This is a genomic window from Virgibacillus senegalensis (assembly GCF_000821245.2).
In the GTDB taxonomy this organism is placed as follows: Bacteria; Bacillota; Bacilli; order Bacillales; family Amphibacillaceae; genus Sediminibacillus; species Sediminibacillus senegalensis.
In genome coordinates this window covers 1314783-1410157 of record NZ_LN611425.1, presented here as the reverse complement: position 1 = coordinate 1410157, position 95375 = coordinate 1314783, and the positions used below count along the sequence as shown (strand labels likewise).

Sequence of the window (95375 nt, the reverse complement as noted above, 5' to 3'; positions counted from 1 at the left end):
TCAGCCTTGTAGAGGAATTGCTTATACAGCGAGGACCTGGGAGTCGGAGCTGGATTAAAACAAAAAGCGTCGCGGGCTTGGTCAGATGCGACACGCATAAGCCAGTCATCGAAAAGCCCTGCATTTATGGGCTTGTAGGGGAATGACTTATGACGCGAGCATCTAGCCCGCAGAGCTGGATTAAAAAAACGTGTCAATGTTCATTGAATGTCTTCCCTCTTATCTAGTTTTGAAGGTACATCTTTCTTAAAAGCACCTAAAGGAAGTTCTGTTAAGACCGTTCACGTCCTGTGAACAACACAGAACGACCTGCATCCTGCAGGTCTGGTGGCAATAGCGGAGAGGTCACACCTGTTCCCATGCCGAACACAGAAGTTAAGCTCTCCAGCGCCCATGGTAGTTGGGGCTTTGCCCCTGCGAGAGTAGGACGCCGCCAGGCAAAACTGAAACACCCTTGAATGAGAACCACTCGTTCAAGGGTGTTTTTTCGTTTCGTGTTTCCTATTGTTTTGTAAAAATAGGCTCTATACTGAATGTGGTGGTGTCCCCTGATGTGATGGGTGTTCCTGCAGTGTGCAAAAAAAAATACACTCATTCCCTCTCTCTTTGACTGGGGATTAAAGATAAACAAGTAGATGTATCGAATATAGAGGAAGAAGGAAGCGCCTTAAGAGTAGAGCTTTACACAAGACATTGGCAACAAAAGTGCCCGTTCTGTAAAGAGAAAACAATGGTTTAAGACAAGTGATGAGAAGACAGCCGGAAAAGGGCTGGAAGAATGTTTGAAATGGATGCGTGCTTCAAACATAGAGGCATTTCGCCGTGTAAGAAAAACGTTCATGCGTTGGAAACAAGAGATTTTACAGTCATTCATGTAACCATTTCATAATGGGTATATCAAGGGAATAAACAATACGATAAAGGTTTTAAAACGAGATTCCTTTAGAATCAAAGACGTTGAACGATTAAAGCATAAAATTTTATGGCAACAAGCGGTTAAAAAAGCTCTGTAGAGCGAAATAGCGTAGCAGAGGAAATAAGCGAGACTCCTGCGGAAAAACGGGCGGCCGAGACCCCACAGCGGACTTTGCGAGGAGGTTCGGGCGTAAGTCCGCGGAAAGCGAGTTTATTTCCTCTGCGGTCTGAGCAAAATAGCTGTTTTTAGAATGAGCCTTTCGATAAAGAGAGGGTGGATGAAAAATCGCACCACTACATTTGACAGAGAACCGTTGAAACAAGAGAGTAAACTTATAAGTGGAACTGGGCTTCCTGTTTATTTAGTTTTTGAACGCGGGGCCGGGCGGATTTATACCAATGCTGACACAGAAGAAAAATCAGGATGGCATCGATGAAGTCACCTGTGTAGTACATCAGCATACTGCCTGCTTCAGCCTGGGATACAGAAGCATGTAGCGGTGGATGGGCATACAAATATTTTGCCAAGATGGAATGCCCTGCTAAAGCCAACAACAGGATAATGGTACGGTAACGGAAACTTGACCGGTGTGGTGTCGGGTCGATATAAATTATCGACGATGTAAATACATATCCAGCAATGAATATATGTAAATGGATGAGTATATGAAGCAGTGGTACATGGTGCATGGCACCATAAAGAGGGGTGACATATAAAACCCAAAGACCACCTATATTTAAGAAAGAAGCAACTGCCGGGTTACCTAAAAATTGAACAGGTCGGCTTTTCAACAACCGCGAAATACGACGGGCGCTTTCTGCAGGCAATGCCCGTAATAAAAGCGTCACAGGGGCACCCAATACCATCAACAGAGGTGCCAGCATGCCTAAAAGTATATGACCGAGCATATGATAGAAAAAGTTGTGATGAGCAAGTATTGCCAGTGGGCCAAAAACAGCAAGAGCTGCTAAAATACAGCCTGAAATCCAGAAAAGTGTTCGGGAGAGCGGCCATAGCCGCTCTCTTTTAGCGGAAAATTTTATGGCGATTAAATAGAGGACACAGCCCGTTACAAAGGGGAGCAGCAGAACTAATTGTGCCAGCCATGGTAAATTATGATGTAGGGAATCCATCGCTCATCCATTCTCCTTTATTTTTATCGGACGGGTGCGGAAGAGCAGTAGCATTCCGACCAGTACCATAACCAAAGCAGTGATATTCCAGGTCAAATCATAGGGGAGAAGGTTTACAGTGTACCGAATTTGATGTAATTGGAACAGCTTATGCTGGATAATCCCGTCATATAGCTGAAAGATACCGGCACCCGTCAGGATGCCTCCCCACCATCGTAAAGGATACCATGCATTACGCCTGCGTAAATCTGCCATCAGGAACAAACCGCCAATTGTAGCGAACCAGCTGAAAGCGTGGAAAAAACCATCCGATACCAGTCCTAATTTTGTTGTGCCTTTATCGTAAAAGTGATGCCAATGAAGCAGCTGGTGAAAAACTGTTTCATCAATAAAAGCAATTAGTCCCAAACCAAACAAAAACCCTGACCACAGGTTCCGTGCAGCGTATCTGGCAGCAATTGGATAATCTGCTTTTTTTGCGTTAAGCATAAAACTTCTCCCTTCTTTTTCCTGTAGCTAAAGTTTGGCTTATAACAACAGGGTGAAAACATCTTGATCAGAATTTTAAAGTATTAACATACTACCCAGGAGATCCAGTTGCTAAAACAGCAAGAAAGGGAAAAGGCCCGTTATTCAAAAAAGAAGAGCATTTTCAGGGGTGAAGTTCCATTCTTATGGAAAGAAGACTCCTTTATAAAAGAAAAGGAGCCGATTCTTTCTGTTTCCGTTCAAGATGTTTTCCGAATAGATGCATAACAAGCAAATGGATGATTGCCTGACTATTTTTATAGAAAAACCAGGGAAGAGATGGGTGATAATCATGAATCGAGACCAGGCAATGATTGCTTTCTGGAAGTGTACAGAACTCCATTTTGCTCTGTTTATCATTGACCTTGGCAAGAATTCCTCCTGTAATCCGATAAATGGTACGCCAGCCGTCACTCTTTTTCGATAGTTGTAGGACGAGGAGTGGGCTTTTTAGAAAACGGGTGTACACCTTACAAATACTTCCGGTTGATTCTGTTCTGAACAGCGGTCGTCCTGCTTGTCCGAGCCAATCGAAGTAATAACGTGCTGCCCATTTTGCATCCTTTGTGGGAGGCAGTAGGACACGTTGAATGGATCGCACTCCACCAGTAGAAACGGAAACCCTTTTTTCCATTTCAGAACGGGTCCATGGAATGGTGATGGTTTTTATTGGAATAGTCGAGGCGGCGAGCGCTTTTTCCACTTCCGTAAGACTGGCTGCGAATGTAGAACTCCGGACGTCTGGCTTGATATAGATGATTTTCTTAATGCCTGTCTTTCTGGCTGCACGGGCAAAACTATCAGCCGTAAGGGCAGCCATGTTTGGCAAGGAAGCTTGGGATAAGCGTGCTTCCGGAAATTCAACCGGATAAAAAAATACGGCTATATCCACATCTGCTAAACCGGTTTCGATTGAAGTGGGATCAAAAAGATTGTACTCGTACCAGGGAATATTTTTAACTTGTCCGTTGGGCTTCTTTTTACTTGATAATCGTATGATTTTATATTGTTTATCCAGAATGGCAAGGATACGTTTTGTTGATATACTGTAGGGGTCTGTCAAAGCCACGGTTGGCTGGACTGATTTCTTCATTTGTACCTCCGGTTATAATAGTAGTCTTCTGCTTCTTACTGTATATCACACTGGCTCATTTGTTAAGGTAGAAGAAAATGTGAAGGAGAGGATCGGAGTATAAGAATTTAAGGTAACGTATTTCTTCGATCAGGAACATTACATCCGCCGGTTCATTTTCGCGGACTCTCAAGAGGACGCAGAGGAACGGATTCAAAGTGAACGGGAAGACTATGTTTCCTTCCGGGACAGAAGGGGGATATATCATGAACTGCATCCACGCAATGTTCGCGTGATTCAAGTGTCCGAGTACTTCCGGAAACAAAAAAAGTCAGATTAGATTCAGCACAAAGATAAAAGCATTCATCCTTTAGTCGTCTTGGATGAATGCTTTTGATTTTATCTTTCAAAACTAGCAATACTTGCGGCAGCCGAATATAAGTTACCTTATAACTTTCCCTTATCACCATCTGATACCCTTTACTATCGCCACCAGCTTTTCTTGTTCAGCTTCAGGAATTTGCCACTCCCTGATTTCCGATAGCAAGTCCGCCATTTTCACGCAGCCCTTCACAAAGGAATTCAGGCGGGCCGCCAGGGTGGCGTTGTTAAAGGAGTCGAAGGAAGGATACAATTCCTGCAGGCGCCTGACAGCGTCCGGATAACGTTTTAAAAAATACTTTTGATGACGTTCTTCAGCCAGCGTGAAGCCATCAAAAGGGGAAATTTCTGTCTGTATCTCTTCTGACAACTCATTTTTCGTTTGGTTTTTGACCTCTTGGATGACTGCCAGCTGGTCTGTATCATGAAACAACAATAGAGATAAATATTGACTGCCTTTGTAGCTTTTACGATTCGGATGATGACTCCTCCAAAAATGTTCGAGAAGTACTTGCAGTGGTAAGCGTGATGGACGGTAATCGATTTGAATCGTTTCTGTATGATCACCAATGGTTTTATAAGTAGGTGCTGCTGTCGATCCTCCAGCATAACCTGTGCGAGTCCTTACTACACCTGGTAAATGCCCGAACCGGGCTTCTGTACCCCAGAATCATCCCATTCCCAGTGTGATTGTTTTCAATTGATTTTTATCCTCTGTTACCATGTTAAACCTCCTGAAATCTGTTTTCCCCATCATACGGTTTTGATTGGTCGATGTCCATCAGTTAGTCAAAAAGTACGGTAGACTTTTCAGAATAAAGTGATAAACTGAAAGTAGTACATAAAGGGAGATATTTTTATGAAACTCTGGTTGAAGAAAATATCCGTCATTTTAATTACTTTCATGACGTTGGGAATGTACATCCCGCCGAATTATTTGGATACGAGTGCAGCAGAAAAAGATGAAGTTCTCTCAAAATCTGATTCGGATAGTCATGCTTCTGCCACGCTTGTTCCTTTGGGCGGGGAAGAGGATACCGATACACGGTTAGGTGAGGAAAAGGACAGTGACCAGTTAATTGCTGCCTTAACGGATGAAGCCGCCGAGCGTACGGTTGCAAAGCTTGGTCCGCGCATTTATCCTAGGGTGGAAGATGAGTTTAAAAGCAATATTCTGCCAGTTCTTCAAGAAGTGATCGGCGAGATATTAACAGAAGCCGGTGATGAAAAGATTCCTTACTTTGTCATAACAGAACAACCTGCCAGTGGATATGGGGAACGTATTTTTAATATTCACGATGTACAAGCTGATCAGGATGTAGCTAAATTTCATGTTAGACGGGATAACCGTCCTGGGGAAGGATATTGGTTTAATTTTCATTATCATTTGGAAGAGGACGGATTTGAAGGACACCATACAATCGGCGAGATTTATTGGGATAAAAATACGCCACCAAAATGGATGGCATAAATATTGTAAGAAGAGAAAGGCAGGGGCTAAACAGCCCCTGCCTTTCTCTTCTATCGGTTTGAGTTTTAGAATATGTTATCTGATTCTTGATCAGAAGTAAGGCTGTTAGGATTCATCTGGATTGTCTGAATCAGAGGAGCCATCCGCTTCTTGGTCTTGATCGGTATCTCCTTGACTGTCATCCTCTGGAGACACTGAGTCATCATCGCTATTCCCGTCACTGGTTTCGTCTGAATCACTGGATTCATCGGAGTTTTGATCATCATTTTGTGATTCTTCTTCGTTGTCCCCTTCATCGCTTGTTTCCTCTTCTCCCGTGTCTTCTTCGGAAGAATCGTCATTCTCTTGCTGGTCATCGCTTTCTTCCTCATTATCTGATTCCTGACTGCCGTTATCTTCTCCGGAAGTGTCACCATTTTCTTCTTGGTCAGACTGGTTTGTATCTGTTTCGTTTTCTGCCTCGTTATTGTCATTTTCTTCATTTTCATCGGATGACGAATCGTTATTCTGATTTTCTTTATCAGCATCATTATTACTAGTCTCTTCCTTTTTCGAGTTACTTTGGTTGTCTTCGTCACTGGAATCGTCGCCTTGTTCCTCGTTTGTATTGACTACAATGGATGCAGGATCGCTTTCCTCGTCTTCAGATACTGCCCTTACAGTAAAGGTATAGGATTTTCCAGCTTCAATAGAAGGAATATCTATCTCCGTGTTACTGGTTTCTGTTTCTGAATCAGGTGTACCGCCTTCTTCAGAAACGGCCACTTTATAGCTTATTTCTCGTTCATCCTCGTCGTCCTGATTATAGTCCCAGCTTAATCGTACGTTATTTTTGTCCGGATCGTAATAAGCGGACAGCCCGGTCGGAGCAGGCAAGTCAGGTATGAATTCTTCTGATTCTTCCGATGGTTCTTCTCCTTTTACAAACAGTTCTGTCGAGACTTTATCGTCAGGCGTAAAGCTGCTGGCCAGTTTTGGTGGATTCGTTCCTTCTTCAATTTCTTTTTCTATGACACTATCCGGCTTTGTGAAATCTTCTGTTTCTTTTCCTTCGGATACTTCCTCCATGAGATGCTTGAACATCTTTTTGGCTATATCTTTTTCATTCCCGGTTAACGGATGGCTCCTGTCTTGATATCCCGTCCATATAGCCGCAGTATAATCGGTCGTATAGCCGGCAAACCAGGAATCAGGCGAACTATCTTTTGGAATATTGTATTTTTCGATTGTGTCTTCTGTATAATTGGTGGTTCCTGTTTTCCCCGCTACTGGTAATCCGGAAATATTCGCTTGGTATCCGGTCGCTACCTGTTTTTTAATGACGTCTTTCAACATATCCGTAATCATATAGGAAGTATAATCTTCCATTGCCTGGTGACTTTTGTGTTCCGTTTCCAGTGTATCTCCATCTCTTTCCTCTATTTTTGTGACGGTATATGGCTTGTTATAAGAACCGCCATTGCCGAATGCAGCGTAGGCACCTGCTATTTGCATAGGATTCGTTCCTTTTGATATTCCGCCAATCGCAGCACTTTCCATTAATGGCGTTTCCAGATTTAATCCCAGCTTTTCGGCAAATTTTGCGGCGTTATCGTGTCCAGCTTCGTTAAAAGTTTTGATTGCGGGGATATTTCGTGAATCCCACAGCGCTTCACGAATGGTGATTTCGCCTTTGAATTCCCCATCCCAATTTTGTGGTTCCTCACCATTTTCGTACTCGAATTCCTCATCTTCGACTACGTGAGCGGTGGACCATTTTTTATATTCAATTGCGGGACCATAGGCAAGGATCGGTTTGATAACCGAGCCTGGCTGCCTGTTCGTATCGGTCGCGAAATTAAAGGCACGTTTTGTTTCCTTACCGTAGTTGCGTCCGCCTCCGATGGCTCGAATTGCGCCATTATTCGTATCAAGCAGGGTAAGCCCGGCTTGAAATGGCTGGCCGTCCTTGTCTTCTGGATAGTCAATCGCGTCCTTATTATTCAGCATGTCTTCTACTGCTGATTGGGCATCAGGATCAAGCGTGGTATGGATTTTCAGGCCGTCCTCGTAAATATTATAATCACCGATCGCTTCTACCTCACTAATCACGACATCGATAAAAGCTTCATTTCCTTTCGAATCTGACAAGTAGGTACGTTCGTCATCAGAACGTTCGACCAATCCTTCCGTAATCGGAACTTTTTCTGCTTTCACGCGTTCTTCATGGGAAATTTTATCATGTTCTTCCATAAGTGCGAGAACAATATTCCGCCTTTCCTCGGCGCGTTCAGGATCATCATAAGGGTTGTAGCCGTTCGGGCTTTGTGGCATCCCGGCAAGTAGTGCGGCTTGTGGCAGGGAAAGTTCATCCAAGTCTTTCCCGAAATAGTAATCAGCCGCTGTCGCGATGCCATAGATGTTATCGGAATAATAGATTTTGTTTACATACATTTCGAATATCTCTTGTTTGCTGTATTCTTTTTCTAACTTCATGGCCAACCACGCTTCTTGTGCCTTCCGTTTCAACGTCTTTTCTGATGATAAAAAGGAACGTTTGACGACTTGCTGGGTAAGCGTACTTGCCCCTTCAGAACCAAAACCCTGCGTCACGTTAGCCATTACAGCTCCGCCGAGCCTTAACGGATCCACTCCTGAATGCTCATAAAAACGGGCATCCTCCGTTGCCAGAACGGCGTCTTCTACTAAACTTGGGATGTCTTTATAGTTCACTTGTTCTCTCTTTTGATCTCCTATTGCTGCCACGACGTTTCCGTCTTTATCAAGAATTTGGGATGCCGCCGGATCTTGCAGGTCCTTTTCGTTTAAAGGGGGCGACTGATTTGCATAATATGCAAACACACCAGCTCCTGTAAGAAGGCCGGTTAACCCTAATAAAAAAATCAGAAAAAGTAATTTCCTCCACAACGGTTTCTTTTTCCTTTTTTCCATCCGGGAATTCTGTTCAGCCATGTTTATTTCCTCACTTTCATTAAACCGAACACAGCAATGATTTCTCGATAATATGTGTTCGTTGAACGTACTTAAAATAAAGTCTGTTGGTTGTATACCCGAATTAGCCAGCAATGGAACTTTTAGATTTTTCCAGATACTCGACTGGATTTGGTCATGTTTTCTTTTGATTTTGGAATCTACTTTATAGGAGTGAATATACTATTGAGAAGACGGGCAAAGAGTAGACAGCCTATCCGGTAATCGGTACAATTTGAGGGGAGGGGGAATGAACATGAGCGAAAATAAAAAAACAATCATTCAGGTAAGGGACAATGGTTCCATCCTAGTAAAAGGGGAAGTGGAATTGTTGGATGCAGAGGGCAACGTTTATGACACAAAGCCTGCGTTTTCTTTGTGCCGGTGCGGGGCATCGAGCAACAAGCCTTTCTGCGATGGAACCCATAAAAAGATAGGTTTTGAAAGCAAAACACGAGTAGAGGATTGAAACAGTTAACAAGGTATGGGCCAACAGAAGGCATAGCAGAATGAACAAAGATATGCTTCTAGTATCAGAAGGGAGGATACAATGGAGGGAATCGGTTTAATTATATCCGTAGCGGTTACCATCTATTTAGTAGTGGATGCACCGAAGCAGGGCAAAAATCCGGTTTTATGGGGAATCCTCGGATTTATCTTTAGTTTGCTGACACTTGGAATTTATTGGATTCAAACAGACAGAAAAGTAATCGGTTGGATACTCACCAGCGTGGTAATTATTGGTTTTTTATTGATCCTGGTTAGTTTTGGTGTACTAATGTATTTCATTGTTGATTCACAATAAAACTGTTAGCAAGGGAGGTATGCAATATGTTTAAAAAAGTAGCATCAGACGCGCTTGGACTTAGTGACATCGGCAGTGTGATCCCACCGGAGGACTATGATAAGACAGACGCTGACGATTACGTCATGCATGAAGATGGTGAAAAGATTTATTTTCTAATCAAATCGAAATCGGATGAGTATTGTTTTACCAACAAAGCCTTGATTCATTTGGATGGTACAAGTGCAACAAGTAGGAAGAAGACCTTGTACAGGCATAGTTACTATGCAAAAGATGTATCAAATGTTGCGTTGGAAACTGCAGGAACGATTGATTTAGACGTAGAAATCAAGTTCACACTTGGCAACACAGCATTTTCAATCGACGTACATAAAAAATTCATTACCGAAATCAAGGACTTATATAAGACGCTGCTAAAGATGGAAGAAATTACGGAGGACAATCAACTGTATCTGGATTATGCAAAACAAAGTCTTGAGTTAGCCTCCAATACACTTAACCAAAGCAGAAGCAGTGAGACTCGTATATCGGAAGAATTCCTTGCTATTAATCAAGCCGCATTCGACTGGTTGAAAAACCAAAAGCAGTTGTACACAAGAAAAGATTACGGGGAAATATTTGAGCTATTTATCAATCAATGAACATAGGGGCTGTACAATAAGTCGTGAAAGGCTTATGTGCAGCCCTTTTTTTATGTAAGAACTTCTGATTTCTCTTTCGGACATTTGTCTGGTTTCTCTACACTCTTGCCTTCTATACGATTCCAGAATACCTGGAGCTTACTTGCATAAGAAACGATTATCTATATAACATTCCTTATGAAATTGGTTTAATCCTAATTAAGTGGAATCCCTTTTCCCGAAAAAGTCTGTCAGATTATCTAACAACGTCATTGCCTGAAAATTTTGAACCTGATAAGTTTATACTTAACATTTAATGTTAACAGACATCACATAAAAGGGGAGGAGAACTTATGGATCCAATTTTTTTAATGAATAATGTGTGGATCGTACTTAGTGGAGTACTCGTGTTTTTAATGCTTGGAGGATTTATCTTGCTGGAGGCAGGTTCGACCCGGATGAAGAACGCCGGTCATATTGCAGGAAAGACAGTATTCACTGTCGGAATCACCTCGTTGGTATTCTGGGCTGTCGGATGGGGATTCATCTATGGAAGTGAGGGAACGTTAATCGGATTTGGCGATTTCTTCTTCGGTGATCCAAACACTATGGGAGAGGGGTTAGCTGGATCAACCGACTTTTTCTTTCAAATGGCATTTGCTTGCATAGCCATGACAATTGCTTTTGGGGGATTTGCTGAAAGAGCGAAATTATCTGCTTATGTCCTATTTGCTGTTCTGTTCTCAGCGCTGATTTACCCTGTGGTTGCCCACTGGATTTGGGGAGGCGGCTGGCTCGCTGGTCATGGTAAGCAGGATTTTGCCGGCTCAACAGTGGTCCATTTGACTGGTGCAATGGCAGCTTTGGCCGCGACCATCATTCTAAAACCGAGGATTGGCAAATTTAACAAAAATGGTTCTTCGAATGAAATTGCTGGACATAATCAGGTGTACACTGCTTTAGGAGTATTGATTCTCTGGATTGGCTGGTTTGGATTCAACGCAGGTAGTACACTGGAAGTAGCAGACGCATTCTTCGGCTATGTAGCGCTGAATACGCAATTGGCTGCAGGTGCCGGCGCAATTGGTGCCATGCTTATTGTGTGGGCGGTCACCGGAAAAGCGGATGTACCAACCACCTTGAATGGTGCACTCGCAGGTTTGGTCGCTATCACGGCATCATGTGCATTCGTAGAGCCTTGGGCTGCCGTTGTAATCGGATTTATTGGCGGATTAATTGTCTTCTTGAGCATGAAATTTTTTGATAAAGCGAAAATCGACGATCCAATCTTCGCACTGTCTGTCCATGGGACGGTTGGTGTATGGGGAACGTTATCCAACGGGCTATTCGCGACGCCGGAATTGGCAAGTGTTGGTCGTCCGGGTTTGTTCTACGGTGGCGGTTTTGAACAACTGGGTGTCCAAATCATGGGTGTTGTCACGAGCGGACTATACGCTTTTGTGGTTGCCTTTATTATCTTGAAAATCATGGGTAAAGTTATGGGCGGTCTCCGCGTTTCGGAAGAAGAGGAGATTGTCGGACTTGACTTGAGTGAGCATGGTAGCTACGGCTACCCGGAAAATTTGCCGCAGTCCGTGAAAAACAGGGAAGCAACCGGTGCATAAACATTGTCTAAAAGGGTGAATTCAGGAGTGGAATATTATCAGGAAATCAAAGATAACTGTAAACGCCTTTCGGCTACCGCGGTCGACCATGAAAAACTGAATTCATACCATGACCAGTTGATGGTTCAAACGGTCCAGTTGGCAATGGAGAAGGTGAGAATGGAGTGGGGGGATCCTCCTGCTCCCTTTGCTTTCTTTTTAATGGGAAGTGCTGGCAGGTTTGAACAATCGATTTGGAGCGATCAAGATCATGGCATTATTTTTGCCGGGGATGAGACATGTAAATCTTATTTTTTAAGGGCAGGAGCTGAAATAACGGAAGCATTGGAGATGGTTGGGTATGAACGATGTGAGGGGGAAGTGATGTCTTCCAACCCGCTTTGGTGCAAGTCGGAAGAAGCGTGGCATCAACAAATAATTGACTGGCTTACAGAAGCGAGTTGGCAGTCTTTGCGTCATTTTTCCACTTTTTTTGATTCCCGCATTCTGATCGGCAATCATGATTACTTGGTGAATTTGAAGCAGGCTGCCTTTACATTCCTTGACAAGGATCCAGGCCTTTATCAACGTCTGATCGATAATGTGGATTTGTATCACAAAGGCGTCGGGATATTCGGACAGCTTCTTCCAGAACAGCATGGTGATCATGCTGGTACCATTCATTTAAAACAAAAGGTATTTTTTCCGTATGTAAATGCGCTCAGGCTACTGGCGTTAAAGAATAAGATTTTTGTTCCTTCTACCTTATCAAGGTTCAGACAATTGCCGGAGCCCTATCGTTCCTTGCAAATGTATGAAAAAGATTTTAAAGCGTTGCTCGACTTTCGACTCAAATTTCGTAAAGAGGCAAAAACGTATAACGAAGTGCACCTCATTCCCATCCGTGATTTAACTAAACAGGAAAAACAGGAGTTAAAGAGCATGATGAAAAAAGGCTATCAGCTTTTTTCCAAAACGAAAACCAAAATAGAAGCAGCGTGTGCGAAATGATGAATCAGATGATGCAACTCGTAAAGCAGCTATCAGGAAAGTTCGGCGGCAGTTCATATGCTATGCTAAACCAGACAGATCCAGGAAAAATGGCGTACATGAGAGAGCTGCAGAGGGAATTGAAAAAAAGTGATGTTCTGGAAGCTCCCTTACCGGAATTAAAGGTAGTCGTTTTCGATTTGGAAACGACGGGTTTTTTTCCGTATAAAGGCGACCGAATTCTTTCAATAGGCGCTGTGAAAATGCAGGGCGAAAAGATACTTGATAATGAAACATTTTATGCACCAGTCCGTTGTGAAACAGAACTTCCGGAAGAGATAACCCATCTTACCGGGTTAACCCATGAAGAGCTGGCAGAGGCAGATTCCATTCATGACGTACTGAAGGAGTTTTATCAGTTTGTCAGGACGAAGCCTTTGGTAGCTCATCATGCAAGCCATGAAAAACAGTTTATGAAACATGCTACTTGGAAATCGTTACGCACGAGTTTTCAGCATCGGATAATGGATACTTCCTTTTTGACGAACATAATAGAACCAGAGGCAAAATTGGTCACATTGGAAGATTGCTGTGCCCATTTTGGGATAGAAATCGATCGCAGGCACCATGCCCTCCATGATGCTATTGCCGCTGCCCGGCTATGGGCTGAAGGAATTCAATCGATCCAAAAGCTGGGATTTACGAATTTAAAAGAAGTATATGCACACTTGGGTACGAAATAAAAATGCCTGCTGGCCAAAGATAAAGGAGGGGAAGGGGTTGAATCATAATGAAAGCTAAAAAAGCTTATGACTGCTGTTTAACAGTCATAAGCTTTTCTTTTTTTAGATACGATGGTCGGGAGGGAGCAGGTGATGCTTTTAATACCTGACAGCGTTATAAGAATTGATTTTCCCATGCTCGAAATAATAGCCTGTACCACTGATTGGATCCGCTGTCTGTTCGATGGCTTGACGAATCTGAACATTGCTTCTTCCTTGTCCAGCCAATAAACCGGCAAGCCCGGCGACATGTGGAGAGGCCATCGAGGTACCGGACATATACGCATAACCATTGTTTGGAACAGGAGCTGCGATATCAACACCTGGTGCTGTTACATCTACCCATGTTCCGTAATTGGAAAAGGATGCTTTGCGATCGTAGCGGTCTACTGCTCCGACAGCGATGACATTTTCATATGAAGCAGGTTCAAAAGTGGTGGAAACACCATCATTCCCTGCTGCTGCAATAACGACAGAACCTTTGCTCCAAGCATAATTCACAGCATTCTCCAACGTTTGGGTGTCGCAATTGCACCCGAGAGACAAATTGATCACTTCTGCACCGTAATCAGCAGCATAGCGTATTCCATCTGCGATGTCAGCAAGCGAACCGCTTCCGTTGGCATCGAGCACTCGAACAGCAAGAATGGATGTATTTGGAGACATACCGGCAATACCAATACCATTGTTGGTTTCTGCCGCAGCTGTACCGGCAACATGAGTGCCGTGACCATTCAAGTCCAACGGCGTGTAGTCGTTATCCACGAAGTCATACCCTCTGATTGTTTTGCTATCCAAATCGGAATGATTGTAATCCACCCCGGTATCAAGGATGGCAATTTCCTGGCTGCTGCTTCCTCTCGTTATATCCCATGCTCTGTCTGTTGATGTGTTCTGAGGTCCGTATTGTATATTTCGATAATAGGTATCATTCGGTGTCCAGGTTGCACTAAATGTATAGTTGGGCTCGGCATATTCCACATTCGGATTGTTTTCGAGCGCCTTGACAACTGCTTCGACATTTCCTACCTTCAGTACTTTGAAGGGGGAGTCCACCTTATCTTCATCAGGAAGGACTTTTGCATTCACATTTTTCAAAGCCTGGCTTTGAATGGACTTTCCGGTTTTTTCCTTGAATTTGACGACTACTTCACCTTCCTGGTAACTTCCTTTTTCGACAGAAGCTACTGGAGCAGGTGCGTTTTTTGTTTTTTCGAGCTGATCGGCTGCGGAAACGTCGGTCAGTGATGGAAAAATGGCCAATGAGACAGCAAGTGACAAACCGGCAAACAATTTACTTTTCATACTATTCCTCCTTTAAAAGATTTATCTACCATTTCTGCGTAATTATAGGAATACCTGCTAAAATAAGGTTGGGAAATTCCGATGAATTCACTTGGGTTAATAGAGTTACAGAAAGGCAGGTTTCCTGACAAAAAAGGGTGACAATTGTCCCGGGTTGTCCTTTTATCTGTAGTAAGCAAGGAAAGAAGATATTGGAAGGGTATGGTAATCGGATTTTAAGCAGTTCTGCTTGTAAAAAAGAAAGAGAAAGGGACAACAACATCATTTTCCTTGCGAAAACCCCATATTTTTGCAAAAGCTATTAAAAATCAAAAAAACCGAACGAGTTCGAATGTTAGTTTCGAATCATCGTTCGGTTTTGGCGTTAGCCACCAGGCTTTATAACTTGAATTGTTTTACGAGATCTTGTAGTTCTTCTGCCATTTGCGACAGGGAAGTAGCTGATCCGGCGATTTCCTCCATGGATGCAAGCTGTTCTTGTGTCGAAGCAGACACATTTTGGGCTCCGTCTGAAGTGAAATCTGCTACTTTGGCTACTTCCTCAAAGGTACCGACGAATTGCTCTGTACCAGAGGCTATTTCCTGGATCTTGGAAGTAACCTGTTCGATTTGCTGGGAAACGGTATTCACAAAACCGGTGATTTCCGTAAACGATTCGCCAGCATGGTGAACGACAGTGATTCCTTTTTCAACTTCCTCTGTACCTGTTTTCATCGATTCCACTGCATTTGATGTTTCGGTTTGTATCGTGCCAATCATTTGCCTGATTTGGTCTGTTGATTGAGCGGATTGCTCAGCAAGTTTCCGGACTTCATCAGCCACGACAGCAAAGCCTTTACCATGTTCACCTGCTCTGGCTGCTTCGATTGCCGCATTTAGCGCCAGCAGATTGGTTTGCTCGGCGATATCGGTGATAACATCGACAATTTTACTAATTTCTTTCGAGTGACTGCCAAGCCCTTGAATACTATTAGAAAGCCCATTGACTGTTTGTTTGATGTATTCCATCTGGCCAACGGTTGTTTCAATCGCCTTGTTTCCTTCTTTCACAGCAGAGGAAGCACTGGCTGTCGTAGTGGAAACTTCGTTTGAACTTTCTGCGATTTGCTGAATGGATTTCGACATTTCTTCAGCCATTTGTGTGCTTTCAACGATTCTGGAAGACTGGCTGTCCATTCCAGATGCTACTTCCTGGATGGAAGAAGAAATCTGTTCCGTTGCGGAAGTGTTTTGTTCCGTACTGGCGTTCAGCTGCTCGGAAGAAGCGGCCAAACTACTTGCTTTCTCTCGTACTTGCAAGATAACATCGCTTAGATTGTTGCGCATTTTGTTGAATGCTTGGCCAAGCTTTCCTAGTTCATCATTGCGTAAAACATTTACATTGACACTAAGGTCCCCGTCACTGATGCGGTCCGCTGCACTGACAAGTTCGTTGATTGGCTTGTTTATGGAGCTGATTATAAAGAATATGACTGCTCCTCCAAGAATTAGTGCCACAGCAATGACGATTAAGGTAGTAACCAGAATAGGCGTCACAGCGGAAGAGACTTCTTCCTGATACATGGTGCCGACGATTTTCCAACCTGTCACATCACTAGTCGTAAAGGCTAGTTTCTTCTGGTCACCGTCAACCTTGTAATCAAAGCTTCCGGATTCATTGGCTTGAATATCTCCGTAAAAGTCTTCAGTAGCTTCTGAACCTGGTTCATTGGTCGGATGGCTGATAAAATGGTTGGTGCTATCAAGTAAAAATAAGTAACCTTCTTTTCCAATCGACACCTGGCTGATCATTTCGGTAAGGCTGCCAAGCTTCAGGTTTACTGCTACGACACCTTGCCCATCTGCAGTGGCCTTTGCCAGTGTTACTACTACTTGTTCGGAGGATTGGGAAACATAGGGATCAGTTACAATAACCGTACCCTTTTCCTCCATTGCCTGCTGATACCACGGCCGTTCACGGGGATCGTAATCAGGCGGGTTTTTAAAGGATGTAGGTGAATTCATGAATTGGCCTGTTTCAGTGCCTACATAGGTTTGTTCCACATCTGCTTTGGAATCCTGGATCGTATCCAGTAAGTCACGAGTCTGTGCGTCCTTGTTGTTTTTAATGTCTGCAGCTTGAATCGCGTTGGATAGATAATCGATGTTTTCTTGCTGGGCAGACACGAATTGATCGACCGTTTGACTAGCCAGATTCACGTTCTTTTCAGCTGTTTGCATCATCTGGCTTTCTACCTTATTGGCAGAACTTGCATATGAACTGATGGCGATAAGAATACTTGGGATTAAAAGTACTCCCAAAAAAGCAATGATCAGCCTGTTTTTCAAACTGAATGACCAGTTGCTGCTTTTTTTCTTTTTCATTTCTTTTCTTCCCCCTCTTCTTGTTGCAAATTAAAACAGTAAATGTTTATTTTGCCCACATTGATTATTATCGTCTTAAAATACAACATTTTTAATAGGGGGATATTATTTTCTTTAAAACAATTTTAATTTCACGGTTGTTCTTTGATTCGTTCATATAATAGAAGAGTTGGGTCAACCGAAATATGGTGGTGGTAGGCATCGATTTTTGCTTCCAGGCTGGAAGCTTGTCTTGCGTCGTTGAAATACTGAGAAATCCGACGTTCGAGGTTAGGAATGCCAAGGCTTTCTATGCCAATTCCGAGTTGTTTGATCAGTTTCAGGTTAATCTCTTCCTGACCCGGTAAAGCATGATAGACAAAGACTGGTTTCCGTTTTTTTACACATTCGCTGATCGTAACCCCTCCCGGCTTGCTGATAATCCCGTCGACTTGGTTATAGATGTCATCCATTTGTTCCCGGGACTCGATGTAAGAAAGTGGCCTTATCGTTTGGTTATCCTCCTTTTTCAACGTGTTGTACAGCTTTTGATTTTTTCCACACAGAACGAGGTAGGTTCCCTTTCGACCTGTCATACTACCTAGTAATTGTTTCAAGCCGCCGACACCCAAGCTGCCTCCTGTGATAAGCAGGCAAGGATTATCATGGCAGGGGATTTGGAAATCGGAAGGTTGGATCGCTTTATGGGTTGGAATGCCTGTAATGAAGACTGTGTTGGGATTGACTCCTTTTTGAATTAAATCCTCTTTAAAAAGGTGAGAAGAGACAAAGTGCATATCCGCCCCATTTGTTTCCCACATTTGGTGAGCGAAAAAATCGGTATACACATTAATGAGCAGCATCCGCAAGTTTTTTTTTTCTTTTAAACGACCGATTATATAAGAGGGGAGGGAGTGGGTGCAGATGACAGCATCCGGTTGCTCCTCCTCCAGCAGCTTTTCGAATGCTTTGCTAAACAGTAAGTCGTAAACCGGGTAATTTTCCTGGGTGGACCGGTCATTATATACTGTTTTGTGATACAACCAGCTATACGTTTGCGGCAAGTAATGGATCCATTTTAAATAAGTGCCGGAAATAACCCTTTCTAATTTACCGAATGTATAGGCTAATGGGTCAACTTTCTTACAAACGAACTGGGAATCGATTTCCTGGATATGCTCTATTAATGTATCGGCTACCTGGTGATGACCTGATGGAAGTTGTAAAAAAGGTAAAAAGAGTAGCTTTTTCATTGAATTCCCTCCGATAGGTGTATTTCAAGATTAGTATGGGAAAATCGGTTATTTTTCTTTACTTACCATCCGGTCTTTTACCTGGCAGCCAATCCAGTAATTACTAGCCATGGGCTCGTCCGTTTCCTGTATAATGAAGGATGGAGGTGCTGGTCATGTATCTTATCTTATTTGCTGTTGCTATATTATTGGCGTTAATTGGAATGAAAGCTTATCAGAACACAAAACAGGTTGTAATCAATAAGCTGGATCTTGTATCAAGTGATGATAAGCAGTCCCGACCATTGCAAATCTTGCATTTATCGGACCTGCATTTGGAAAATATATCGATCTCTCCTCAACAGCTATACGAAAAACTGAAAGACCAACCAATTGATTTGATTGCTCTCACAGGAGATTTTCTCGATCGGAAACGAACGATCCCGAAACTGGAGCCATATTTACAAGTGTTGAACCATTTGGAGCCTGCTTTTGGCATGTATGCTGTTTTCGGCAATCACGACTATGTGCTGCAAAAGAAAAATTTTCAGGATTTACGTGAAGTACTGGAAGCTAATAACTGCATTGTCCTACAGAATGAAAACAAAACGATCATTGCAAAGGGACAGCCCCTGCACATTATTGGAATTGACGATTATGGCACAGGTCACAGCGATCTTTCGTCTTCCTTTGCAGGAGTCGGACCAGCTGGTTATCGTCTAGTACTAACCCACGATCCAAACGTAGTATTAGAGATGGATGATTATCATTATGATTATTTATTATCCGGTCATTTTCACGGCGGCCAAATCCTTTATCCGAAAGCCTACCATTTAGTTAAAATGGGAAAACTAGCCAGGATGAACATGGTTAAGGGGTTGCATTGCCACCAGGGAAAATCTTTTTATATAAGCGAAGGGCTCGGTCAAACTGGATTGAATATCCGAATCGGAAGCCGGCCGGAAATCACCATTCACCGACTGCAGTCTGCTGTACAAGCTGCTAATGAAAAAGTGGTAGGATGAAAAAAGTCAATCAGCTGTTTAAACAGCGTGGTTGGCTTTTTGTTTTTTATCGCCATTAAAGGACTTTTGGTCAGCTTCGACGCCTACCCCCTCGAGGTTTTAAACTGGTCGGGGGTATTCAAGGCGTTTGTGCTTTAACTTTCATAAACGTTTAGTAGTTTGTCTTTGGACATAAATAAATACATCGGTTCTTGTTTGCCCTTATGAAAACGCGAGGGGTCTGTAGCAAGCTTGTTGATTGTAGAGAAAATGGCATATTTAAACAGCTTGTAGGCTGGATTGGAAATGGTAAAAGTCTCAAAACCCAGCCGCTGGCAGATCTTATGATTCAGGACCGTAATGCCGATAATTCCCTTGATTTGATCCCGTTTAACATGTTCTCTTAGATAAGCAGCCAATCCGGGAAGTGATGCTTGGACTGTTTGATAGATATGACGCGCTTTACGGACTTCTCCTGAGATATCATATGTTTCATTTATAAGCCGGATATTGTGGAGATGAATTTTTATCAACGTATCGTTTTTCCGGATCATAGTGCCGTCGTCAAGCATGATGTTTTTCCCTTGATAGGAAGTAAGCCGGACTCGGAAAATATTTTGGAAATCACTATTATTACTTTCTTTAATATAAGATAGTCTGGTGCAGTGAAAATAGTATGGATCAGATAATGTCCACAATTGAATAAGGTTCCTTCTCACAAAGTTTTCCTTCCTTCTATCTATGTTTGCCACTTTTATTTTATAGAAAAAGTTGAATATTATTTATCTGTTATGGGCTTTGTCGAAATTTCCTTATGGTCACTAAAACGCACCAAGTATAGAAACAAGGTGTTTCGACAAATTTGTTTTTTGAATAGAAAAATTCACCAATTGGTTGTTAATTTGGCAAGATTGTCTTCTTTATTTAGTAACAAGCGGTTAAATTATCACACCGATTGTCGAAGAGTGGCGCCGCTTCGAAGTTGGATGGTAATTTCATTTAACGCTTGATTTATTAAAAAATAAAGGAGCTGGGATAGATGGTACGAGTTGCAATAGATATCGGTCATGGATCAGATACATGGGAAAATGGCGGTGGAAAAGGAGTTGTTCGGAACGGGGTTGTCTATGAAGAACATAACTTCAACTCACTTGTTGCGCAGGAATTGGATCGCTTACTCCGCAGTAATGGTATTGACACATTGCTCTACCAGCAGCCGTTTTCTCCAGAGATTGGCTTGACCCAGCGTACGAATTACTATAATGCACAGAACGTAGATTTGGTATGGTCGATTCATGCGAATGCAAGTTCCACTACAAGTGCGGAAGGGCGCTGTGCCTTTTATTGGTACACCGCGAGTGAAGCACGCCGGTTGGCGGAGTTGTATGTTGATGAAGTGCGTAATGCGGGTTACAGCACCCATGGAACCGGTCTTCACGCCAGCCAGCCCGGTAGCTGGACCAACCTTCATATCTGCCGAGAAACCAACATGACTGCTGTTCTTACAGAAAATGGATTTATGACTAATGACGTGGACTTCCAAATGATTTTTGGGTCGGGACAGGCGACTTACGTTGCCAATATTGCTCGAATTCATGCCAAAGCCATTTGTCGATTCTTCGGCATTAGTTTTGAAGATGACGGAGGGAGTACGGAACAAAAATATATTGAAATTCTTGCTGACTCTTTATGGACGTACAATACTCCGGATTGGAATGACAGAGCGGTAATTGTCAACCGTGGAGAAGTGTTTACGGTAATTCGAGACCGGTTTTATGTAGATGGTGGTTACATGTATCAAATAAAGAGCGGGCTGTACATCACCGCCAATCCAACCTATGTTCGTGTATATACGCGTTGATTGAACCAAGGCTGTCGAGGAAACTCGGCAGCCTTTTCAAATGGATTTCAGCCCTATACATATCCCCGGGAAGGTTGGAAAAGCTATTGTTTGATAACAGGGGCTCAAGGGAATCGGAATAAAAAATTTACATAGTTCAACATATAACGGGCATTGGCCCACGGGAAGGAGCAATACGATGGCGAAAGACAGACGAGTCCCCCGGGAAAAAGGATTGGATAACAGTCTTGCGTTGATGCAGGAGGGGTATCTTTATATTCCGAACAGATGTCGTCAATTTCAATCGAATATCTTTGAAACGCGTTTGCTTGGACAGAAGGCAATTTGTATGAGTGGAGAGGAAGCTGCAAAAGTTTTCTATGATAACGACCGTTTTCAGCGGAAAGGAGCTGCTCCCAAAAGGGTGCAAAAAACATTGTTCGGCGTGAATGGGGTGCAGACAATGGATGGTGCTTCTCATCATCATCGAAAGCAATTGTTTATGTCATTGATGACCCCGAAAAGGCTACAGGTTTTGAAAGATATTACAGCTGAACAATGGCAGGCAAGCATGACTGAATGGGAAAGGCAGGGTAAAGTAGTCGTATTGGAAGAGTCGAGGAAAATCTTGTACCGAGTGGGCTGTAAATGGGCTGGTGTTCCAGTGGAAGAAGGGAAAGTAGCCCAACATGCCCGGGACCTCGGTTCGATGATTGATGCATTTGGAGCGGTAGGTCCCCGCTACCAAAGAGGACGACTGGCAAGGAACCGAATGGAGCAATGGGCTCGCCAAATCATAAAGGATGTGCGAAGCGGTAAATGGAAGCCATCTGAAGAGACGGCCGCCTATGCCATGGCTTTTCATCGGGATTTAAATAATAAAAGATTAACCACACAAATGGCAGCTGTAGAATTGCTGAATATTATCCGGCCAATTGTAGCCATAGCCAGTTTTATTACTTTTGGAGCGATGGCGATTCATCAACATCCGGAAGTAAGAGAAAAACTGTGGGCCGATGCAGACAACTATCGGCAATTGTTCGTTCAGGAAGTCCGCCGCTTCTATCCGTTCGGTCCGTTTACAGGTGCAAGAGTCCGTCGTAACTTTACCTGGCAAGGATATTCTTTTAAAAAAGGAACCCTTGTACTTCTTGATATATATGGAACGAATCATCATCCCGAGATTTGGGAAGAGCCGGAACAATTCCGACCAGAACGCTTTCAAACCTGGAAAGGGAGTCCATTTGATTTTATCCCGCAGGGTGGTGGAGAGTATGAAATGGGTCATCGCTGTGCAGGGGAATGGGTAACCATCGAAGTAATGAAAACCAGTCTTGCGTTTTTATCCAGGATGGATTTTCGAGTTCCGGCACAGGACTTGAGTATCAGGTTATCCAGGATGCCGACACTTCCAAAAAGCAGATTCATCATTACAGATGTAAGCAGGTAATAATAAGGAAACATGCCGATGTTATGCTCGGCATGTTTTTTTAGTCCTTGATAAAAGATTGAAAATTCGAAATAAACATTGAACTTTTGGCGGATCGGTGTATAGTAGATGCAAGGGGGAATCATCATGAAGTGGGAAGTACCGCCACATACCGATAGAGGGTTCATACTGATAAGCCTTATTCATATGGAAGACAAGAATATCCAACAGTACGTTTCATTTTACTTGCCCAAAATACTCTCAGGAGTCTACGATATTGACCTAACGAATCCTGAACCTTATTAAAACAAAAAAGGGGCTGTTCCGACTGGTTGTTGCTCAACAAATCAACGGATCTGGCCCTTTTATCTTGCAATCAGAAGATGCCTTGCGGAGGCATTTCCGTTTTTCTTCTATTTATTTAAACAGCTTTTTGATTGCTTTTCCAGCCGATTTACCAGCAACGCGTCTGCCGACTCTTTTTCCTATCCGGCCCTTTCTGACAGCGTCGATATCATTCCAAACCCGAAGAACTTTGTAGATGTTTGATTTAAGTCCCATCTTATTCACCTCTCTTTAGATCTTTTATGCCAATTGTTGAAGGTGGTCCTGAATAGAAGTAGTTAGCCTCTGACCCCGATGTAATGAAGAGCTTGTCGGACAGAGCCAAAGGTCTTGATGGNTAAATGGAAGCCATCTGAAGAGACGGCCGCCTATGCCATGGCTTTTCATCGGGATTTAAATAATAAAAGATTAACCACACAAATGGCAGCTGTAGAATTGCTGAATATTATCCGGCCAATTGTAGCCATAGCCAGTTTTATTACTTTTGGAGCGATGGCGATTCATCAACATCCGGAAGTAAGAGAAAAACTGTGGGCCGATGCAGACAACTATCGGCAATTGTTCGTTCAGGAAGTCCGCCGCTTCTATCCGTTCGGTCCGTTTACAGGTGCAAGAGTCCGTCGTAACTTTACCTGGCAAGGATATTCTTTTAAAAAAGGAACCCTTGTACTTCTTGATATATATGGAACGAATCATCATCCCGAGATTTGGGAAGAGCCGGAACAATTCCGACCAGAACGCTTTCAAACCTGGAAAGGGAGTCCATTTGATTTTATCCCGCAGGGTGGTGGAGAGTATGAAATGGGTCATCGCTGTGCAGGGGAATGGGTAACCATCGAAGTAATGAAAACCAGTCTTGCGTTTTTATCCAGGATGGATTTTCGAGTTCCGGCACAGGACTTGAGTATCAGGTTATCCAGGATGCCGACACTTCCAAAAAGCAGATTCATCATTACAGATGTAAGCAGGTAATAATAAGGAAACATGCCGATGTTATGCTCGGCATGTTTTTTTAGTCCTTGATAAAAGATTGAAAATTCGAAATAAACATTGAACTTTTGGCGGATCGGTGTATAGTAGATGCAAGGGGGAATCATCATGAAGTGGGAAGTACCGCCACATACCGATAGAGGGTTCATACTGATAAGCCTTATTCATATGGAAGACAAGAATATCCAACAGTACGTTTCATTTTACTTGCCCAAAATACTCTCAGGAGTCTACGATATTGACCTAACGAATCCTGAACCTTATTAAAACAAAAAAGGGGCTGTTCCGACTGGTTGTTGCTCAACAAATCAACGGATCTGGCCCTTTTATCTTGCAATCAGAAGATGCCTTGCGGAGGCATTTCCGTTTTTCTTCTATTTATTTAAACAGCTTTTTGATTGCTTTTCCAGCCGATTTACCAGCAACGCGTCTGCCGACTCTTTTTCCTATCCGGCCCTTTCTGACAGCGTCGATATCATTCCAAACCCGAAGAACTTTGTAGATGTTTGATTTAAGTCCCATCTTATTCACCTCTCTTTAGATCTTTTATGCCAATTGTTGAAGGTGGTCCTGAATAGAAGTAGTTAGCCTCTGACCCCGATGTAATGAAGAGCTTGTCGGACAGAGCCAAAGGTCTTGATGGAAAATTTGATTCCAAGCTGTGTCGCAACTTGAGCTAAATCAGGGCGCATTCCGGTTATGATGGTTTCAATCCCGAGCAGGCGGATCGTTTCATTGACTTTAAACAGATAGTCAGCCACATAAGTGTCCAGATTAACGATCCCGGAAAAATCGAGTATCAACCACTGGATATCTTTATCCGCCACACTGGCAGGGATATGGTCTAAAAATTGTTGAGCCCGTTCTGTTTCTATGGAGCCGATTAGGGGGAGAACAGCGATTCCCTTCAATATCGGTACAATGGGAGAAGCAAGCTCATTGATTTCTTTTAATGCTTTCTCCAATGATCTTTCGGTTTCCTTCCGCCCTGTTATATCACGGAAGACAGATTGGACTGCTTGTTTCGTTTCGATTTGTAACGGATTACAATTGGTTTCCACTTGAACAGTAGAACCGTCAGCACGTCGAATCATTTGCTCGCTTGTGGATGGAGAAGTCCCATTTTCGACGATATGGTTAATTCGCTCATAAACCGTTTGATGGTAATCTTCGTGTATATATGAAATCAATTTTTTTCCGATGAACTCCTGATTTGAACCCCCTAGGAGTTCCGCACCAGATTGATTGAGATAAATAATATCCCCATCAAGGTGGACGATTACCGCTTCCGTCAATCGTTCCACGATTTGCTTGAATATTTCATTTTTATCCAGAGAAGCTTCATCAAACCGAACGATAGTCAACACATCCTTCCAGTATCTTTCCTTTTTTATCACCATGACATAAATTGTTATATTTGTCGATGGACTTAAGTAGCATCTGTGATAGCGGGATTTCGTTTTCGGTCACTATTCGGCTTTTTTTAAGGTGTCAAATAAATTCAACGCTTCGTCCAAATTTTGGGATATGGTCAAAATGTCCGGGCTTTGTGGATCGCACATAAATAGCTGATACATCTTCAGCCTTAATGCTTCGATTTTCTTTTCTACTTTCTCTATCTCTTTCAAGTGCATCCCCCTATTTTATCTATTTCGGAACATGTGTTCTTAAACGGTTATCTGTCATTATAAAATATTTTTCAGAAAATGGATAGGGAAACTTTCGAAAATACAGATTTTGCAGGGTATGGTATAGTGTAAGTATCTTTCTATGGAGGTGGACTAGTAATGGATAAACAACAGAGCCTTGGATATATTGGTACATACACAAACGGGGACAGTTTGGGCATTTATTCGTTTTCATTGGATCAGTCTAGTGGGGAGGTTTCCATCCTTGCTGATGCTGCTCATACGGAAAAACCAACCTATTTAACGATAAGCAAGGACAATCGGTATCTCTATTCGGTTATGCAGGAAGAAAAAGGCGGCGGGGCTGCAGCTTATGCAATTGGAGAGAACGGTACCCTTTCTCTGGTGAATAAACAGGTTTCAGAGGGGGCTGCTCCTTGTCATATTAGTATCGATCGTTCGAATAAACAATTGGTCACAGCAAATTATCATAAAGGAACAGTCGATGCGTACACAGTTGATCCGGAAACGGGGGCAATAGAACCTGCTTCATCCAGTGTCGAACATGCTGGTTCCGGACCTCACGAAAGACAGGAAAAACCGCATGTCCATTTTTCAGGCTACACACCAGATGAACAATATGTCATCGTGGTTGACTTAGGGTCTGATACGATAAAAACGTATACCATCAATGAGAAGAAGCTGGAGGAAATAAACAGTTTTTCTACAAAACCGGGAAGCGGACCTCGCCATATTGTGTTCCATCCTAATGGGAAATACGCCTATGTAATGACGGAATTGAGCAACGAAGTCATCGTCCTTGCATATGATCAAACGAACGGAAGCTTCACTCAGCTTCAGTCGATTTACACCATTCCAGATGATTTTACTGAGAATAGCCAAGGAAGTGCCATCCATATTTCTTCCGATGGGCGTTTTGTATATGCTGGAAACCGTGGACATGACAGCATCGCTTTGTTTGAGGTGAAAGAGGATGGAGCAGCGCTTTCATTTGTTGAGCATTATTCGACAGAAGGCGGTTGGCCGCGCGACTTCAGCTTGGATCCGTCTGAACAATATTTACTTGCTTCCAACCAAAATTCCAGTAATTTGACCTTGTTTACACGTGACCCGGAAACCGGGAAGCTGGAGCTGAAGCAAAAAAATGTAACCGTACCAAATCCTGTATGCATTAAGTTCCTTCACCAGTAAAAAGGAAGAATAGAAAAAGAGACATTCACCATATAGAGGCGAATGTCTTTTTTTGCCATAGAAAATGAAGTGATAGGTAAGTGCCAATGTCAGTCTTTCAGAATACCAGTTACTTATTAACGTTCTTTTTCTGTTTCTTCTCGATTTTACCTTCAGGCTTTTTGGTTTTCTTATTTCCAAAGAGCATGGCCCTGACCTGTTCTCGTTGTTTTTTATGAGTGAGTACATACAACGTATCACCCGTTTCGAGAATCGAGCTTCCTGTAGGGGTTATCACCTTTCCTTCCCGGATGATGGCGGTAATCAGGGTTTCTTCCGGCAGTGTTAGATCTTGGAGTGTTACTCCAGTTGCCGGGGTATCCTCGCTTATAGTGGCTTCCATGATTTCCGCACCGGAACGCCCGAGTGTAATTAATTCCATTGTAGGAAAAGGACTTGCCTGCATGTTTTCCGTTAAATGAAGCTTACTGCCAAGCCAGGAAAGTGTACCGCCCTGAATCAGTGCCGATGTCAATACCACGAAAAAGACGACATTGAAAATCAACTGGCTGTTTTCGACACCTGCAAGGGTAGGATAGGTGGCAAGGATGACCGGTACAGCACCTTTCAGCCCGGCCCAGGAAATGAAAAATTTTTCTTTCCCGGTATACTTCATGAATAGCATGCTGAGAAAAACACCGACAGGTCTTGCGATAAACATTAAAATCACGGATAGCAAAAGACCTTGCCAAAAGATATTAAGTAGTTGTTCTGGGAATACAAGCAAGCCTAACAGGATGAACATAATGATTTGCATCATCCATGCAAAGCCCTCGTTGAATCGTAAAATCGAAAACCTGTACATCAAATCATTGTTGCCGATGTAGACAGCCATCACGTATACAGCAAGCAATCCGCTGCCACCGATAGCAGTTGTGGAGGCATACGTGAAAATGGCACAAGCTAGTGCAAGTACAGGATAAAGACCAGAAGCATCTAGCGTAATTTTATTGATAACCGCTGTAGTCGCTTTACCAAGAAGAAAACCGACAGCCAAACCGACTCCCATTTGCCAGAAAAAGCTTCCGATTGCTGTCCACAGGGAGCTGTCTGGCAGCTGAATAATTTCTATCAAAGTCACTGTCAAGAACACGGCCATTGGATCGTTGGTCCCAGACTCGGCTTCCAACGTAGAAGTGATCCGACGCTTAATATTTTTGTTTCCAAGCACGGAAAATACCGCAGCAGCATCGGTAGAGCCGACGATTGCACCAAAGAGCATTCCTTCCAGTAAGGATAAGTCCAGAATATACATCGCTGCGATGCCAGTCACGATCGTAGTAATCAACACACCGATTGTAGCCAGTGACCCTGCGGCCCCTAGAACAGGCCGGATATTTCTCCACTTTGTCTGTGTTCCGCCCTCGAACAGAATGATAACCAAGGCTACTATACCAATCAATTGACTGAGTTTAGCATTTTCAAAAAATACATAATTGTTGAGAAACATGCCGAGCAGAAGAAAAAGAACAAGCGAAGGAAGTCCGATACGTGAAGAAAATTTTGTAGCTAATACCCCGATGATCAACATCGCTGAAAATAAAAAAATCAAAGCTTGAACCGATAACTCCAACTTTTTTTCAATCCTCTCAGAATCAGTAGATTTTCTATCTATTATTAATGATAATCTTATTTCTGGTAAATCACAAAACTCTCGTCTCCATCAAAAGAAAAAATATTCTATTTTTAATTTATGCCGGCAATGGAAAAGTATTGTCCAAAAAAAACAGACTGTCGAAAAACGACAGCCTGGCGAGCTTGAACACAAGCTCCATTCTTAAGGGGGGAGGAAATTTCAAATTACTTCTACCTCACCAATAGGAAGTAGAGAATAACCATTTAGATGAGATGTATAGATACCATATCCTTTTAAGAGGAAATGTAAACCTGTTTTAGCCGGGACATTAGTCCTGTTTTGTGATTGGGAAAAATACGATTCAATCAAAAAGCTTTTTTTCCTTCTATCAGAGTTGTTGGTTTAATCATCAGCATAATTTCCAAACCGTTTGTTATTTTCCGTTGTTAATCAATAGCAGGTGAACAAAATATTCTTGAACGCCGACTACGAGCGCAATCAGGATTGCCCCTGTTAGGCTGACGTGAATAGAATCAAAAACTTCAGCAATAACAAGCAATAGTACTGCCGTCGCAGCAAAATCTAACACGATACTCAGCCAGAATGTTTTTCTTCTTAAGAGAACTGCCTCCATCACGACACCTACCACCGCCAGCAAAACGATAGCAGCGATTGTTTGCCAGATTGATTCAAAATACACCCCTTCAAAAAAATAACTGAAGAACAAAATAATGATTGGCAGCATGACAATTTTGATTAACAAACTAATCATTACAGCAACCTCCTCTTCCCAAGTATTACCTTCGTTTCGCTTTCTAAAACGAAAAATGAATATTAATTGAAATGCTTGTTTTTAAGCCATTATAGGGTGCAAATTTAATTTTATAAAAAAATACCTTCCCAAAAACGCTCGTTTAGGATATACTCAAACTGTATTACATATATTAATACAGTTAATACAGTTAACCGGAAGCGGAGGTTACGCGATGTTCGATCTCGATATGAGAAGCCGGAAGCCTATATATGAACAGCTTGTCGAGAAGTTGAAAGAGCTGATCATCAATGATGTGCTCCAAGTCGACGAAAAGCTGCCCTCTGTACGTGTACTTGCCCAACAATTGACGATCAATCCAAACACGATACAAAAAGCTTACAGAGAACTGGAGACACAAGGCTATATTTATTCAGTGAAAGGCAAAGGCAGCTTTGTCAATAAGCAGGCAAAATCGGAGAAATCAGAAGAGTTGCAAAAGGTGCGGGATCAATTGGAAAAGTTGGTAGCTGAAGCGATGTTTTTAGGAATGTCGCAGGATGAATTACGAAGAATGATAATCGAAATAGAGGAGCAAGTGAAGAGGGGGGATCATCATGATCGTTAGTAATAGTATTTGCAAATCGTATGTAAAGAAAGATGTGCTCCAAAATGTTCATTTACAAGTCAGGAAAGGGTCCATTTATGGTCTGCTTGGTTCAAACGGAGCGGGTAAAACAACGCTGCTCAAAATAATTGCCGGAATTATCAAACCGGACGACGGAAAATTGAGCATCAACGGTAAAAGCGTTTATGAGAATACGGAGATAAAAAAGGTAACCTTTTTCCTATCTGATACCGTCTATTTCTTTTCCCAATATTCCATTAAACAGATGGCTGAATTTTTTCAAGATACCTATCCAAATTGGAATCAAGAACGCTTCGTAACATTGAAACAGCTGTTCCAGCTCGACATGAAAAAGAAAATCAGTCAGTTCTCCAAGGGGATGCAGCGACAGGTAGCGTTTTGGCTGGCGTTATCGGCGATGCCGGAGTATTTGATTTTAGATGAACCGTTCGATGGACTCGATCCGGTAATCAGGAAAAAAGTGAAGAATCTTCTTGTTCAGGACGTAGCGGATAGAGAGATGACGATTATCATTTCCTCCCATAATCTCCGGGAAGTGGAAGACATTTGTGATTATGTCGGTATTCTTCATCAAGGGAAGCTTCTTCTCGAAAAGGACCTCGATGATTTGAAATCAGATATTCATAAGGTTCAAATAGCCTTTCGGGGTAAGCCACATACTGATTTTTGGGGAGATCTTGAAGTGTTGTACAAAGAGAGCCGCGGCAGCGTCATATTAGCAATTGTCAGAGGAAAGGAAGATCGAATCGTTTCTCACTTGGAACAATATCATCCGGTTATTCTCGACCTGCTGCCGTTAACACTGGAAGAAATTTTTGTGTATGAAATGGGGGACGCCGGTTATGCAATCGAAAACATCCTTGTTTAATAAACAGTTGTTAAAACAGGATTTGTTGAGTTCAGGCTGGATCGGTATTGTTTATTTCGCCGGATTACTATTTGCATTGCCGCTGAATCTGCTTATGCTGGAAACAGATGAACGGATGGGATATTCCTTTCGTAGCTTATTTGAGTCCAATGCGGAAATTCAATTGTTCTTTTTATATATCATCCCTGTATTGGTCGCCGTGTTTTTATTCCGATATATGCAAGTGAAAAATGCTGCTGATTTCATACACAGCCTGCCGTTAACACGGAGGAAGATTTTTAATCATCATTTTCTGGTTGGAATATTGCTAATTGTACTACCTTTATTGTTTACAGCCATTATTTTGTCCTTGATGCTTCCGGCGATGGATTTATATACGGTCTACACGCAAGCGGATATTTGGCATTGGTTCGGTGAATCTGTCGTTTTTTCCCTTTTGCTTTTCTCGGCAGGAGTATTGATCGGGATGTTAACCGGTATATCTGCGGTACAGGGAGTATTGACCTACATCTTTCTCCTGTTTCCAGCTGGCATTCTCGTGCTGGTTTACGCAAACCTGAATATTTTACTCGATGGTTTTCCGATATCGTTTTATCAACTTACCAATGTTGCTCTTTTTTCGCCGCTGACCGATTTTATTGAATTGTACAACATGAAGTTCCCTGGTTGGAAGTACGCTATCTATTTGCTGCTTTCCTTCGTGTTTTATGCGTTGGGCTGGTTCATTTATCAAAAGCGCCCTTCTGAAGCAAGTGGTCAGCCCATGGCATTCCACCAGGCGCGTCCAATATTTAAATACGGCGTGACAGCTTGTATGATGCTGTTCGGTGGATTTTATTTCGGAGAAACCGAAAATCAGCTCTCATGGATTATTTTCGGTTATGTGCTTGGATCATTAATTGGTTATTTGATTGCAGAAATGGTGTTGCAAAAAAACTGGCAGGTGTTCGGTAAGTGGAGAGGATATGTAATCTTTCTCGCGGTTGCAAGTGCCATCATTCTCGTATTCTCCTTGGATGTTACCGGGTATGAGAGTCGGGTGCCGGAAGCAGAAAATATCAAAGCGGTCTATTTTAACGAGAATCCAATGTACTACTCTAGAGAAAATGATGTGGATAAAATACGAGAGCTGGCGATTCAGGACCCGGCGATTATCGGCCATGTTCGAAGTCTCCATAAAAAAATCATCGAACAGTCGAAAGGCATTTTGCCAAAAGAGCGCTTAAATCGAGAGAAAATATTTCTTAGTTATCAGCTTGAAGACGGCAGTATGGTCAATCGGGAATACTTTCTTGATTTGGATGAGACTTATGAGGAGTACTTAAAACCTATCTATGAATCCCGGGAATACAAGGAAATCAAAAATCCGATTTTGAACTTGAATGAAAATGACTTTGACAACTTGCGTATTTCAAATGAGATGGATGGGACATCAGGGACGACCATACTGGAGAAAAAGGAAATAAAGGAAGCGTTACAGGCTTTGAAGCAGGATATTTATGATCAATCCTATCAGGAAATTGTCAATCCGGTAGACACCATGGCTTCCATTCAAGTACCTGATGGGGAGGATATGTATTATCCGTTGCCTATATTAAAATCCTATGAGCAATTTGGAAACTGGTTAAAAGCCCATGAGATTTATGACCAAACGGTGATGCAGGCAGAGGATATTTCCTATGCGGTGATTTTGGATAAAAGGCAAGAAACCGACGATCCACATCAAATCCTGACAGAGAGAAGATATGCTGGAAAAGGAATGGTTATAGAGGACAAAGGTCAGATTCAAGATGCTCTTGATGCCACGGCCAGTCATTATTATGGAGTGGAACAGGGACCCTTTTTCATCGGTTATTTCGTGGAGGAAAAAGATTATCCGATCATTCGATCGTTTACCAAAGATGGTGTGCCGGCATTCGTAACCGAGTATTTTGAAAACCAGTAAAAGGAGAGAAAAGAAATGGAAGAAGCTTTGACGGGGGAAGGAGTTCGTTTTGATGCTGTTTATCAACAGTATTATCAACGGATGTATAGGCTGTCGGTCGGTATTACAAAAGATCGTTCTCTGGCCGAAGATGTGGTACAGGATGCGTTTATTAAAGCATACAAGCATTATGATAGTTTGCGAGAAAATGACAAAGTGGGGGCATGGCTGGCAAGCATAGCTTATCGAACTGCCATCGATGCAATCAGGAAAGAGAAGAAGCGTGTGTATGTCCCGCTTGAGGAAGTCTATCTGACCAGCGAGGAAAGCTGCTCGGCAGAATGGATGGTGGAAAAACAAGTCGAGTACAAATGGACCGAAGGACAAATTAAGCGGCAGGTCGTTCTGCTGAGTCCGAAACTTCGTAAAGTGTTTACGTTGAAGTACCAAAACGAGTGGACCGACAAAGAAATTGCCAGCAGCTTAAGCATCGCCCTGGGCACCGTCAAAGCCCGCTTATACCGAGCCAGAAAACGAGTCAAAGAAGGCATGGACCAAACCGCACAAACCACCCATATCAGCGCCTCACCCCGCTGTTTAGGGACAGAGTTTGAGCGGACAGGTTGAGGGGACAGTCCCCGACCAAGCGAAAACTAGGGGAAACACATACGCAAACAACATTCGGGGTCAGTCCCTCCTAAGCCAATCAAGCACCGAAAACCAGGTTGTGGGGTCAGTCCCCAATCTGACCATTTTGCGTAAGCTAGAAAAGCAAAAGCGAGTGCTGACAGGGGATGGTGATGTCCTGGGGTCAGTCCCTCTAACCCTTTAAAACGGAAATAACCCGCTTTTTGGGGACAGTCCCCTTCCAATCATCAATCGCTGGTTTTGGGGGATAGGGGACTGACCCCGCAATTGATTTAGATTGACTTTTCTGTTTCTGCTCTATATAATTAGTCGAGGAAAATGGAGATAATCCGTTTGATCGGGAGAGGTTCTTAGCGTAAACCCTCTATAAAAAACTAAGGACATAACAGGTGTTCAAGGCCATGTCCCTTAGGGGCATGGCCTTTTTTTCCGATCTTTAAATATTTTGGATGCAAAATAGAAGTATGGGCTTGCTCATAAATTAGCTGTTTTAAAAAAGGAGGAACCATTATGGCAGGAAGAAGAGATGAAGATTTAACAGACTTGACTTTGCTTGGAAGCCAAGGGACAACCTATCAATTTGACTATACACCGGAAGTGCTTGAAACTTTTGATAACAAACATCCGGGACGTGACTATTTTGTGAAATTCAATTGCCCTGAATTCACTACACTATGCCCGAAAACAGGACAACCAGACTTCGGCACCGTTTATATCAGTTACATTCCAGATGAGAAAATGGTGGAAAGCAAGTCATTAAAACTATACCTGTTCAGTTTTCGCAATCATGGAGATTTCCATGAGGACAGCATGAATATTATCATGAATGATCTTATTGAATTAATGGATCCGCGTTATATAGAAGTATGGGGAAAATTCACTCCTCGAGGGGGAATTTCCATTGATCCATTCTGTAATTACGGAAAGCCAGGTACGAAGTATGCCCAAATGGCTGACCATCGACTGATGAATCATGACCTTTATCCTGAAAAGATAGATAATCGATAAAATCTATTGCTCCACCAAAGTTAGAAGAGGGTACAGCTTTGTTCCTTACCCCGGAATTGAAAGGGGAAGAGCTATGTTTATTTATTTAAACGCACTGTTTGTCGGGTTATTGGTAATATCCAATGTGCTCGGAGTAAAATTATTTGCTGCAGGTGGTTTCGTACTGCCGGCCGCCGTTATCGCGTACGTCGTTACGTACTTGATAACAGATGTAATCGGGGAAGTTTTTGGGAAAGATGCTGCCCGGAAGACTGTCCAGGCAGGTTTCATCACTCAAGTATTAGCTATGATTTTTATTCTTATTGCCATTCAACTTCCTGCTGCATCAGTTTTTGACGGGCAAGTAGAGTTTGAGGCTGTACTTGGAGGAAGTTTCCGGGTTATGCTGGCTAGCCTTGTATCGTATTTAGCCAGTCAAAATCTGGATGTTTCCATTTTTCATTCTTTGAAATTAAAACACGGTCAGCAAAAATTATGGCTGCGCAATAATTTGTCGACAATGACAAGCCAGCTGATCGATACAATCCTGTTCATCTCAATAGCTTTCTGGGGAACCGTCCCGTTTGGTGTCCTTATTGGAATGATTGGATCTCAATATCTATTTAAAGTAATCATTGCATTAATTGATACACCAATTGCATACCTTTTAGTGAAGCTCGCAGGAAAGTCATCACATAAAAAACCTGCAGAAACCGCCGCTTCCTAAAGACCAGCTTATTAACAAAGACCGTCGTTTGTATCCTCAAACGACGGTCTTTTACATGGAATGAGAGATTGGGGGACAGTCCCCGAAGCGAACAGAGCAGAGTGAGATTGAAGATGGGGGACTGACCCCTACTCTTATTCAAACTAATAAAAGATCTTTCTTGGGGTCAGTCCCTCCCCAGACGATTTGTTAGTGGAAAAGCTGCCAGGACAAGAACTTGACAAGGAAGGGATTGTCCCCATTGATGGCATTGCAACAAAAAATACGACTTTGGGGTCAGTCCCTCGTAATAAAGTTTTTCTTCTTATTTGGGGATTGGGGACTGACCCCGGTAAGCGGACCCCGTGCTATTAAAAGATAGTTTGTATTTTTACGAGGTTATGGTAAGATTTAACTATTATACATAAAAAGTAGATATACATATTTATGTTTCTAATAGGGAGGTAGTATGATGGCAGCTAATTATCGCGTGATGAAGGATGCAGACGCGTTTTACTTTGCCGGCAATGAAATTGGAGTGCTGGTTTTACACGGATTCACCGGTACGACGCAAAGTATGCGGTATCTTGGTGAACAGTTTGCTGATGAAGGTTTTACTGTTCTGGGACCAAGATTGGAAGGCCATGGTACTGATCCGGAAGATATGGAAGCGTCTACTTATGAGGATTGGATTAATACTGTGGAAGAGGGATTGGCAACCTTGAAAGAGGAGTGCTCCAAGTTGTTTGTTGCCGGCTTATCGATGGGGGGAACATTGGCGTTGTATTTAGCGGAACAACACCCGGAAATCAATGGTATTCTGCCTATTAATGCCGCTGTTGAGATTCCGGCAATGGCAGAAAATTATCGGGAGCTATCTCAGACGGATACCCGATTTGTCAGTGGAATCGGTTCTGATATTAAAAGAGCAGGAGTAAAAGAGCTTGCTTATGAAAAAACACCTGTTAAATCGATGGGAGAAATCATTTCCTTAATGGAGTTAGTCAGGGAAAATCTGGACAAAATTCAAACACCTACACTTGTTTTTTCCTCAGTCGAGGACCATGTAGTGCCGCCGGAAAACTCGAAATTGATTTATGATTCGATCTCCTCCAACGAAAAGACATTGCTCCCCCTGGAGTCAAGCTATCACGTCGCAACTTTGGACAACGACAAAGAGGTCATTGCTAACAAGGCAATTCAATTCATCAAAGCGAACTGCTAAACAACTTTATAAAATCAACCATCATGTATCGGTGGTTGATTTATTTTGCGTTCCGCTAGCAAAAACTAGTTTTAATTACAAAAAAAAGATAAAATATAGGATAGGAAATTTTATGAACTCTTGTACTTTATAAATATAATAGAAAAGCATATAGGAAAGGATGCTGCAAAAATGCCGAGAAGCGGAAAACGTAAACGGATGGGCTGGTTCGGCTGGACAATGACAGCTTTGGCACTATCCCTGGTTATTGCGGTTGCATTCTTCTCATTTGTCTTTGACTTAGGAGGGATCGGTCTGTTTAACGATCATCAGGCAGAAACGAGTGAACAGGAAACCGATGAGCCGTCAGAGTCGGGTCAAACACAGGAGGAATTGGAAGAAAACGCAAAGAAAACAAGAGAGTCTGTTGGAAAAGAATACGAAGATGTCGGGGATTTTATAGCCGAAGCACATGATTTTTACAACGATACAACTGGTTATGGCCGGATTGACAATCTTGATTGGTCTGAACAGGAAAAAGAAGCAGAAGAGATTCTCGTTGTTCTGGATGAAACCATTCCGAAAGTAGAGGATGAAGCCTTGAAAAGTGATTTGGAAAAAATCGACCAGCTTGCAGACGCTGCAGTCGAAAATGAAAACAAAAAAACAATCAGAAGTCTTCATCGGATGTTTCATGATTTGGATATTGCCCTTAATGACTATAAAGGCACGAACAAAATTTGGGGAGTAACCAATACATTGAAATAAATCGATTCCTACTCAAAAAAAAAACGAGCTTATGAATAAGCTCGTTTTTTGTGGGTTTGTTTAAAACCTCAGCCCTCGTTCGCTACTTGGTCTATTAAGAATTATTGTTCTTGTTTTGTTGTTGACGTCCGCGAGTTTCTCCGCCTTTTTTACCGATTTCTTCATAGAATTCTTCGTCATGGTTTTTCGACGTTGTTTCTCCGCCTTTTTTACCAATCTCTTCATAGAACTCCTGGTCATGATTACGGGAGGTAGCTTCTCCGCCCTTACGTCCTGCTTCCTCTACAGACATCTTTTTGTTATTGTTCTTGTCAGCCATTCTATAAAACTCCTTTCGTGAGTGTTATATGATGCTTACATAACTACTATTCACGCTGTACAAAAAAGTAAACATTCTAGAATAAGAGAAAATTATCTTGTTTACTATAACTCCATAACGGGCAAATTATAACCAACACGAGCTGAGGAGGTTAAATCAGATGGTAAGAGTTGCAGTGGAACAACCATTCGAAGACGTAAAAAAACAATTGAACAAAAAAGGATATCAGGCAGAAATGCTTGATCGCAAAGTCGATGCCCCCGATTATGATGCGGTAGTGGTAAGAGATTTGGAAGACCTGACCGATATCCATATGAATGTACCAATGATTTCTGCACGCGGGCGAAGTGTTAAGGAAATTGTTGCAGAAGTGGAAGAACGACTCGAGCGCACTGGTGCGATCGATAAGAAATCCGGTGGCATTTCAGGCAAGAAATTTGTCAATGGAGTGGCCGTCGGCAGTATCGTTGGTGCTACAATCGGTTTTATGCTTGCGCCGGCTAGCGGCAAAAAAACACGCGATAATCTGAATCAAAAATTTCAGCAAACTAAGCAACAAACTATGGATCTAACCGATAAAGTAAAGGATAAAATGCCAGGAAAATCCAATGATAACTTAAATGATGACAGTAAGAATGAACTTGTCGCCCAAGAAAGGGATTTAGAACTAATCGGTGGTACAGAACTGAAAAACTAAACTTAACTTGATAGGCATCCGGTTTCCGGATGCTTTTTCTTTTGCCCAAAAAAGTGTCATTTCTATACGCATCGGCAGTTGGCTGGTGCGTATTTTTTATATGTAAAGCAATTTTTATTGACCTTTATGACAAATATATATTGCAAAATGACATTCTTAATATATAATAAAAGCAGAGATACTATCAAACGAAAACCGGACCGACCCCGAATTTGCGTTTGGTACGGTACTGCGCACTATTTTCCGAATTTCGATTTATCACTAAAAATAAAGAAAGAAGGTAGATAACATGAAGAATCCTTTCAGAAGAAACCGGATAAAGGATGAGCGGATTATCAATCTGCAAAACAAAATTTATCGCGAGATATACACCCTGGTACTGACCATCTGTGCCTTGTCGTTGGTTATCAAGTATGTGACAAATGCCTATCATCTCGATAACATTTGGCTGGAACTGGTTATCTTGCTAGTAACCTCGATTTATTTTGCTGTGCGCTCTACTGGAATGGGGATATTCTCGGCAGAAGTAGAAATGCATGACCAGGCAAATAAACGCCCGATGAGTTTAAAAACCATTCTGATCGGTGCTCTGTTTGGTGCGGGGCTGGCTATCTTTTTCGGAATTCACAGTGCAGTGAGTTATGCTGATTCTCCAGTTCAATCGGTATATTACTTCCTGCTTACATTTGTAGTGTCCTTGATGCTATATATTCCTTTTTTAATGGTAGTGAATGGGTTTGCTTATTGGGGAGCAAAGAAAAGGAGCGACAGGGCTGTAGAAAGAGAATTGAAAGATGAAGAACAGGATGAGAAACGATGAAGAAAAACATCAGGATGAAGGTGGCCAGGACGGAAATGGATCTTTCACAGGAGGAATTGGCCAAACGAGTTGGTGTGTCGCGCCAGACAATCGGGCTAATTGAGCTTGGCAAGTATAATCCTACCCTGAACCTTTGCATTGCCATCTGCAAATCACTGTCCAAAACACTCGATGAATTGTTTTGGGAAGAATAAAAGCCTCCAGATCCGGTTGCGGGTCTGGAGGCTTTCGATTATCCCATTATTCCACAGTCAAAGTCGATGTCATTTCTTCATGTCCTTCTCCACAAGGCAAGATACACTTGATGGTGTATTCTCCAGCTTCTAAGGTCGCTGTTGCGGAACCTTCATTTTCGATGGCAACATCTGTTCCTTCAATTTCGATTGCATGGACGCCTTCTTCATTTGTCAGATTGAATGTTATTTCTCCAGCAGGTGCCGTGTACCCTTCTTTGTCAAATTGCCAGTTGCTTGCGCCAATATCTACAACTGCCGCTGAACCACCGTCATCCCCTTCGGTTGCCCCTGCTTCATCTCCACCGCCGCATGCTGCCAGCAATAAAATGAACAAGGAGACCATAAGTGCTAAAAGTGCTTTTTTCATCGTTAAAAACCTCCCAGAATATTGTTTGAATGCTGTTCACACTTGTAGTGTAAAACACCTTACGGACGGCTGGCTGTGAGAAATGTCACAATCCTTAACTGTTCAAAATACCGTAACAATTTTTTACAAAAAAGTAATGCAATTGCCTTGGAAGAGGCGTATGATGAAGCTAACTAAGAAATGGAAATGGGGGCTTGCGTAATGGGGGCAATGATAAAACGAGAACAACCAAGCGGGAACACGTGGCAGTTTTCACCGGAAAGCTTTTCCAAGATAAAAGGGATAATGTATGAACACGTTTTTACTGCAGGCTCCACGTTATTTTGGGAAGGGGATGAAGCGGAAAAGCTTTATTATTTAGAAAAAGGATCGATCCGCCTTACCAAGACCGCAGACGATGGGAAAGATTTATGCCTTTATTATTTTCGTGATGGTGATTTGTTCGGAGAACTGCAATATCCCGGTCAGCAAGGGAAAATGTCCTATACAGCAGAGGTGCTGCAGGACGCTCGTGTAGGTGTTATTCAACAACGAGATTTGGAAATTCTATTATGGCAGCACGGTGATCTGGCAATAGAATTCAGCCGCTGGCTCGGTTATATGCAGCGGCTAACGCAAGTGAAGCTGCGGGATTTGATGTTTCATGGGAAAAATGGAGCACTGGCTTCCACCTTAATTCGTGCTGCCAATACTTATGGAGTGCTGGATGGAGGAACCATCCACTTCACTGAAAAGTTCACCCATTCAGAGCTTGCCAGTTTAATTGGTGCTACCCGTGAGACCGTCAACCGGATGTTAAATCAGCTGAAAAAGCAACAGGTGATCGATACGGAACAGGGCCGGATCGTTATCGGGGACTTGCCTGCTTTAAAATCCATTTGCCATTGTGAAGAATGCCCTCTAGAAATTTGCCGGCTATAATGAAACAATCACTCTCGAGGATTTCCTCGGGTTTTTTTATAGGAACAGATTAAGAGAAAATATAAAAACTTCTTCTTTTACAAGTGAAAAATTCGATAACCCTCGATTGAAATGACAGAATTACAAGGACATAGGGACTGTCCTGTAAGTTCTAATCCCATATCTGCCTCATAATTTCTCTCATTTTTTACGTTCCGGGTTACCTGCTTTTAAAAGGAAATTCCAGTTGAAATCGATGATATTCCATTTCATCAAACGCTGTCCAGTCCAACTGTCGAAACCATTCTGAAAACGAAATGGATTCATGCAAATTAATACTTTCCGATAACGTTTCGAGAACTTGTTTCCTTTGGTATATTCCTTGAAACGGAAGAGGAGTCTGGTTGAAAAAGGGAACCACAGCTGCTGATCCTGTTTGCTGTAGTCTTACATCCATTGCTTTAGCAGCTTTAGATGATACATTCTCGCTATCACAGTGGCCCAGCCAGACTTGTGGATGTTGTGCAAGAGACATTCCTGCATGAAGTGCTCCCAAGATCCCTTTCTCCTTGTGGAATACAGTAATAATCCGGATGTCTTTACTGACAACAGGCAAAAAGGCCCTCGGATCATTAGTGACCAGTACGATCTCCTGGACAAATTTTTTCATTTCGCTAATTTGCCGGTCGATCAGTCTTTCTCCGTCTACCATCTCTAATGAAGCTTTCACGACATCCGGTCGGAAACTAGTTTCTGCTAAAATAACCCCGCTTTTCATCGGACTCACTCCTATATTCGTTTCGTTCATCCTATCTGATTAAACACGGTAAAACTGTAACAGAAATCACATTTCTACTGTTTAAAAGTAAATGTGATTTTTATCACAGCATCCTTCCAACCTGTTCGGCTACAATCAAGGTAGTTTATAGGGAGAGGAGCTTACACAATGGCGAATTTGGAACCATCCAAATTACTGAAATCCGAATCTCAGCCCCAAAAGCAGACAGAACCAAAACTGAAGGGCACACTGCTTTCCGTCATGCTCGTCGGAGGATTTATCATATTATCCTGGATCGGGGTGTACGCGCTTTATCTATCCAGGTAGGAAAAGGGGGAGTAACAGATGCACATGCACAAGTATGAAAAAATATGGCTGATTTTTGGCGGTATCACATTGATTGTATTCCTGTCGGTAATCGGTGTCAGCGCGTTTGCCATGGGACATCATCCGCCAAGCGACATGACGACAATCGATCCGGAAAAAGTGAAGGAAACAGCACCTTTCGATGACCCTGGTCTGAAGAAAATCGGGGACAATGAATATGAAGCGGTGATGGTTGCCCAGGCGTTCATGTTCGGGGAACCCTTAGAAGTGCCGAAGGGGGCGACCGTTCATTTCAAGGTGACGAGTGCGGATGTGGTTCATGGTTTTTCGATTCCGGGGACGAACGTGAACATGATGATCACACCAGGGCATATCAATACGATTACCCACACGTTCGACGAAGCCGGTGAGTTTTTGATCATTTGCAATGAATATTGCGGTGTCGGACATCAGGCCATGAGCGGAAGGATAGAGGTGAATTAAATGGAAACCACGTTGATCAATCGGAAAGATGCGAAATTGAGTCTTGCCCATATTTATGTAGGCTTTATCGCCGTATTGCTTGGAGGGATTGCCGGACTGCTGCAAACCTTCGTCCGCAGCGGAGCGATCACATTGCCGGCGGGGATTGGCTATTATCAGCTGTTGACCGCCCATGGCGTTCTGTTAGCACTTGTATTCACTACTTATTTTATTATTGGATTTTTGTACTCGGGTATCAGCAAAACAACGGGAACGCTGGCTGAAGGACCGCGAAAACTTGGCTGGGCCGGCTATTATGTCATGACAACAGGAACCGTGATCACCACGATCATGATCTTGACCAACGATGCCAGTGTGTTGTACACGTTTTACGCGCCGCTTCAGGCCTCGCCATGGTTTTATATTGGGCTTGCACTTGTCGTGATCGGAAGCTGGATCAGCGGAGCCGGCATGTTCCGTCAGTACCGTAATTGGAAAAAAGCCAATCCAGGTCAGCTTTCTCCGTTGTTCAGTTTCATGGCAGTGATGACAATGCTGCTTTGGCTGATCGCCACACTGGGCGTGGCAGCCACCGTCGTCCTGCAATTGATTCCATGGTCATTCGGCTGGGTGGACACCATCAATGTCCTGTTGAGCCGCACTCTGTTTTGGTATTTCGGCCATCCGCTTGTCTATTTTTGGCTGCTGCCTGCTTATATTTGCTGGTATGTCATCATTCCGAAAATCATTGGTGGAAAAATTTTCAGTGATTCGTTGGCCAGATTGTCCTTTGTCTTGTTCTTGCTGTTTTCGATCCCGGTCGGCTTTCACCATCAATTGCTCGAATCCGGAGTATCGCATACATGGAAGTTTATCCAGGTAACCCTGACCTTTATGGTCATCGTCCCTTCGTTGATGACAGCCTTCTCCTTGTTTGCCACCTTTGAATTGAGCGGCAGGCAGAAGGGTGCTAGAGGATTGTTCGGATGGGTGAAAAAATTGCCATGGAAGGATGCACGGTTCTTTGCGCCATTTATGGGAATGCTGATATTCATTCCTGCCGGGGCAGGGGGCATCATCAATGCCAGTAACCAACTGAATCAAGTCATTCATAACACGCTTTGGGTCACCGGTCATTTTCACTTAACGGTAGCAACCAGTGTCGCTTTGACCTTTTTCGGAATTGCTTATTGGCTGATCCCGCATTTGACAGGGCGGACTTTGACAAAGAAAATCAACTTGCTTGCCAACATCCAGACAATCATTTGGGTAGTAGGGATGGCGATGATGTCCGGGGCGATGCATACGGTCGGTTTGTTAGGGGCCCCGAGAAGAACCGCTTATACGACATATGGTGATTCCCCTGATGCATTGGGGTGGATTCCTTATGAAGTGGCAATGGCTGTCGGAGGGAGCTTCTTGTTTATCGGCATTCTCGTCTTGATTTACATTGTCGTCCATTTGAGCTTTTTTGCACCAAAAGGGGTGGAAGCGTACCCTATCGGCGAAGTGGCGGATCAGGCAGAACGTACTCCGGCAATCCTGGAAAATTGGAAGCTGTGGATCGGTGTTTGCGTCGCATTGATCTTGTTCGCTTATACCATCCCGATTATGGAAATTATCGAAAATGCTCCTCCGGGATCGCCTGGATTCAGGCTTTGGTGACATAAAAATATACCAAACTACTCCATTGAAAAAACATGCCGGAATCCTCGAGGATACTGAAAAAGTCCTTTCTAATCTAAAAGAGCTGTTAAAGTTTGTTGTTGATGCTCACGAATCGTTTATCGGTGGATGCTTGCCGCGGGCACGGCTTCAGCTAACTTGGTCAAGAAAATCACTTGACCAAGTGGATCTTTGGCTCGTGCTGTTCCCGCAGGCGTCACCACCGAACGCTCCTCATGGAATCAACAGAGGGTAAAACGAAAAAGAGTGATTTTCTTTGATTTATAAAAGAAAGTCACTCTTTTTTCTTGTACCAGGAAAGTAATACATAAAAGGAAGGGATACGATGTAAGATCGATGGCGATTTTCACAGCTAATGTGAAACGAATCGTTAAAATTAATGAAGGAATAGAGGGCACAAATCACTTGAAAATAAATAAAAGGTGTTCTGTATGGAAATTAAGTTTCATACAGAACACTTTTTTAAAATTCTACTTTTCAAAGACCTTCAGTTTTCAGTGCCCTCGAATCCTCTGGCATGTTTTTGTTTATCTCTTTCTAAGTGAAAATCAGTTCAGTATCCGGTACATCATCAGGTCATCGACATACTTTCCATCTAAAAAAAACTCATCTACCAATCTTCCCTGTTCTCTGTATCCGTTGCGTTCATAAAAGTGGATTGCTGAGAGATTGGTTGCCAGGACGCGCAGACATAATTTATGGATGCCCTGTTTTTTTGCTTCTTTTTCGACAAACCGCAAAAGGGTTGAACCAACTTTTTGTCCCTGAAAGTCTGGATGGACGCCAATCACCAACTCCCAAACGTGTCGGTTGGAATCTAGCGGTATAGGACTCCGATAACGGATAAAACCTGCAACAGATTCATCGATTACAGCGACGTATTGACTGCCGGGCGGACAGCGTTCCACATAAGCGGCAAGCGATTCCCACTTATGTGGGTGTGGTGTGTTTTCTACATTCCAGATTAGATTGTTCAGCTGCATTAATTGCTGTGAATCCTGGTGCAAAGATGGACGTATTTTCAAGATATTCCTCCTTGACGATTACCCGACCGGCTTTGGCCTCGAGGAAGGATAACCATGTCTCTCACGAAAATTTTTTCTTTCAGCGGTAAATTCAAACCACTGTTTCTTGCTGTCCGGGTTTTCTGCATAATATACCACACAGCGAAGCTGATCCTCTACACACGGATCAACTGGTGTACGGAGCTTCTTTTCCAGGCAATCCAGTAATTCAGCCGGATTTTCGCCACGTACATCCTCGAACGAGTACTTCCCGAGGTAATGCACCAGATTTTCAGCCATCCGGCAGCCGATCGACGGTATTTGCTGGAAGGTTGCCAATCCTTTTAACAATCGGGCTCGATCATAAGTGATATCCATTAAATCAGATAGCGTTTTTAACTCTAAATTGGCAATCTGATTGAGTCTTATCTTCGCTTTTCTTAAGCAGCTTCTCTCTTCTGCTGTCAGCGGAAGTTTAGGGGTTTTAGTTGTGCACATGTAATCACCTCTATTCCGAATAGTTGCCTCCTGATTTAATTCGACTTAACCTGCTGCTTTCCTTTTAAAATTTTCTTTATTTTGCAGGATTTTCGGTGATTTTACTAGTAATTTTGTAAGGAGAGCAGGAGGGATGGATACAGAAGCCGATTGGGCATTAACGGTACGTAATCGGCAGCCCTTCAAAATATACAATCTGCGAAATCCGGATATGAAGTGCCCGCGTTTTACTTATGTTCAATTGGATATGATCCACAGCAACGCCACTAAGCAGCCCCTCCACTTTTCCTGCAGTGGTCATCACGCTGATTTGCTGGCCTTGGTGCCGGCTTAGGTGATCGACATAGACGGGTTCGAAAGGGGCCATATACTGTGTAGGCTGGGGCAAAGCCGGGACTGAGTAAACGGGAGTGGTAGGGGAGGGCATTTGGTTGATATATGCCGGCTGGACAATCGGCTGCAGCATCACAGGGGTTTCTTCAGGTGTTCCGCCGCGGCTTTCCGATTCAGCGTTCAGCTGGGAACGATCGTTTTCTTCCATATTCCTATCACGTTCCTTCCATTGATGTATGGCTTTATATGTATGCCGCCAACATCCCGATTATGCGGTCTATAAGGAGTTGACAAGGAGTGTTAGTGACAAATCATTGTATATTGCGACTGTTACAGCCTGGTGATTACAAAGGGATTCTGCAGCTTTACCGAAATGAGAAAGTGAGAAAATATCTTGGCGGCACGGTACCGGAACATAAAATCAGGGAAAACTTTCAGCAGTTATTTGCCTCTGGTACGCCCTCTTGCCATTGGGCGGTAAGGGAGAAATCAACGGAGAGCTTTATCGGCACGGTTTCGCTCGATCTCCATCACGATGGGAATGCTACCGAGGTATCGTATCAATTTCTCCCTGCGTTTTGGGGGAAGGGCTATGCAACAGAAGCTGTCAAAGCCGTAATCAATCATGGGTTTGCTGCTTTGGGGCTTCCAGAAATAGTGGCAGAAACACAAACGGAAAATGAACGATCAAGACGGTTTTTGGAAAGGTTGGGAATGGAAGAGTCACGATCAGTCGAACGTTTCGGTGAACAGCAAACGATTTACCGATTGCTGCATTTGAATTGATTGATTGTTTTTTTACGAGTAAAAAGCCTGATAGAAATGCCGGTAGGTGTCTTGTTGCGATTTTATGTCGGAAAGTGGAACATACATCCAGCCCATTTCCTCCAGAAAGGCGTCATATCTTCTAAGTAGCTCTGTCTGCTGCAGAGCCATCTCTACATGGGCATTTCTCACCGCCATGTCCTTCATCATCAAAGCAGAAGAAAAATTGTCGTCAGCCATTTGCTTAGCCGTGGAATGGACCTCCAAGGCTATCCACTGGTCGTTTTCTCCCGCTTCTCCATTTTGCCAGTTTTCATATCCTTTTTCCTCGAATACATATAAAGGCGGTACCTCAATCGGTTCATGATAAGCAGGATCAATAAAAGCGAGCATGATATGGACATGACCCTGCATGGCATTGGCCTGCTGACGGATGATTTTTTTCAATTGTGGCGACTGGACCATTCGCTGGTAAACGTTCAGTTTATGGATAATTCCCTTGTGCGCAGATAAGTGCTCGGCCATGATTCCCAAATCGGCTGCAGGAAGATTGTGCATAACAGCACCCCCGGTAAGTTGTGGTGGTTTTACTATATGAATGGGCAGGGGTTGATGTGTATCTGTATAACTGCTTACTTCTTTTGTTGACTATGTCCGTCTGTTTTATCTCTTTTCGGGAATGGGTACAGCATAAAGGATGAGCTGTACCGAAGAAAAGAGGTGGAAATATGGACAGAGCGAAAAAGAAAGCGCCTGGTGTCGTTTTTTACGTCAGCTTTTGCATCATCGTATTGTTCGTCGCTTGGGGAGTCGTTTTTCCGGAGCAGTTGAGCCAGGCATCGACAGCCGGTCTACATTGGATGCGCAATTACTTCAGCTGGTTTTACATGCTGGCTACGACGATTTTTGTGTTAACTTGCTTATACCTTGCCATCGGTCCTTACCGGCATTTGAAGCTGGGCAAGCCTGACAGCAAGCCCTCTTACTCCTTTTTCACCTGGCTCGGGCTTTTGTTCGCGGCCGGGATGGGTGTCGGTCTTGTTTTCTGGGGCGTGGCAGAACCGGTTCTGCATTATGTAGAACCGCCGCCGGGCTACGAGGCGGAAACAAATGAAGCAGCCAAAGCTGCATTGACTTACAGTGTCTTCCATTGGGCGCTCCAGCCCTGGGGAGTATTTGCGATCATCGGCTTATCGATGGCGTTTTTTAAATTCAGGAGAAATCGGCCCGGGTTGATCAGCCATGCCTTTTATCCTTTGCTTGGCGAACGGACGGATGGAGTAGTGGGAAAAGTGATCAACATTTTTGCCACGCTTGCCACTGCAATCGGAGTGGCCACCACCTTTGGACTCAGCGCCATGCAAGTGAGCGGCGGAATTTCCGAAGTCTTCGGAACGCCGAATAGTAAAGTGGCACAGTTGATTATCATTGCAGTTGTCACTGGCTTGTTCATCACCTCGGCGGTTTCCGGGGTAAACAAAGGCATGCGCTACTTAAGCACAAGCAATATTATCATCGCAGGGGTACTGATGGTTTTCATACTGGTCCTCGGACCGACCGCCTTTTTGCTGGAAAGCTTTACGACGGCGGTCGGGCAGTATATCGGTCAATATATCCCACTAAGCTTATCGTTGTCCCCTTATTCGGATGGTTCCTGGCGGGGACAATGGACGATTTTCTTTTGGGCCTGGGTCATTGCCTGGGGACCCTATGTCGGGACGTTTATTGCCCGTATTTCACGAGGCAGGACGATCAGAGAGTTCGTTTTCGGTGTCTTGTTTGTCCCGGCTTTGCTTGGGGCGATATGGTTTTCCATCATGGGCGGCACCGGCTTGCATATGCAAATCAGCGAAGGCATCGACATTGCCTCCAGAGCGCAACAGCATGAGGAAGTGGCATTCTTCATGATGCTCGGCAACCTTCCGATTGGATTGGTGTTGAATATATTGGGTATTTTGTTGATTACGATTTTCTTCATTACTTCAGCTGATTCTGCAAGTTATGTGTTAAGTGTTTTGTCTTCAAAAGGTACACTGAATCCTAAGACGCTGACGAAGCTTTCCTGGGGTTTTCTGATCTCGATCACGGCAGCGGTTTTGCTTCTAAGCGGAGGACTGGAAGCACTGCGCGCAGTGGCGATTATGACTGCGATGCCGTTCACAGTGATCATTCTCGTGATGATTGTGTCGTTGATCAAAGGGCTTCGGGAAGAGTTCGGCAAGCATCCGACAAGTTGAAAAACCGGCAGGTAAGCTGCCGGTTTTTGTTAGTCTTAGGAAGATGTGCTTTACGGCGGGAATTCTCTCTATAGGTGGAGCTATTCATAACTGCTTATAAACAGTTTCGCGGTACGGCTGGAAGCCCTTGTGATGATAAAAAGTCTTGGCTGATTCATTGGCGGTCCAATAGTCCAATTCAACACGATTTATTCCTTCTGACGCTGCTCTGTTGAAAATTTCTTCCATTAACCTAGAGCCAAACCCTTTGTTTTGATAGGCATTTTCAATACTAATTTGATGGACGTAAATGGAGTGATATGTTTCCAGATAGGCAATTCCTGGATAAGTTCTTTGTTCGATCCAAGCGAAACCAGCTGGCTGTTCATTCTCCTCGACGAGTAAAAAAGTGAACTCCGGTTTGTCGACGATGCTTTCAAAGAAATCAAGCGCTTTTTCGGGATTGTATTCAGCGAAGATATCGGGATGAAGCTGTCTGTGAAGCTGGTGTACGGTTTCGTTCAGTTTTGCGATGGTTTGGTAATCGCTTGTTTCACGAATGTTCATGTTTTATTCCCCCTATTAACGGTTTGGTTGTATTATAGCTTATAATAGACAGGAGTAGGGTGTAATTTTAGCGCTCATACTAGAAACGAAATGAATAGAGAAAACAGAAAGGATTTTTTTATACATGGTACAAGGAATCGATACGTTATTTTCAAATCCCCGTCCGTATTTGCGTGCGGCTTGGGAAAAAGCTGGTTTTACAGAGCCAACAGCAATTCAGAAAAAAGCAATTCCCGAGATACTGCAAGGAAAAGATGTGATTGCAGAATCACCGACAGGCAGTGGGAAGACGCTTGCTTACATATTGCCGCTTTTACAAAAGGTGGATCCTGAGAAAAAGCATGTACAAGCAGTGATTCTCGCTTCTTCACATGAACTGGTCATGCAAATTCATCAGGAAATCCAAACCTGGGCTGCCGGCAGTGGTATCGGAAGTGCATCGCTTATCGGCGGAGCTAACATCAAACGCCAGCTGGAAAAGCTGAAAAAACGCCCGCAAATCATTGCTGGAACACCGGGAAGAGTACAAGAACTAATCAATAAGAAGAAGCTGAAAATGCATGAAGTGAAAACACTCGTATTAGATGAAGCAGATCAATTATTGGTTTCCGAGCATGAGAAAACGATTCAATCCATCATCAAAAGTACCTTGAACGAACGGCAACTGCTGGTGTTTTCTGCCACGATTTCCAAAACAGTGGAGGAGGCTGCCTTGTATATGATGGAAGATCCATCCATTATTCGTGTTGGCAAAGAAGAAACCGATACTCCTCCTGTCGAGCACGGCTATTTAGTAGTAGAGGCGCGAGAAAAGCTTGAAGTACTGCGCAAACTGATTCGTCGGAAGGACCATATAAAAGCGTTGGCCTTCGGCAATGATATCGGCAGTCTCACCGTCCTTGCTGAAAAGCTGGAATACAAGGGAGTCAACGCTGGTATCCTGCACGGAGATTCCAAGAAGCAGGAAAGAGAGAAAACGATCAAGGCATTCCGCTCAGGTGAATTGGATCTTCTTTTGGCGACAGATGTAGCAGGAAGAGGGCTGGATATCAAGGATATTACCGATATTATCAACATCGATTTGCCGAAAGAAGCAGACCAATATATTCATCGTGCCGGAAGAACCGGACGGCTTGGTACCGCAGGTGGAAATGTCTTGTCCATCATCACTGACCAGGAAGAAAAGAAACTCAAACGATACAGCAGCCAATTAAATATCCCGATAACCCGAAAGAAACTATACAAAGGCACCTTACAATCTTATTAGAGGGGTCAGTCCCTCCAAGCGGCCATAACAAAAAATAGCCCTTTGGAGGGTCAGACCCCAGATGGCCCTTTAAGGATGCTTTGTAAAAAACAAACGTTGATTTAAAGGGGTTTAAGGCGGTTTGGGGTCAGACCCCAAACCGCCTTCTACTGCGAAATAACCAAAAAGAGGGACAGTCCCCGAATCGCCAAAATAACGAGCAATACTCCTTATAAGCGGTTTGAGGGACTGTCCCCTCCTTTTTTTGGAACTTTTTTGCTATGGTATTCGTATAGGTAGTAATGAGGGAGAGGGAGGTGTTTTGTTTGAAGGCTGTGTACTTCGGGTGTATCGGGATTGCCATCGCACTAATTACCGCCTTTGTTACAGCTGATTTCACGTACCTTTATAAGATTACCGGCTTGACTGCATTGCTTTGTTTGGCTCTTGCAGGGGTGACATCTGGAGTTTTTGTCAGCGGTCAACAATATGGAAGAAATGTTCATTCGGAAACGAAACAGACTCGGGAAGAACGGTATGGCACGATGTTGTTTTCGTTAAAAGCCGCTGTTCCCAATATCGGTTCCGCTATCCTGTTCTATCTATTGATTGCCTCGTAAAGTACAAATCATATGTGAGGGGGCTCATAATGACGATGTTAGGCTGGATATTTTGGGGCATTATCGCCCTGGTTCTATTGATTGCCATTATTCTGAACCTCAAGTTTAAAATGAAGTCACCTGCTCAAGATAAATCTGTTCCACAAATTCAGGCGGAAGAACGGGCGAGAAGTCACTTTGACAAGCTGCCGCCCGTTGGTTTCGGAGGCTAAGCGTTAGCCATCTTTTCGGGATAATCGCAGTATTCAATGATGGTACCTTCTGTATCAGCTGGATTCAAATAAATCAATCGGCGACCGTGTTTATTCACCCGCAGACTATCTGGCAAGGTACGGATTCCTTTTTCTTTTAACATTTCCAATGCCTCGTCCAAATCGTGCACGTGATAAGCGATGTGATGAACCCCTTTACCTTTTTGTCTTAGGAATCGAGCGATGGGTGAGGTTTGATTGTTTGTCGGCATGAGCAGCTCTGTCCGGTATCCGTTTACTTCCATGATTGCGATTTCGCTTTCAACCCCTTTTGCCTCACTTCGATAGCGATCGATTAATTTGCCGCCAAGAACTTGCTCGTAAAAAGATATGCTTCCCTCCATATCGCGGACAGCTATCCCGATATGATCGAATTCATAATTCATAAATACACTCCTTTACATTCAGTTTGAGATTCATTTTACCATAGTTGATGACACTAAAAATATTGGCAGGTGATACGGTGAAACACTTATTTTTATTCGGTGGAACTCCGCCTTTCACTCCGGAGTTAGGGAAACTATTTGCTGAAAAAGCCAATCAAGGATCCAAAAAGATTGCGATTTTGTTTTTGGAAAGGGAGGGCTGGCAGGCGTATATGTCGAAGTATACTTCGATATTGGAACAGTGTGGTATCCATCACTTCTATTACATGCCGCTCCATTCCAAAGTCTCTTCATACGAGTTAGTACAGCTGTCTAAATGCAGTGGCATCATCATTGGTGGGGGAGATACCGTGCGCTATCGTGATTACATAGTAGATACAGCAATCGGTGAATTAATCAAGCAGTTATACCAATCAGGCGTACCTGTTGCCGGGTTTTCGGCAGGAGCATTACTCAGTCCGGAACAATGTGTCATACCGCCTGTAGACAATAAAGAGGGGAAACATTTATTCCTTCCCGGTTTGGGACTTATCAGCCAAGTCATCATCAGTGTCCATTATACGAAATGGCAAGAAGAAGAAAATTTGCTGAAGGCTATCCGCACAACAGCCGTTCCAATTGGTTATGGATTAGATGACGGAGCAGGTTGTTACTTTAGAGAGCAGATATTGGTACAAACAGAGGGAAGTGTCAACGTTTTGCAAAACGGAAGGGGGAATTAGATGATTCAATTGGCTGACGACTATAAAAAACGTTCGATTCGCTTCTTAGAAATTTGGCAAAAGCAAGGTTGGCGGATGAAGGTTTATGGTATTTCCTATCAGGGAGAAAAACCGAGGAAAGTACTTGTTGATACAGCCAGAACATTAGCATTGCAGACCGTGCCTTTTCCGGCAGTAAACAACGACCGTTACGGCGTCGGGTTCATCGGCGTTCACGATGGGAACAATGCTGATTTTATTTTTATTGACTGGTGGTCCAATGAAAACGAACTGAATCATCATGTTTTTATTTCCAAGCATGGTGAGAAACCGCAGTTTGAGTATTGCACACCCAAAGGACTTATTGCCTGCACATGGGATCTAAAGGTTTTGAATTTTGAGCGGGACTGTTGGGTGATGTCCGTATTGAACAATCCGTCTGGCATACCGGACGTGGAACAGTACCTGCAGTATCGGATGAATGAAGATTTCTAAGAAAGGAATGGGACTTCGATACATCCACGAAGCCCCCATGCATTTAGTTTTTTAATACGGTTATGGCGTTTGCCAGTTTCCGGGCGAACTCTTCCGGTTTTTCAACGGACTGGACATGGAGGTATTTAATATTTGGCTCGGCAAACAGCCAGTGATTGTGCAGAGCGGTTATCGTAAGATCATTTTTACCCAATGCCCGCGTAAAGTCGGGTACTTCCTCTGGTAAAACAACGATTTCAGCGTGATTCAGGGCTGTACCGTCTTCTTCCAGTGATTCAAAATGAATTTCCATCGACAATTCACTCTTAAAGGGACGCCCCTGAACCGTTACATCCAAGTTCCGTTCTTTTTCCGCTTCGCACATTCCGTCCTCTACCTCGGTTTCTACTCCGAGGATGTCACCGAAAGTCCGGGCGATTTCTTCAATATCTGGCATAGTCGTCATCTCCTTTAATGGTTTATAAGTTTCTATTTCCCTCTGCAGACAAACGTACACCTATGGTTTATCGGAAAAAGTTCCAGCATAAGAAATAAAGGGGGAGTTCAGCTTGATTATCATCCAAAAAGCGCAGCCGGAGCATGCGGCAGGAATAGCGAAAGTGTGTACCGTGGCAAATTGGAATACGTATAAGGATATTCGCAGTAAAGCCTATATAATAAAGGTCGTGGAAGAATTTTATAAGGAAGAGCGGATAGTAAAGGAAATCCAACAAACGGATAAAGCCTGGGGAGGCTGGTTTGTCGCTATCGATGAAGAATTTGTTGTCGGAGCGGCTGGAGGGGGGATGACGGCAGAAAAAGAGGCGGAGTTATATGTGCTTTACCTGGATCCAAACCGCCGGAACGAAGGGATTGGAACACAGCTGCTTCAGTCAATCACAGAACTGCAAAGAAAGTGGGGAGCAATCAGGCAATGGGTATCCGTCGCAAAAGGAAACCAAAAAGGGATTCCGTTTTATGAAGCTCGGGGCTTTCAATTTCAATCAGAGCAACCGGATGATGGCAGTTTGGCAGACGAGAGTTATCGTTCACTTCGTTATATGCGTCTGATAGAGCCGATAAGGTAGAAAGCAGGAAGGGGATATGGATGGAGGGCAATTTCATTGCAGCCATACTTGGACTAATCATCTTGTTGATTGTTTATGTAAAAATCCGGAATGTTTTCTGGTACTCGGTGGTTCACTCGGCATTTTCCCTGGAGGAGTATAGTCGCACTGCCCATTTGTTTGAACGCAATGGGATACCATATAAGGTGAAGGCACATCAGCAAAAACACTTACCCCATGGCGGTATTCCATCGGTCGAGTCAGGTGAACACCTTACGCAATATGATTTTTTAGTGAAAAAAAACTATGTAGAACTAGCTCGAAAGGTGTTAGATGGGACAGGACTTGATCGATAAGCGGATAAAAAAATTCTTATGCTGATTTTAGCGACAAATGGCATTCCGCTGGGTATCCGATGATCGGAATTTAGCTCGTTGACAGCTGATAATGACGCTGAAAAACCAAGCTCCAATGTGGGAACTTGGTTTTTAAGTTTGCGGTTTGGCAAGTACCTTTCATATTTACCACTGCATGTTCACAGGAAGTATCTTTTCGATTGCCTGTAAATATACATCTTTCTCATCGGCATTTATCCATAGGTGAATCATGCCGTGGTCTTCGCTGCTTCTGATAAGACGACCAATGCCTTGGCGTAACCGAAGCAGCATATAAGGCTCATCGACGGATTCGATTGGATTACCTGCATGCTTCCGTTTGGCCTGAAAGACTGGATCGTGTGGCGGAAACGGAAGCGAGGCAACAATCACCTGGGTTAATGCATTTCCCGGAACGTCCAGTCCTTCCCATAAATGATAGGAGCACAATACAGACGATGGATCTATCTGAAATTTACGGACCGTTTCGCTGATTTCCCGGTCCCCTTCATACAGGAGATTAAAGGGCCAATCCCGTTTGTCTGCCCAGGAACGGAACAAATCCATTTCTTCTTTGGAAGAGAACAATAGTAAAGAATGTCCATCATTTTCCTGAAGCTGTTTACCGATATCGCTCCATTTGTACTCATAATCCAGGTGGCCGAAAATCGACATCTGCTCTGGATAATCAAAAGGGGAATCGACCGAGAAAGAGTCGTACGTTTCGATGCCTAAACTACCAGCCAAGTGAGAGAAATCTCCACTTTGTGATAACGTGGCAGAGGAAAAAATAAAAGGAATGTTTTGGGAGAAAACTTCTTTCCTCAATACTTCTTCCACCAATCTTGGCATGATAACCAGCGTTGTATCTGATTCAGCTTCTTCTAACCAGTAAATCCCTTCATCATTTTTCAATAAAATCGATAATCCGTAAGAGAAAAATTCCAGGTATTCTTCAATGATACGAATATGATAAGAATCCATCGTGAAAAGTTCGGCATCGAACACTAATTGTTCCAAAAGCTGTTGTACCTTTTCATTCAGTGTCCGTGCCATTTCAAGCATATTTCGGCTTAACTCGATTTCTTTGCGGTTGGAGCCTTCGACTGTGTTTGACTTGTCCGCTAACAATTGAAACCAATCTTCGTGCAAAGTGATGATATCTTCAATTAAATAAAGGGTTTCTTCCCGGACATCCTGGCTCATATAACCGGTCAACACGTTCGTCAATGTATCTGCATGGAACCGGTAAGTCAATCCCTTTTGTGCTGCGAATTCCAATAAATGCCCTTCATCGAAGACAACACAGCTGGATTCAGGCAGCAACGGCATTTGGCCTTCCCGTTTTCTTGATTCCTTTGTCCATATATGTTCCATGTAGAAATCGTGCGAACAAACAATCAGATCGGTGGCATGACGGTAGTATTCCCGATTCAGTGTTTGGCCGCTGCGGTGGCGCCATTCACAGGTCGAGCATTGCTGAAGAGGATCCCAGGCAATTTTCTCCCAGGTTTGGTTGGAAACCCATGGATACTCTTTGCGGTCACCGTAGCGTTCAAATGCCTTCATGGAAGCACCCTGTTCAAATACAAAGTCAGGAATCTGGTCGTGGACAGCTAATATGCTTTCATCGTTAGTGCGGTTTGCCAGGGGATCAAGTTTTCTCATGCAGACGTACTGCTCTCTTGATTTGGCGAGTCGGACATCGATGTTCAAGCCGAGCGCTTTTTCCAGCTTTTCGATATCTCCATCCTTTTTGACCAGCTGCTCAATCAGCGTTTCATCTGCACACGAAATAATAGCTGGTTTTCGTTGATGGCGTGCATAACAAATGGCATAAAGCAGGTAAACAAACGTTTTTCCCGTACCGACGCCTGCTTCTGCAAATATGGTCCGCTTGTTTTTAAAGGCTTGTTCCAATTGAAAAGCCATGTAAATTTGTTCATCTCTCAATTCGTAACCTTGTTCCGGTAACATATCGTAAAAAACGTCGCCTACATAGTCGCCAAGGCGATCGTAAAAATTTTCCGTCTTGTCAACGGTAAATGGAAGTGAACTTGTTTTAGACATAACATTCTCCTCAAATACTTGATCGGTCGCTAAACTTTAATATTACCATAAAATCCAACTCGATAACGATATGAAATCTGGAATCAGATACATTTTTTTATAATGGGTTTTACTCTTCCCATACAAAAAACCGCACCTGATTAATCGGGCGCGGGTCGTGATGGTCAGCCAGTTTCCATATGAAGAAGGACAACACCTGCTATGATCATCAAAATAGACATGATTTTCAGCTTGTTATATGTTTCTTGAAAAAATAAGATGCCGATGACAGCTGTGGATACTACCGTCACTCCAGACCAGACAGCATAGACAAAACCGACTTCGAAGTAGTTAACAGACAGCGTTAAACACGTCAGGCACAGCGCATAACTCACAAAAGCGGAGATGGTTGGAATCGGTCTTGTATACCCCCGGGCAAGCTTGACCGACAGGTTCGATAAAAATGCAAAAACAAGACTGCTGATCAAATACACATAAGCCATCAAGCACCCTCCCCGGCAGTCGACGTCTTACGGGGAGTACTCATGTTGAGCCCGACCACTCCGACAATAATTAACAAGGTGCCGGCAACTTTGAGGGAAGAATTCGATTCTCCGAAAGCAAGGATTCCGACGCTTACAATTAATGCGGTGCCGACTCCCGACCAAATGGCGTTCACCACACTGATTTCCGCATGGTAAGCAATGGTAATGTATAAAGTTAGGGAGATGGCATAGCAGACAGCGACAGTGACCATTGCCATCCAATTGTTGTCCGCAAGCTTCATGAACGAGGCACCGATTGCTTCCAACAGGATCGATGTACTCAGTAAGCTGTAAAATTTCATGTTGTTGTCCTCCTTGATAAATCTGACCATAAGCTTTTTTCAACAACAATTGCTTCATTAAATTTTCCTAACGATACCTCATGAAAAAAGCATTAAAACCAACATGAAATAATTTTAACTATTTTGTAATTTTCTTGATAAAAATAGTAATCTTCCAACACGGCTGCCAAAGGTTTGGCGATGATAGGAGAAGTTCTATAAATAAAGAGAGGATTGGGATTGAAAACCTTGTCAGATATGCTGACAAAAGCTTAGCTGGCAGGACAACTTGATGATATATTAAGTAGGCAAATGAGAGAAAAAGGGGAGTCAACTCAGTACGAGGGCAAAGTTGTACGGAGGTAGAGAAAGACCTCTGAGGATTCTATCCTAAAAGAAAACTCATAAAAACAGAACGAGTCCGAAAGCCTGTGCCTTCGAATCATCGTTCTGTTTTGCTTTGGGCGTTGTGCGTTTATCCTAGCCCTGTTGTTATTCTTTTTCCAAATCATAGACACCTTCAGGGCTATGTAGTTTGACATGCCTTTCATCTATGACTTCCAAGTTTACCTCTTTTGCAACAAGCTCTGTATCTTCCTCTTGATTGGAAAGTAGCATGCCGGAAAAGGATTGGTCAGAATGATGGTTGATAGCCAGAACCAGTTCCTGGTTATCACTTGTAATATGAACGTTATTGGTTAATCCTTTCGTAAAAGTGACTGTCTGTCTTGATTCTATTTCTCTCCAATCACCATATAAGTTGTCCAGGGCCAGGTTTTTAAACGCTTGAAACGTGTAGGAAGCAGTGCCGTCAATCGTTAACTCTGCAGTTGTTCCCCCCGTTTTTTCGAGTCTGGCGTTTCTTCCCTGCCATTCCGGAGAATCTTCCGGTGATTTGACGATTTTACCGAGAATGGCATTGCCATCCTTGTCCTGTATATCCATAAAAAATGTAGTAAGCTTATCTATTTCATTGTCTTCTTCCGACCTGCTGAACTTTTGAAAATGGACTGAACCCAGTCCAAACTCCATGCTTGGCAGCTCGGAGTTCCCCCAGCCGTATTTGTCCATTTCATACAAGTCATTCAGTTCCTTTGTCAGCTGCTCTTCTTCTTTCTCGCCGCGTTGTTTCTGGCTCGCCTCCTCCACTGTCAGCTCCAGTTTATTATCTATTTGATTATCCTTCGTGTGTGATTCTGCGGTGGAACTTGCCTGACAACCTGCAAGTAATGCAGCAATGACTACGGGAAGGAACAGGGTCTTTTTTTCCAAAATAACACTCCTATAATAACTAAAATTGCCGATAGAATTGCCTAGTATAGTGTATCAGTTTTGCTGTTTTTTTTATAGAAGAAATTTTTTAGGAAAATCAGCAAGTCTGGTCGGTTGAAAAGCTGTCAGAGAAATCCTTATACTTGGGAGTACAAGAAAAGGAAAGGAATTTGACAATGTTACATGAATTCGTAGTCCAAGTAGGGGCAGATAGAGTGGAAGAATCGATTGAGAAGTTGACAGCATTCGGCTTATATAACCTTTATTACGAGCCGCCGATCGAGATCATCCAAGTTGAAAATGGTTATGATTATCAGGAAATGGAACAAGAATATGCGGAAATAAAAGTATATGCGGAGGAAAACAGTGTGCCCGGTCTTCCAGAGGAATATTTCACACTGATTGAACAAGCATTGGAGGTTCCAAAAGAAAAAATTGCTTACCGGAAAGTGGACAAGCAGGAGTGGGATACATCTTTTACAGATATTGATTTGGGAAATGGCTGGGTGCTTTGTTACTCTGGCGATGAAACGAAGTATACCGATCAGCACGTATTGAAATTTGAGCCCCAAGCTGCATTTGGTACTGGTCTCCATGAAACTACACAAGATTGCCTGCGCATCCTGTTATCGATGGAGCTATCCGGAAAAACTGTTCTCGATCTGGGAACCGGTTCAGGGGTATTATCGGTAGCGGCGGGGTTGAAAGGTGCAAATTCGTTGACCGCTGTCGATTATGAGCCGGTAGAAAGAGAAATTCGACTGAATGCCGAGCTAAATAATTTGCAACAGCCGCTGCTAGTAGAAGAGGCAGACCTTCTGGACGGTGACTATCTCGTGTCAGAGGAATACGACTTCATCATCATCAATATTGGTGCGGATGAAACAAGAAAGATAATGGATCGACATCAGTTGGCAGAAAAAAGCGATCTTTTCCTTATCTCGGGTATCGTCGAGTGGAATGTGACAAGTGTTCTTACAGCCTTTCGACAAGCTGGTTTTTCTGTAAAGGAAAAACGACAGACCAATGAATGGATGACAATCTTGTTTGAAAAAAGGCCAGGATAAGCAAGGCTAAAAAAAGTGTTCGCGGATAATTTTTCCATGATAGAGTATTTTATAGGGTGAAAAAGGGCAACTTGTATGCTTTTTTCCCGAGGAAGCAAGAAGACCGGTTAACAACAATAATTTATTCAGCCCTTGGCTGTCATGGCAAGCATCATCGTTTCAAAGTATTACGTCGGTTTTAGGTCCAGGCCAAATCGGGAAGAAACGCTGTGCGTATGTTTTTTTCTTTGTATAGACAGGGACTAAATTTAAAGAAGGAGAGATGATCATGAAGGTTTTCGTAGCTGGTGCAAATGGCCATACCGGCCGCTTGATTTTGCAGTATTTAGTAGAGCGCGGCCATGAAGCATATGGGATGGTACGAGATGAGCAGCAGGCTCCCCGATTGAAAAATATAGGTGCACACGTTGTGACCGGTGATTTGGAAAAGGATTTATCTGATCTCGTGAAGGGTATGGACGCGGTAATTTTTGCAGCTGGATCCGGCTCAAAAACCGGTCCCGAAAAAACGAAAGATGTCGATCGAGATGGAGCAATCAACTTGATCGATGCGGCAAAACAGCAAGGTATCGACCGTTTTGTCATGCTCAGTTCGATATTCGCTGATCAGCCTGATGTAGCGGAGGGGACGTTCGGTTACTATCTGCAAATGAAAGGGGAAGCCGATGAATACCTGCGGAAAAGTGGCTTGACGTATACCATTGTCCGGCCGGGAGGTTTGACACATGAGGCACCAACTGGTCGAGTTCAGGCTGCTGAGGACGTTGAAAGAGGTTCTATCAGCCGAGATGATGTAGCAAATGTAATCGTGTCTTCTTTGGAAGAAACAAACACTTACCAGAAATCTTTTGATGTAATAGAAGGGGAAGTAGAGATTCTGGAAGCGTTGAAACAGCTGTAAACATAAAAAGGGACTGGGACAAAAACATCGTGATCCAATATAAAATCCGAACGATTCCAATTCGTTCGGATTTTTGGTTGAAAAAATAAACCGTTCTTCCATTCACTTTTAAAAAGAGCACCCTCCACTCCGGCTCCCACTAGAATCTGAGTCCCTTACCTTGGTTGGAGATATTTTCTCTTTTGGTATGTTTTCCGTGGTGTCAATTGTGAACCCGGGCCCGTGGAAAGCGCAGTACCTTGCCGTAGCGATACGAAGCAGGCATCGAAATCGTGCTTTGGTGGCTATACTTTTGACCCGGCCACTTTATATCCAAACGCCTATTAAATAAACAAAAATACCAAGGATCAAGCTGCCGATAGCAGGCACCAGTGTTTTCGACCGACTGACCAGATTCATCAACCCAAGGTAAAAGAAGAAAATGGCGATGTAGGTAAATGGAGAAACCATTTGGAAGACAGATGCTAAGAAAAGCAGAAGAAGGGCCACAAGAGTATGTAATCCGGCCAGTTTTCCAGAGTGTTTTCTTGCTGTCATGACAATCGATCCTTTCAGTTTGATTCCCTGCCATTATACGCCAATTTCCAACGGAGGGGAAATCGATCGCAAAAAAAGGCGAAAAGGGGAGTGGCCCGAAATTACCTTTCCGCCTTATATAATAGAAAGGAGACTAAAATTGGAGAACACTAATCACATTTCCTACAGCTGTTTCTTCACCGCTTGAACAGCGCCTGTAAAGCGTTCTTTCAGATTATCAAGATTAGGTCGCCTACCGGCCGCCTTCTCCAACATCTGTTGCTTTCTGGATTGAATTGAAGCGCCAAGCTCTTTCAACTTGGCCTGGTGAGTAGATACCTTTGATAGCATACGTTTTATCCCTCCTTCCATACTATAGCGTATGGAAAGGATGCTACTTTGCTAGTATGTTTCTACTAGAATATCCGACCATTTTTGGAAGAAGTCTATTAGATTCCAGCTGGGTAACGTTCGTTTAGTTATCCTTATTATCATTCATCATGTCCGACAACATTTTCGTCATCGATTTGAATTTTTCCTCGTCGTTTAGCATATCCTTCATCGCGCCGAAGGCTTCTTTGGAAAGCTTGGGATCGTTGAGAACCTTCTCCATCAATTTGCTGCTATCTTCACCAGAAGAGAAATTTTTCAATAAATCACTAAAATCTTTGTTCGCCATTTGTTTTACCACTCCATTCACAAAGTTTTTCGGAAAATGATTCCGTACATATTGAAACGCCTGCCGAAGACCATTTCTTACTTGGGGGGTGTTAAGTGTCTGGTATAACCCATGCAGTTTTTCCATCGAATCGGTGTTGAGTTTCTTTGCCTGCCATTCAACTTTCAAGCGATCCATAAACGAAGATGGATCGATCAAAGCTGTTTGAGGTAGTTCTTTATGATTGCCTTCTAGCATTTTTCGCTGTTCTTGAACATCGGTTATTTGCCTGAATCCGTTAGCGGTTTTTTCATAAAAGAGCGTCCTTTGTGCCATTATTTCACCATCCTTCTTTATACTTTCTCTACATAAGTACGTAGCGGGGAAGGTTTCGTCCGTGTGAATGTCTAGTACATTTCTCACTTTTTGAAAATAGATGTTAATCCTTGCTTCTAGCAGTTCACATGACTATTTTTGTGGAAATCCGCACTATTATGGCTTTTTCGTCTATACCAAGTATTGGAGTTTTCATAGGTTGTTAATGTGAGGCCTCACCGAAAAACTTTTTAATAGAATAGAGGTGATAAGGCATGGCTATCGTAGCTGCAATCCTATTGTTGTTCTTCTGGTTTGTAGTATTTACACCAATTATTCTATTAATTGCTGTTTTGGCTGCCCTTGGCATCTAAAACCGACAATATAAGCCAGCTTCTCACTCCTCATCCAGGAAAGATGCTGTACGGTAGAGGAAAAGGGCAATGACGACTCGTCATCGCCCTTTTACATACGGTCATAGAGGTGCTGGGAAAGCACGAAAATAAGCAATAGCATACTGGGAGTCAACTGAAAAACTGAAGTTTTATGATAGGTAGAATTTTAAGAAAGCGGTCAGTGCGGAAATAAATTTCCACACTGACCGCTTTTCCTCTAATTTTAGAGGTTTGTGCCCTCTATTCCTTCATTAGTTTAACGATTCGTTTTACGTTTGCCGTAAAAATCGCCATCGCACCTTGAATGCGCATGCCTTCGAGACCCGAAGATGAGGCGGCCTCATATCCGCATCTATGCTTCCATTCGCTATTTTTAGCTTCAATCTTATATCGTTCCTTCGCCCTTTCTTTAAAGGTATCACTGTTTTGAAAGGTGAGTTGATCCATATGTTCTTCGGATTTTAAGCTGACCGAATAACTTTTAGTTTTGGCACCAGGTTTATAACACCCTTTCTGAAGGGACGCGGTATCGCAGAGGCCTTCATACTGAGTTAAACTAATGGATAATTGACGGTCTAGCATCGAATCTCTCCCTTTTATGTATTCCATTCATGTACAAGAAAAAAGAGTGATTTTCTTTTTTAAATCAAAGAGAGATTGGCCCTTGGTAATTCCACGATGAGCGAGCGGTGGAGACGCCTGCAGGAACAGCGCGAGCCGAAGATCCACTTGGTCAAGTGATTTTCTCGACCAAGTTAGCTGAGGCCGTGCCCGCGACAAGCATCCACCGACAAGCGATTCGCGGAATCAACTACGAGCGTTGACAGCCGCTTTAGATTAAAAGGACTTTAACAGTGGACTCGCATACGGGTCATTCCTTTTTACGATGGTTTTATCTTTCATCATTCCGGCTTTCCAAAACCCTGGAAATCTTCATCGAATATTTGTTCGAATTTGTCAGACTCGACAACTTCTTTGATGTCTTTTACATACTGTTTATCAACGTCAGCAGTGTTTACCACGACACGATTTCGATAATCATCAGGCATGTTTTCGAGAGCATGGCATCTAATAAGTTTGCCACTGTATTTTAATTGGAAAAATCTAAAAATTTTATCATTACAAAGATGCCAGTCTTTTATGGAAACAGGCGTCTTTTCATGATAAGATGCAAACACCGACAAGCGAGGAGTGACCAATATGGATGGTAGAAAACGCGAGCTTATAAAACGAGGGGATACGGTCGATATCGTGTTGAAGAAAGACCAGCGGACAGGAAAGCTGACTAGGGGAGTTGTGCAAGACATACTCACGAATTCAAGGGAACACCCCCATGGAATTAAAGTGCGTTTGGAAGATGGACAGGTCGGAAGGGTCAAGTCCATCCTTAAGGATTGAAAAATAGGAAACAACGAAAGAGGAGCTGCCCATCATCTCAAAATAGATGGGCAGCTCCTTTTTATTTTACCAGTCCCAAGCTTTGTAAACCTTTATAGATTCCGGAATCTTCTACAGTCGATGTCCGATGCTTGGCATACTGGAAAAGGTCGGGATGAGCATTCCCCATGGCAAATCCTTCGCCGACAGCCTGCATCAATTGTTTGTCATTCATGCCGTCACCGAATGCTATCGCGCTTTCTTTTGGGATATCCAGTCTTTTAAGTAACTTGGTTACAGCCTTTCCTTTATTGACACTGTCTCTAATCACGTCATAGCAGTGGTCAAGTCCGCTGACATTTACTTGGGAAAAATCGATGTCATCCTCCACTTTGTAGAGAGCAGGGTCTGTTTTGGATAGTTTCATCAGGGTAACACCTAAAATCTCATCCATCACTTCCGGTCCGAAGAGGGCGTTTTTTTTCAATTCAAAAACATCGATGAATTGCTTTACGACATCCGATTCCAACGATGTGTAATAATTTTTCTCACTTGTGTAAAGTACCATTTCATGACCATGACTGCTGGCCGTTTCGCTAAATTTGCGTACGGTTTCAGCCTTCAGCGGTTCGTCGACAATCACTTCATCCTGATAGATAGCGAAAGCACCGTTATAACCGATAAAAGAATGAATGTCGAGGTCCGCTGCTATGTCGGCAATTTCATGGAGAGGACGACCGGTTGCAAGAAAGACTTCCACGCCTTTTTCTTTCACCTCTCGTACTGCTTGTCTTGTCGAATCCTGGATTGTATGGTCGGAACGTAGAATCGTCCCATCGATGTCTAAAAACAAAACCTTGTAGTCGCTCATGTGATTCTCCTTTTTGCTGCAAATAATTATACGTTAACTAGATAGAATCTTACCATATCTCTTGATATTATTGAAAAGATGCCACCCGTCTTTTCCTCATCATTCGTACAAGGCTATGCTAAAATAGGTAAAAGCACGAAAATAAAACACGGGAGAGTGGATATGAAAAGTGTACATAGACGGACGAAGGTAATAGATTTCCGGGATGACGATTTTATAGAAAAGATTAATCAACTCGGGATAAGAGACGATTTCTTATTGATAGCAGCTATGGAAGTGCAATCTCCTTCCAGGGTTGTGCTGGGGGAACTATTTTTGAATGATGAATTTGAACTGGAGGATCCTGGAATTAATGGACGTCTGGTACCAGAGGTGTTGGATAATCTTACGAAGATAGTAAGTAACTTGAAAGCAGTCCGTTTTTATGTAGGACAGGAACATTATTCTGTTCAGACGCCGAGCAAGGAAGAGATACAGCTTAAGGTTGACGAAATAAATCGCCACTATGATTGTCTGGGCAGTGAAAAAATTCAACGATGGCTTTATGAGAATAATTCAGATTATCGTGGCAAAATAATATCCGCCCAGGCAGTAACTGAACAGATTTTTCAAACCGTCTATGTATCCAATTTGGAATTTACTGATTTACAAGCGACTGCTGCCGATTATTTGCAGATACCTAAAACCGACAGTCCCATTCAGATAACCAAAGCTAAGGAGGACAAAGTGTATGTCGGCCTGCTGCTCCATGGCAATAAAGTGGAATGGAAAAAAACGGAACATAGCAAAAAAGAATTACAGGATAAGCTCGATCGAGAATACAGAGAATGGTGGCGTATACATAAGGATAAAGCGGACTTATGCAACAGAATAATTGTTCCGCTTGATATACAGCAAGATCAAACCTTCATTGCTATAAGCCATTATGCTTTTCCTGGATTCGGAGGTAACTTTAAGTCAGGACGGGTGCGATTCAACGTTTGTTCGAGCTTCTTAGAAGGGATGCTATCCAAAGATTACTTGCAAAAGCAAAACAAACTACGGAATAGCAGCCAAATCGAATTTTTTATACTACTCGACGGGAATCTCGATATTGTTTACACTTTGGGGCTTAACGATCGATATTGCCAAAAGTGCGAAGAATTTCATTATCCGCTGCCAGAACATTTCCTTCTGAATGACGGCCAAGGAAAATACAACACGTTCATCCGTCAGAGGCACATTTCTGTAGAAGTTGGTTTCTTGAATAAAACGAAGTATTTGTTCGATGAATTTGATTGTCCCGATTGTGGAGAAGGGATGAAAAAAGTTTATCAAGTATTCCAATCACCTTCTAAAACAAAAGGGCACCCAACTCTCGATGAGGACGAACATGAAATGGACGATTACCTTTCGATGGAAGCAAAAATGGAAGCGGAAGAGAGAAGCAGCCAGCATGAGCTGGAGTGGGTTACAGAACAAGATCAATCTATATTTGAACGCAGCCCCATTGATGAGGATTGGTAATGCGTAAACACCAGGCTATTGGTGGTCCATATAAACCGAAACAATCAGCCTTTTTCCATTTCTTTTTTTGAAAATTTTCGTTATCCTTGTGAACATATACAAATGGGTTAAAGAGGGGAAGCAGATGAAGCAAATATATAGTACGATCATCCAATTTCGCGGAAGCCACTATGAATTTGGCTGGAAACAAGGAGAAGAATTGAAAGACTCTTTGACGGTGAAAAACCGGGAAAAGCAGTGGAAGGTACGAAAACCACGATTTACCGTCGATGAGGAAGAGGCGAAACAGGCTATTAATCGATTTGCTCCAGGTGTCTGGCAGGAATTACTCGGACTTCGAGATTCTTTGGAATGGCCGATGCAACAGGTATTAATGGAGTTTGGCGGGTATCGTGTCGAGTATGAGAAATCAGGATGCTCGATTGTTACTGGAGACAATTTTTTAGTGCGGAATTACGATTATCACCCCAAAACATATGAAGGACGTTACGTGATGTTCCAGCCGACCGATGGAGGATATGCCATCGTGGGCCCTTCGCAACGCATCACAGGTCGTCCTGATGGTATCAATGAGAAGGGGCTGATACTTGGCTATAACTTTATGCATCGGAAAAAACCGGGTAATGGATTTATTTGTGCCATGATCGGCCGGCTTGTACTGGAATCGTGTGCCAATGTAAAAGAAGCCGTCGCGATGTTGAAAGAAATCCCGCATCGTCATTCGTTCAGTTATATTGTGTACGATGCCAGTGGTGAAACATTTGTTGTGGAAGCATCTCCAAGAGGGATTGAAGTGCGGCAGTCCAAAGTATGTACCAATCATTTTGAAATCATGAAACAAGAAAACCGCAACTATTTAGTGGACTCTGAACGTCGTCATAGAATTATCGAAGGAGAACGCCATTCCTTTAAAGACGGTTATGATGCATTTCGGCTGATGAATGATTCGGATAAAGGGGTTTTTTCCGATCAATATCGTAATTGGGCCGGCACAATCCATACATCGGCATACTTCCCAAGAGAAATGAAAGCATGGTTTGCGCTTGGCGGAAACCAGGAACCAACAGAATTGGATATAAAGGCGTGGTTGGAAGGTAGTAACTATCCAGCCGAACAAATAATTGGAGAGGTTGATACCGACATTCCGTTCGTCCACATGGATGAAGGTGCCAGCTGGATGAATGGGAAACGATAAGGTTGGAATGGATAGCAGGAGCTATCCATTTTTTTATTATAAAAAAATCTGCAAGATGACAAGTGTTGGGAATTTGTAATATAACGCGTGATTTTTCCATTCTTTTGCCACAATATACTGGGATAATGAAAGAACAGACTTTCCCGGAGGATGGTTTTACTTATGGGCAAATATGAGGAAACGATTGGGGAAATGAAAGCAAAGATAGATCAAAAACGTAAAAAATTATATGAGATAGCCAACATAAAGGGTCTTACCAGTTCAGAAGTATTGAAATGCAGTGAAGAATTGGATCAAATGATTTTTGCCTTACAGCACAAGAAGTGTGAGCACCGAAAATAAATAATATGGGGATTGGAAAAAAAGACCATTGCAATTATTTTAAGGGTGCTGTATTATATGAATACAAGCTGCGTTGTACGTAATGATAATAAGTTTTAACCTTTAAACTGTAATAGGGAGTTTTAAATAGAATGTGGAATGTCATGCCTCCACGATAGAGGAAGACAGGAAGGATTCTGCGAACACCCACTTTGAGGAGTGGTGGTTTAAAACTTTATTACGTGAGGTTACGGCAATTGTGGCTCTAATAATGAATGTAAACAGCCAGTCCGGTCAATGGGCTGGCTTTTTGAATGACAATATCCCCTGTCTACTAGGACGGGGGATATTTTTGTTTAAGAGGAAGTATACATACCGCCATTTATATGAATGAATTGTCCAGTCATATAGGCGCTTTCGTCTGATGCAAGCAGGATATAGCTTCCTACATGATCTGCGGGCTGTCCCGGCCGGCCAAGTGGCGCATTGTTTCCGAACTCGCTGATTTGGTCCTCCGGAATTGTGGCCGGAATCAATGGTGTCCAAATCGGTCCTGGTGCTATGCCGTTCACTCGAATGCCCTGTGGCGCAAGCTCCTGTGCGATCGACCGGGTGAAAGCAACAATCGCTCCCTTTGTAGAAGTATAATCTACTAGTTGTTTGTTGCCGACATAGGCATTGATCGAAGCGGTATTGATAATGGTACTGCCCGTTTTTAAGTGCGGGATAGCCGCCTGGGTAATGTAAAACATAGAGAAAAAGTTGACGTCGAATGTTCTCCGTAACTGAGCAGGGCTGATATCACGGACATTTTGTTTTACTTCCTGTCGGGCTGCATTATTCACCACAATATCCAGTTTTCCATGCTGATTGACTACGTCCTCTACCAGCTGGTTACAAAAATTTTCGTCCCCAATATCTCCCGGGTGAAGGGTGCATGTGACACCTTCTTGTTCTATCCGTTGTTTGGTAGCTTCTGCATCTTTGTGTTCATCTAAATAAGCAATGGCGACATGGGCGCCTTCTTTTGCATAACCGATAGCAACAGCTTTACCTATCCCACTGTCTCCTCCGGTGATTAACGCAACCCGATCCTTTAATTTTCCGCTGCCGACATGGCTTTCTACTTCATAAATCGGTTTAGGATCCATTTCTGATTCCAATCCTGGCTGACGGGATTGCTGCTGGGTAGGAATGCCGTCAGACAGAGGCGTTTGTTTGCTTAATTCATCCATATCTAATTCCTCCTTGAATTGTTGCATTGGACTCTTTTTGGATATACCCCTTTCCATTGTGCAGGAAACAAGAACAGAGGTTTGTTTTTCCTTTCCTTAACATGTGTGATATTGCTCTCTTTTTATGTTGGTAACCGAGAAGGATTCATGGTATTCAGCTGGTGAGATTTTTAAACAATCATATCCGGATGGTTTCCAGCTATTCGTCATTATGGTAGCCTTAACTTATCGAAAATTTCCAATAAGCGTCGGTAAAAAATATTAACGACGCAGGTCATGAATCATCAGATGTATTTCTAGATTGTTGGGAGAATGTGGAGAAGAGGTGTCGGAATGGAGCAATCAAGACTGACAGCAGAAACAGCGGCAAGAAAATTTATAAGCAAACATTTCCCAGATTGCCAGGGAGCGATATTGGCAGGGAGTGTGGTAAGAGGAGAAGCTACTACTGCTTCTGATTTAGACATCATCGTTTTCGATAGTCGGTTATCCGGAGCTTATCGAGAGTCTTTTATAGAATTTGATTGGCCGATCGAGGTCTTCGTCCATACGTTTCATTCTTATAAAAAGTATTTTCAACAAGATATCGATCGAGCTCGGCCATCCTTGCCCCGTATGGTGTTTGAAGGCATTGTGCTGAAAGACACGGAAAAGCAAATTCCGGGGATAAAAAAAGAAGCAGAGGAACTGTTGTCGGCTGGTCCTAAATCCTGGACTACTAGAATGATAGCGCAAAAACGTTATTTTCTTACCGATGTACTTGATGACTTTATTGGAAGTCATCATCGCGCTGAAGATTTACTGATTGCAAGCACACTGGCTCAACTAACGAGTGAATTTTATTTGCGGGTCAACAGGCAATGGATAGGAGCTTCCAAGTGGATACTACGCGCTCTGCGGCAATACGACATTGATTTTGCGGAACGGTTTACGCTGGCCTTCGACAGCTTCTACCGAACCGGCGATAAAGAGGAAATAATTCAGATTGTGGATAGCGTTTTGGATCCTTATGGAGGACGGTTGTTTGCTGGGTTTTCTCTCGGGAAGGATGACTCCCTTCAAAAGGAGGTTAGAAAATAACAATGCTTGATTACTTATACAAGATTATCAGAACACTTTTTCTGGATGTAATAGCTTGTATTAAAGGATTTATTTATGGCTTTGTGGTCATCGGATTAACCATGTTTGGACTTGGAGCAATTACTTATTTATTGATAATGGTAAAAAATGTTATCTGGTGATATGGGGGGAGAATAAACGAAATAGAAAGTCATTTGCAAGGAGAAGATAAAGATGAATAAGATTGATGCTGTATTTATAGATCGGGACGGAACAATAGGTGGAGATGATACGGTACATTATCCTGGCACATTTGAATTATATCCTTTTTCGCTAAAAACGATCAGGCGATTGACTAATGATGGTGTAAATGTTTTTTCTTTCACTAATCAACCAGGTATTTCACGTGGAGAAGCAACGATACAGGAATTTACGGAAGAATTGCAACGTTTTGGTTTTACGGATGTTTATATATGCCCGCACGGACCAGATGATAAATGCCCTTGTAGAAAACCAGAGCCAGGGATGCTGCTACAGGCTGCGGATGATTACGGGCTCAATCTGAATAAAACAGTTGTCATCGGAGATCGATGGAGTGACATGGCGGCGGCCGACGAGGTACATGCAATTAAAATCATGGTGGAAACGGGTGCAGGGATAGCTACTTTAGAAGAGAAACCTTCCAAACTTGAAAAGATGAAAATTGACTACATAGCAAAAAATCTAGAAGATGCTGTTGAATGGCTATCTCATACATAGTTAGAAGAAAGCCTGAAAAATCTAGTTGGAGAATAAACAACATTCCAATCCATAAAGAAGGCTGCTGGAAGCATCAATGTCCAGCAGCCTTCTTTTATTTTATAGTATTGAAATACGTGTACACCCTGTTTCCACGTCATTCTTCTAAGACACTAGGTCAGAGAATAGTTTAAACCAAACCACGAGCAATTTCTTGCAAGCTCTCGATCTGCCTTTAGGAGTTGTCGGCCATGAAGGCAGCATCATTCTAGTTATCTTAAATGGGTTGAAACTTTTACGATAGCTGGAAAGAATGTCAGCTATTCCAGACATCATTGGCGATTTCAATAACATGGCGCAATTTAGCCCATTGTTCCTCCTCTGTCAGTAGGTTGCCTTCTTCCGTGGAAGCAAAACCACACTGCGGACTTAAACAAAGCTGGCTTTTGTCTACATATTCAGCTGCTTGCGCGATACGTTTTTTAACCAATTCTTTTGTTTCCAGTTCGCCATGCTTGGAAGTAATCAGACCTAAAACTATCTGTAAATCGGAGCGGTGGACGAAGCGAAGCGGACTAAATCCTCCGGAACGGTCATCGTCATATTCGAGAAACAGACCGTCTACATCGAGGCCGCCAAAAATAACTTCCGACACCGCGTCATAGCCGCCGGAAGCAGCCCAGGTAGACTTATAATTTCCCCGGCAAATATGCATGGTGATCGTCATGTCATCTGGACGGTCCGCAATCGATTCGTTTATACATCGGGCAAAAAAGCGGCTCAACTCGTCTGGATCCTGTCCTCTTTCGCGAATCTGGGTGCGACCGTCTTCCGAGAAGAACAGGGACCAGGAGGTATCATCGAGCTGTAAGTAACGGCAGCCTGCATCGTAAAAGGCTTGGATCGCTTTTTTGTAGGCATCGGTCAAGTCTTTGAATAAGACTTCCCGGTCCTCATAAGGAGGGTATTCCAGCTTGGCACGAAAATGTAGCATATTCGGGCTTGGGATGGTCATTTTTGCAGTGTGGTACCCGGCAATATTATGTAAGAACATATAATCCTCCAGCATAGGATGATTAAGGAAATCCACTTTCCCAGTAACTTTGATGCCGCGGGCTTTCGTTGTGGTACCATGAAACTGGATGCCGCTATTAGGCTGATATGCTTCCACACCCTCAAGTTGTTCCAGAAAATCGAAGTGCCACCAGGCCCGCCGAAATTCTCCATCTGTGACAGCCTCCAGTCCTGCCTGTTTTTGTTTTTCTACCACTCGTACGATTTCTTCATCTTCAATTTTCCTGAGCTGTTCTTGTGTGATTTCTCCTTTTTGTTTTTGAAGACGAGCTTGTTTGATACGTGCCGGTCTTAGAAGGCTTCCGACATGATCTCCTTTAAATGGAGTCTTTTGAATACCTGTTGTGGATTGATTGGTTTGAATGTTATCCATAGGAATCTCCCTTTCTTTTAATAAATAAAAAAGAGCCGTCTAAGAAGAAGGCTCTATCACTCTACATTCTTCTTATCTGTTAGGCGTTAAATGCCTACTGGATTTAGCACCGTGCCGCTTAAGGCTGGTTGCTGAGGTGTCATTGGGCCAGTCCCTTAACCTCTCTTGATAAGCGATTATTCATTTTATTGATTTGGTTGTCCTAAACCTTACACTAAATCAAACAGAAAAACAATAGATATTTTATCATTTTTTTGTGAGAAGAAAGTGAATGCGCTCTCAATAGCTTTCCATTATAATAGGGAAGAAATAGATAAAAGGACCGTAAGAGGGGATAGAATGAAAAAAAGAATAGCCTGGATTATCGGCATTGTTTTTATGTTGTTGGTGATAGTACTGCTTGGAGCAAGCAGCTATTTTTACAATCAAGGAGTAAAACGAGGAGAAAAAGTAGAACTCTACAGCGAAGACCCTGCTGAGCTGCCGAGCAGTGAGATGGATCGTGAGCTCTTGGCTAAAGCCCAAAACTGGTTTGACGGGCAGCAACTTGAAGAAAGGGAAATGACATCATTCGATGGGTTGAAACTTCGGGCCCAGTACCTGGAGAACCCGCAATCCAATGGAAAAGCGGTGATTCTGGCACATGGTTATCGCGGATACGGAGAACAAATGGGCGACCTTGCGAAGTTTTATTATGATCATGGTTTTTCCGTGTTTATGCCGGATGCACGAGGGCATGGAGAGAGTGAGGGCGAATATATTGGATACGGATGGCACGACCGTTTGGATTATGTAGACTGGATTCAGCTGTTACTCGATGATTATGAAATGGATCGCATCTTTTTGCATGGAAATTCCATGGGCGCTGCTTTGGTCCTGATGACCAGCGGGGAGGAGTTGCCTGCTGAAGTGAAAGGAATCATAGCAGATAGCGGTTATACGGATGTCAGTGAGGAACTGTCTCATCAGCTGCGCCATTTATATCACCTTCCTGCTTTTCCTATGATTTCTATTACAAGTGGTATGACGAAGCTTCGGGTAGGCTACTGGTTCGGTGAGGCCTCTGCTGTTAAACAGGTGAAAAAGAATAGCCGCCCTTTGTTTATTATACACGGAGACCAGGATGAACTGGTTCCCACAGAAATGGCCCATCGTTTGTACGAGGCTGCGAATGGGGATAAACAGTTATGGATTGTACCGGGGGCTGGACATACAGATGCCTACGCAGCTGCAACAGCTGAGTTCCAGCGACGCCTGGAACTATTCCTCGATAAAGCATTAGAGTCTAATCATGATTAAAAACTGGAACAAATAGGCAGCGAAAAATTCCATTCTAAGTATTTTGCAATAGGGTTGCACCGCATTTCTGCAGGGCAGCCTTTTTTCTGCTTATCGAGGCTGTCACGGATTTTGGATTATGACTCCATAAAAAATAGTTATCTTTGTACAAATATTTTATTCCCCAGGAAATATCTGAATGGGCAAAAAAGGCAGCAAATAAAGGGTGTGTTCACATCGCCAAAGGATGCTGGAGAACCATCTTCTGATATGACCGTTTATTAGCTTTTTTTTCTCCAAGTTTTATGGAAGAAAAAATATACGACAGCTGAAGGTACAGCTGCCGTATTTTTATACTATTATTCGTTTTTCTTACTCTTTTTCTTTCCTTGATTGATTCGGCCGATTCCCAGTTCACGGGCTTCGCGGTAAAGTGATTTGACAAAGCTTGCGGTCATTAACAGCATAATGATCGAGAATGGAAGCGCAGCAATAATCATCGTGTTTTGCAGTGCCTGCAATCCGCCGGTGTATAAAAGTGCAAGGGCTGTTGCTGATAGTAGAACACCCCAGGTAAGCTTGATGAAATGACCAGGGTTTTGTGATCCGCCTGTCGTCATCATCCCAAGTACGAAGGTACCTGAGTCTGCTGAAGTAATAAAGAATGTACCGATCAGAATCATCGCTACTACAGAGGCAATCATACCGAACGGATAATTAGAAAATACGCCAAACAATGATTCTTCAGTGGCCAAATCAGAAATGTTGGCGATTCCTTCGTGTTCAAGGGAAATGGCGGTACCACCGAAGGTCGAGAACCAGAGAAATCCAATTACTGAAGGGACAAGCAGCACCGTGAAGACAAACTCTCTAATACTGCGTCCCCGGGAAACACGCGCAATAAAGATGCCGACAAATGGCGACCAGGCAATCCACCATGCCCAGTAAAAGATGGTCCAGTCATTGATCCATTGGCGGATATTCGGGTCTAAAGGTGCAATCCGGAAACTCATTTCCGGTAAATGCTGTACGTAGGAACCGAGCGTATTGGTGAAAAGATTCAACAGAAACAATGTCGGTCCCATGATAAAAATCATGGCAAACAGGATGACAGCCAGGATCATATTGGCGTTACTCAGATAGCGAATGCCTTTACTTAGTCCTGTCCAGGCTGAAAGCATGAACAATATGGTTACAATCACTACGATGATAAATTGGATAATAATATTTACAGGAATATTATACAGATAAGACAATCCACCGTTGATTTGGACAGCCCCAAATCCAAGTGTAGTCGCAACCCCCATGACGGTGGCGATTACGGCAAGGATATCGATGACTCTTCCTGTATTTCCTTCCGCTGTTTTTCCGATTAATGGCTGTAATGTCGAACTCACTAAACCAGAACGGTCATGACGAAAATTGAAATAGGCCAGTACAAGGGCGACAATTCCATAAATAGCCCATGCATGGATTCCCCAATGGAAAAACGTAAAACGTAAAGCGTCTTTTATTCCTTGCTGGGTTCCTACTTCTCCAGTCGGCGAATTGATCCCATAGTGGCTGATTGGTTCTGCTGTTCCCCAGAATACCAGCCCAATTCCCATTCCGGCACTGAATAGCATCGCAATCCAAGTAGGCCTGGAGAATTCCGGTTTGTCATCCGGTTTTCCGAGCTTAATTCTTCCGACAGGGCTGAATAATAATACTAAGCAAACAATCACAAATAAGGTCACAACAATTAAATAATACCAGCCAAATTTATTAGCGATGAATGCTTGAATGTTGGTGGTGGCTGTTTCCAAGCCATCAGGCCACGCAACTCCTAAAATAACCAAGATTAGCATAATCCCGGTGGATACTTTAAATACTGGTGTGAACTTCTTCCACATTCTAGTCCATAGCTCCTTTCGTCTCTGAAATAAACAAGAGTAACAGTGCTTTTATCGAATGTACTCTAATAGACTGTACCCCTAAAGCAAGAGAAAAAACGGAAAATGTGTTTGAAATTATAAAAAGCAGGTATGTAGTTAGAAATAAGGAAAGGCTTTTTGGAAAATCAACGTATTCTTTCGATAGCAGATTCCCTTTTTCCCTTAAGGAAATGCTCGGCTTAGGGTACCTCAGCACAAGATTAATATTCATTTTATAAAGTGAACCAGGAAACCCAATGAGGGTTATATGTTGCGTTAGAGCGAGTGCGAAATAGGAATGTAAAAAGAACCTTTTTTCGTCATCGTTTCTTAAAGAAAAGGCAAGAGTAATATGGTAAAATGCAGCTTTAAGGGGGAATTTGGTTGAAAAAGCAATTATTAAGTATCGTATTTATGATGTTTATATTTATTATGACAGGATGCGGGACCGCTGAGCAGGATTCCGTCTCTCTGGATAAACAGGAAAGTCAGACGACAGAGGCGGCAGACAGCGAAAAACAGGGAGATTCTTCAACGGATCCTGAAGCTGTACAAGATATGGAAGAAGCAGGAGATAAGGAAGGTTCTGAAAGCTCTGTTGCCGAGGATACAAAAGAAGAAACGGATACTCAAGCTAGCTCCCTTCCTGAAATGCAGGTCCATTACATCGACGTAGGACAGGCAGATGCCACACTTTTCATGTTCGACACGTACACCCTTTTGCTTGATGCCGGTGACTGGAATAACAATGACGTAATCGAATATTTACATTCGCAAAACGTTTCTCAAATTGATGTAGCCATTGGAACACACCCGGATGCAGATCATATCGGCCAGCTGGACAAAGTCATTAATCAGTTCGAAGTAGACGAAGTTTGGATGTCTGGTAACACAAGTACCTCGGGCACGTATCGCCGGGTACTGGAAGCTATAGATGCCGATCAAACAGGATATGATGAACCGCGTATGGGAGATGTTTTTGATATAGGTGATTTACAGGTTCAGGTTCTTTATCCGGCTTCTATTTCCGGAGAAGTGAATAAGGAATCGCTTGCTTTTAAAATGTCTTACGGCGAAATCGACTTTATTTTTACTGGTGATGCGGAAAGCGCCCAGGAGCAAGAAATGATTGGAAGTGGAACGGATTTAGACGCGGAAGTACTTCAACTGGGGCACCATGGATCCAAAACCTCCACCAGCAAAGCATTTTTAGAAGAAGTCTCACCAGAAACTGCTATTTATAGCGCTGGTAAGGACAATCAGTATGGACATCCTCATCAAGAAGTAGTTGACCGGATAGAGGAATTCGGTGCAGATCTGTTTGGTACGGATGCCCATGGTACGATCATGGTGACGACGGACGGAAAGTCTTATCAAGTAACAACTCATGAAAATGGAAATATCGAACCAGGACAGCCTGAAAGTGATCAGGAAGAGTCGAATCAGGATCAGACGGATTCCAATGAATCTCCCCAAAACTCCAACGGTTCGTGTATTGAAGTTAATAGTGCCGACATGGAGACGATGCAGGAAATTATCCATATTGGTCCGGATAGAGCACAGGAGATAATCGATTTACGTCCGTTTCAATCGATAGACGACTTAACAAATGTTAGTGGTATAGGACCTGCCAGGCTGGATGATATCAAGGAACAGGGAATTGCTTGTATAGGAGGAGGAAAAGCATGAAAGGAATATTGGATCGATTTGAAGACGACAAGTTTGCTGTCATTCTTTCTGAAGAAGAAGAGAAGGAATTTATCCTTGAAAAAAATCAGCTTCCGGAGGGAGCACAAGTACACGACTGGTTAGATTTCACGGTGAAAGATAATGAAATTATCTCGATTCAAATCGACAAGCAGAAAACTAAAGCAAAAAAAGAGGAATCGGAAACAATGCGGAATCGATTGCGTGGAAAATCGAAGGGCAGCAAATTTAAACGGAAAAAATGATGAATAAAAACAAGCTTGAGCTAGCAGCCCAAGCTTGTTTTTTTATTGAGAAGTGGATTTTNCTCCCTTCCTGAAATGCAGGTCCATTACATCGACGTAGGACAGGCAGATGCCACACTTTTCATGTTCGACACGTACACCCTTTTGCTTGATGCCGGTGACTGGAATAACAATGACGTAATCGAATATTTACATTCGCAAAACGTTTCTCAAATTGATGTAGCCATTGGAACACACCCGGATGCAGATCATATCGGCCAGCTGGACAAAGTCATTAATCAGTTCGAAGTAGACGAAGTTTGGATGTCTGGTAACACAAGTACCTCGGGCACGTATCGCCGGGTACTGGAAGCTATAGATGCCGATCAAACAGGATATGATGAACCGCGTATGGGAGATGTTTTTGATATAGGTGATTTACAGGTTCAGGTTCTTTATCCGGCTTCTATTTCCGGAGAAGTGAATAAGGAATCGCTTGCTTTTAAAATGTCTTACGGCGAAATCGACTTTATTTTTACTGGTGATGCGGAAAGCGCCCAGGAGCAAGAAATGATTGGAAGTGGAACGGATTTAGACGCGGAAGTACTTCAACTGGGGCACCATGGATCCAAAACCTCCACCAGCAAAGCATTTTTAGAAGAAGTCTCACCAGAAACTGCTATTTATAGCGCTGGTAAGGACAATCAGTATGGACATCCTCATCAAGAAGTAGTTGACCGGATAGAGGAATTCGGTGCAGATCTGTTTGGTACGGATGCCCATGGTACGATCATGGTGACGACGGACGGAAAGTCTTATCAAGTAACAACTCATGAAAATGGAAATATCGAACCAGGACAGCCTGAAAGTGATCAGGAAGAGTCGAATCAGGATCAGACGGATTCCAATGAATCTCCCCAAAACTCCAACGGTTCGTGTATTGAAGTTAATAGTGCCGACATGGAGACGATGCAGGAAATTATCCATATTGGTCCGGATAGAGCACAGGAGATAATCGATTTACGTCCGTTTCAATCGATAGACGACTTAACAAATGTTAGTGGTATAGGACCTGCCAGGCTGGATGATATCAAGGAACAGGGAATTGCTTGTATAGGAGGAGGAAAAGCATGAAAGGAATATTGGATCGATTTGAAGACGACAAGTTTGCTGTCATTCTTTCTGAAGAAGAAGAGAAGGAATTTATCCTTGAAAAAAATCAGCTTCCGGAGGGAGCACAAGTACACGACTGGTTAGATTTCACGGTGAAAGATAATGAAATTATCTCGATTCAAATCGACAAGCAGAAAACTAAAGCAAAAAAAGAGGAATCGGAAACAATGCGGAATCGATTGCGTGGAAAATCGAAGGGCAGCAAATTTAAACGGAAAAAATGATGAATAAAAACAAGCTTGAGCTAGCAGCCCAAGCTTGTTTTTTTATTGAGAAGTGGATTTTAATCCATTAATTCTCCGATAATTTCATAAGAACGCAGCCGGTCTTCATGATGGAAGATTTGCGAATTGATGATCAATTCATCTGCTTCTGTTTCTTTAATGAACGCCTCCAGCTTTTGCTTGACGGTTTCGGGACTGCCGATGATAGTAGCAGGCGAGTCAATGGTTTTTTGTACTGCTGCCTTTTCATGAGGAGCCCAAATTTCATCCATGTTTTCTACAGGCGGCTGAAGTTTAGATGGCTGTCCGCGTGTGATACTCAAAAATTGCTGCTGCTGGGAAGTTGCCAGGTAATGAGCATGTTCATCTGTATCGGCAGCAACGATATTTACTCCGAGCATGGCATATGGTTTATCCATTTTCTCAGACGGCTGGAAATGATCACGATAGATTCTTAAGGCCGGAAGCGTATAATCCGGAGAAAAATGACTTGCGAAAGAAAATGGCAATCCTTTTAACGCAGCCAGTCTAGCGCTGAATCCGCTCGAACCAAGCAGCCAAATCGGAATATCCAGGCCTGTTCCTGGATAGGCACGGACTCTGGCTGATGAATCCGGATAAAAGTAACTCTCCAGTTCTTCCACTTGCTGTGGGAAATCTTCCGGTGTCGTATTCAAGGTACGGCGTAATGCATATGCAGTAGCCTGGTCGCTTCCCGGAGCTCGGCCCAAACCAAGATCAATTCGTCCAGGGTAGAGGGATTCCAGTGTTCCGAATTGTTCGGCGATCACCATGCTGGCATGGTTTGGAAGCATGATGCCCCCAGATCCGACCCGAATCCGTTCAGTAGCACCAGCCACATGACCAATGACCACTGAAGTAGCAGAGCTGGCAATTCCCGGCATGTTATGATGCTCGGCAAGCCAGTAGCGATGGAAACCCCATTTCTCCACATGCTGAGCTAAATCAACTGTATTTTTATAGGATTGTCCTGCATTGCTGCCTTCGTTGATAGGAGCAAGGTCAAGGACGGAGAACGGTATATTGTTAAAGTGCTTAGTGTTGGTACTCATTACATTCCCACTCCTTTTGTAAATCACTGCCATTAAATCATAAGGCTAAACCAAACCCCAGTCCAATAATCTGTTTGTGATTAAAAAGTCCAGCCCTTCTGCACTATAGCTTATGCTTCAACTGTTTTTTGTATCATGGCAATGGAAAGAACGGAAAATTTCGGATCAGTCAGCGTTCATTGCGAGTCGCTGTTCCACTTACAAAAACGAGGCGAAGATACTCTGGGTCGCTCCGCTTAAATAGCTGTGATTAATCCATTTTCAAAAGGATTTTACCGATGTTTTGGTTGCTTTCCATACGACGGTGGGCCTCTTGTACGTCTTCCATAGGGTAAACCTTATCGATTACAGGCTTTAATTGGTTTTGCTCGAAAAGAGCAAGTGTTTTACTTGCAAAATCTGCAGTTAGATCTGCTTTATACTGATCGGGTCGGGGTGTGAGCAAGGTTGCCTTCAAATGGACACGTTTATTCATTAACTCCATTAAATTGACATTTTCCAGTTGTGTGCCCCCTAGTACGCCGATCAAGATCCAGCGGCCATCCACCTTTATACTGTTCAGGTTTTTCCGATAATAGGAAGCACCGATAAAGTCGAGAATGACGTCAGTCCCTTGTTGTTGTGTGGCTGCAAGGACTTCTTCGTCAAACGATTGCTGTTTGTAATTGATCGTGACGTCAGCCCCTAATGAGCGGCAAAAATCCAATTTTTCCTGCGTGCCGGCTGTGGTGATGATATGTGCATCAGCAGCAAGTTCCCTTGCCAATTGAATGGCAGCAGTACCGACTCCACTGCCTCCAGCATGGATCAAGACGGTTTCCTGATCTTTCAATTCTCCGAGCCAAAACAACGTTTGGTATGCAGTCAAAAACACTTCAGGGATAGCTGCTGCTTCCTCGAATGACAGGTTATCCGGAATGAGCATCGCCCGATTTGCAGGCATGATTGCATAGTCCGCGTATCCACCGCCATTTACAAGTCCCATTACTTTTGTTCCGGGTTCAATGGAAGTCCCATTTCCGGCAGACTCGACAACGCCAGCTACTTCAATCCCCAACACATCGAGATCCAAATAACCGGAAGAAGATTGACGGTTGATAATATCAGTGCGGTTGATTGCGGCAGCTTTCACCTTGATCAACAGCTCACCGTCCTTTGGCTCGGGAATGGAACGTTCACTTAGCTGGAGTTGGTCCGCTCCTCCAGGTTGTTTGACTGTTATAGCTTTCATGAAAAGACTCCTTTGTCTGAATTTTAATCTTTTTGTTTCGCTTTTATCCTATCATAGCCTGCCTGTTTCGAGAAAAAATAAAAACCCAACCAATCGATTCTCTGGCATAGATAATTGGGACACGTTATATAAATGTAAAAAGACTCCTCATGAAAGGGAGGGATGGAATGAACCGAAATCATGACGTGACATTGAGTGACATCCGTCTTGCCCATGATCGAATATCCCATCTAGTCAAGAAAACCCCGCTTCTTAAAGCGAATGTCCTTTCCGAACATACAGGAATTGCAGCACATTTAAAATTAGAAACATTAAACGAGGTCGGTTCCTTTAAAGTTCGCGGTGCAGCTAACAAGATACTGCAGCTCACGAAAGCGGAGCAAGCCCGGGGAGTCACGACTTATTCGACAGGGAATCATGGAATGGCGGTAGCGCATATTGCCCGTGAGCTTTCCATACCTGCGGTTATTTGTATCTCTAATCGTGTACCGTACGCGAAAGTGTCCATGTTGCAGCGGTTGGGAGCAAGCATCGAAATAGTGGGGAATGGTCAGGATGATGCAGCTCAACGCTGTCAGCAACTAAAGGAACAAGAGGGACTCACCATCATCCCGCCTTTTGATGATCGAGACATTATCGCCGGTCAGGGGACTATTGCCTTGGAGCTATTAGAGGATTTGCCGGAGATGGAAGAAGTGGTCGTTCCTGTATCTGGGGGAGGGTTGATTTCTGGGATTGGCTTAGCGATAAAACAAATAAAACCGGATGTCCGGGTCACCGGGGTATCAATTGCTGCAGCTTCTGCGATGAGCGAAAGCCTGAAGGAGGGCAGACCGGTTGAGGTTCCGGAAAAAGCTACAGTGGCGGATAGTTTGCTTGGCGGCATTCAGCTCGATAATCGATATACTTTTTCAATGGTCCGGCAATATATGGATCGATTGATTCTGCTTTCCGAAAGGAGCATCATCGATGCCATGGTTTTTTTACTGGAAAACGAGCGGGTTGTTGCGGAAGGGGCTGGAGCGGCCGGCACAGCTGCAGTGCTAAAGGATGCGGAAACGATGAAACAGAGCGCTGCTATTCTTGTCACAGGTAATAATCTGGACTGGCAGCAATTTTATCAAGCCAGAGAGGGGGAATGGGGATGATTGTATGCACGGAAGCACAAATACGAAAGTATGTGCAACAGAACGCGGACGTCGTCAAAACAGTGGAGGAAGGGTCTGCACGTCTATTTGAAGGGCAAGTGAGTATGCCGCCAATCATGCGTATCGATTTCCCGGAACACAGCGGGGAAATCGATGTTAAATCCGCTTATGTCCACGGAATGGACCATTTCGCTGTGAAGATGTCAACCGGTTTTTTTGAAAATGACAAGTTGGGACTCCCAAGCGGGAATGGGATGATGATCTTGTTTAATGTAAAAACAGGGGTGCCGAAGGCAGTGCTGCTCGACAATGGCTACTTAACCCATTTGCGGACAGCAGCAGCGGGAGCGGTTGCTGCCGACTATTTAGCCAACAAAACAGTGGAGACAGTGGGGATGATTGGCACTGGCGCACAAGCACGGTACCAGTTGGAAGCACTGCAACTTGTCCGACGGTTTTCCAAATTGCTTCTCTATGGGCGTCACAAAAGCAATCTCTTCCGATATATCGAGGATATTAGAGCATTTTACCACGGGGAGATACAAGTGTGCGACACAGCAGAGGCAGTCGTCCGTGAGAGCAAACTTGTAATCTCCACCACCCCTGCAGAATCCCCGATTATCCAGGCAGAATGGCTCCACCCTGGGTTGCATGTTACGGCAATTGGTGCGGACGCAGAGTATAAAAATGAACTGGACCCACTCGCTTTCAAAAAAGCAGACAGGATTATTTGTGACAGCATAGTGCAGTGCAATCGTCTTGGAGAACTGCATCACGCCTATGCCGCGAATATACTTGATGAGCAATCTACGGTACTAGAATTAGGTGCATTGACAGCTGGCCGGATTGGAGCAAGGCAACGCGAGGAAGAAATCACGATTTGTGATTTAACCGGCACCGGCGTTCAAGATACGGTCGTGGCCAATTACGCCTATTCAGCACTTGTGAAAAACGGCGCTGGTACCACGTTTTGAAAATGGGAGATGGGGGAGGATGGGGACGTGTTCAAGGTTGAAGAATACAAAGAGCGGTTGAAGCGGACAAAAGAACAAATGGCGATTGAGGGGCTGGAGGTTTTGTTGGTAACGAACCCATCCAATATGAATTATTTGACCGGTTATAATGCGTGGTCTTTTTATGTGCATCAAATGGTCGTTGTTTTGCTGGATGAAGAGGAACCACGCTGGATTGGCCGTAAACAGGACGCCAATGCCGCGAAAGAAACCACCTGGCTGCAACACCAACATATTTTGTTTTATAACGACGATTATATTCAGTCACCGATTTTGCACCCGATGGATGCCATCGCACGTGTATTGGACAAATTCGGGAAAGGAAGCTGCCGGATCGGAGTGGAAATGGAAAATTATTATTTTACAGCCAAAGCATTGAAACAACTGGAAAGAGGCCTGCCTGATGCCAAGTTTCTCGATGCTACGCTTTTGGTTAATTATTTACGGATGATTAAGTCGGATAAAGAAATCAATTATATAAAAAAAGCGGCTGTGATTGCCGGGCAGTCAATGGAAAAGGCGTTGGAAGCAATCGAACCAGGACGTAGGGAAAACGATGCGGTAGCAGACATTTATCATGCCCAAATCAGTGGTACCGCAAGTTTTGGAGGAGATTACCCGGCCATCGTCCCGCTGCTTCCTGCTGGAAAGCGGACCTCTTCCCCGCACATTACCTGGTCTGACCGCCCTTACAAGAAAAAAGACACTGTAATTGTTGAATTAGCTGGCTGTTACCAGCGTTATCATGCTCCACTCGCCCGGACAGTCGTGCTCGGTGAACCTACCGAAAAAGTGAAAAGCCTTGCCGAGGTAGTTGTCGAAGGACTAAACGCAGCGCTGACAGCCGTCAAACCAGGAGTGACCTGTGAAGAAATCGAAGAGATTTGGCGAAAATCCATCGAAAAGCATGGGTTTATCAAGGATTCGAGGATTGGGTATTCTGTCGGCCTTAGCTACCCGCCTGATTGGGGCGAGCATACCGCCAGTATCCGGGCCGGAGATAAAACGATTCTACGACCAAACATGACTTTTCATATGATTCCTGGTATTTGGTTTGACAGCTACGGAGTGGAAATAAGCGAGACGTTCCAGGTTACCGAAACAGGGTGTTCGACGTTGACGACATTCCCGCGGAAGCTATTTATTAAGTGAGCGTTATTGTTTAAAGTAGGTAGGACCTTCTGAATCAGGGGTTGAAATGAAACCAAAAGGTGTTATAATTAAGCAACACCTTTTGGTTATATTTTTTAGGAGGTCTTAAAGAGAATGGATAAAGTAAAGGACATTAAACAATCTGTCATATTAAATGCACCAATCGAAAAAGTATGGAAAACGGTGTCGTCTGCCGAAGGTTTAGAAACGTGGTTTATGCCGAATGATATGAAAGCAATCCCGGGTCATGAATTTCACGTGCAATCACCGTTTGGCCCATCACCGTGCAAAGTATTGGAGGTAGAGGAACCGCATTTCCTTTCCTTTTCATGGGACACGGATGGATGGATCGTATCCTTTTATTTGGAAGAGACGGATGGGAAAACAGCATTCACCCTGGTACATAGTGGTTGGAAGGAGCCGGATGCAATACTTCCGAAACCAAATGAAAAAAGCGATGTAATCCGTGAACGAATGAACAATGGCTGGCAGAACATTGTGTCGAACCGGCTTCGAGAGGTAGTGGAAAAATAAGTGGCAGCAGAAAATTATGATGTGTTTCAGGCGATCGCAGATCCTACCCGCAGACAGGTATTGCAGATGCTTGCCGGACGGAATCTCCCTATTTCCAAAATCACATCCCACTTTCAAATAAGCCGGACAGCCGTGGTGAAGCATCTTCGTATTCTTTCAGAAGCAGGATTGGTTACGAGCGAGAAAATCGGCAGGGAAAAAAGGTACCATCTGAAGCCGGAGCCCCTTTTCGAAGTGAAGGATTGGCTGGGTTTCTACGAACAATTCTGGGATAACAAGCTTACAAGGCTAAAGTATGTTGTTGAAACGGAAGAGGAAACAGACTAATCATAATGGAAAATCGCAAGCAATTTTAGGAAGGGAGAACCCGATGGTTGGTTTAGAGGATGCCTTACGAATGGAAATAACAGCAATTCGGCATGGTGGTACGATGAGCGTTTCGGAGAGACGATATAAAAAACGGTTATAATCTCCTTGCCAGGTAAACAATATAGATATATATCGTTTACTTGGAGGGATACCCATGGTGAAGAAAGGTGAAAAGGAAGGGATATTGCCGCTATTTCCTGACTCATATTGGCTGGAAAGTACAAAAATACCGAAGTTTTCCCCTTTGCAGGAAGATAAAAAGGTGGATGTGGTCATCGTTGGCGGCGGTATAACCGGAATAACGGCCGCTTACTTGCTTGTTAAGGAAGGATTAAAGGTGGCTCTGCTCGAAGGCGATCGGTTAATGAATGGAACTACCGGTCATACTACGGCAAAAATAACCGCTCAGCATAACTTAATCTATGATGAATTGATTCGTCACTTTGGGGAAGAAGCAGCCAGGCATTATTACGAGGCAAACACGGAAGCTTTGGAATTTATCGAAAAGACAGTTAAAGAACACGATATTAACTGTGGGTTTGTCCGGCAAGATGCTTATTTATATGCAACGACAACGCAATATGCCCAAAAACTGGAGAAAGAGTTTGAAGCATACGAAAAACTTGGTATTAGCGGTGAATTGCAAAATGAAATTCCTTTTGACCAAAAAGTGGAAAATGTTTTGTCCATGAGGAATCAGGCACAGTACCATCCGTTGCATTACCTGATCAAACTCGTTGAAATTGTTGAAAAAACAGGCGGGCAAATCTATGAACAGACAACTGCTGTAAATGTGGAAAAAACAGATAAAGGCACCGCTGTACTAACAAGGGAAGGTTTTCGTGTGACAGGGGATTATGTGTTGGCTTGCACGCATTTTCCTTTTTATGAAGGAGCCGGATTGTACTCGACAAGAATGTATGCGGATCGATCTTACCTGATGGCTGTTAAAACCAAACAGGAATACCCGGGAGGTATGTACCTGAGCGTCGATCAACCGAGCCGTTCCTTGCGAGCTGCGACGTCTGGTGATGAAAACATTGTCCTTGTAGGAGGCGAAGGTCATAAAACCGGGCAGGGAAAAGACACGCTGGAATATTATAAAGCTTTGGCTTCTTTCAGTGACGAAGTGTTGCATACGAATGAAATCCTCTATCGCTGGTCTGCCCAGGATTTAACGACACTCGACAAAGTTCCATACATCGGAGAAGTGACTGCTGGACAGCCGAACGTGTTAATTGCAACTGGATACAGGAAATGGGGCATGACGAGCGGGACAGCCGCCGCGAGACTTTTAAGGGACATCGTATTAGATAAAGCCTCTCCGTACCGTTCCTTATATGCACCATCAAGGTTCCAGGCAGATCCAAGTTTGAAAAAATTTGTGCAGGAAAATGTCGATGTAGCCAAACATTTGATCAAAGGGAAACTGGAGCTTCCGGTTCGAAAAGTACATGATTTAGCCAGAGACCAAGGTGCAGCTGTCACAATTAAAGGGAAACGGAAGGGTGCCTATCGGGACAAGCAAGGGGAAGTTCATATCGTTGATACCACTTGTACCCACATGGGCTGTGAGGTGAATTGGAACCATGGAGAACGGACATGGGACTGTCCATGTCACGGTTCACGCTTCTCCTATGACGGGGAAGTGGTCGAAGGACCGGCGGAAAAGCCGCTGCAAAAAGATGAACACACATTACTTGATAACATTTTCTCCGAAGACTCGGGTTATTGAATGCAGGTTGAAATGGAAAAGGATCGTGGCAATGGCGATCCTTTATTTGATTGGTCCTTCATTTAGTTGTAGAAGGATTTTTACTTCCCAAAGAAGAACTTAATTTAGGTAGAAACAGTCTTCTTAAAAGGGAGTGAAAGGCAAATGTTTAGTAAAGTTGGTCAGGTTATGTTATACGTCAATAATCAAGATGAAGCGGTGAAGTTTTGGACAGAAAAATTAGCTTTTACTGTTGTTGCTGAAGAGAATAATAATCAAGGATTGAGATGGATTGAAATTGCACCAAAGAAAGGTGCTGAAACAACCATCGTTCTCCACAATAAGGACTTCGTTGCTAAAATGTCTCCTGGCTTAAATCTTGACACACCTTCTTTAATGTTTTTCACGGATAACCTCGAACAATTACACAGCGACTTACTAAACAAAAAAATTAATGTCGGAGAAATTGTAACTATGCCATCTGGTAGAGTTTTTAACTTTGCGGATAATGAAGAAAACTATTTTGCAGTTATGGAAAGTAAGTAAACACCTATACTACAAGTTTGGAACGACAGAGAAGGCTGCCATATCCAGGCGGCTTTTTTTGTTGCCCCACCGTTGAATAAAAGAAACTATAAGAAAAATACAAGAGTCCTCTTTTTCTTTTCACTGCTTTAAATAAAAATCACTTTAAAGCACGTTGGACTTAATGTATTGGGATAATATTTTATGAATTAGAAAAAAATAGTGTAGGAAAGGAGGGATTGCGAATGTCTTTGAAAAAGTGGGTAACAGGATTGGTCGTTGTGCTTGCAATGGTTGTCGTTATGACTACACTAGACTCACTTGGCGTATTTGCCAATTCCAGCGGAACTCAGCCTGTGGAGAAGAAGGAATCTATTGAGGTGGAGTTGAACGATGATTACTTTAATCCGAAAGTCATCACTATTCCGAATGAAGTAGCTACCACTTTGATATTGAAAAACAAAGGTAACAAAGAGCACACCTTCACAGTGGAAAAGCTCGAAATTGATGTTGAGGTCCAGCCTGGAAAAGAAAAAAGCATTACCGTGCAACCAAAACAGACCGGTACATATGAATTGATATGTCGGTACCATTTCAGGGAAGGAATGGTTGGAAAAGTAATAGTCAAATAAAAAACAAGGTCAATAAGGGAGACCACTGAAAAACTGAAGTCTATGATAGATAAATTTTTAAAAAGCGGTTTGTGTGGAAAAAATTTCATACAAACCGCTTTCGTCTAATTTCAAGAGGTTTGTCCCCTCTATTCCCTCATTCATTTAACAATTTTTTTACGGAAAAAAGAGTGATTTTCTTCAATTTATAAAAGAAAATCACTCTTTTTAAATGGGTCTCTGTTCCTTCCACAATGAGCGATCGGTGGTGACACCTGCGGCAAGCATCCACCGACAAGCGATTCGTAAAAGCAACAGCAAACTTTGACAGCACAACCTTTAGGTTCAAAGGACTTTTTCAGTAGTCTCCAATAAGGCCATGTTTTTTTAATAGAACTAGAATTTTTTTTATATTGATAAACAGACAGACAGCCCTCTAAACAGCAACTCACCTCCACAAGCGGATCTTCTCTGTTTCGCATTTTAGGCTACGTTCTAAAGAGACTCTTTGGATTTTTTCAGTCTATTTATGCTTTTTCCCTTTACTATTCGTCCATTCCTTTCAATAGATCTTAGAATAAACTATCAACGGAAGGAGGTGATATGAATGAATAGAAGAGAGTCTGACCCCTTCGGAAATTGGTTCGGATTGTCACGAAATTCGGATGCACATACCTCCAAAAGAAATCATAATTCTCGCAGCAATGTCAGAGGTATAAGTACATCCACGTGCCAACAACTTGCAGATATTATAGGGGGAGTGGTTGTTACAGCAACTCCAGTTTGTGTCGTTCAACGCCTTCGGGAAATTGATGCTACCATTTTGAAACGTCGGACCCAATCCCCTCTAGCCCTTCCTTTTGCCTTATCATTTGAAAATAACGGATTAAACTTAGGAGAATCGGTAGTTCTTCAAAGAGAAATTAACCCATTCCTAACAGAATTACGAGAAAGAGGATTAATAGTCACTGCCGTTCATAACCACTGGTTATTTGACGATCCGCGATTAATGTATATGCACTGGGAAAATGCTGGCGATAATCCGATTGATTTTGCTACCAAAAGCTTTGAAGCGGCAAGAGCAGCAGGCCTTTTCAAAAGATGAGCAGCTTCATAAATGTTCAAATCTACGTTGGCTGGGAGGCGAAGTCTTAGTAAAAGGCATCGCCTTTTTTCTAATAAAATAACTTTGTGAATGTATAACTAGAGGGTGATAGAGTTAATGAAAGATTGTTGCTTTAGGTTATACAAAGGATTAATCCACTTTTTACAGTTTTATGGAGTAACCTCCCTTTATGGTTTTGTTGTGATATAATGAGAATGTATGTTCGTGACTGAAGGGGAGATCGGATGTTAAAGAATCAAGAAGATGTAGTAAAGTTAATTCAAAATGATAATAGAATGATGGAATTAGTTTATGCCGCTAGTAAACTGAACTTACCAGATTGGTGGATATGTGCAGGATTTGTGCGTACTAAAATCTGGGATACATTACACGAATTTGAAAATAGAACAAATACTCCTGATGTAGATGTTATCTATTTTGATGATAAAAACATGGATGAGAAGACTGAAAAAGAATTAGAAGCTAAATTGAGAGTAATTCTACCTGATATACCCTGGTCTGTTAAGAATCAAGCAAGAATGCACGTTATAAATGACATTCCACCTTATACTTCCTCAGAAGATGCTATTTCTAAATTTCCAGAGACAGCAACTGCTCTTGGTATAAAAATAGACAAGAATAACAAACTAATTCTCACTGCTCCTTGTGGGATAGATGATGTATTAAATTTAGAGTTGTGGCCGACACCCTATTTTAAAGAAACGAGAGAAAGAGCTTCCATTTATGAGGAACGAATTATTAAGAAAAATTGGAAAGCAATATGGCACAAAATAAAGGTCCATCACATTTAAGCTTATTCAGTTGTCGAGAGTCTTCAACGGAATAAGAAAATACAGTCGTTCCATATAGGAGTGGCTGTTTTTTATACCTCCCGTAGGAAATTGAAGGCAATACTATTTGGATTTTGGCATGCACTTCGGAGCATTTTGTATCTGCTCTTTTTCAGTTAACTTCTTACTTTGCTGAAGGAAGTTGAACCAGTAAAGGTAATTGTCCAAATACTTCATAGCCACTCCTTGGAACTAATACCTCCCTTTAATCGTTTGTGGTTAGTTATTAACGTTCTGCAAATGGTAGATGCCTTTTTTGATATACCCTTCTTTGCTTAGCTTTATTGGTTCGTGTTTAAGTGCTTTGATTGGTACAACAAGGCACTTCCACTTATCTATCTCAATCGGCTATCTTTAATGCCGCTTTCGAAGCTTTTCTATCTACTTCGAGTTGCTCTTCCAGGTCACTTGGATGATAATAGCCTTTGTCGATCATATATTGACTAATTTTTTCATGAGCTTCTATTGCGTAATTCAGTTGGGTGCGTAATGTGTCTCTCACTTCAGGGCTGGCAGTTTCGGTCAATGCAAAGGTCAAGTTTCGGACGGCCGACTTTGCGGTGATTAAGAAGTCGGTGGCGATTACCTGATCTGTCATCCCGCTTAATCCCGCCACTTTCTGCAGCATGTTTGTCATATCAATTCCTCCCTTGATTTAACAGCTGGTTGAGTTGTTCTACGTGTATTTTTCCTTCCCTTACATCGGTTTCCAATATCGACTTCAACTGTTCACAGCCTACCAGTCCATGCATGGTTGCGGACTTAGTCAAACATAAGTTTTTGAATGTGAGGATTTCATGCAGTTCTACTCGTTCATGGAGGGCTAATTTTTCTGGCATTCTGCTCACTTCCTAACTGTTTTTTAAACAAGTTTTTTTTTAGATTGCTTCATTTTGCGGGTAATTATTCGGAGGATGCAAGCTGTGTATAGACTGCCCAAGTTGAGACAAACTACCATTTAGTTTGAAACATTTTTAGGAGGTTTCCCATGGGACAGGAAGATTTGGCATTTCATGAAACGATGGATATGCATGAGCTGTTGAATTTAAAGACAGTAGGCTTGTTAAAATCCAAAATGGTGCAGGGAATTGTTTTCGACCAGGATCTTCGTGCATTATTGGAGAAAAATGTGCAAGTATCGATCATGGACATCAAACAACTACAGCGTCTTTATCCATATGCAAAGTCGCAGTGAATAAGGGGTGTAAAATGAATGAATGATTACTTGGATCCAATTAATGCGGTTGGTATGCCGGAGAAAATCGACTCGGCAATCGCAGTGGATTTGCTAATTACCATCAAAGAAGCAATCCGTAACTATTCGGTCGCTTTGACAGAGGCTGCCAGTCCGGAGGTAAGGACTACCATTCGTAATCAGATGGAAGCTGCATTAGACTTTCAAACGGAAATAACAGAGTTGATGGTAAACAAAAAATGGTTTCATCCTTACGATGTAGCCGAACAGCAAATGCTTGATTTGAAGGCTGCCCAGACTGCGGTCGACATTGCCGGGCTTCAACTCTTTCCGGAAAACAACAATCGAAAAGGACTGTTCCCGACACCGCCGGAATAATGAAATGGAGGAGATGGACACCATGAAAGCAGTAACGTACCAGGGAGTGAAAAACGTGGTGGTAAAAGACGTTGAGGCTCCGAAGATAGAGAAGCCGGATGATGTCATTGTAAAGTTGACTAATACCGCCATTTGCGGTTCCGATTTACATTTGATCCATGGAATGATCCCCAATACGCAGGATAACTACATCATTGGCCATGAACCGATGGGAATCGTAGAAGAAGCAGGGCCAGAGGTAACTAAGGTGAAAAAAGGCGATCGTGTTGTTGTCCCATTCAATGTCAGCTGCGGAAATTGCTGGTTTTGTGAAAACCAGCTGGAGAGTCAATGCGATAACGCCAACGACAATGGGGAGATGGGCGCTTACTTTGGCTATTCGGGTACCACAGGTGGTTATCCAGGAGGACAAGCCGAGTATATGCGGGTCCCTTATGGAAATTTCACTCCCTTCAAAATTCCGGAGGATAGCGAAGTGGATGACGATAATTTGGTGTTATTGTCAGACGCTGGTACAACCGCTTACTGGAGTGTCGACAATTCTGGAATGAAAGAGGGCGACACAGTCATCATCTTAGGCTGTGGTCCGGTAGGCTTGTTGGCTCAAAAATTTGCCTGGCTAAAAGGGGCGAAACGGGTCATAGCCGTTGATTATGTCGGTTATCGACTGGAGCATGCCAAACGAACCAATTCGGTAGAAATCGTTAATTTTGAGGATCACCAAAACGCTGGTTCCCACCTTCATGAGATGACTAAAGGCGGTGCGGATGTTGTTATTGATTGCGTAGGGATGGACGGGAAAATGACCGATTTAGAATTCCTTGCGACGGGTCTTAAGCTCCAGGGAGGTTCGATGGGGGCATTGGTAATGGCCAGTCAGGCGGTGCGAAAAGGGGGAAACATTCAGGTTACAGGTGTTTATGCCTCCAGGTATAATGCATTTCCTTTTGGGGATATTTTTCAGCGGAACGTCAACATTAGAAGCGGTCAAGCTCCTGTTATTCATTATATGCCCCATTTACACGACTTGGTTTCACAAGGGAAAGTGAATTTAAGTGATATTATTACCCATAAACTGTCTTTAGATGAGGCAAAGTATGGCTATGAAATATTTGATACCAAAACCGAAGATTGTATAAAGGTGGTCTTGAAGCCTTAAACAGGGGGAGTTTTAGCTGATTTGAACGAAAATATTATGGAAAGGGGCGCTGATTCATGGATACACAGCGTGCACAGGAAATTACCTCGTCCGCTTCGATGGTGGATGTCACCTACAACGGAGGAAAGGTATATATTGAACACGTGGATCAAGACGCTGGAAAAGCGACTATCCACCCGCTCGATAATCCCGAATCAAAACAAAGTGTCAATATTGAAGAATTGTTGGAACAATAAACTAATAACTGCTTTGTAAAAAGGCGGCTGCCTTTTATCCTGAAAATACCACGTCAAGCACCGTATTAGCGGTGCTTTTTTGTTACTATCAAGCTTACATCTGTATCTGACCATCTTCGTTTGCCGGCAAATACTTGGTGAAGTATGCGCCAGCCATCAGGAAGAGGATAGTTATAGTCCAACTAATGATCCCTAAAAAACCAAACCAGTACGCCAGCAGCTGGGTGACAGCAATTAGATAGAAACAAATCGGAGTCAATGCCGTCTTAAATCCGGTAACACCAGCCTTCTTTCTTTTTTTGATGTTCAAGGTAATGGTATAAACCACCACTATAACAGTGAGAATGCTTAAACTAACTGGAAGCAATAAAATCCCTCCCTATCTATCCTTCTTTTATAACAGTTTAACATATATTGGTATCAGAAAACGTGAAAAGCTATAGGGTATGTTAAAATGAATTGGTATTCGGAATTTTCATTTTTGTTCTAACCGGTGAAGGAAGAACAAAAGAAAACCGCTGCAGGCATTGGTATTCATCAAGATTTATCGCTCCTGAGGAACACACCTATGGAGCAGCCATGATGAAACAGACTAATGAGCTCACGATGGGAGCGATTGCTTTGCATGATTGGGAGGATAAACAAACCGTTCCTACAGAAAATCGATAGAAGACTTGCATGGTTAAAAGGGAAGAGGGATACATACGATGGAAATCAGAAAACCAGACGATAATGAATTAGAAGTTATCTTTTCGCTTTCGCCCCAAGCAATCAGCGAGGGTACGATGGGGGAGGCTGCAATTGGTGCCGAAAAAATCAATGATTTTGTTGCCCCTATCTTAAATAAAGGCGGGAGTTATTTGGCGGCATTTGAACAGGATAACATCATTGGCTGGGTCCTAGTTGCCGGCGGAAAAGATTCCTTTACGGACAGCCTCTTCGGTTTTATTTATGAATTGTACGTGGTCGCTTCTTATCGAGGAAACGGAATAGCCGAAAAGCTGCTCCATGCCGCTTTTGATTATTTCCAACAAGCCGGACTTTCAGAAGTACGTTTAAGTGTTTATGCTGGAAACAAAGCAATCGGCTTATACAAGAAATTAGGATTCAATGAGAAAACCATTACGATGAGGAAGTGGTTATAAGAACCCAGGGAAGGGGAATCCGTGTTGATTATTAAAAAAATTCATTGCAAGGTGGACGAAAGTGCTAAAGATGCATTTCAATACCAGCAGTCCCAATGGCAAGAGCTCAAGCGATGTGAAGGATTTCTTGGTCAGCTTGGAGGATGGACGGAAGCGAATCCATCTGCTGCAGTGATTTTTTCTTTTTGGGAAAACAAGGATGCTTATCAGTATTTTATGGACTACATCCATGATGAAATCCTTAACAAAACAGCTCAAGCAAAAACATATCATTCGATTTCGATAACGTTATTTGAGAAGCAGTTCTCTTTGTCCACTAAAGCCGACCAGATGTCCGCTTTCCTGGATAGGACGCAATTTGTACGATTAGCATTGACCACTGTTAAACAGGAGTATATCAATCGATTCATCGAAAAGCAGAAAAACATTTGGAACCCAGGAATGCATGGCGGATTTTTTGCACGTTCTCAACAGGATAATCGCTATTTTCTCGTATTATCGGGTTGGGAAAACCAAGCGTATCACCAACAATATATGGAGAAACATTTCCCTGAATTGACTAAAAACGCCAACCCAATGGATGATCTGGAGGAAATAGCAGGTGAACGTTTCCGTGTGGTAGAAGAATGGAGGGTGTTACCTGATCCAATTTACTTGTGATAGTGAAAAGTTCGCTCTAAAGTCCTAGAAAAAAACAGGTTCTACGTCAAATGTTGGGGTGGGAGAAATTTGCTCCTACTCCTTAACCCACTTGAAAGCCCCTGAATTCCTTCAGTTGATGATGTAATAACACTTTCGTTCTTAAGCGATCGTAACGACGAAACCCAAAAGCATTCCGTTTGATGACTTTCGTTTGGTTGTTCAATCCTTCAATAAACCCATTGCTATAATCGAGCGCAAAGCTATTCAGAATCTCTGTCTGCCAATTCTTCAAGGTGCCAATCGCTTGTAGATATTCTTCCATACCACTTTGCTTCACTCGGTCATAATACTGATACAATCGTTGTTTTACATAGCCAATATCGGTTTTCCCCATTGCTTTTGCCTCTTCAAACCAGCTGCGAAAAGCCTCTTTCAGCTTATAGGCGACTCGTAGTTCATCCGATAGATCGAGGTATCGGTTCAGATACCAGCGCTGCTTCTCGGTTAGTTCCTCCTGCTTCTTGTAAAAGATATGTTTCATCCGTTTACACTTTTTCCGGTCGTATTCATGGAAGTTCTTTTGGACTCGCCTGCGCACCTTTTCCAAAGCCCAATAAATATACCGACAAAAATGGAAACGATCGGCCACAATGATGGGGCTTCCCACCGCCTTCCGGACAGCTGACTTAAAACTATAGCTCATGTCCATGATGACCTTCCGGACATTACCCCCTTTTTCCCGAAGGTACTGCTTGACGGTTTTGACGGATCGATCAGGCAGGATATCTATTGGATTTCCGGTCTCTCCATCGCCAATGATGACCTGGTATTTCCCCGCATTGGTATCGCCTTTATATTCATCAATCGCAATCACTTCTGGAAGCTCTTCCACCTCTTGAAGTTCTGGTGTGGCCACCTGATCGAACCGGCGAATGGCTGTAGCTTGTGAGGTACGGAACTGCGCAGCGGTATCCTTGAAGTTCATCCCCTGGATCACCCGAAGGCCAAGTGCCTGGTTCCACTCTCTTGAATGACGCTGATAACGGTCCACCATCGGATTGGCTTCTGCGAATCGTTTACCACAGGAACAGGCATAGCGTCGTTTGCGGTAAAACAAATAGGTGGTTCGTTCAAATACCTTTAAGTGCTGGATTTTCTGTATTCGGTAATCATGAACGCGGGAAGTCTGGTTACCACACGCCGGACAGGTTTG

The 95375-nt window shown here is 43.1% G+C and carries 107 protein-coding genes, 1 rRNA gene, 1 other RNA gene, 4 pseudogenes and 2 riboswitches; of the genes and pseudogenes, 69 read left to right on the top strand and 44 right to left on the bottom strand.

What is annotated here, in order from left to right; translation table 11 throughout:
- Positions 1 to 323: 323 nt before the first annotated feature.
- Positions 324 to 439 (top strand): 5S ribosomal RNA (gene rrf / locus BN1067_RS17925).
- Positions 440 to 728: 289 nt separating this feature from the next.
- Positions 729 to 1013, top strand: a pseudogene (locus BN1067_RS20745) (transposase); the annotation flags it as partial.
- Positions 1014 to 1248: 235 nt separating this feature from the next.
- Here BN1067_RS20745 and BN1067_RS17915 read toward each other — a convergent pair.
- The 4 genes and pseudogenes from BN1067_RS17915 to BN1067_RS17895 all read right to left on the bottom strand — a co-directional run.
- Complete coding sequence (locus BN1067_RS17915; protein ID WP_053220166.1) at positions 1249 to 2049, bottom strand: cytochrome c oxidase assembly protein; 801 nt, start codon at positions 2047 to 2049, stop codon at positions 1249 to 1251.
- 3 nt (positions 2050 to 2052) lie between these two features.
- The gene (locus tag BN1067_RS17910; RefSeq protein ID WP_053220165.1) at positions 2053 to 2538 is read right to left on the bottom strand and encodes a DUF2243 domain-containing protein; all 486 of its coding nucleotides are present in this window, start codon (positions 2536 to 2538) and stop codon (positions 2053 to 2055) included.
- A gap of 202 nt (positions 2539 to 2740) precedes the next feature.
- Positions 2741 to 3670, bottom strand: coding sequence for a Rossmann-fold NAD(P)-binding domain-containing protein (locus tag BN1067_RS17905; protein WP_053220164.1), 930 nt, complete (start codon positions 3668 to 3670; stop codon positions 2741 to 2743).
- 442 nt (positions 3671 to 4112) lie between these two features.
- A pseudogene (locus BN1067_RS17895) lies at positions 4113 to 4688 on the bottom strand (peptide-methionine (S)-S-oxide reductase); the annotation flags it as partial.
- A 201-nt stretch (positions 4689 to 4889) separates the two neighbouring features.
- Between BN1067_RS17895 and BN1067_RS17890 the strand changes: the two are divergent.
- Positions 4890 to 5501 (top strand): YpjP family protein, encoded by a 612-nt coding sequence (locus tag BN1067_RS17890; protein ID WP_053220163.1) that lies wholly within the window; start codon positions 4890 to 4892, stop codon positions 5499 to 5501.
- A 105-nt stretch (positions 5502 to 5606) separates the two neighbouring features.
- On the opposite strand, the gene BN1067_RS17885 is transcribed toward BN1067_RS17890, so the two are convergent.
- On the bottom strand, positions 5607 to 8453 hold the full coding sequence (locus BN1067_RS17885) for a PBP1A family penicillin-binding protein (protein WP_110943559.1): 2847 nt from the start codon (positions 8451 to 8453) through the stop codon (positions 5607 to 5609).
- Between the two features lie 274 nt (positions 8454 to 8727).
- Between BN1067_RS17885 and BN1067_RS17880 the strand changes: the two genes are divergently transcribed.
- The 6 genes from BN1067_RS17880 (at position 8728) to BN1067_RS17855 (ending at position 13233) form a co-directional block, all read left to right on the top strand.
- Positions 8728 to 8940 carry a CDGSH iron-sulfur domain-containing protein gene (locus BN1067_RS17880; protein ID WP_053220162.1) on the top strand — a complete coding sequence of 71 codons (213 nt, stop codon included), beginning with the start codon at positions 8728 to 8730 and terminating at the stop codon, positions 8938 to 8940.
- 81 nt (positions 8941 to 9021) lie between these two features.
- Positions 9022 to 9276, top strand: a complete 255-nt coding sequence (locus BN1067_RS17875) for a hypothetical protein (RefSeq protein WP_053220161.1) — start codon at positions 9022 to 9024, stop codon at positions 9274 to 9276.
- A gap of 26 nt (positions 9277 to 9302) precedes the next feature.
- The gene (locus BN1067_RS17870) at positions 9303 to 9917 is read left to right on the top strand and encodes a PH domain-containing protein (protein ID WP_053220160.1); all 615 of its coding nucleotides are present in this window, start codon (positions 9303 to 9305) and stop codon (positions 9915 to 9917) included.
- 332 nt (positions 9918 to 10249) lie between these two features.
- Complete coding sequence (locus BN1067_RS17865) at positions 10250 to 11521, top strand: ammonium transporter (RefSeq protein ID WP_053220159.1); 1272 nt, start codon at positions 10250 to 10252, stop codon at positions 11519 to 11521.
- A gap of 27 nt (positions 11522 to 11548) precedes the next feature.
- Positions 11549 to 12511 (top strand): DUF294 nucleotidyltransferase-like domain-containing protein, encoded by a 963-nt coding sequence (locus tag BN1067_RS17860; protein ID WP_053220158.1) that lies wholly within the window; start codon positions 11549 to 11551, stop codon positions 12509 to 12511.
- Complete coding sequence (locus tag BN1067_RS17855) at positions 12508 to 13233, top strand: exonuclease domain-containing protein (protein WP_324777951.1); 726 nt, start codon at positions 12508 to 12510, stop codon at positions 13231 to 13233. The genes BN1067_RS17860 and BN1067_RS17855 overlap by 4 nt, the downstream gene beginning before the upstream one ends.
- Before the next feature lie 138 nt (positions 13234 to 13371).
- Here the strand turns inward: BN1067_RS17855 and BN1067_RS17850 are convergent, their stop codons facing one another.
- The 3 genes from BN1067_RS17850 to BN1067_RS17840 form a co-directional block, all read right to left on the bottom strand.
- Positions 13372 to 14577, bottom strand: coding sequence for a S8 family peptidase (locus tag BN1067_RS17850; RefSeq protein ID WP_053220157.1), 1206 nt, complete (start codon positions 14575 to 14577; stop codon positions 13372 to 13374).
- Positions 14578 to 14955: 378 nt separating this feature from the next.
- On the bottom strand, positions 14956 to 16941 hold the full coding sequence (locus BN1067_RS17845) for a methyl-accepting chemotaxis protein (protein ID WP_053220156.1): 1986 nt from the start codon (positions 16939 to 16941) through the stop codon (positions 14956 to 14958).
- Positions 16942 to 17072: 131 nt separating this feature from the next.
- Complete coding sequence (locus BN1067_RS17840) at positions 17073 to 18173, bottom strand: MGDG synthase family glycosyltransferase (RefSeq protein ID WP_053220155.1); 1101 nt, start codon at positions 18171 to 18173, stop codon at positions 17073 to 17075.
- A gap of 155 nt (positions 18174 to 18328) precedes the next feature.
- Here BN1067_RS17840 and BN1067_RS17835 point away from each other — a divergent pair, with 155 nt between their 5' ends.
- A complete protein-coding gene (locus BN1067_RS17835; RefSeq protein WP_053220154.1) occupies positions 18329 to 19177 on the top strand; it encodes a metallophosphoesterase in 849 nt (282 codons plus the stop codon).
- A 134-nt stretch (positions 19178 to 19311) separates the two neighbouring features.
- Here the strand turns inward: BN1067_RS17835 and BN1067_RS17830 are convergent, their stop codons facing one another.
- The gene (locus BN1067_RS17830; protein ID WP_053220153.1) at positions 19312 to 19875 is read right to left on the bottom strand and encodes a YkoP family protein; all 564 of its coding nucleotides are present in this window, start codon (positions 19873 to 19875) and stop codon (positions 19312 to 19314) included.
- 320 nt (positions 19876 to 20195) lie between these two features.
- On the opposite strand from BN1067_RS17830, the gene BN1067_RS17825 reads away from it, so the two are divergent.
- Together BN1067_RS17825 and BN1067_RS17820 are read left to right on the top strand one after the other, a co-directional pair.
- Positions 20196 to 21017: an N-acetylmuramoyl-L-alanine amidase gene (locus BN1067_RS17825; protein ID WP_053220152.1), complete on the top strand. Its 822-nt coding sequence runs from the start codon at positions 20196 to 20198 to the stop codon at positions 21015 to 21017.
- A gap of 178 nt (positions 21018 to 21195) precedes the next feature.
- Positions 21196 to 22446, top strand: coding sequence for a cytochrome P450 (locus BN1067_RS17820; RefSeq protein ID WP_053220151.1), 1251 nt, complete (start codon positions 21196 to 21198; stop codon positions 22444 to 22446).
- A 396-nt stretch (positions 22447 to 22842) separates the two neighbouring features.
- On the opposite strand, the gene BN1067_RS19995 is transcribed toward BN1067_RS17820, so the two are convergent.
- Entirely contained in the window at positions 22843 to 22986 is a 144-nt protein-coding gene (locus BN1067_RS19995; protein WP_199868561.1) for a hypothetical protein, read from the bottom strand.
- 117 nt (positions 22987 to 23103) lie between these two features.
- Here BN1067_RS19995 and BN1067_RS17815 point away from each other — a divergent pair, with 117 nt between their 5' ends.
- Positions 23104 to 23742 carry a cytochrome P450 gene (locus BN1067_RS17815; RefSeq protein WP_053220150.1) on the top strand — a complete coding sequence of 213 codons (639 nt, stop codon included), beginning with the start codon at positions 23104 to 23106 and terminating at the stop codon, positions 23740 to 23742.
- Positions 23743 to 24138: 396 nt separating this feature from the next.
- On the opposite strand, the gene BN1067_RS19990 is transcribed toward BN1067_RS17815, so the two are convergent.
- The 3 genes from BN1067_RS19990 to BN1067_RS17805 all read right to left on the bottom strand — a co-directional run bounded on the left by BN1067_RS19990 (position 24139) and on the right by BN1067_RS17805 (position 25388).
- The gene (locus BN1067_RS19990; RefSeq protein WP_199868561.1) at positions 24139 to 24282 is read right to left on the bottom strand and encodes a hypothetical protein; all 144 of its coding nucleotides are present in this window, start codon (positions 24280 to 24282) and stop codon (positions 24139 to 24141) included.
- A gap of 62 nt (positions 24283 to 24344) precedes the next feature.
- Positions 24345 to 25160, bottom strand: coding sequence for a PAS domain S-box protein (locus BN1067_RS17810; RefSeq protein WP_110943558.1), 816 nt, complete (start codon positions 25158 to 25160; stop codon positions 24345 to 24347).
- 69 nt (positions 25161 to 25229) lie between these two features.
- Positions 25230 to 25388 (bottom strand): aspartyl-phosphate phosphatase Spo0E family protein, encoded by a 159-nt coding sequence (locus BN1067_RS17805; protein WP_199868560.1) that lies wholly within the window; start codon positions 25386 to 25388, stop codon positions 25230 to 25232.
- Positions 25389 to 25547: 159 nt separating this feature from the next.
- Between BN1067_RS17805 and BN1067_RS17800 the strand changes: the two genes are divergently transcribed.
- On the top strand, positions 25548 to 26600 hold the full coding sequence (locus BN1067_RS17800; protein ID WP_053220148.1) for a lactonase family protein: 1053 nt from the start codon (positions 25548 to 25550) through the stop codon (positions 26598 to 26600).
- A gap of 109 nt (positions 26601 to 26709) precedes the next feature.
- On the opposite strand, the gene BN1067_RS17795 is transcribed toward BN1067_RS17800, so the two are convergent.
- Both BN1067_RS17795 and BN1067_RS17790 read right to left on the bottom strand, forming a co-directional pair.
- On the bottom strand, positions 26710 to 28212 hold the full coding sequence (locus BN1067_RS17795; protein ID WP_110943556.1) for a potassium/proton antiporter: 1503 nt from the start codon (positions 28210 to 28212) through the stop codon (positions 26710 to 26712).
- Positions 28213 to 28648: 436 nt separating this feature from the next.
- Positions 28649 to 28987, bottom strand: a complete 339-nt coding sequence (locus tag BN1067_RS17790) for a hypothetical protein (protein WP_110943555.1) — start codon at positions 28985 to 28987, stop codon at positions 28649 to 28651.
- A 214-nt stretch (positions 28988 to 29201) separates the two neighbouring features.
- Here BN1067_RS17790 and BN1067_RS17785 point away from each other — a divergent pair, with 214 nt between their 5' ends.
- From BN1067_RS17785 to BN1067_RS17750, 8 genes are all read left to right on the top strand, one after another.
- Positions 29202 to 29594 (top strand): GntR family transcriptional regulator, encoded by a 393-nt coding sequence (locus BN1067_RS17785; RefSeq protein WP_053220147.1) that lies wholly within the window; start codon positions 29202 to 29204, stop codon positions 29592 to 29594.
- Positions 29584 to 30483 (top strand): ABC transporter ATP-binding protein, encoded by a 900-nt coding sequence (locus tag BN1067_RS17780; protein WP_053220146.1) that lies wholly within the window; start codon positions 29584 to 29586, stop codon positions 30481 to 30483. Before BN1067_RS17785 ends, BN1067_RS17780 begins: the two co-directional genes overlap by 11 nt.
- The gene (locus BN1067_RS17775; RefSeq protein ID WP_053220145.1) at positions 30458 to 32428 is read left to right on the top strand and encodes a DUF6449 domain-containing protein; all 1971 of its coding nucleotides are present in this window, start codon (positions 30458 to 30460) and stop codon (positions 32426 to 32428) included. The genes BN1067_RS17780 and BN1067_RS17775 overlap by 26 nt, the downstream gene beginning before the upstream one ends.
- A gap of 15 nt (positions 32429 to 32443) precedes the next feature.
- Complete coding sequence (locus tag BN1067_RS17770) at positions 32444 to 33034, top strand: RNA polymerase sigma factor (RefSeq protein ID WP_053220144.1); 591 nt, start codon at positions 32444 to 32446, stop codon at positions 33032 to 33034.
- Positions 33035 to 33392: 358 nt separating this feature from the next.
- Positions 33393 to 33439: riboswitch (PreQ1 riboswitch) on the top strand.
- 126 nt (positions 33440 to 33565) lie between these two features.
- On the top strand, positions 33566 to 34063 hold the full coding sequence (gene queF / locus BN1067_RS17765) for a preQ(1) synthase (protein ID WP_053220143.1): 498 nt from the start codon (positions 33566 to 33568) through the stop codon (positions 34061 to 34063).
- Positions 34064 to 34136: 73 nt separating this feature from the next.
- Positions 34137 to 34769 carry a queuosine precursor transporter gene (locus tag BN1067_RS17760; protein ID WP_053220142.1) on the top strand — a complete coding sequence of 211 codons (633 nt, stop codon included), beginning with the start codon at positions 34137 to 34139 and terminating at the stop codon, positions 34767 to 34769.
- A gap of 451 nt (positions 34770 to 35220) precedes the next feature.
- A complete protein-coding gene (locus BN1067_RS17755; RefSeq protein ID WP_053220141.1) occupies positions 35221 to 35973 on the top strand; it encodes an alpha/beta hydrolase in 753 nt (250 codons plus the stop codon).
- 171 nt (positions 35974 to 36144) lie between these two features.
- On the top strand, positions 36145 to 36720 hold the full coding sequence (locus tag BN1067_RS17750; protein ID WP_053220140.1) for a hypothetical protein: 576 nt from the start codon (positions 36145 to 36147) through the stop codon (positions 36718 to 36720).
- Between the two features lie 94 nt (positions 36721 to 36814).
- Here BN1067_RS17750 and BN1067_RS17745 read toward each other — a convergent pair whose 3' ends face one another.
- Positions 36815 to 37039: a KGG domain-containing protein gene (locus tag BN1067_RS17745; RefSeq protein WP_053220139.1), complete on the bottom strand. Its 225-nt coding sequence runs from the start codon at positions 37037 to 37039 to the stop codon at positions 36815 to 36817.
- 160 nt (positions 37040 to 37199) lie between these two features.
- Here BN1067_RS17745 and BN1067_RS17740 point away from each other — a divergent pair, with 160 nt between their 5' ends.
- The 3 genes from BN1067_RS17740 to BN1067_RS17730 all read left to right on the top strand — a co-directional run bounded on the left by BN1067_RS17740 (position 37200) and on the right by BN1067_RS17730 (position 38750).
- Complete coding sequence (locus tag BN1067_RS17740) at positions 37200 to 37736, top strand: YkuS family protein (RefSeq protein ID WP_053220138.1); 537 nt, start codon at positions 37200 to 37202, stop codon at positions 37734 to 37736.
- A gap of 289 nt (positions 37737 to 38025) precedes the next feature.
- Positions 38026 to 38556, top strand: coding sequence for a DUF6773 family protein (locus BN1067_RS17735; RefSeq protein ID WP_053220137.1), 531 nt, complete (start codon positions 38026 to 38028; stop codon positions 38554 to 38556).
- Positions 38553 to 38750 (top strand): helix-turn-helix transcriptional regulator, encoded by a 198-nt coding sequence (locus BN1067_RS17730; RefSeq protein ID WP_053220136.1) that lies wholly within the window; start codon positions 38553 to 38555, stop codon positions 38748 to 38750. Before BN1067_RS17735 ends, BN1067_RS17730 begins: the two co-directional genes overlap by 4 nt.
- Positions 38751 to 38796: 46 nt before the next feature.
- On the opposite strand, the gene BN1067_RS17725 is transcribed toward BN1067_RS17730, so the two are convergent.
- Positions 38797 to 39159 carry a cupredoxin domain-containing protein gene (locus tag BN1067_RS17725; protein ID WP_053220135.1) on the bottom strand — a complete coding sequence of 121 codons (363 nt, stop codon included), beginning with the start codon at positions 39157 to 39159 and terminating at the stop codon, positions 38797 to 38799.
- Between the two features lie 201 nt (positions 39160 to 39360).
- Here BN1067_RS17725 and BN1067_RS17720 point away from each other — a divergent pair, with 201 nt between their 5' ends.
- Positions 39361 to 40080, top strand: coding sequence for a Crp/Fnr family transcriptional regulator (locus BN1067_RS17720; protein ID WP_110943554.1), 720 nt, complete (start codon positions 39361 to 39363; stop codon positions 40078 to 40080).
- Between the two features lie 199 nt (positions 40081 to 40279).
- Here BN1067_RS17720 and mobA read toward each other — a convergent pair whose 3' ends face one another.
- A complete protein-coding gene (mobA, locus tag BN1067_RS17715) occupies positions 40280 to 40837 on the bottom strand; it encodes a molybdenum cofactor guanylyltransferase (protein WP_053220134.1) in 558 nt (185 codons plus the stop codon).
- A 168-nt stretch (positions 40838 to 41005) separates the two neighbouring features.
- Here mobA and BN1067_RS17710 point away from each other — a divergent pair, with 168 nt between their 5' ends.
- Genes BN1067_RS17710 through BN1067_RS17700 form a run of 3 tightly spaced genes read left to right on the top strand, consistent with a single transcriptional unit; the run spans position 41006 to position 43291 of the window.
- A complete protein-coding gene (locus tag BN1067_RS17710; protein WP_110943552.1) occupies positions 41006 to 41164 on the top strand; it encodes a cytochrome c oxidase subunit 2A in 159 nt (52 codons plus the stop codon).
- A gap of 18 nt (positions 41165 to 41182) precedes the next feature.
- A complete protein-coding gene (locus tag BN1067_RS17705; RefSeq protein WP_026571780.1) occupies positions 41183 to 41647 on the top strand; it encodes a cytochrome c oxidase subunit II in 465 nt (154 codons plus the stop codon).
- A complete protein-coding gene (locus BN1067_RS17700; RefSeq protein ID WP_053220133.1) occupies positions 41648 to 43291 on the top strand; it encodes a b(o/a)3-type cytochrome-c oxidase subunit 1 in 1644 nt (547 codons plus the stop codon).
- Positions 43292 to 43860: 569 nt separating this feature from the next.
- Here BN1067_RS17700 and BN1067_RS17690 read toward each other — a convergent pair.
- From BN1067_RS17690 to BN1067_RS17680, 3 genes are all read right to left on the bottom strand, one after another.
- A complete protein-coding gene (locus BN1067_RS17690; RefSeq protein ID WP_053220131.1) occupies positions 43861 to 44337 on the bottom strand; it encodes a GNAT family N-acetyltransferase in 477 nt (158 codons plus the stop codon).
- An 18-nt stretch (positions 44338 to 44355) separates the two neighbouring features.
- Positions 44356 to 44814, bottom strand: coding sequence for a helix-hairpin-helix domain-containing protein (locus BN1067_RS17685; RefSeq protein WP_053220130.1), 459 nt, complete (start codon positions 44812 to 44814; stop codon positions 44356 to 44358).
- Positions 44815 to 44971: 157 nt separating this feature from the next.
- Positions 44972 to 45355 (bottom strand): DUF2642 domain-containing protein, encoded by a 384-nt coding sequence (locus tag BN1067_RS17680; protein WP_081704548.1) that lies wholly within the window; start codon positions 45353 to 45355, stop codon positions 44972 to 44974.
- A gap of 89 nt (positions 45356 to 45444) precedes the next feature.
- On the opposite strand from BN1067_RS17680, the gene BN1067_RS17675 reads away from it, so the two are divergent.
- A complete protein-coding gene (locus BN1067_RS17675; RefSeq protein WP_053220129.1) occupies positions 45445 to 45933 on the top strand; it encodes a GNAT family N-acetyltransferase in 489 nt (162 codons plus the stop codon).
- A gap of 12 nt (positions 45934 to 45945) precedes the next feature.
- On the opposite strand, the gene BN1067_RS17670 is transcribed toward BN1067_RS17675, so the two are convergent.
- On the bottom strand, positions 45946 to 46470 hold the full coding sequence (locus BN1067_RS17670) for a hypothetical protein (protein ID WP_053220128.1): 525 nt from the start codon (positions 46468 to 46470) through the stop codon (positions 45946 to 45948).
- Between the two features lie 170 nt (positions 46471 to 46640).
- On the opposite strand from BN1067_RS17670, the gene BN1067_RS17665 reads away from it, so the two are divergent.
- On the top strand, positions 46641 to 48149 hold the full coding sequence (locus BN1067_RS17665) for a BCCT family transporter (protein ID WP_053220127.1): 1509 nt from the start codon (positions 46641 to 46643) through the stop codon (positions 48147 to 48149).
- Between the two features lie 84 nt (positions 48150 to 48233).
- Here the strand turns inward: BN1067_RS17665 and BN1067_RS17660 are convergent, their stop codons facing one another.
- Entirely contained in the window at positions 48234 to 48695 is a 462-nt protein-coding gene (locus BN1067_RS17660) for a GNAT family N-acetyltransferase (protein WP_053220126.1), read from the bottom strand.
- A gap of 124 nt (positions 48696 to 48819) precedes the next feature.
- On the opposite strand from BN1067_RS17660, the gene BN1067_RS17655 reads away from it, so the two are divergent.
- The 3 genes from BN1067_RS17655 (at position 48820) to BN1067_RS17645 (ending at position 50773) form a co-directional block, all read left to right on the top strand.
- Positions 48820 to 49962 carry a DEAD/DEAH box helicase gene (locus tag BN1067_RS17655; RefSeq protein WP_053220125.1) on the top strand — a complete coding sequence of 381 codons (1143 nt, stop codon included), beginning with the start codon at positions 48820 to 48822 and terminating at the stop codon, positions 49960 to 49962.
- Between the two features lie 314 nt (positions 49963 to 50276).
- Positions 50277 to 50561 (top strand): DUF5316 family protein, encoded by a 285-nt coding sequence (locus BN1067_RS17650; RefSeq protein WP_234400751.1) that lies wholly within the window; start codon positions 50277 to 50279, stop codon positions 50559 to 50561.
- A gap of 29 nt (positions 50562 to 50590) precedes the next feature.
- Positions 50591 to 50773, top strand: a complete 183-nt coding sequence (locus tag BN1067_RS17645) for a hypothetical protein (RefSeq protein ID WP_053220123.1) — start codon at positions 50591 to 50593, stop codon at positions 50771 to 50773.
- On the opposite strand, the gene BN1067_RS17640 is transcribed toward BN1067_RS17645, so the two are convergent.
- Entirely contained in the window at positions 50770 to 51198 is a 429-nt protein-coding gene (locus BN1067_RS17640) for a VOC family protein (RefSeq protein ID WP_053220122.1), read from the bottom strand. The two genes, BN1067_RS17645 and BN1067_RS17640, sit on opposite strands and share 4 nt — an antisense overlap.
- Before the next feature lie 77 nt (positions 51199 to 51275).
- Between BN1067_RS17640 and BN1067_RS17635 the strand changes: the two genes are divergently transcribed.
- The gene (locus BN1067_RS17635) at positions 51276 to 51920 is read left to right on the top strand and encodes a Type 1 glutamine amidotransferase-like domain-containing protein (RefSeq protein ID WP_234400728.1); all 645 of its coding nucleotides are present in this window, start codon (positions 51276 to 51278) and stop codon (positions 51918 to 51920) included.
- On the top strand, positions 51921 to 52394 hold the full coding sequence (locus BN1067_RS20320) for an isochorismatase (protein ID WP_234400727.1): 474 nt from the start codon (positions 51921 to 51923) through the stop codon (positions 52392 to 52394).
- 43 nt (positions 52395 to 52437) lie between these two features.
- On the opposite strand, the gene BN1067_RS17625 is transcribed toward BN1067_RS20320, so the two are convergent.
- Positions 52438 to 52830 (bottom strand): DUF1259 domain-containing protein, encoded by a 393-nt coding sequence (locus BN1067_RS17625; protein WP_053220120.1) that lies wholly within the window; start codon positions 52828 to 52830, stop codon positions 52438 to 52440.
- Between the two features lie 112 nt (positions 52831 to 52942).
- Here BN1067_RS17625 and BN1067_RS17620 point away from each other — a divergent pair, with 112 nt between their 5' ends.
- Both BN1067_RS17620 and BN1067_RS17615 read left to right on the top strand, forming a co-directional pair.
- Entirely contained in the window at positions 52943 to 53461 is a 519-nt protein-coding gene (locus tag BN1067_RS17620) for a GNAT family N-acetyltransferase (protein ID WP_053220119.1), read from the top strand.
- A 20-nt stretch (positions 53462 to 53481) separates the two neighbouring features.
- Positions 53482 to 53796 carry a hypothetical protein gene (locus BN1067_RS17615; protein ID WP_053220118.1) on the top strand — a complete coding sequence of 105 codons (315 nt, stop codon included), beginning with the start codon at positions 53482 to 53484 and terminating at the stop codon, positions 53794 to 53796.
- A gap of 165 nt (positions 53797 to 53961) precedes the next feature.
- Here BN1067_RS17615 and BN1067_RS17610 read toward each other — a convergent pair whose 3' ends face one another.
- The 4 genes from BN1067_RS17610 to BN1067_RS17595 all read right to left on the bottom strand — a co-directional run bounded on the left by BN1067_RS17610 (position 53962) and on the right by BN1067_RS17595 (position 57961).
- Entirely contained in the window at positions 53962 to 55884 is a 1923-nt protein-coding gene (locus BN1067_RS17610) for an ATP-dependent DNA helicase (protein ID WP_053220117.1), read from the bottom strand.
- A gap of 164 nt (positions 55885 to 56048) precedes the next feature.
- A complete protein-coding gene (locus BN1067_RS17605; RefSeq protein WP_053220116.1) occupies positions 56049 to 56366 on the bottom strand; it encodes a DMT family transporter in 318 nt (105 codons plus the stop codon).
- Entirely contained in the window at positions 56366 to 56710 is a 345-nt protein-coding gene (locus BN1067_RS17600) for a DMT family transporter (protein WP_053220115.1), read from the bottom strand. The genes BN1067_RS17605 and BN1067_RS17600 overlap by 1 nt, the downstream gene beginning before the upstream one ends.
- 471 nt (positions 56711 to 57181) lie before the next feature.
- Positions 57182 to 57961, bottom strand: a complete 780-nt coding sequence (locus tag BN1067_RS17595; protein ID WP_053220114.1) for a hypothetical protein — start codon at positions 57959 to 57961, stop codon at positions 57182 to 57184.
- Between the two features lie 176 nt (positions 57962 to 58137).
- Here BN1067_RS17595 and BN1067_RS17590 point away from each other — a divergent pair, with 176 nt between their 5' ends.
- Together BN1067_RS17590 and BN1067_RS17585 are read left to right on the top strand one after the other, a co-directional pair.
- On the top strand, positions 58138 to 59028 hold the full coding sequence (locus tag BN1067_RS17590) for a 50S ribosomal protein L11 methyltransferase (RefSeq protein ID WP_053220113.1): 891 nt from the start codon (positions 58138 to 58140) through the stop codon (positions 59026 to 59028).
- A gap of 268 nt (positions 59029 to 59296) precedes the next feature.
- Complete coding sequence (locus BN1067_RS17585) at positions 59297 to 59929, top strand: SDR family oxidoreductase (RefSeq protein ID WP_053220112.1); 633 nt, start codon at positions 59297 to 59299, stop codon at positions 59927 to 59929.
- Positions 59930 to 60235: 306 nt separating this feature from the next.
- Here BN1067_RS17585 and BN1067_RS17580 read toward each other — a convergent pair whose 3' ends face one another.
- The 4 genes and pseudogenes from BN1067_RS17580 to BN1067_RS17570 all read right to left on the bottom strand — a co-directional run.
- Complete coding sequence (locus BN1067_RS17580) at positions 60236 to 60466, bottom strand: hypothetical protein (RefSeq protein WP_053220111.1); 231 nt, start codon at positions 60464 to 60466, stop codon at positions 60236 to 60238.
- A 162-nt stretch (positions 60467 to 60628) separates the two neighbouring features.
- Positions 60629 to 60796 carry a hypothetical protein gene (locus BN1067_RS19985; RefSeq protein WP_199868559.1) on the bottom strand — a complete coding sequence of 56 codons (168 nt, stop codon included), beginning with the start codon at positions 60794 to 60796 and terminating at the stop codon, positions 60629 to 60631.
- 124 nt (positions 60797 to 60920) lie between these two features.
- Positions 60921 to 61439 carry a hypothetical protein gene (locus BN1067_RS17575; RefSeq protein WP_053220110.1) on the bottom strand — a complete coding sequence of 173 codons (519 nt, stop codon included), beginning with the start codon at positions 61437 to 61439 and terminating at the stop codon, positions 60921 to 60923.
- Between the two features lie 614 nt (positions 61440 to 62053).
- Positions 62054 to 62347 (bottom strand): annotated as a pseudogene (locus BN1067_RS17570) (transposase); the annotation flags it as partial.
- 666 nt (positions 62348 to 63013) lie between these two features.
- On the opposite strand from BN1067_RS17570, the gene BN1067_RS17560 reads away from it, so the two are divergent.
- Positions 63014 to 63211, top strand: coding sequence for a YwbE family protein (locus BN1067_RS17560; protein ID WP_053220108.1), 198 nt, complete (start codon positions 63014 to 63016; stop codon positions 63209 to 63211).
- Positions 63212 to 63272: 61 nt separating this feature from the next.
- On the opposite strand, the gene BN1067_RS17555 is transcribed toward BN1067_RS17560, so the two are convergent.
- Positions 63273 to 64061: an HAD family hydrolase gene (locus BN1067_RS17555; RefSeq protein ID WP_053220107.1), complete on the bottom strand. Its 789-nt coding sequence runs from the start codon at positions 64059 to 64061 to the stop codon at positions 63273 to 63275.
- Between the two features lie 162 nt (positions 64062 to 64223).
- Here BN1067_RS17555 and BN1067_RS17550 point away from each other — a divergent pair, with 162 nt between their 5' ends.
- From BN1067_RS17550 to ssrS, 4 genes are all read left to right on the top strand, one after another.
- A complete protein-coding gene (locus tag BN1067_RS17550; RefSeq protein WP_053220106.1) occupies positions 64224 to 65567 on the top strand; it encodes a hypothetical protein in 1344 nt (447 codons plus the stop codon).
- 124 nt (positions 65568 to 65691) lie between these two features.
- Entirely contained in the window at positions 65692 to 66762 is a 1071-nt protein-coding gene (locus tag BN1067_RS17545; protein ID WP_053220105.1) for a C45 family autoproteolytic acyltransferase/hydolase, read from the top strand.
- A gap of 162 nt (positions 66763 to 66924) precedes the next feature.
- Positions 66925 to 67104 carry an aspartyl-phosphate phosphatase Spo0E family protein gene (locus tag BN1067_RS17540; protein ID WP_053220104.1) on the top strand — a complete coding sequence of 60 codons (180 nt, stop codon included), beginning with the start codon at positions 66925 to 66927 and terminating at the stop codon, positions 67102 to 67104.
- Between the two features lie 62 nt (positions 67105 to 67166).
- A non-coding RNA gene (gene ssrS / locus BN1067_RS17535) (6S RNA) lies at positions 67167 to 67353 on the top strand.
- An 86-nt stretch (positions 67354 to 67439) separates the two neighbouring features.
- Here ssrS and BN1067_RS17530 read toward each other — a convergent pair.
- Positions 67440 to 68318 carry an SDR family oxidoreductase gene (locus BN1067_RS17530; RefSeq protein ID WP_053220103.1) on the bottom strand — a complete coding sequence of 293 codons (879 nt, stop codon included), beginning with the start codon at positions 68316 to 68318 and terminating at the stop codon, positions 67440 to 67442.
- A gap of 333 nt (positions 68319 to 68651) precedes the next feature.
- On the opposite strand from BN1067_RS17530, the gene BN1067_RS17525 reads away from it, so the two are divergent.
- Together BN1067_RS17525 and BN1067_RS17520 are read left to right on the top strand one after the other, a co-directional pair.
- Entirely contained in the window at positions 68652 to 69398 is a 747-nt protein-coding gene (locus tag BN1067_RS17525; RefSeq protein WP_110943551.1) for a nucleotidyltransferase domain-containing protein, read from the top strand.
- Positions 69399 to 69611: 213 nt separating this feature from the next.
- On the top strand, positions 69612 to 70136 hold the full coding sequence (locus BN1067_RS17520; RefSeq protein WP_053220102.1) for an HAD-IIIA family hydrolase: 525 nt from the start codon (positions 69612 to 69614) through the stop codon (positions 70134 to 70136).
- A 295-nt stretch (positions 70137 to 70431) separates the two neighbouring features.
- On the opposite strand, the gene BN1067_RS17515 is transcribed toward BN1067_RS17520, so the two are convergent.
- A complete protein-coding gene (locus BN1067_RS17515) occupies positions 70432 to 71562 on the bottom strand; it encodes a 5-methyltetrahydropteroyltriglutamate--homocysteine S-methyltransferase (RefSeq protein WP_053220101.1) in 1131 nt (376 codons plus the stop codon).
- A gap of 69 nt (positions 71563 to 71631) precedes the next feature.
- Positions 71632 to 71737, bottom strand: a riboswitch (SAM riboswitch).
- A gap of 164 nt (positions 71738 to 71901) precedes the next feature.
- Here BN1067_RS17515 and BN1067_RS17510 point away from each other — a divergent pair.
- On the top strand, positions 71902 to 72861 hold the full coding sequence (locus tag BN1067_RS17510) for an alpha/beta hydrolase (protein WP_053220100.1): 960 nt from the start codon (positions 71902 to 71904) through the stop codon (positions 72859 to 72861).
- Between the two features lie 338 nt (positions 72862 to 73199).
- On the opposite strand, the gene BN1067_RS17505 is transcribed toward BN1067_RS17510, so the two are convergent.
- The gene (locus BN1067_RS17505) at positions 73200 to 74732 is read right to left on the bottom strand and encodes a glycine betaine uptake BCCT transporter (RefSeq protein WP_053220099.1); all 1533 of its coding nucleotides are present in this window, start codon (positions 74730 to 74732) and stop codon (positions 73200 to 73202) included.
- Positions 74733 to 75137: 405 nt separating this feature from the next.
- Between BN1067_RS17505 and BN1067_RS17500 the strand changes: the two genes are divergently transcribed.
- From BN1067_RS17500 to BN1067_RS17485, 4 genes are all read left to right on the top strand, one after another.
- On the top strand, positions 75138 to 76442 hold the full coding sequence (locus BN1067_RS17500) for an MBL fold metallo-hydrolase (protein ID WP_234400726.1): 1305 nt from the start codon (positions 75138 to 75140) through the stop codon (positions 76440 to 76442).
- Positions 76439 to 76705 carry a DUF3006 domain-containing protein gene (locus BN1067_RS17495; RefSeq protein WP_053220097.1) on the top strand — a complete coding sequence of 89 codons (267 nt, stop codon included), beginning with the start codon at positions 76439 to 76441 and terminating at the stop codon, positions 76703 to 76705. Before BN1067_RS17500 ends, BN1067_RS17495 begins: the two co-directional genes overlap by 4 nt.
- Before the next feature lie 75 nt (positions 76706 to 76780).
- Positions 76781 to 77818, top strand: coding sequence for an MBL fold metallo-hydrolase (locus tag BN1067_RS17490; protein ID WP_053220098.1), 1038 nt, complete (start codon positions 76781 to 76783; stop codon positions 77816 to 77818).
- Complete coding sequence (locus BN1067_RS17485) at positions 77815 to 78081, top strand: DUF3006 domain-containing protein (protein WP_053220097.1); 267 nt, start codon at positions 77815 to 77817, stop codon at positions 78079 to 78081. The genes BN1067_RS17490 and BN1067_RS17485 overlap by 4 nt, the downstream gene beginning before the upstream one ends.
- Positions 78082 to 78140: 59 nt before the next feature.
- On the opposite strand, the gene BN1067_RS17480 is transcribed toward BN1067_RS17485, so the two are convergent.
- Together BN1067_RS17480 and BN1067_RS17475 are read right to left on the bottom strand one after the other, a co-directional pair.
- Positions 78141 to 79154 carry an LLM class flavin-dependent oxidoreductase gene (locus tag BN1067_RS17480; RefSeq protein ID WP_053220096.1) on the bottom strand — a complete coding sequence of 338 codons (1014 nt, stop codon included), beginning with the start codon at positions 79152 to 79154 and terminating at the stop codon, positions 78141 to 78143.
- A gap of 250 nt (positions 79155 to 79404) precedes the next feature.
- On the bottom strand, positions 79405 to 80385 hold the full coding sequence (locus BN1067_RS17475) for an NAD(P)H-quinone oxidoreductase (protein ID WP_053220095.1): 981 nt from the start codon (positions 80383 to 80385) through the stop codon (positions 79405 to 79407).
- A gap of 167 nt (positions 80386 to 80552) precedes the next feature.
- Here BN1067_RS17475 and BN1067_RS17470 point away from each other — a divergent pair, with 167 nt between their 5' ends.
- The 10 genes from BN1067_RS17470 to BN1067_RS17425 all read left to right on the top strand — a co-directional run bounded on the left by BN1067_RS17470 (position 80553) and on the right by BN1067_RS17425 (position 89368).
- On the top strand, positions 80553 to 81533 hold the full coding sequence (locus BN1067_RS17470) for a pyridoxal-phosphate dependent enzyme (protein ID WP_053220094.1): 981 nt from the start codon (positions 80553 to 80555) through the stop codon (positions 81531 to 81533).
- The gene (locus BN1067_RS17465) at positions 81530 to 82507 is read left to right on the top strand and encodes a cyclodeaminase (RefSeq protein WP_053220093.1); all 978 of its coding nucleotides are present in this window, start codon (positions 81530 to 81532) and stop codon (positions 82505 to 82507) included. Before BN1067_RS17470 ends, BN1067_RS17465 begins: the two co-directional genes overlap by 4 nt.
- A gap of 9 nt (positions 82508 to 82516) precedes the next feature.
- Positions 82517 to 83698 carry a M24 family metallopeptidase gene (locus tag BN1067_RS17460; RefSeq protein ID WP_053220092.1) on the top strand — a complete coding sequence of 394 codons (1182 nt, stop codon included), beginning with the start codon at positions 82517 to 82519 and terminating at the stop codon, positions 83696 to 83698.
- Positions 83699 to 83812: 114 nt separating this feature from the next.
- Positions 83813 to 84232, top strand: coding sequence for an SRPBCC family protein (locus tag BN1067_RS17455; protein WP_053220091.1), 420 nt, complete (start codon positions 83813 to 83815; stop codon positions 84230 to 84232).
- Positions 84233 to 84559: an ArsR/SmtB family transcription factor gene (locus tag BN1067_RS17450; protein WP_053220090.1), complete on the top strand. Its 327-nt coding sequence runs from the start codon at positions 84233 to 84235 to the stop codon at positions 84557 to 84559. It abuts the gene before it with no gap.
- Positions 84560 to 84755: 196 nt separating this feature from the next.
- Positions 84756 to 86336 (top strand): FAD-dependent oxidoreductase, encoded by a 1581-nt coding sequence (locus BN1067_RS17445; protein WP_053220089.1) that lies wholly within the window; start codon positions 84756 to 84758, stop codon positions 86334 to 86336.
- A 144-nt stretch (positions 86337 to 86480) separates the two neighbouring features.
- Positions 86481 to 86861 carry a VOC family protein gene (locus BN1067_RS17440; protein ID WP_053220088.1) on the top strand — a complete coding sequence of 127 codons (381 nt, stop codon included), beginning with the start codon at positions 86481 to 86483 and terminating at the stop codon, positions 86859 to 86861.
- Positions 86862 to 87085: 224 nt separating this feature from the next.
- On the top strand, positions 87086 to 87472 hold the full coding sequence (locus tag BN1067_RS17435; protein ID WP_053220087.1) for a cupredoxin domain-containing protein: 387 nt from the start codon (positions 87086 to 87088) through the stop codon (positions 87470 to 87472).
- Between the two features lie 586 nt (positions 87473 to 88058).
- A complete protein-coding gene (locus BN1067_RS17430) occupies positions 88059 to 88556 on the top strand; it encodes a DUF1259 domain-containing protein (RefSeq protein WP_110943550.1) in 498 nt (165 codons plus the stop codon).
- A 245-nt stretch (positions 88557 to 88801) separates the two neighbouring features.
- Positions 88802 to 89368 carry a nucleotidyltransferase family protein gene (locus BN1067_RS17425; protein WP_053220086.1) on the top strand — a complete coding sequence of 189 codons (567 nt, stop codon included), beginning with the start codon at positions 88802 to 88804 and terminating at the stop codon, positions 89366 to 89368.
- A gap of 71 nt (positions 89369 to 89439) precedes the next feature.
- Here the strand turns inward: BN1067_RS17425 and BN1067_RS17420 are convergent.
- The 3 genes and pseudogenes from BN1067_RS17420 to BN1067_RS17410 form a co-directional block, all read right to left on the bottom strand.
- Positions 89440 to 89716 (bottom strand): annotated as a pseudogene (locus tag BN1067_RS17420) (IS1595 family transposase); the annotation flags it as partial.
- A 31-nt stretch (positions 89717 to 89747) separates the two neighbouring features.
- A complete protein-coding gene (locus BN1067_RS17415; protein ID WP_053220085.1) occupies positions 89748 to 90044 on the bottom strand; it encodes a spore coat protein in 297 nt (98 codons plus the stop codon).
- Between the two features lies 1 nt (position 90045).
- Positions 90046 to 90246: a hypothetical protein gene (locus BN1067_RS17410; protein ID WP_053220084.1), complete on the bottom strand. Its 201-nt coding sequence runs from the start codon at positions 90244 to 90246 to the stop codon at positions 90046 to 90048.
- A 149-nt stretch (positions 90247 to 90395) separates the two neighbouring features.
- Here BN1067_RS17410 and BN1067_RS17405 point away from each other — a divergent pair, with 149 nt between their 5' ends.
- From BN1067_RS17405 to BN1067_RS17390, 4 genes are read left to right on the top strand one after another with little or no spacing between them, the layout of a single operon-like run.
- Positions 90396 to 90602: a hypothetical protein gene (locus BN1067_RS17405; protein ID WP_053220083.1), complete on the top strand. Its 207-nt coding sequence runs from the start codon at positions 90396 to 90398 to the stop codon at positions 90600 to 90602.
- An 18-nt stretch (positions 90603 to 90620) separates the two neighbouring features.
- Positions 90621 to 90980, top strand: a complete 360-nt coding sequence (locus tag BN1067_RS17400) for a spore coat protein (RefSeq protein WP_053220082.1) — start codon at positions 90621 to 90623, stop codon at positions 90978 to 90980.
- Positions 90981 to 91002: 22 nt separating this feature from the next.
- A complete protein-coding gene (locus BN1067_RS17395; protein WP_053220081.1) occupies positions 91003 to 92139 on the top strand; it encodes a zinc-dependent alcohol dehydrogenase in 1137 nt (378 codons plus the stop codon).
- Between the two features lie 56 nt (positions 92140 to 92195).
- On the top strand, positions 92196 to 92375 hold the full coding sequence (locus BN1067_RS17390) for a small acid-soluble spore protein H (protein ID WP_053220080.1): 180 nt from the start codon (positions 92196 to 92198) through the stop codon (positions 92373 to 92375).
- A gap of 94 nt (positions 92376 to 92469) precedes the next feature.
- Here BN1067_RS17390 and BN1067_RS17385 read toward each other — a convergent pair whose 3' ends face one another.
- On the bottom strand, positions 92470 to 92742 hold the full coding sequence (locus BN1067_RS17385; RefSeq protein WP_053220079.1) for a hypothetical protein: 273 nt from the start codon (positions 92740 to 92742) through the stop codon (positions 92470 to 92472).
- Positions 92743 to 92834: 92 nt separating this feature from the next.
- On the opposite strand from BN1067_RS17385, the gene BN1067_RS17380 reads away from it, so the two are divergent.
- Genes BN1067_RS17380 through BN1067_RS17370 form a run of 3 tightly spaced genes read left to right on the top strand, consistent with a single transcriptional unit; the run spans position 92835 to position 94180 of the window.
- On the top strand, positions 92835 to 93044 hold the full coding sequence (locus tag BN1067_RS17380) for a hypothetical protein (protein WP_053220078.1): 210 nt from the start codon (positions 92835 to 92837) through the stop codon (positions 93042 to 93044).
- A 38-nt stretch (positions 93045 to 93082) separates the two neighbouring features.
- A complete protein-coding gene (locus BN1067_RS17375; RefSeq protein WP_053220077.1) occupies positions 93083 to 93520 on the top strand; it encodes a GNAT family N-acetyltransferase in 438 nt (145 codons plus the stop codon).
- A 24-nt stretch (positions 93521 to 93544) separates the two neighbouring features.
- Positions 93545 to 94180 carry a YdbC family protein gene (locus BN1067_RS17370; protein ID WP_053220076.1) on the top strand — a complete coding sequence of 212 codons (636 nt, stop codon included), beginning with the start codon at positions 93545 to 93547 and terminating at the stop codon, positions 94178 to 94180.
- Between the two features lie 82 nt (positions 94181 to 94262).
- Here the strand turns inward: BN1067_RS17370 and BN1067_RS17365 are convergent.
- Positions 94263 to 95375 (bottom strand): ISL3 family transposase (locus tag BN1067_RS17365; RefSeq protein ID WP_053219748.1); only part of this gene is annotated, 1113 nt, incomplete at its 5' end.

Excerpts from the sequence above, each read along its gene's own strand:
- BN1067_RS17915 (WP_053220166.1), bottom strand. The coding sequence starts at position 2,049 with ATGGATTCCCTACATCATAATTTACCATGGCTGGCACAATTAGTTCTG.
- BN1067_RS17400 (WP_053220082.1), top strand. The coding sequence starts at position 90,621 with ATGAATGATTACTTGGATCCAATTAATGCGGTTGGTATGCCGGAGAAA.
- BN1067_RS19990 (WP_199868561.1), bottom strand. The coding sequence starts at position 24,282 with ATGGGACTTAAATCAAACATCTACAAAGTTCTTCGGGTTTGGAATGAT.
- BN1067_RS17525 (WP_110943551.1), top strand. The coding sequence starts at position 68,652 with ATGGAGCAATCAAGACTGACAGCAGAAACAGCGGCAAGAAAATTTATA.
- BN1067_RS17655 (WP_053220125.1), top strand. The coding sequence starts at position 48,820 with ATGGTACAAGGAATCGATACGTTATTTTCAAATCCCCGTCCGTATTTG.
- BN1067_RS17455 (WP_053220091.1), top strand. The coding sequence starts at position 83,813 with ATGGATAAAGTAAAGGACATTAAACAATCTGTCATATTAAATGCACCA.
- BN1067_RS17395 (WP_053220081.1), top strand. The coding sequence starts at position 91,003 with ATGAAAGCAGTAACGTACCAGGGAGTGAAAAACGTGGTGGTAAAAGAC.
- BN1067_RS17540 (WP_053220104.1), top strand. The coding sequence starts at position 66,925 with ATGGGCAAATATGAGGAAACGATTGGGGAAATGAAAGCAAAGATAGAT.
- queF (WP_053220143.1), top strand. The coding sequence starts at position 33,566 with ATGGCAGGAAGAAGAGATGAAGATTTAACAGACTTGACTTTGCTTGGA.
- BN1067_RS17705 (WP_026571780.1), top strand. The coding sequence starts at position 41,183 with ATGCACATGCACAAGTATGAAAAAATATGGCTGATTTTTGGCGGTATC.
- BN1067_RS17550 (WP_053220106.1), top strand. The coding sequence starts at position 64,224 with ATGAAAAGTGTACATAGACGGACGAAGGTAATAGATTTCCGGGATGAC.
- BN1067_RS17850 (WP_053220157.1), bottom strand. The coding sequence starts at position 14,577 with ATGAAAAGTAAATTGTTTGCCGGTTTGTCACTTGCTGTCTCATTGGCC.
- BN1067_RS17530 (WP_053220103.1), bottom strand. The coding sequence starts at position 68,318 with ATGGATGAATTAAGCAAACAAACGCCTCTGTCTGACGGCATTCCTACC.
- BN1067_RS17880 (WP_053220162.1), top strand. The coding sequence starts at position 8,728 with ATGAGCGAAAATAAAAAAACAATCATTCAGGTAAGGGACAATGGTTCC.
- BN1067_RS17755 (WP_053220141.1), top strand. The coding sequence starts at position 35,221 with ATGGCAGCTAATTATCGCGTGATGAAGGATGCAGACGCGTTTTACTTT.
- BN1067_RS17680 (WP_081704548.1), bottom strand. The coding sequence starts at position 45,355 with ATGGAAGAAAACGATCGTTCCCAGCTGAACGCTGAATCGGAAAGCCGC.
- BN1067_RS17785 (WP_053220147.1), top strand. The coding sequence starts at position 29,202 with ATGTTCGATCTCGATATGAGAAGCCGGAAGCCTATATATGAACAGCTT.
- mobA (WP_053220134.1), bottom strand. The coding sequence starts at position 40,837 with ATGAAAAGCGGGGTTATTTTAGCAGAAACTAGTTTCCGACCGGATGTC.
- BN1067_RS17425 (WP_053220086.1), top strand. The coding sequence starts at position 88,802 with ATGTTAAAGAATCAAGAAGATGTAGTAAAGTTAATTCAAAATGATAAT.
- BN1067_RS17585 (WP_053220112.1), top strand. The coding sequence starts at position 59,297 with ATGAAGGTTTTCGTAGCTGGTGCAAATGGCCATACCGGCCGCTTGATT.
- BN1067_RS19995 (WP_199868561.1), bottom strand. The coding sequence starts at position 22,986 with ATGGGACTTAAATCAAACATCTACAAAGTTCTTCGGGTTTGGAATGAT.
- BN1067_RS17775 (WP_053220145.1), top strand. The coding sequence starts at position 30,458 with ATGCAATCGAAAACATCCTTGTTTAATAAACAGTTGTTAAAACAGGAT.
- BN1067_RS17390 (WP_053220080.1), top strand. The coding sequence starts at position 92,196 with ATGGATACACAGCGTGCACAGGAAATTACCTCGTCCGCTTCGATGGTG.
- BN1067_RS17625 (WP_053220120.1), bottom strand. The coding sequence starts at position 52,830 with ATGCCAGATATTGAAGAAATCGCCCGGACTTTCGGTGACATCCTCGGA.
- BN1067_RS17590 (WP_053220113.1), top strand. The coding sequence starts at position 58,138 with ATGTTACATGAATTCGTAGTCCAAGTAGGGGCAGATAGAGTGGAAGAA.
- BN1067_RS17600 (WP_053220115.1), bottom strand. The coding sequence starts at position 56,710 with ATGAAATTTTACAGCTTACTGAGTACATCGATCCTGTTGGAAGCAATC.
- BN1067_RS17375 (WP_053220077.1), top strand. The coding sequence starts at position 93,083 with ATGGAAATCAGAAAACCAGACGATAATGAATTAGAAGTTATCTTTTCG.
- BN1067_RS17740 (WP_053220138.1), top strand. The coding sequence starts at position 37,200 with ATGGTAAGAGTTGCAGTGGAACAACCATTCGAAGACGTAAAAAAACAA.
- BN1067_RS17495 (WP_053220097.1), top strand. The coding sequence starts at position 76,439 with ATGAAAGGAATATTGGATCGATTTGAAGACGACAAGTTTGCTGTCATT.
- BN1067_RS17475 (WP_053220095.1), bottom strand. The coding sequence starts at position 80,385 with ATGAAAGCTATAACAGTCAAACAACCTGGAGGAGCGGACCAACTCCAG.
- BN1067_RS17435 (WP_053220087.1), top strand. The coding sequence starts at position 87,086 with ATGTCTTTGAAAAAGTGGGTAACAGGATTGGTCGTTGTGCTTGCAATG.
- BN1067_RS17470 (WP_053220094.1), top strand. The coding sequence starts at position 80,553 with ATGAACCGAAATCATGACGTGACATTGAGTGACATCCGTCTTGCCCAT.
- BN1067_RS17430 (WP_110943550.1), top strand. The coding sequence starts at position 88,059 with ATGAATAGAAGAGAGTCTGACCCCTTCGGAAATTGGTTCGGATTGTCA.
- BN1067_RS17545 (WP_053220105.1), top strand. The coding sequence starts at position 65,692 with ATGAAGCAAATATATAGTACGATCATCCAATTTCGCGGAAGCCACTAT.
- BN1067_RS17460 (WP_053220092.1), top strand. The coding sequence starts at position 82,517 with ATGGGGGAGGATGGGGACGTGTTCAAGGTTGAAGAATACAAAGAGCGG.
- BN1067_RS17790 (WP_110943555.1), bottom strand. The coding sequence starts at position 28,987 with ATGATTAGTTTGTTAATCAAAATTGTCATGCTGCCAATCATTATTTTG.
- BN1067_RS17840 (WP_053220155.1), bottom strand. The coding sequence starts at position 18,173 with ATGAAAAAGCTACTCTTTTTACCTTTTTTACAACTTCCATCAGGTCAT.
- BN1067_RS20320 (WP_234400727.1), top strand. The coding sequence starts at position 51,921 with ATGATTCAATTGGCTGACGACTATAAAAAACGTTCGATTCGCTTCTTA.
- BN1067_RS17875 (WP_053220161.1), top strand. The coding sequence starts at position 9,022 with ATGGAGGGAATCGGTTTAATTATATCCGTAGCGGTTACCATCTATTTA.
- BN1067_RS17580 (WP_053220111.1), bottom strand. The coding sequence starts at position 60,466 with ATGACAGCAAGAAAACACTCTGGAAAACTGGCCGGATTACATACTCTT.
- BN1067_RS17820 (WP_053220151.1), top strand. The coding sequence starts at position 21,196 with ATGGCGAAAGACAGACGAGTCCCCCGGGAAAAAGGATTGGATAACAGT.
- BN1067_RS17710 (WP_110943552.1), top strand. The coding sequence starts at position 41,006 with ATGGCGAATTTGGAACCATCCAAATTACTGAAATCCGAATCTCAGCCC.
- BN1067_RS19985 (WP_199868559.1), bottom strand. The coding sequence starts at position 60,796 with ATGCTATCAAAGGTATCTACTCACCAGGCCAAGTTGAAAGAGCTTGGC.
- BN1067_RS17410 (WP_053220084.1), bottom strand. The coding sequence starts at position 90,246 with ATGCCAGAAAAATTAGCCCTCCATGAACGAGTAGAACTGCATGAAATC.
- BN1067_RS17720 (WP_110943554.1), top strand. The coding sequence starts at position 39,361 with ATGGGGGCAATGATAAAACGAGAACAACCAAGCGGGAACACGTGGCAG.
- BN1067_RS17615 (WP_053220118.1), top strand. The coding sequence starts at position 53,482 with ATGGAGGGCAATTTCATTGCAGCCATACTTGGACTAATCATCTTGTTG.
- BN1067_RS17605 (WP_053220116.1), bottom strand. The coding sequence starts at position 56,366 with ATGGCTTATGTGTATTTGATCAGCAGTCTTGTTTTTGCATTTTTATCG.
- BN1067_RS17515 (WP_053220101.1), bottom strand. The coding sequence starts at position 71,562 with ATGGATAACATTCAAACCAATCAATCCACAACAGGTATTCAAAAGACT.
- BN1067_RS17910 (WP_053220165.1), bottom strand. The coding sequence starts at position 2,538 with ATGCTTAACGCAAAAAAAGCAGATTATCCAATTGCTGCCAGATACGCT.
- BN1067_RS17440 (WP_053220088.1), top strand. The coding sequence starts at position 86,481 with ATGTTTAGTAAAGTTGGTCAGGTTATGTTATACGTCAATAATCAAGAT.
- BN1067_RS17445 (WP_053220089.1), top strand. The coding sequence starts at position 84,756 with ATGGTGAAGAAAGGTGAAAAGGAAGGGATATTGCCGCTATTTCCTGAC.
- BN1067_RS17665 (WP_053220127.1), top strand. The coding sequence starts at position 46,641 with ATGGACAGAGCGAAAAAGAAAGCGCCTGGTGTCGTTTTTTACGTCAGC.
- BN1067_RS17825 (WP_053220152.1), top strand. The coding sequence starts at position 20,196 with ATGGTACGAGTTGCAATAGATATCGGTCATGGATCAGATACATGGGAA.
- BN1067_RS17610 (WP_053220117.1), bottom strand. The coding sequence starts at position 55,884 with ATGTCTAAAACAAGTTCACTTCCATTTACCGTTGACAAGACGGAAAAT.
- BN1067_RS17780 (WP_053220146.1), top strand. The coding sequence starts at position 29,584 with ATGATCGTTAGTAATAGTATTTGCAAATCGTATGTAAAGAAAGATGTG.
- BN1067_RS17510 (WP_053220100.1), top strand. The coding sequence starts at position 71,902 with ATGAAAAAAAGAATAGCCTGGATTATCGGCATTGTTTTTATGTTGTTG.
- BN1067_RS17575 (WP_053220110.1), bottom strand. The coding sequence starts at position 61,439 with ATGGCACAAAGGACGCTCTTTTATGAAAAAACCGCTAACGGATTCAGG.
- BN1067_RS17560 (WP_053220108.1), top strand. The coding sequence starts at position 63,014 with ATGGATGGTAGAAAACGCGAGCTTATAAAACGAGGGGATACGGTCGAT.
- BN1067_RS17870 (WP_053220160.1), top strand. The coding sequence starts at position 9,303 with ATGTTTAAAAAAGTAGCATCAGACGCGCTTGGACTTAGTGACATCGGC.
- BN1067_RS17555 (WP_053220107.1), bottom strand. The coding sequence starts at position 64,061 with ATGAGCGACTACAAGGTTTTGTTTTTAGACATCGATGGGACGATTCTA.
- BN1067_RS17640 (WP_053220122.1), bottom strand. The coding sequence starts at position 51,198 with ATGAATTATGAATTCGATCATATCGGGATAGCTGTCCGCGATATGGAG.
- BN1067_RS17490 (WP_053220098.1), top strand. The coding sequence starts at position 76,781 with ATGCAGGTCCATTACATCGACGTAGGACAGGCAGATGCCACACTTTTC.
- BN1067_RS17845 (WP_053220156.1), bottom strand. The coding sequence starts at position 16,941 with ATGAAAAAGAAAAAAAGCAGCAACTGGTCATTCAGTTTGAAAAACAGG.
- BN1067_RS17505 (WP_053220099.1), bottom strand. The coding sequence starts at position 74,732 with ATGTGGAAGAAGTTCACACCAGTATTTAAAGTATCCACCGGGATTATG.
- BN1067_RS17770 (WP_053220144.1), top strand. The coding sequence starts at position 32,444 with ATGGAAGAAGCTTTGACGGGGGAAGGAGTTCGTTTTGATGCTGTTTAT.
- BN1067_RS17890 (WP_053220163.1), top strand. The coding sequence starts at position 4,890 with ATGAAACTCTGGTTGAAGAAAATATCCGTCATTTTAATTACTTTCATG.
- BN1067_RS17405 (WP_053220083.1), top strand. The coding sequence starts at position 90,396 with ATGGGACAGGAAGATTTGGCATTTCATGAAACGATGGATATGCATGAG.
- BN1067_RS17520 (WP_053220102.1), top strand. The coding sequence starts at position 69,612 with ATGAATAAGATTGATGCTGTATTTATAGATCGGGACGGAACAATAGGT.
- BN1067_RS17750 (WP_053220140.1), top strand. The coding sequence starts at position 36,145 with ATGCCGAGAAGCGGAAAACGTAAACGGATGGGCTGGTTCGGCTGGACA.
- BN1067_RS17735 (WP_053220137.1), top strand. The coding sequence starts at position 38,026 with ATGAAGAATCCTTTCAGAAGAAACCGGATAAAGGATGAGCGGATTATC.
- BN1067_RS17905 (WP_053220164.1), bottom strand. The coding sequence starts at position 3,670 with ATGAAGAAATCAGTCCAGCCAACCGTGGCTTTGACAGACCCCTACAGT.
- BN1067_RS17730 (WP_053220136.1), top strand. The coding sequence starts at position 38,553 with ATGAAGAAAAACATCAGGATGAAGGTGGCCAGGACGGAAATGGATCTT.
- BN1067_RS17415 (WP_053220085.1), bottom strand. The coding sequence starts at position 90,044 with ATGACAAACATGCTGCAGAAAGTGGCGGGATTAAGCGGGATGACAGAT.
- BN1067_RS17685 (WP_053220130.1), bottom strand. The coding sequence starts at position 44,814 with ATGTGCACAACTAAAACCCCTAAACTTCCGCTGACAGCAGAAGAGAGA.
- BN1067_RS17670 (WP_053220128.1), bottom strand. The coding sequence starts at position 46,470 with ATGCACAATCTTCCTGCAGCCGATTTGGGAATCATGGCCGAGCACTTA.
- BN1067_RS17480 (WP_053220096.1), bottom strand. The coding sequence starts at position 79,154 with ATGAGTACCAACACTAAGCACTTTAACAATATACCGTTCTCCGTCCTT.
- BN1067_RS17645 (WP_053220123.1), top strand. The coding sequence starts at position 50,591 with ATGACGATGTTAGGCTGGATATTTTGGGGCATTATCGCCCTGGTTCTA.
- BN1067_RS17745 (WP_053220139.1), bottom strand. The coding sequence starts at position 37,039 with ATGGCTGACAAGAACAATAACAAAAAGATGTCTGTAGAGGAAGCAGGA.
- BN1067_RS17865 (WP_053220159.1), top strand. The coding sequence starts at position 10,250 with ATGGATCCAATTTTTTTAATGAATAATGTGTGGATCGTACTTAGTGGA.
- BN1067_RS17885 (WP_110943559.1), bottom strand. The coding sequence starts at position 8,453 with ATGGCTGAACAGAATTCCCGGATGGAAAAAAGGAAAAAGAAACCGTTG.
- BN1067_RS17485 (WP_053220097.1), top strand. The coding sequence starts at position 77,815 with ATGAAAGGAATATTGGATCGATTTGAAGACGACAAGTTTGCTGTCATT.
- BN1067_RS17760 (WP_053220142.1), top strand. The coding sequence starts at position 34,137 with ATGTTTATTTATTTAAACGCACTGTTTGTCGGGTTATTGGTAATATCC.
- BN1067_RS17660 (WP_053220126.1), bottom strand. The coding sequence starts at position 48,695 with ATGAACATTCGTGAAACAAGCGATTACCAAACCATCGCAAAACTGAAC.
- BN1067_RS17465 (WP_053220093.1), top strand. The coding sequence starts at position 81,530 with ATGATTGTATGCACGGAAGCACAAATACGAAAGTATGTGCAACAGAAC.
- BN1067_RS17810 (WP_110943558.1), bottom strand. The coding sequence starts at position 25,160 with ATGGTGATAAAAAAGGAAAGATACTGGAAGGATGTGTTGACTATCGTT.
- BN1067_RS17855 (WP_324777951.1), top strand. The coding sequence starts at position 12,508 with ATGATGAATCAGATGATGCAACTCGTAAAGCAGCTATCAGGAAAGTTC.
- BN1067_RS17800 (WP_053220148.1), top strand. The coding sequence starts at position 25,548 with ATGGATAAACAACAGAGCCTTGGATATATTGGTACATACACAAACGGG.
- BN1067_RS17700 (WP_053220133.1), top strand. The coding sequence starts at position 41,648 with ATGGAAACCACGTTGATCAATCGGAAAGATGCGAAATTGAGTCTTGCC.
- BN1067_RS17835 (WP_053220154.1), top strand. The coding sequence starts at position 18,329 with ATGTATCTTATCTTATTTGCTGTTGCTATATTATTGGCGTTAATTGGA.
- BN1067_RS17725 (WP_053220135.1), bottom strand. The coding sequence starts at position 39,159 with ATGAAAAAAGCACTTTTAGCACTTATGGTCTCCTTGTTCATTTTATTG.